Source organism: Micromonospora sp. NPDC049107 (assembly GCF_040648595.1).
Lineage (GTDB): Bacteria > Actinomycetota > Actinomycetes > Mycobacteriales > Micromonosporaceae > Micromonospora.
On the sequence record NZ_JBEZEC010000010.1, the window covers coordinates 169,726 to 285,068 of the forward strand.

Annotated in this window: 89 protein-coding genes and 8 pseudogenes (1 of these 97 running past the window's edge); 56 read left to right on the top strand and 41 right to left on the bottom strand. The window is 69.1% G+C overall.

Annotation, left to right across the window (positions count from 1 at the left end; genetic code table 11):
• Positions 1–270: 270 nt before the first annotated feature.
• The 6 genes from AB0B55_RS24515 to AB0B55_RS24540 are packed head-to-tail and all read left to right on the top strand — an operon-like array spanning position 271 to position 6,416.
• Positions 271–1,260: a PHB depolymerase family esterase gene (locus AB0B55_RS24515; protein WP_357174067.1), complete on the top strand. Its 990-nt coding sequence runs from the start codon at positions 271–273 to the stop codon at positions 1,258–1,260.
• A 48-nt stretch (positions 1,261–1,308) separates the two neighbouring features.
• Entirely contained in the window at positions 1,309–2,448 is a 1,140-nt protein-coding gene (locus tag AB0B55_RS24520) for an ABC transporter ATP-binding protein (protein WP_357174070.1), read from the top strand.
• The gene (locus AB0B55_RS24525) at positions 2,445–3,275 is read left to right on the top strand and encodes an ABC transporter permease (protein ID WP_357174073.1); all 831 of its coding nucleotides are present in this window, start codon (positions 2,445–2,447) and stop codon (positions 3,273–3,275) included. The genes AB0B55_RS24520 and AB0B55_RS24525 overlap by 4 nt, the downstream gene beginning before the upstream one ends.
• A gap of 37 nt (positions 3,276–3,312) precedes the next feature.
• On the top strand, positions 3,313–4,176 hold the full coding sequence (locus AB0B55_RS24530; RefSeq protein WP_357134589.1) for a 3'(2'),5'-bisphosphate nucleotidase CysQ: 864 nt from the start codon (positions 3,313–3,315) through the stop codon (positions 4,174–4,176).
• A 6-nt stretch (positions 4,177–4,182) separates the two neighbouring features.
• Entirely contained in the window at positions 4,183–5,109 is a 927-nt protein-coding gene (gene cysD / locus AB0B55_RS24535; RefSeq protein ID WP_357174076.1) for a sulfate adenylyltransferase subunit CysD, read from the top strand.
• Positions 5,109–6,416, top strand: coding sequence for a GTP-binding protein (locus AB0B55_RS24540; RefSeq protein ID WP_357134592.1), 1,308 nt, complete (start codon positions 5,109–5,111; stop codon positions 6,414–6,416). The genes cysD and AB0B55_RS24540 overlap by 1 nt, the downstream gene beginning before the upstream one ends.
• 61 nt (positions 6,417–6,477) lie before the next feature.
• Here AB0B55_RS24540 and AB0B55_RS24545 read toward each other — a convergent pair whose 3' ends face one another.
• The 8 genes from AB0B55_RS24545 to AB0B55_RS24580 all read right to left on the bottom strand — a co-directional run bounded on the left by AB0B55_RS24545 (position 6,478) and on the right by AB0B55_RS24580 (position 18,588).
• Positions 6,478–8,352 carry a S8 family serine peptidase gene (locus AB0B55_RS24545; RefSeq protein ID WP_357174079.1) on the bottom strand — a complete coding sequence of 625 codons (1,875 nt, stop codon included), beginning with the start codon at positions 8,350–8,352 and terminating at the stop codon, positions 6,478–6,480.
• Between the two features lie 293 nt (positions 8,353–8,645).
• Positions 8,646–9,182: an FHA domain-containing protein gene (locus AB0B55_RS24550; protein WP_357174082.1), complete on the bottom strand. Its 537-nt coding sequence runs from the start codon at positions 9,180–9,182 to the stop codon at positions 8,646–8,648.
• Complete coding sequence (locus tag AB0B55_RS24555; protein WP_357174085.1) at positions 9,170–9,808, bottom strand: 4Fe-4S cluster-binding domain-containing protein; 639 nt, start codon at positions 9,806–9,808, stop codon at positions 9,170–9,172. Before AB0B55_RS24555 ends, AB0B55_RS24550 begins: the two co-directional genes overlap by 13 nt.
• Complete coding sequence (locus AB0B55_RS24560) at positions 9,805–11,535, bottom strand: AAA family ATPase (RefSeq protein ID WP_357134598.1); 1,731 nt, start codon at positions 11,533–11,535, stop codon at positions 9,805–9,807. Before AB0B55_RS24560 ends, AB0B55_RS24555 begins: the two co-directional genes overlap by 4 nt.
• A gap of 122 nt (positions 11,536–11,657) precedes the next feature.
• On the bottom strand, positions 11,658–12,968 hold the full coding sequence (locus tag AB0B55_RS24565; protein ID WP_357174087.1) for a hypothetical protein: 1,311 nt from the start codon (positions 12,966–12,968) through the stop codon (positions 11,658–11,660).
• Positions 12,965–15,136, bottom strand: coding sequence for a protein kinase (locus tag AB0B55_RS24570; RefSeq protein WP_357174090.1), 2,172 nt, complete (start codon positions 15,134–15,136; stop codon positions 12,965–12,967). Before AB0B55_RS24570 ends, AB0B55_RS24565 begins: the two co-directional genes overlap by 4 nt.
• A 186-nt stretch (positions 15,137–15,322) precedes the next feature.
• A complete protein-coding gene (locus AB0B55_RS24575) occupies positions 15,323–16,780 on the bottom strand; it encodes a toll/interleukin-1 receptor domain-containing protein (protein ID WP_357174093.1) in 1,458 nt (485 codons plus the stop codon).
• A 2-nt stretch (positions 16,781–16,782) separates the two neighbouring features.
• Entirely contained in the window at positions 16,783–18,588 is a 1,806-nt protein-coding gene (locus AB0B55_RS24580; RefSeq protein ID WP_357134605.1) for an AfsR/SARP family transcriptional regulator, read from the bottom strand.
• Between the two features lie 283 nt (positions 18,589–18,871).
• On the opposite strand from AB0B55_RS24580, the gene AB0B55_RS24585 reads away from it, so the two are divergent.
• The 5 genes from AB0B55_RS24585 to AB0B55_RS24605 all read left to right on the top strand — a co-directional run bounded on the left by AB0B55_RS24585 (position 18,872) and on the right by AB0B55_RS24605 (position 22,506).
• A complete protein-coding gene (locus AB0B55_RS24585; RefSeq protein WP_357134607.1) occupies positions 18,872–19,357 on the top strand; it encodes an HIT family protein in 486 nt (161 codons plus the stop codon).
• A 217-nt stretch (positions 19,358–19,574) separates the two neighbouring features.
• Entirely contained in the window at positions 19,575–20,009 is a 435-nt protein-coding gene (locus tag AB0B55_RS24590; RefSeq protein ID WP_357134609.1) for a hypothetical protein, read from the top strand.
• A gap of 205 nt (positions 20,010–20,214) precedes the next feature.
• The gene (locus AB0B55_RS24595; protein WP_357174096.1) at positions 20,215–21,072 is read left to right on the top strand and encodes a hypothetical protein; all 858 of its coding nucleotides are present in this window, start codon (positions 20,215–20,217) and stop codon (positions 21,070–21,072) included.
• Between the two features lie 295 nt (positions 21,073–21,367).
• Complete coding sequence (locus tag AB0B55_RS24600; RefSeq protein WP_357134611.1) at positions 21,368–21,874, top strand: SRPBCC family protein; 507 nt, start codon at positions 21,368–21,370, stop codon at positions 21,872–21,874.
• Positions 21,826–22,506 carry an SRPBCC family protein gene (locus AB0B55_RS24605; protein ID WP_357174099.1) on the top strand — a complete coding sequence of 227 codons (681 nt, stop codon included), beginning with the start codon at positions 21,826–21,828 and terminating at the stop codon, positions 22,504–22,506. Before AB0B55_RS24600 ends, AB0B55_RS24605 begins: the two co-directional genes overlap by 49 nt.
• A gap of 68 nt (positions 22,507–22,574) precedes the next feature.
• Here the strand turns inward: AB0B55_RS24605 and AB0B55_RS24610 are convergent, their stop codons facing one another.
• Both AB0B55_RS24610 and AB0B55_RS24615 read right to left on the bottom strand, forming a co-directional pair.
• On the bottom strand, positions 22,575–25,271 hold the full coding sequence (locus AB0B55_RS24610) for an AAA family ATPase (RefSeq protein WP_357174102.1): 2,697 nt from the start codon (positions 25,269–25,271) through the stop codon (positions 22,575–22,577).
• Positions 25,272–25,381: 110 nt separating this feature from the next.
• Positions 25,382–25,831: a VOC family protein gene (locus AB0B55_RS24615; RefSeq protein WP_357174264.1), complete on the bottom strand. Its 450-nt coding sequence runs from the start codon at positions 25,829–25,831 to the stop codon at positions 25,382–25,384.
• 122 nt (positions 25,832–25,953) lie between these two features.
• On the opposite strand from AB0B55_RS24615, the gene AB0B55_RS24620 reads away from it, so the two are divergent.
• A complete protein-coding gene (locus AB0B55_RS24620) occupies positions 25,954–26,754 on the top strand; it encodes a helix-turn-helix transcriptional regulator (RefSeq protein ID WP_357134616.1) in 801 nt (266 codons plus the stop codon).
• Positions 26,755–27,173: 419 nt separating this feature from the next.
• Here the strand turns inward: AB0B55_RS24620 and AB0B55_RS24625 are convergent, their stop codons facing one another.
• On the bottom strand, positions 27,174–27,866 hold the full coding sequence (locus tag AB0B55_RS24625) for an alpha/beta hydrolase (protein WP_357134617.1): 693 nt from the start codon (positions 27,864–27,866) through the stop codon (positions 27,174–27,176).
• 147 nt (positions 27,867–28,013) lie between these two features.
• Positions 28,014–29,219, bottom strand: a complete 1,206-nt coding sequence (locus AB0B55_RS24630; RefSeq protein WP_357174105.1) for an MFS transporter — start codon at positions 29,217–29,219, stop codon at positions 28,014–28,016.
• 414 nt (positions 29,220–29,633) lie between these two features.
• Here AB0B55_RS24630 and AB0B55_RS24635 point away from each other — a divergent pair, with 414 nt between their 5' ends.
• The 3 genes from AB0B55_RS24635 to AB0B55_RS24645 all read left to right on the top strand — a co-directional run bounded on the left by AB0B55_RS24635 (position 29,634) and on the right by AB0B55_RS24645 (position 36,685).
• A complete protein-coding gene (locus AB0B55_RS24635; protein ID WP_357174108.1) occupies positions 29,634–32,792 on the top strand; it encodes a BTAD domain-containing putative transcriptional regulator in 3,159 nt (1,052 codons plus the stop codon).
• A 69-nt stretch (positions 32,793–32,861) separates the two neighbouring features.
• Positions 32,862–35,234, top strand: a complete 2,373-nt coding sequence (locus AB0B55_RS24640) for a helix-turn-helix domain-containing protein (protein WP_357134621.1) — start codon at positions 32,862–32,864, stop codon at positions 35,232–35,234.
• Between the two features lie 62 nt (positions 35,235–35,296).
• Positions 35,297–36,685, top strand: a complete 1,389-nt coding sequence (locus AB0B55_RS24645; protein WP_357134623.1) for an amino acid permease — start codon at positions 35,297–35,299, stop codon at positions 36,683–36,685.
• A 270-nt stretch (positions 36,686–36,955) separates the two neighbouring features.
• Here AB0B55_RS24645 and AB0B55_RS24650 read toward each other — a convergent pair whose 3' ends face one another.
• Positions 36,956–37,456: an Lrp/AsnC family transcriptional regulator gene (locus tag AB0B55_RS24650; RefSeq protein WP_357134625.1), complete on the bottom strand. Its 501-nt coding sequence runs from the start codon at positions 37,454–37,456 to the stop codon at positions 36,956–36,958.
• Between the two features lie 311 nt (positions 37,457–37,767).
• Between AB0B55_RS24650 and AB0B55_RS24655 the strand changes: the two genes are divergently transcribed.
• From AB0B55_RS24655 to AB0B55_RS24675, 5 genes and pseudogenes are all read left to right on the top strand, one after another.
• Positions 37,768–38,757: an MFS transporter gene (locus AB0B55_RS24655; RefSeq protein ID WP_357134626.1), complete on the top strand. Its 990-nt coding sequence runs from the start codon at positions 37,768–37,770 to the stop codon at positions 38,755–38,757.
• A 131-nt stretch (positions 38,758–38,888) separates the two neighbouring features.
• A pseudogene (locus AB0B55_RS24660) lies at positions 38,889–39,090 on the top strand (IS256 family transposase); the annotation flags it as partial.
• The gene (locus AB0B55_RS24665; protein WP_357174267.1) at positions 39,070–39,549 is read left to right on the top strand and encodes a hypothetical protein; all 480 of its coding nucleotides are present in this window, start codon (positions 39,070–39,072) and stop codon (positions 39,547–39,549) included. The pseudogene AB0B55_RS24660 and the gene AB0B55_RS24665, both read left to right, overlap by 21 nt.
• 109 nt (positions 39,550–39,658) lie before the next feature.
• Positions 39,659–40,942 (top strand): Na+/H+ antiporter NhaA, encoded by a 1,284-nt coding sequence (gene nhaA, locus AB0B55_RS24670; protein WP_357174111.1) that lies wholly within the window; start codon positions 39,659–39,661, stop codon positions 40,940–40,942.
• Between the two features lie 71 nt (positions 40,943–41,013).
• Entirely contained in the window at positions 41,014–41,460 is a 447-nt protein-coding gene (locus tag AB0B55_RS24675) for a CBS domain-containing protein (protein ID WP_357134629.1), read from the top strand.
• A gap of 3 nt (positions 41,461–41,463) precedes the next feature.
• On the opposite strand, the gene AB0B55_RS24680 is transcribed toward AB0B55_RS24675, so the two are convergent.
• The 5 genes and pseudogenes from AB0B55_RS24680 to AB0B55_RS24700 form a co-directional block, all read right to left on the bottom strand.
• A complete protein-coding gene (locus AB0B55_RS24680) occupies positions 41,464–42,753 on the bottom strand; it encodes an ArsB/NhaD family transporter (RefSeq protein ID WP_357134631.1) in 1,290 nt (429 codons plus the stop codon).
• A gap of 313 nt (positions 42,754–43,066) precedes the next feature.
• A pseudogene (locus AB0B55_RS24685) lies at positions 43,067–44,212 on the bottom strand (cation:proton antiporter); the annotation flags it as partial.
• Between the two features lie 222 nt (positions 44,213–44,434).
• On the bottom strand, positions 44,435–44,992 hold the full coding sequence (locus tag AB0B55_RS24690; protein WP_357174114.1) for an SMI1/KNR4 family protein: 558 nt from the start codon (positions 44,990–44,992) through the stop codon (positions 44,435–44,437).
• Between the two features lie 877 nt (positions 44,993–45,869).
• A complete protein-coding gene (locus AB0B55_RS24695) occupies positions 45,870–46,196 on the bottom strand; it encodes a DUF6355 family natural product biosynthesis protein (protein ID WP_357174117.1) in 327 nt (108 codons plus the stop codon).
• A gap of 270 nt (positions 46,197–46,466) precedes the next feature.
• Complete coding sequence (locus tag AB0B55_RS24700; RefSeq protein WP_357174120.1) at positions 46,467–47,447, bottom strand: helix-turn-helix domain-containing protein; 981 nt, start codon at positions 47,445–47,447, stop codon at positions 46,467–46,469.
• A gap of 135 nt (positions 47,448–47,582) precedes the next feature.
• Between AB0B55_RS24700 and AB0B55_RS24705 the strand changes: the two genes are divergently transcribed.
• The 6 genes from AB0B55_RS24705 to AB0B55_RS24730 all read left to right on the top strand — a co-directional run bounded on the left by AB0B55_RS24705 (position 47,583) and on the right by AB0B55_RS24730 (position 52,524).
• Complete coding sequence (locus AB0B55_RS24705) at positions 47,583–48,002, top strand: ATP-binding cassette domain-containing protein (RefSeq protein ID WP_357174123.1); 420 nt, start codon at positions 47,583–47,585, stop codon at positions 48,000–48,002.
• Positions 48,003–48,042: 40 nt separating this feature from the next.
• Positions 48,043–48,879, top strand: coding sequence for an alpha/beta hydrolase (locus AB0B55_RS24710; protein ID WP_357174126.1), 837 nt, complete (start codon positions 48,043–48,045; stop codon positions 48,877–48,879).
• Entirely contained in the window at positions 48,872–49,471 is a 600-nt protein-coding gene (locus tag AB0B55_RS24715; protein ID WP_357174129.1) for a TetR/AcrR family transcriptional regulator, read from the top strand. Before AB0B55_RS24710 ends, AB0B55_RS24715 begins: the two co-directional genes overlap by 8 nt.
• Before the next feature lie 103 nt (positions 49,472–49,574).
• Positions 49,575–50,843, top strand: a complete 1,269-nt coding sequence (locus AB0B55_RS24720) for a low temperature requirement protein A (RefSeq protein WP_357174132.1) — start codon at positions 49,575–49,577, stop codon at positions 50,841–50,843.
• A gap of 187 nt (positions 50,844–51,030) precedes the next feature.
• Positions 51,031–51,705 carry a DUF998 domain-containing protein gene (locus AB0B55_RS24725; protein ID WP_357174135.1) on the top strand — a complete coding sequence of 225 codons (675 nt, stop codon included), beginning with the start codon at positions 51,031–51,033 and terminating at the stop codon, positions 51,703–51,705.
• Positions 51,706–52,086: 381 nt separating this feature from the next.
• A complete protein-coding gene (locus AB0B55_RS24730) occupies positions 52,087–52,524 on the top strand; it encodes an SRPBCC family protein (protein ID WP_357174138.1) in 438 nt (145 codons plus the stop codon).
• Between the two features lie 754 nt (positions 52,525–53,278).
• Here AB0B55_RS24730 and AB0B55_RS24735 read toward each other — a convergent pair.
• Positions 53,279–54,550, bottom strand: a complete 1,272-nt coding sequence (locus AB0B55_RS24735) for an MFS transporter (RefSeq protein WP_357128559.1) — start codon at positions 54,548–54,550, stop codon at positions 53,279–53,281.
• Between the two features lie 278 nt (positions 54,551–54,828).
• Here AB0B55_RS24735 and AB0B55_RS24740 point away from each other — a divergent pair, with 278 nt between their 5' ends.
• The gene (locus AB0B55_RS24740) at positions 54,829–55,797 is read left to right on the top strand and encodes an LLM class flavin-dependent oxidoreductase (protein WP_357128556.1); all 969 of its coding nucleotides are present in this window, start codon (positions 54,829–54,831) and stop codon (positions 55,795–55,797) included.
• Between the two features lie 427 nt (positions 55,798–56,224).
• Here the strand turns inward: AB0B55_RS24740 and AB0B55_RS24745 are convergent, their stop codons facing one another.
• Positions 56,225–56,584, bottom strand: coding sequence for a hypothetical protein (locus tag AB0B55_RS24745; protein WP_357128553.1), 360 nt, complete (start codon positions 56,582–56,584; stop codon positions 56,225–56,227).
• Positions 56,581–57,090, bottom strand: coding sequence for a SigE family RNA polymerase sigma factor (locus AB0B55_RS24750; RefSeq protein WP_357128550.1), 510 nt, complete (start codon positions 57,088–57,090; stop codon positions 56,581–56,583). The genes AB0B55_RS24745 and AB0B55_RS24750 overlap by 4 nt, the downstream gene beginning before the upstream one ends.
• A gap of 146 nt (positions 57,091–57,236) precedes the next feature.
• Here AB0B55_RS24750 and AB0B55_RS24755 point away from each other — a divergent pair.
• Both AB0B55_RS24755 and AB0B55_RS24760 read left to right on the top strand, forming a co-directional pair.
• Positions 57,237–57,369, top strand: a pseudogene (locus tag AB0B55_RS24755) (IS5/IS1182 family transposase); the annotation flags it as partial.
• A 133-nt stretch (positions 57,370–57,502) separates the two neighbouring features.
• A pseudogene (locus AB0B55_RS24760) lies at positions 57,503–57,649 on the top strand (IS5/IS1182 family transposase); the annotation flags it as partial.
• A gap of 42 nt (positions 57,650–57,691) precedes the next feature.
• Here AB0B55_RS24760 and AB0B55_RS24765 read toward each other — a convergent pair.
• The 3 genes from AB0B55_RS24765 to AB0B55_RS24775 all read right to left on the bottom strand — a co-directional run bounded on the left by AB0B55_RS24765 (position 57,692) and on the right by AB0B55_RS24775 (position 59,622).
• Positions 57,692–58,612 (bottom strand): LysR family transcriptional regulator, encoded by a 921-nt coding sequence (locus AB0B55_RS24765; RefSeq protein ID WP_357128547.1) that lies wholly within the window; start codon positions 58,610–58,612, stop codon positions 57,692–57,694.
• A 158-nt stretch (positions 58,613–58,770) separates the two neighbouring features.
• Entirely contained in the window at positions 58,771–59,301 is a 531-nt protein-coding gene (locus AB0B55_RS24770) for a GNAT family N-acetyltransferase (RefSeq protein ID WP_357128544.1), read from the bottom strand.
• Between the two features lie 15 nt (positions 59,302–59,316).
• Positions 59,317–59,622 (bottom strand): hypothetical protein, encoded by a 306-nt coding sequence (locus AB0B55_RS24775; protein WP_357128541.1) that lies wholly within the window; start codon positions 59,620–59,622, stop codon positions 59,317–59,319.
• Between the two features lie 859 nt (positions 59,623–60,481).
• Between AB0B55_RS24775 and AB0B55_RS24780 the strand changes: the two genes are divergently transcribed.
• Complete coding sequence (locus tag AB0B55_RS24780) at positions 60,482–61,372, top strand: class I SAM-dependent methyltransferase (protein ID WP_357174141.1); 891 nt, start codon at positions 60,482–60,484, stop codon at positions 61,370–61,372.
• A gap of 54 nt (positions 61,373–61,426) precedes the next feature.
• Here the strand turns inward: AB0B55_RS24780 and AB0B55_RS24785 are convergent, their stop codons facing one another.
• Positions 61,427–61,939: a MarR family transcriptional regulator gene (locus AB0B55_RS24785; protein WP_357128612.1), complete on the bottom strand. Its 513-nt coding sequence runs from the start codon at positions 61,937–61,939 to the stop codon at positions 61,427–61,429.
• Positions 61,940–62,044: 105 nt separating this feature from the next.
• Between AB0B55_RS24785 and AB0B55_RS24790 the strand changes: the two genes are divergently transcribed.
• Positions 62,045–63,250, top strand: coding sequence for an FAD-dependent monooxygenase (locus AB0B55_RS24790; protein WP_357174144.1), 1,206 nt, complete (start codon positions 62,045–62,047; stop codon positions 63,248–63,250).
• A gap of 265 nt (positions 63,251–63,515) precedes the next feature.
• Here the strand turns inward: AB0B55_RS24790 and AB0B55_RS24795 are convergent, their stop codons facing one another.
• Positions 63,516–64,067: a hypothetical protein gene (locus AB0B55_RS24795; RefSeq protein WP_357128532.1), complete on the bottom strand. Its 552-nt coding sequence runs from the start codon at positions 64,065–64,067 to the stop codon at positions 63,516–63,518.
• 534 nt (positions 64,068–64,601) lie between these two features.
• On the opposite strand from AB0B55_RS24795, the pseudogene AB0B55_RS24800 reads away from it, so the two are divergent.
• The 4 genes and pseudogenes from AB0B55_RS24800 to AB0B55_RS24815 form a co-directional block, all read left to right on the top strand.
• Positions 64,602–64,742 (top strand): annotated as a pseudogene (locus tag AB0B55_RS24800) (TetR family transcriptional regulator); the annotation flags it as partial.
• Positions 64,743–65,171: a TetR-like C-terminal domain-containing protein gene (locus AB0B55_RS24805; RefSeq protein ID WP_357174147.1), complete on the top strand. Its 429-nt coding sequence runs from the start codon at positions 64,743–64,745 to the stop codon at positions 65,169–65,171.
• Positions 65,168–65,989 (top strand): alpha/beta hydrolase, encoded by an 822-nt coding sequence (locus tag AB0B55_RS24810; protein WP_357174150.1) that lies wholly within the window; start codon positions 65,168–65,170, stop codon positions 65,987–65,989. The genes AB0B55_RS24805 and AB0B55_RS24810 overlap by 4 nt, the downstream gene beginning before the upstream one ends.
• Positions 65,990–66,169: 180 nt before the next feature.
• Positions 66,170–66,373, top strand: a pseudogene (locus AB0B55_RS24815) (alcohol dehydrogenase catalytic domain-containing protein); the annotation flags it as partial.
• Between the two features lie 266 nt (positions 66,374–66,639).
• Here the strand turns inward: AB0B55_RS24815 and AB0B55_RS24820 are convergent.
• The 4 genes from AB0B55_RS24820 to AB0B55_RS24835 all read right to left on the bottom strand — a co-directional run bounded on the left by AB0B55_RS24820 (position 66,640) and on the right by AB0B55_RS24835 (position 70,549).
• A complete protein-coding gene (locus AB0B55_RS24820) occupies positions 66,640–66,933 on the bottom strand; it encodes a hypothetical protein (RefSeq protein ID WP_357128517.1) in 294 nt (97 codons plus the stop codon).
• Between the two features lie 249 nt (positions 66,934–67,182).
• Positions 67,183–68,631 carry an aldehyde dehydrogenase gene (locus AB0B55_RS24825; RefSeq protein ID WP_357174153.1) on the bottom strand — a complete coding sequence of 483 codons (1,449 nt, stop codon included), beginning with the start codon at positions 68,629–68,631 and terminating at the stop codon, positions 67,183–67,185.
• 61 nt (positions 68,632–68,692) lie between these two features.
• On the bottom strand, positions 68,693–69,565 hold the full coding sequence (locus AB0B55_RS24830) for an SDR family NAD(P)-dependent oxidoreductase (protein ID WP_357128514.1): 873 nt from the start codon (positions 69,563–69,565) through the stop codon (positions 68,693–68,695).
• A gap of 141 nt (positions 69,566–69,706) precedes the next feature.
• Complete coding sequence (locus AB0B55_RS24835; RefSeq protein WP_357128511.1) at positions 69,707–70,549, bottom strand: oxidoreductase; 843 nt, start codon at positions 70,547–70,549, stop codon at positions 69,707–69,709.
• Between the two features lie 177 nt (positions 70,550–70,726).
• Between AB0B55_RS24835 and AB0B55_RS24840 the strand changes: the two genes are divergently transcribed.
• Positions 70,727–71,272 carry a helix-turn-helix domain-containing protein gene (locus AB0B55_RS24840; RefSeq protein WP_357128508.1) on the top strand — a complete coding sequence of 182 codons (546 nt, stop codon included), beginning with the start codon at positions 70,727–70,729 and terminating at the stop codon, positions 71,270–71,272.
• A 478-nt stretch (positions 71,273–71,750) separates the two neighbouring features.
• Here AB0B55_RS24840 and AB0B55_RS24845 read toward each other — a convergent pair.
• Positions 71,751–72,062: pseudogene (locus tag AB0B55_RS24845) on the bottom strand (cation:proton antiporter); the annotation flags it as partial.
• Positions 72,063–72,285: 223 nt separating this feature from the next.
• Between AB0B55_RS24845 and AB0B55_RS24850 the strand changes: the two are divergent.
• From AB0B55_RS24850 to AB0B55_RS24865, 4 genes are all read left to right on the top strand, one after another.
• Positions 72,286–73,173, top strand: a complete 888-nt coding sequence (locus tag AB0B55_RS24850; protein ID WP_357128505.1) for an ABC transporter ATP-binding protein — start codon at positions 72,286–72,288, stop codon at positions 73,171–73,173.
• Positions 73,170–74,798: a hypothetical protein gene (locus AB0B55_RS24855; RefSeq protein WP_357174156.1), complete on the top strand. Its 1,629-nt coding sequence runs from the start codon at positions 73,170–73,172 to the stop codon at positions 74,796–74,798. The genes AB0B55_RS24850 and AB0B55_RS24855 overlap by 4 nt, the downstream gene beginning before the upstream one ends.
• A 167-nt stretch (positions 74,799–74,965) precedes the next feature.
• Positions 74,966–76,315, top strand: a complete 1,350-nt coding sequence (locus AB0B55_RS24860) for a potassium transporter TrkG (RefSeq protein WP_357128499.1) — start codon at positions 74,966–74,968, stop codon at positions 76,313–76,315.
• The gene (locus tag AB0B55_RS24865) at positions 76,308–76,991 is read left to right on the top strand and encodes a TrkA family potassium uptake protein (protein WP_357128496.1); all 684 of its coding nucleotides are present in this window, start codon (positions 76,308–76,310) and stop codon (positions 76,989–76,991) included. The genes AB0B55_RS24860 and AB0B55_RS24865 overlap by 8 nt, the downstream gene beginning before the upstream one ends.
• 156 nt (positions 76,992–77,147) lie before the next feature.
• Here the strand turns inward: AB0B55_RS24865 and AB0B55_RS24870 are convergent, their stop codons facing one another.
• From AB0B55_RS24870 to AB0B55_RS24885, 4 genes are all read right to left on the bottom strand, one after another.
• Positions 77,148–78,128, bottom strand: coding sequence for a hypothetical protein (locus tag AB0B55_RS24870; protein WP_357174158.1), 981 nt, complete (start codon positions 78,126–78,128; stop codon positions 77,148–77,150).
• The gene (locus AB0B55_RS24875; RefSeq protein ID WP_357174161.1) at positions 78,125–79,561 is read right to left on the bottom strand and encodes a hypothetical protein; all 1,437 of its coding nucleotides are present in this window, start codon (positions 79,559–79,561) and stop codon (positions 78,125–78,127) included. The genes AB0B55_RS24870 and AB0B55_RS24875 overlap by 4 nt, the downstream gene beginning before the upstream one ends.
• 223 nt (positions 79,562–79,784) lie before the next feature.
• The gene (locus AB0B55_RS24880) at positions 79,785–80,579 is read right to left on the bottom strand and encodes a potassium channel family protein (RefSeq protein ID WP_357128487.1); all 795 of its coding nucleotides are present in this window, start codon (positions 80,577–80,579) and stop codon (positions 79,785–79,787) included.
• A 133-nt stretch (positions 80,580–80,712) separates the two neighbouring features.
• Positions 80,713–81,165 (bottom strand): MarR family transcriptional regulator, encoded by a 453-nt coding sequence (locus tag AB0B55_RS24885; RefSeq protein ID WP_357128484.1) that lies wholly within the window; start codon positions 81,163–81,165, stop codon positions 80,713–80,715.
• A gap of 84 nt (positions 81,166–81,249) precedes the next feature.
• On the opposite strand from AB0B55_RS24885, the gene AB0B55_RS24890 reads away from it, so the two are divergent.
• From AB0B55_RS24890 to AB0B55_RS24910, 5 genes and pseudogenes are all read left to right on the top strand, one after another.
• Positions 81,250–82,164: an ABC transporter ATP-binding protein gene (locus AB0B55_RS24890; RefSeq protein ID WP_357128482.1), complete on the top strand. Its 915-nt coding sequence runs from the start codon at positions 81,250–81,252 to the stop codon at positions 82,162–82,164.
• Positions 82,157–82,945, top strand: a complete 789-nt coding sequence (locus AB0B55_RS24895; protein WP_357128479.1) for an ABC transporter permease subunit — start codon at positions 82,157–82,159, stop codon at positions 82,943–82,945. Before AB0B55_RS24890 ends, AB0B55_RS24895 begins: the two co-directional genes overlap by 8 nt.
• Positions 82,946–83,754: 809 nt before the next feature.
• Positions 83,755–84,060 (top strand): annotated as a pseudogene (locus AB0B55_RS24900) (transposase); the annotation flags it as partial.
• Positions 84,061–84,144: 84 nt separating this feature from the next.
• On the top strand, positions 84,145–84,738 hold the full coding sequence (locus tag AB0B55_RS24905) for a helix-turn-helix domain-containing protein (RefSeq protein WP_357128476.1): 594 nt from the start codon (positions 84,145–84,147) through the stop codon (positions 84,736–84,738).
• Between the two features lie 83 nt (positions 84,739–84,821).
• Positions 84,822–86,090, top strand: coding sequence for an MFS transporter (locus tag AB0B55_RS24910; RefSeq protein ID WP_357174164.1), 1,269 nt, complete (start codon positions 84,822–84,824; stop codon positions 86,088–86,090).
• A gap of 39 nt (positions 86,091–86,129) precedes the next feature.
• On the opposite strand, the gene AB0B55_RS24915 is transcribed toward AB0B55_RS24910, so the two are convergent.
• Positions 86,130–86,900 carry an alpha/beta fold hydrolase gene (locus tag AB0B55_RS24915; RefSeq protein ID WP_091606449.1) on the bottom strand — a complete coding sequence of 257 codons (771 nt, stop codon included), beginning with the start codon at positions 86,898–86,900 and terminating at the stop codon, positions 86,130–86,132.
• 3 nt (positions 86,901–86,903) lie between these two features.
• Complete coding sequence (locus AB0B55_RS24920) at positions 86,904–94,550, bottom strand: amino acid adenylation domain-containing protein (protein ID WP_357174167.1); 7,647 nt, start codon at positions 94,548–94,550, stop codon at positions 86,904–86,906.
• Between the two features lie 128 nt (positions 94,551–94,678).
• Here AB0B55_RS24920 and AB0B55_RS24925 point away from each other — a divergent pair, with 128 nt between their 5' ends.
• The 7 genes from AB0B55_RS24925 to AB0B55_RS24955 are packed head-to-tail and all read left to right on the top strand — an operon-like array spanning position 94,679 to position 101,573.
• Positions 94,679–96,508: a non-ribosomal peptide synthetase gene (locus tag AB0B55_RS24925; RefSeq protein WP_091606456.1), complete on the top strand. Its 1,830-nt coding sequence runs from the start codon at positions 94,679–94,681 to the stop codon at positions 96,506–96,508.
• Positions 96,509–96,524: 16 nt separating this feature from the next.
• Positions 96,525–96,719 (top strand): MbtH family NRPS accessory protein, encoded by a 195-nt coding sequence (locus tag AB0B55_RS24930; protein ID WP_091606459.1) that lies wholly within the window; start codon positions 96,525–96,527, stop codon positions 96,717–96,719.
• A gap of 29 nt (positions 96,720–96,748) precedes the next feature.
• Complete coding sequence (locus tag AB0B55_RS24935) at positions 96,749–98,032, top strand: acyltransferase domain-containing protein (protein ID WP_357128464.1); 1,284 nt, start codon at positions 96,749–96,751, stop codon at positions 98,030–98,032.
• Positions 98,017–99,171: an acyl-CoA dehydrogenase family protein gene (locus tag AB0B55_RS24940; protein ID WP_091606465.1), complete on the top strand. Its 1,155-nt coding sequence runs from the start codon at positions 98,017–98,019 to the stop codon at positions 99,169–99,171. The genes AB0B55_RS24935 and AB0B55_RS24940 overlap by 16 nt, the downstream gene beginning before the upstream one ends.
• A gap of 40 nt (positions 99,172–99,211) precedes the next feature.
• Positions 99,212–100,411 (top strand): hypothetical protein, encoded by a 1,200-nt coding sequence (locus tag AB0B55_RS24945; RefSeq protein WP_091606468.1) that lies wholly within the window; start codon positions 99,212–99,214, stop codon positions 100,409–100,411.
• Between the two features lie 27 nt (positions 100,412–100,438).
• A complete protein-coding gene (locus tag AB0B55_RS24950) occupies positions 100,439–101,320 on the top strand; it encodes a 3-hydroxyacyl-CoA dehydrogenase NAD-binding domain-containing protein (protein ID WP_091606472.1) in 882 nt (293 codons plus the stop codon).
• A gap of 1 nt (position 101,321) precedes the next feature.
• The gene (locus AB0B55_RS24955; RefSeq protein WP_091606476.1) at positions 101,322–101,573 is read left to right on the top strand and encodes a phosphopantetheine-binding protein; all 252 of its coding nucleotides are present in this window, start codon (positions 101,322–101,324) and stop codon (positions 101,571–101,573) included.
• A 69-nt stretch (positions 101,574–101,642) separates the two neighbouring features.
• On the opposite strand, the gene AB0B55_RS24960 is transcribed toward AB0B55_RS24955, so the two are convergent.
• Positions 101,643–102,119 carry a hypothetical protein gene (locus tag AB0B55_RS24960; RefSeq protein ID WP_141714744.1) on the bottom strand — a complete coding sequence of 159 codons (477 nt, stop codon included), beginning with the start codon at positions 102,117–102,119 and terminating at the stop codon, positions 101,643–101,645.
• 550 nt (positions 102,120–102,669) lie between these two features.
• Between AB0B55_RS24960 and AB0B55_RS24965 the strand changes: the two genes are divergently transcribed.
• The 4 genes from AB0B55_RS24965 to AB0B55_RS24980 are packed head-to-tail and all read left to right on the top strand — an operon-like array spanning position 102,670 to position 108,646.
• On the top strand, positions 102,670–103,899 hold the full coding sequence (locus tag AB0B55_RS24965) for a Zn-dependent hydrolase (RefSeq protein WP_357174173.1): 1,230 nt from the start codon (positions 102,670–102,672) through the stop codon (positions 103,897–103,899).
• Entirely contained in the window at positions 103,896–105,377 is a 1,482-nt protein-coding gene (locus AB0B55_RS24970) for a lyase family protein (protein WP_357128448.1), read from the top strand. Before AB0B55_RS24965 ends, AB0B55_RS24970 begins: the two co-directional genes overlap by 4 nt.
• Positions 105,367–107,601, top strand: a complete 2,235-nt coding sequence (locus AB0B55_RS24975; RefSeq protein ID WP_357174176.1) for a pyridoxal-phosphate dependent enzyme — start codon at positions 105,367–105,369, stop codon at positions 107,599–107,601. The genes AB0B55_RS24970 and AB0B55_RS24975 overlap by 11 nt, the downstream gene beginning before the upstream one ends.
• Positions 107,585–108,646, top strand: a complete 1,062-nt coding sequence (locus AB0B55_RS24980) for a GntG family PLP-dependent aldolase (RefSeq protein WP_281593044.1) — start codon at positions 107,585–107,587, stop codon at positions 108,644–108,646. The genes AB0B55_RS24975 and AB0B55_RS24980 overlap by 17 nt, the downstream gene beginning before the upstream one ends.
• Positions 108,647–108,799: 153 nt before the next feature.
• Here the strand turns inward: AB0B55_RS24980 and AB0B55_RS24985 are convergent, their stop codons facing one another.
• The 3 genes from AB0B55_RS24985 to AB0B55_RS24995 all read right to left on the bottom strand — a co-directional run.
• Positions 108,800–111,874, bottom strand: a complete 3,075-nt coding sequence (locus AB0B55_RS24985) for a BTAD domain-containing putative transcriptional regulator (protein ID WP_357128442.1) — start codon at positions 111,872–111,874, stop codon at positions 108,800–108,802.
• Positions 111,875–112,226: 352 nt separating this feature from the next.
• Positions 112,227–112,958: a kinase gene (locus AB0B55_RS24990; protein ID WP_357128439.1), complete on the bottom strand. Its 732-nt coding sequence runs from the start codon at positions 112,956–112,958 to the stop codon at positions 112,227–112,229.
• Between the two features lie 270 nt (positions 112,959–113,228).
• Positions 113,229–115,343: the 3' end of an amino acid adenylation domain-containing protein gene (locus AB0B55_RS24995; RefSeq protein ID WP_357174179.1), read on the bottom strand. It continues 8,382 nt past the right edge of the window; 2,115 of the gene's 10,497 nt are visible here — the last part of the coding sequence; its start codon lies off the right edge, out of view; its stop codon occupies positions 113,229–113,231.

Genomic DNA, 115,343 nt, shown 5'->3' on the forward strand with positions numbered 1-115,343 from the left:
GGGGAGCGGGGGGGGGGGCGGGGGGGCCCCCCCCCCGGGCCCCCCCCCCCCCCCCCCCCCAACGCCGCCGGTCGTCGTCCGGGCCCGCCGCAGGCCGACCAGTTCTTATGAAACAGGCCCTAGCCGGTTGGCTCCGCTCGGGCCGCGCGTCGCGGGAACGGACGGAGCCAGCCCCGCCAAACACAAATCGGTGCAGGTCCTTACAAAGCCTGAACATTGATATGCCAGGGTGCGAATATGATGAAAATTGGTATATCTTGGACACATCGCGTGAGACCGTACCGTCGGCGGCGACACCTGCTCACGGTCCTGTCGCTCGTCGGAGCGCTCACCCTGTCGGCCGGCTGCGGGCTCTTCCGGGACGACCCGGAGCAGCACGAGGCCGGACCGGTGTCCACCGTGCCCACCGGCTCCTCGACGCACACCCTCGTGGTCGACGGGCAGGAGCGCCGCTTCCGCCTCTACCGGCCGACCAACCTCGCCGGGTCGACCCCGGCACCGCTCGTGGTCATGTTGCACGGCGCGCTCGGCACCGGCAGCCAGGCGGAAACCTCCTACGGCTGGAACGCCCAGGCCGACCAGGAGGGCTTTGTCGTGGCCTACCCGGACGGGATGAGCCGCTCCTGGGCGGTCAGCCCGGACTGCTGCGGACCACCGGCCCGGGACGGCGTGGACGACGTCGCCTTCATCCAGCAACTGGTGGCCACCGTGGCCGACCAACTTCCGGTGGACCGCAGCCGGATCTACGCCACCGGGATCTCCAACGGCGGGATGCTCGCATACCGCCTGGCGTGCGACACGAAGCTGTTCGCCGCGATCGGGCCGGTGGCGGCGACCCAACTCGGCCCGTGCTCGTCACCGGCACCGATCTCCGTGATCCACATTCACGGGATGGCGGACCAGACGGTGCCGTTGAACGGTGGTCCGGGCAAGCGGGACAACGACGGGACCGGGCGAAATCCGGTCAAGATCGACGGGCCGCCCATCCCCGACCTGCTCGGCGAATGGCGTACCACCGACGGATGCCCGGCGCCGGCGACGACCGCCTCGGGCCCGGTCCGGACCTCGGTCGCCACCTGTCCGGGAGGACGGGCGGTCGAGTTGGTCACCGTCGAGGGCGCTGGCCACCAGTGGCCCGGTGCCGCCGGCCCCGGACCGCAGGCGCAACGCCTGCTCGGCCTGGATCCACCCGCGACCGCGCTGGACGCGACCGAGACCATCTGGCGTTTCTTCGACGCACACCCCCGAACCGGCGGCTGACCCGCACCGGCGGCCACTGATCCGACAGCTCACGAGAGGGAGCAGCAGATGCCCAGTAGTGGTGGCAGCCCGGCTGCGGTCGAGGTCGCCGACCTCGTCAAACGCTATCCCGGGAGCACGAACGCAGCCGTGGACGGGCTGTCCTTCACGGTTGCCGGCGGCGAGATCTTCGGGCTGCTGGGACCCAACGGCGCCGGCAAGTCGACCACCATCGGCATCCTCACCACCCGGCTGCGGGCGTCCGGGGGCCGGGCGCTCGTCAGCGGGATCGACGTGGTCGGTGACCCGGTCGCGGCCCGCGCCCAGTTGGCCGTCGTACCCCAGCACAACAATCTGGACCGGTCGCTGACACCACGACAGAACCTGCTGTACCACGCCGCGTACCACGGCGTCAGCCGCGCCGTACGCAACGCGCGGGCCGATGAGCTCCTGGACCGTTTCGGCCTGCAGGATCGGGCGGACAAACGGATCGAGGCGTACTCGGGCGGCATGGCGCAACGGCTGATGATCGCCCGCGCGTTGATCCACGAACCAGCGGTGCTCTTCCTCGACGAGCCCACCAACGGTCTGGACCCGCAGTCCCGCCGGCTGATCTGGAGCCGGATCCGCGAGATGCGCGAGCGCGGTGTGACGGTCGTCCTGACCACTCACCAGATGAACGCGGCCGCCGCTCTGGTCGACCGGGTCGGCATCGTCGACCACGGTCGGCTGCTCACCGCGGACACGCCGGGCAACCTGGTCAGAGGGCTCGCCGGACGATCGATCCTCGACCTGACGGTCACCCTGGCCGCGCTTGACGAACCGGACGAGCTGCTGAGTGCGCTCTCCGAGGTCTCCGGCGTACGCAAGGGTGAACGGCTCGCCGACCCGCCGCCGCCCGGGGCCGGGGCCGGGGCCGCCAAACTCCGTGCCGTCCTCGGCCTCGGCGGCGGGTCGGGGTTCGGCGCGGGCACGCCCGCCGCATTGACCGCGCTGGCCCGGGAGCGGGCCGTCGCCACGCTCGCCCCCGACCCGGGCGGGCGTAGGCGCGTCCGGATCCGGCTGCATCTCGCCGCCGACCCCGCCACCGTGCTCGGACCGGCGCTCACCGTCCTGACCACACGGTCGGCGACCCTCACCGACGTACGCATCGGCGAGCCGAGCCTCGAAGACGTCTTCATCGGACTGACCGGAAGGGACCCACGGTGACCGACCTCGACGCCCCGCCGGTTGCCGCAACGAGCTTCGCGGCGGCACCCGCGCGACCTCGCGCCCACCGGGCCTTCCTGGCCATTCTGCGCCGGGACCTGCTGGTCACCGTCAAGGAACTCTGGGTCATCCTGGTCCAGGTCGGCCTCACCCCGCTGTTCATGCTCTTCGTCTTCGTCAAGGTGCTCGGCGGGCAGGGCGTCGTCAGCCGGAACTTCGCCGACCTGTTCCTGCCCGGCATCGTCGCGCTCGCCGCGCTCACCACCGCGCTGCAGAGCGTCGCACTGCCACTGGTCAAGGAGTTCGGCTTCACCCGGGAGATCGAAGACCGGCTCCTCGCCCCGCTGTCGACGAACCTGGTGGCGGTCGGCAAGCTCGTGGTCGCGATGCTGCGCGGGCTCGTCGCCGCAGCCCTCATCTACCCACTCGGGGCGCTGATGGTCGGCTCGGCCCCGTGGCAGCCCGGACGGTTACCGATGGTCCTGCTGACGATCCTGCTCGGCGGATGGATCGGCGGCGGCATCGGCATGACGCTGGCGATGATCCTGCCCATCCAACGGATCAACATCACGTTTTCGCTGGTCGTGACCCCGATCATCTGGACCGGTTGCATCCACTACCCGTGGCCGCGGCTCTCCTCGATGCCGTGGTTCCAGACGGTCACCGCCCTCAACCCGATGACCTACGTCTCCGAGGGCGTGCGCGGGGCCATGTTGCCCGGCGTCGCGCACATACCGGCCTGGGTCTGTCTGCTGGTGCTGACCGGAGTGGCCGCACTGGTCACGGTCACCAGCGTCCGAAGTTTCAGTCGGCGTGCCGTCCAGTGAACGGCACGGTCACCGCGTCTATCGGAGGTGTTCGTCGATGAACGTGCTGGAACCCCCCAGGTCAACGGCCCCCGCGTCGGATGGCTCGTTCGCCGCCTGGTTGGCCGATCGGGCCGGCCGGCTGCTGCTGCAGGTCCGCGCGGAGCACGGTCACCACGACCCGGCCGCGTTGAAGCGCGCGGGTGATCGGGCGGCGCACCAACTGCTGCGCGTTGAACTGGCACGGCACAGAAGCGCCGACGCCGTGCTCTCGGAGGAGGACGACGGCGCCCGGCAGGCCTGGGCAACGGGTACGGCCGACCCTCTGCCGGAGCGGCTGGGCGCCGACCGGGTGTGGATCGTCGACCCGCTGGATGGGACCCGCGAGTTCTCCGAGCCGGGCCGGACGGACTGGGCGGTGCATGTCGCACTCTGGCAACGGAACGCGCCGACGGAGCACCGCCTGGTGGCGGGCGCCATCGCCCTGCCGGCCCAGCTCCGTACCCTCGGCACGGAGACACCCCCGACCCGGCCGCCGGCGGTCAGCGGTCGGACCATCCGGTTGGCGGCGAGTCGGAGTCGGCCGCCGGCGTTTTTGACGAAGTTGGCGGACGAGGTCGGTGCCGAGTTGGTGCCGATGGGATCGGCCGGGGCGAAGATCGCCGCGGTTATCACCGGTGAGGTCGACGCGTACGTGCACGCGGGTGGTCAGTACGAGTGGGATTCGGCGGCCCCGGTGGCGGTGGCGACGGCCACGGGATTGCACGCTTCCCGCATCGATGGTTCCGCGTTGAGCTACAACGAGGCTGATCCCCGGCTGCCGGACCTGGTGGTCTGCCGGCCGGAGCTGGCCGCCCCACTCCTCGCCGCGCTGCGGCAACACCTGACCCCGGTGCCGGCACCGGCCACGGCAGCCGGGTGATCCGCGATGACGACAAACGACACGACGCCCGCGGCGGCGTACCGGGTTTCGCACCTGGACGCGATCGAGGCAGAGAGCATCTTCGTCATGCGCGAGGTGGTGGCCGAGTTGGAGCGCCCGGTCCTGCTCTTCTCCGGCGGCAAGGATTCGATCGTGATGCTCCGGTTGGCCCAGAAGGCGTTCGCGCCAGCCCGGATCCCGTTCCCGGTGATGCACGTCGACACCGGGCACAACTTCGACGAGGTGTTGGACTACCGGAACCAGCGGGTCGCCGAACTCGGCCTGCAGTTGGTGGTGGCGAGCGTACCCGAGGCGTTGGAGGCAGGTCTGGTCCGCGAATCCGCCGACGGGACGCGGAACCGGATCCAGACCCCGGTCCTGTTGGCGGCGGTGGAGAAGTACCGGTTCGACGCGTTGTTCGGCGGGGCGCGGCGGGACGAGGAGAAGGCGCGGGCCAAGGAGCGGATGTTCAGCTTCCGGGACGACTTCGGTCAGTGGGATCCGAAGAACCAGCGGCCGGAGCTGTGGTCGCTGTACAACGGGCGGCATCACCCGGGCGAGTCGATCCGGGTGTTCCCGTTGTCGAACTGGACCGAGCTGGACGTCTGGCACTACATCGCCCAGGAGCGGCTGGCGTTGCCGTCGATCTACTACGCCCACGAACGTACGGTGGTCGAGCGCGACGGAATGCTCTATGCGGTGAACGAGTTCATCGTGCCCCGAGGTTCGGAGGAGCCGTTCAAAGCGCGGGTGCGGTACCGGACCGTCGGCGACGCCTCCTGTACCGCGGCGGTGCTGTCCGAGGCGGACACGGTGGACCTGGTGATCGAGGAGGTCGCGGCGACCCGGATCACCGAGCGGGGGGCGACCCGGGGTGACGACCGGGTGAGTGAGACCGCGATGGAGGACCGCAAGAGAGAGGGCTACTTCTGATGGCTACGACCGGGGTCGCGGTGGTCGAGGGCGCAGCGTCCGAGGGTCGGGCGATGGACCTGTTGCGGTTCACGACGGCGGGCAGCGTCGACGACGGCAAGTCGACGCTGATCGGTCGGTTGCTCTACGACACCAAGTCGTTGTTCACGGACCAGTTGGCAGCCGTGGAGGCGGCCAGCGCGGCCAACGGCGACGAGTACACGAATCTGGCGTTGCTGACCGATGGCCTGCGGGCGGAGCGGGAGCAGGGCATCACGATCGACGTGGCGTACCGGTATTTCGCCACGCCCCGGCGGAAGTTCATCGTCGCCGACACCCCGGGGCACATCCAGTACACCCGGAACATGGTCACCGGCGCCTCCACGGCCGACCTGGCGTTGATCCTGGTCGACGCCCGTAAGGGCCTGGTCGAGCAGTCCCGCCGGCACGCGTTCCTCTGCTCGCTGCTGCGGGTGCCGCACCTGGTCCTGTGTGTGAACAAGATGGACCTGGTCGGCTGGTCGCAGGAGGTCTACGAGCGGATCGCCGACGAGTTCACCGCGTTCGCGGCGAAGTTGGAGGTGCCGGACCTCGCCGTCGTCCCGGTCTCGGCGTTGCACGGCGACAACATCGTGACCCGCTCGGAGCACACCCCGTGGTACGAGGGCCCGTCGCTGCTGCACCACCTGGAGCGGGTGCACATCGCCAGTGACCGCAATCTGGTCGACGTCCGGTTCCCGGTGCAGTACGTGATCCGCCCGCAGTCGACCACGGTCACCGACTACCGCGGCTACGCCGGCCAGGTCGCGTCGGGTGTGCTGAAGCCGGGAGACGAGGTTCTGGTTCTCCCCTCCGGGTTCACCTCCCAGATCGCGGCGATCGAGACCGCAGACGGACCGGTCGCCGAGGCGTACCCGCCGATGTCGGTCACGGTCCGGTTGACCGACGAGATCGACATCTCCCGGGGCGACCTGATCTGCCGGCCCCACAACGGCCCGGCGGTCGCGCAGGACATCGAGGCGATGATCTGCTGGATGGACGAGGCCACCCCGCTGCGTCCCGGCGCGAAGTACGCCATCAAGCACACGACCCGTACCGCCCGGACCGTGATCCGCGAGCTGCACTACCGACTTGAGGTGAACTCGCTGCATCGGGACGAGGCCGCCACCGAACTCGGACTCAACGAAATCGGCCGGGTCCGCATGCGTACGACCGTCCCGCTGCTCGCCGACGAATACCGGCGCAACCGCACCACCGGCGGTTTCATCCTGATCGACGAAACCACCAACCGCACCATCGCCGCCGGAATGATCGTCGACACCAATTGACCTACGGTAAGGGCCCTTCCCGCTACCGGAAATCGGAGCGGAAAGGGCCCTTCGTCACGTCTCAGACGGTGAGGGTCCAGGCGTTGATATAGCCGGTGTCACCGGAGAAGACGTCCCGCACCCGCAGCAGCCAGGTGCCGTTCGCCGACTCGGTGGAGAGATTCGCGGTATAGGTGGCGTTGACGTTGTCGGCGCCGTCCAGGAAGCTCTGGTTCTTCAGCCGGTAGGCGGTACCGTCCGGTGCCACCAGATCGATGATCAGGTCGCCCCGGAAGGTGTGCACGATATCGACCGCCACGGTGGACGCCGAGGAGGCGCTACGGTTACAGCCGGTGATGACGATGCCGCTGGTCACCGCCGTGTTGCTGTCCGGTATCGCCACATCGGTGCCGTTGGTGCCCGAGCAGCCGCCGCCACCCGAGCCGGTCACGGTCAACGAGTACGTGGCGCTGCGCGTGCCCGCAGTGCCGGCACCGGTGACAGTGACGCCGTAGGTGCCGGCAGGGGTGCTCGCCGAGGTGGCGATGGTGAGCGTGGACGAGCCGCCCGAGGTCACCGTGGCCGGGCTGAACGAGGCGGTGGCGCCACTCGGCAGACCGCTCGCCGACAGGCTCACCGACTGCGCCGAGCCGCTGGTGGTCGCGGTACTCACGGTGGCGCTGACCGAGCCGCCCGGCGCGGTCGAACCGGCCGTCGGCGACACCCCGACGGAGAAGTCGTCGGCCGGTGGAGTGCCGCCGCTGCCCACGTAGAGCAACTGGTTCGGGGTGCCGGTGCCGACGTTGGTCACCACGTTCGGGGTGGAGTTGCCGACCAGGTAGTCGCGGACCTGCTGCGGGGTCCAGGACGGGTTCGCCGACAGCGCCAGCGCCGCCGCGCCGGCGACGTGCGGCGACGCCATCGAGGTGCCGCTGATCGTGTTGGTCGCGGTGTTGCTGTCGTACCAGGCCGAGGTGATGTTGACGCCCGGCGCCAGGATGTCGACGCAGGTGCCGAAGTTGGAGAAGCTGGCGGCCGCGTCGTTGTTCTGCGTCGCACCTACGGTGATCGCGGAGGCCACCCGCGCCGGGGAGTAGTTGCAGGCGTTCTGCCGAACGCCGAGGGCGTTGCCGTTGCCGGCCGCGACCGCGTACGTGACGCCGGAGTTGATCGAGTTGTTGATGGCCGTGTCTAGCGAGGAGTTGGCGCTACCGCCGAGGCTCATGTTCGCCACGGCCGGCTTGATCGCGTTCGCGGTGACCCAGTCGATGCCGCCGATCACACCGGCGTTGGTGCCACTGCCCGAGCAGTTCAGCACCCGTACGCCGACCAACTGGACGCCCTTGGCCAGGCCGTACGTCGAGCCGCCGACGGTGCCGGCGACGTGCGTGCCGTGCCCGTTGCAGTCGTCCGCCGAGCCGCCGTCGACAGCGTCGTAGCCGGAGGTGGCCCGGCCGCCGAAGTCGTTGTGGGCGAAGTTGATACCGGTGTCGACGATGTACGCGTGCACGTTGGTCGCGGTGTTCGGGTAGGTGTACGAGCTGTCGAGCGGAAGGTTGCGCTGGTCGACGCGGTCCAGGCCCCAGGACGGGGGGTTCGGCTGTGTCCCGGAGATGCGGACCGTGTGGTTCTGCTCGACGTACGCGACATCGGGGTGCGCGGCGATCCTGGCCGCCGCCTTGGCGCCGGCGGTGATCTCGAAGCCGCGCAGCGCCGTGGAGTAGGTCCGAGCGACCGCTCCGCCGTGCTGACCGACCAGCCTGCTGGCGGTGGCACCGACCTGCGCCCGACTCACCGCGCTCTCCTTGAACACCACGATGTAGCTGTCGGTGACAGCCGTGGCACCGCCGGCACTACGGATGTCGCCTTCCGGTTCGGCCGCCACGGCCGGCGAGGCCGCTGTGAGGGCCAGCATCGCGACGGCGCCCACCACAATTGATCTTTTCGGGAGACTCATTCTCCCCTCCCTCCGATTCGGCCCTTCGTCCGCTCGCCCACGACGAGGAATCGATGATGGCCGATTGAGAAGAGATTACTAAATGATGGCGGCAGAAGACAGATCCAGGGCCCCCTATACCGCTCATAAGATGGAGGTCAAGGTATGGCAATTCATTCCAGATCACGGGCTTGGTGGTCATTCCGAGACGAGCCATCGATTCGTCACCAGCCTATGCGCTTCAGCCCACCCTCGCCCCGTTCGGAAGGCCGGAGGTTGACTATCCGCCGCGCCGGCGCGACTGGCTCGGGTTGTCACTCGACCTGAAACGTCGCGGTCGATGCGAGTCGCAGGGTGGCCCCAGGCCGAAGTGGGTGTCGTACGCCGGGTTCAAGCCGCCGTTGGTCCAGCCAGGTACCGTTCGTGGAGTACAGGTCGGTCACCGTCGCGGCCCCGTCCGGCGCAGTCGTGACAGCCGCGTGTCGTCGCGAGACAGCATCGTGGCCGGACAGCGCGGCCGCCGCGGGCGAACCGGGGTCCCGACCGAGGATCAGGGTTACTCCGGCCTCGAGGACTGTCTGCCACGGCGGGTCGAGCAACGCGATCATCAGGACGGTTTCGAGCACACTGAGGCAGTGCGGGCACATCCGGCTCCCCGGCGGACACGCCGTTCCGCACGACGGACAGGTGATGTCCACGGCGACCGGGTCGATCGGCTGCGGGGTGACGAGGTTGTCTACCTCGATGACCGCCGAGACGGCGGTGAGGTTCGCATAGCAGTCCGGGTTGCCGCACACGATGTCACCGGAGCCGACCGGTGCGCCGCAGGCGCGGCAGATCAGCCGCTCCATGTCGATTCCCCGACGCCGATGCCGCGGGCCCGCAGATGATCGGCGATCTGGTCGAGCTCGCCGGGCCGCGGGATCCCGACCAGCCACAGCCGGCCGTCGAGCACGCCGGTCTGCAAGCCTGCCCGGACGAGCTGAGCGGCCTCGCCGTATCGCTGGTGGCCCAGCGGGCTGAGGGTGATGACGCGTTGGTTCGCCGAGCCACGCAATGGGGTGTCGCCGTTGTTACGCCGCTCGACGTACCTACCCGCGACCACGGCGTCGCAGCTTGCGCGCAGCTCTGGCAGCCGTGCCGCACGCGACCAGCCGTATCCCGTATAGAGCAGGATGTCGATCGGCCGGGTGTGCCGCCAGGTGGTTATCCCGCGCAGGAGCGCGGCGAGCGCGACCGGCTGCTGGAGCGGTTCGCCGCCGGAGATCGTCACACCGTCGATCCCTTGAGGAAGTGAGGTGAGCCAGTCGAGCACCTCCTCGACGGGGACCGACCGGTCGGGGCGGCGAGGCCAGGTGTCCCGGGCGAGGCAGCCGGTGCAGGCGAGGGTGCAGCCTTGCAGCCAGATTCCGGCCCTTCTGCCGTACCCCAGGGTGGTGACCGGGTGGTGGAGGCGACTGATCTCGATAGTCGTCATGACAGCTCCACGGTGATGACGTCGGCCTGACGCCGCCAGGCCGTCACGACGAGCGACGTCGTGTCGCCGGACGCCGGCGCGTCGCCCGCCGGTACCGCCAGCCGGTCGAACAGGGCGCGGGCCAGCGGGTTGACGAGCGCGGTCTCCAGGGCGGAGCCGATCCCCCGGCCGCCTCGGGCCAGGTCGCGCGTGCACTCCCTGAGCACGCGCGCATGGACCGGCTGGTCAAGCGTGACCGACACGTGGTGTTCTTCGCTGAGGCGCCGGAGCACGTTGCCGAGTTGGAGTTCGAAGATCTGTTCGGCCGCTTCCGGCCCGATGAAGTCGAATACCACGACATTGTCGCCGAGGCGGTTGAGCAGCTCGGGCCGACCAAGGACCCGGGTGAAGTGATCCTCGATCGCTGCCCGCACGATCGTCTCGACCTGGTCGTAGGGAGTGCCCGGCGTAGCCGTCTGCGTCAACTGGCCCGTGCCGTCGTCGACGTACATGCCGAGGTTGCTGGTGAAAATCAGGATGCATTCGGAGAAGTGGGCAGTACCGCCGCGGCCGTCGGTGAGCCGGCCGTCCTCGAGGATCTGCAGGAACTTGTCGAGGATGCGCGGGTGGCTCTTCTCGATCTCGTCGAACAGGATCACCCGAAAGGGTTGCTGACGCACGGCGTTGGTGAGTTCTCCGCCGGCTTCGAACCCGACGTAGCCCGGTGGAGCGCCGATCAGCCGATCGCCGGCGTGCTCGGCGGAGAACTCGCTCATGTCGAACCGCAGGTAGGCCGCCTCGTCGCCGAACACCACATGGGCCACTGCCTTGGCCAACTCGGTCTTGCCCACCCCGGTCGGACCGGCGAAGAACAGAACTCCGCGCGGGCGTGCCGAAGCCCGTGCCGCGTGGGCGCCGGACAGGCCGAGAGCGGCGCGTTTGAGGATGTCCAGGGTTTTGGTCACGGCTTGGCGCTGGCCGATGATCCGCTGGGGCAGGGACCGTTCCCCGTCGCGGATCCGGGTGTGCAGGTAGTCGCGGCGCCAGGGATTGTCCAATACCCCGAGCTTGAACGTTCGGGTCGCGTCGGGCCACTGCTCCGGGCTCAGCCCACGATCGCGTGCCAGCCTGGTCACCTCGATCATGCCCTGCAGGGTGAGTCCTTCGGACTGCTCGGCGAACGAGCGAGCCCGCTCGTGCAGCGTCGCGTCGGGGATCTGGCCGTGCAACAGCCGGCGGGCGCAGCGTTCCCGATCGCCGTAGTCCGGTCGGGGCAGGCTGATAACGCGGATCCGGTCCTTGCCCGCGGTCAGCCAGGCCGGCAGGTCACTTTCGTTCTCCACCAACCAGATCATCGGGTTGTACAGGCTCTGGGTCCGACCGGATTCGGCCGCGACCGGCCGCGCCGACCGGGCCAGCTTCTCCATGCGGCGCAGGAACTGCCGCTCGGCGTCGTCCGGATCGCTCGGATGCCGCAGCAGGTGCGCCGCTCGGACGATGGCTGCCGCCCGCACAGTGGTGCGTGGCTGGGCGATCGCGGCGAGCTGGACGAACAGCGCGCCGAGGTCGGGCGTCGGGCCGCCGGGACGGTACCCGTCGCCGAGGAGGGCACGGGTGGCAGTCGTCACGTCGCTTCTGCCGATCTGGTGCACGACACCGGAATCGATCAGATCATGATCGAGTACGAAGGTGTAGCCGCTCCGGTCCAGCAGCTCACGTATCACGTCGGTGAGGGAGAGCAGCCGCACCCCGGTGGGCGTGTCGATGAGGTACGAATCGTGGGCGTTGCCCCACAACACGTACTGCGACTGGGTCGGCAGTGTCGCGTGCAGTTCGCGGGCGAACGCCGGCCAGCCCGCGAGGTCGTCGATCACCGTATGTCTCCCTCCGCCTCGCGGCTTCTGAGCCGCCGCCGGGGCTCAGTGCGCTGCTGCGGCGCCGTGCGGGGCGTGGGTTCGGCGCCCGGGTGACGCAGCTCGGTGTGCGCGCACGGCAATCCGGCCTCCCGGAGAGTGGCCAGTGCCTGTTCGAGGTCGGCGCACCAGCGGTGCTCGGCTGCCGTGTCGGCGTGGGGGTTCTCGCCGGGTCCGGTCCGGTAGACCATCGACTGAATCCTGCGTGCCCTTGCGTCGACTTTCAAACGCACCAGGTGGTCCGCGTCGTCGGGTCGGCTCACCGCGAGCCTGCCCGTGCTGGGTTGCCCGACGCTGAACTCGGTGCCCACGCTGTAGCCCAGCTCGGTCAGCGCGTCCGCCACAGCGTCCTGGACCGCGATCGCCAACGCTCGCTCCTCCATCTCCGACCGCAGTTGCTCAACCTCGTTCAACAATTGGTCGTTGAGCTCCGCCCGGCCGGACACCACGTCGACGAGGCCCGCCCTGGCCCGGTCCAGCGCGCCGGTGTCAAGATCCTGCTGCGCCGCGTACGGTTCCATCGCGTCCAGCAGTTCCGCCGCGACGACGGCATCCGAGCGCCGGACCCGCACCAGCTTGTTGGCCTCCTGCACCCGCAGTTGCACCTGCCGCAGGCGCGGCCGTCGCTCGTCGGGCCGGCGCCAGACGTCAGCGGCGGCGGCCTCGGCTCTGGCGCGGCCCTCGGCGGCGGCCATCGGGTGCAGGCCCGCGAGGATGCGCACCACGGCGGCGGCGGGGTCCGAACCACCGCCGGGCAGCGGCTCTGGCTCGCCAATCCCGTCCGCCGCGGTCCGCAGCGCCGCGGCCGACACCGGTGGCAGCAGGTCCGCGAGACCCCGTGCCGCGGTGACCGCCCGGGCGGCGGCGGCGCGCCTGAACACTCCCGCCAGGACCCGGTCGACGTCGTCGCACCAGGCGTCCCAGACCGATTCGGACGCCGAGACGGAGGGCTCAGCCAGCGCGGGCTCCGCCGGCAGTCCTTGCTGTGCGAGGGCGGACGCCGCATACGCCGCGTCGACCCGGGCGGCGGCCCGGCGTTCAAGTCGCAGTTCCCAGGCGTGGACGGCCTGGTCCCGCTGCGACTCCTGGGCGGCGACGGCCTGCCGCCGTGCGGTGGTGTGTGCCCGGATCCGCGCGTTGCGGGCGGCTGCCTCGGCTGGGCTCACCTGGAGTAGCTCGCCGAGTGCCGCCGTGGCGCGGATTCCGACGATGGTTGCGGCGCCGATCACGGCCGCCACCGGGAACACCACCACACTGCCAGCGCTCATTCCGCTTCGCCCCCGTCTCGCCGCTCAGTGGGTTCGCTGCCGAGCAATTCACGGCTTCGTTGTCGCCGGACCTGACCGAAACGCCATATCCGGGTGCCGGTCCAGCCGAGATGCACCACCGGCCCGATGAGCGCGACCATGGCGACGGCCAGTAGCGCTGCCGACCAGAGGAACGGGCTGCCGCAGCAGCAGGCCAACGCCAGCACACCGAGCAGCAGCGGCGGAGCGCCGCCCCGGACCCGGTTGGCGCCCCTGCGAAGCGCCGCCCAGCCGGTGGGCACGCGACGGACCAGCCACCGCATTCGGTCGAGCGCGGACCAGCGCGGATGGTAGAAGGATCCAGTCCGCACCGCGAGGCCGACCTCGGCCAGGGTGGGCACCAGCCATTCCGCGACGGGGATCGACATGTCTCTGATCACGAGACGTGGGTCGGGAGAGAAATGGGGCAGGAACACGGGAGCGGCGACGACCAGCGCCCAGATCATGGAGGCCGCCGCGGCGAGCGACAGGGCCTTCGGCCGCCCGGCCCTGAGCTGCTTCAGTTCCTCGTCGAGAACGCGCTGTCCCCGGGTACGGGCCTCGACGATGCCGGCGCACTCCTGCACGGCGGCGGGGACGACCGTCAACACACACAGCGCGCTGGCCACGTCGGTCACCGGAGGCAGTGCCTCGAACCAGTCCAGGTGCTCGGTGACCTCTTCGCGATCCCGAACCGCGCCGTCCAGCAGCGGTCGCAACCGATCCGGATCGGCGGCGACGCTGAGCAGGACGGCCCGGTGCTCGGTTCGACGCGCCGCCAGCATCGACGTAGCCTGTGGTGGCAGATCGACCCGGGTGGCGAGCGCGTCGAGGTCCTGTGCCGAGCTCCGCCAACGGGCGTCCACCTGCACCAGGGCCTGGCCGTCGCCGAAGTCGGCGAGCACCGGCAGGAGCGAGTACCGCCACAGGTCACGCACCGCCGAGGCCGCCCGGCCGTCCGGCTCCCGCACCGCCACAGCCGCGACATCGGCAAGGTGCTCCGACCCCACTCGTAGCCCCAGGTAGGTCGCCGGTTGCCCCCGGTCCAGCCAGCGCAGCAGGTGCACCATTCGCACATCGGGGGTGTGATCCGGGTGGGTCAACGCCTGGTCGATCAGCCGGATCCGTTCGTCGACATCGTCGTCGAACTGCTCCAGCCAGGCGCGCAGCACGCGCCACCCCTCGCCGGGGTCTCTTCGCGTGCCGACGCGTCGCAGGAACATGTCCACCGCGTCGCTCCAGTGGGCCGCCATCGCGCGTGCGACCTCCGAGCGGGTGCGGTAGGGCACCCCTTTCAGGATCAGCGGCGTCGCACGTCGCGTCGAGGCCGGACGGTGCACCTCGGGCGATCCGCCGGACAGCCACCGCCGGACCTGCGCCTCACCCCACCGATGGTCCGGGTCGCTGACCAGGAGCCCTTCGCAGAGAAGCCGCAGCCGGTGGTCCGCGACGCCGTCGACGGATGCGCCCCGGACCGTCACCTCGTGCTGGATGATCCGCTCGTCGAGACCCTCGAACGGGGCTTGGCCGGTGGCCAGTTGCCGGACCACCACACCGACGGCCCACCAGTCGCCCGCCGGGGAGTAGGCGCCGGCGAAACTCTCCGGCGCCGCATAGGCGAACGTCACGCCGCGGCTGGTGAATCGCACCGATGCTGGACCGAGGTACCTGCTCAGTCCGAAGTCGGCCAGCGCCAGCCCGAGGTCCGGAGGAAGGCTCCGGACCATGATGTTCGACGGTTTGAGGTCGCCGTGCACGATGGTCGCCGAGTGCAGTTCGCCGAGCGCCTCGGTCAGCTCGGCGACCACGTGCCGCAGCAGTTCCGGCGGCACCGGGCGGGGGTCCTGGCCGATGAAGTCCGCCAGGGTGCCAGCCGGTAGATACTCGGTCAGCTCCCAGCGCCGGCCCTCAGCGACGCCGAAGTCGATGGGCGTCACCAACCTCTCGCTGCGCAGCCCGATCAGCCGGTCGACCGCGTCCTCGTCGATGACGATCCCCGGCCGGTAGATCTTCAACACCCGGTCGTCGCCCGCCGCGTCGCGTAGTAGAAAGACGTCGGCCTCCGCGCCCGCCGGCAACGCCGCGAGGACCGACCAGCCCGACACCCGGTCGGGCAGCCGCAGCAGACCGGCGCTCACCGGTACGGCCACAGCGGACTCGGCCGGGTGCTCCCGGCGTGTGGCGGGAACCTGTGGCCCGGGGTCGACGGCCCGATCGGTCTCGCGGCGCGTCGGCGGCACGTCACCCTCGGCAGGCGGTCGCGGGTTCACCTGCCGCCTACCGCCCGCTCGATCGCGTCGTGGCGTGGTGACCCGTCGCGCTGGCGCCAGCCCTACTCACGGCGGATCCCCTATGGACAGCGGGTGCGAACCCACGGCCACCGACTGATGACCGGCGGCCAGCGTGGTCTCAAGCTCGCGCAGGAACGAGTCGATCTCATCCGCGATCCGGTCGGTCCGCAGTCGTTTTATGCGCACGTACAACACCCACGCCATCGGTCCGAGGATGGGGACAACAACAGCCACCACGACACCGCCCAGGATCCAGACCGGGCCCGCACCCTGACGACTGAATGCCCACGGAAGCAACAGGGCGGGGAGAGTGACGGTCGGAAGTTGAAGCGAGATGAGAAGGATGAAAAAAACGTCCATCGACTTGATCTGGTTGACCCAGCCTCGCCGGGTCTCCTCGCGCAGACCTTCCATCGCCTCCTCGAGGCGCCCATGCAGCCACGCGGTCTGATCGCGCTCCAGGCGGGACAACGGCAAGGATCGGGAGGCCGAACGTTGCCGGTACTGTGCCATCACCCGGAGGGCGCGGCCACCGGCGGCCTCACCGCGGGCCGGGACAGCCGGCGGCCACTGCCGTGCAGCCTGCTCAAGGATGAGGTAATAGCCACCAACAATCGGCATGGCCATAAACACCAGGACAAATGAGATCAGGAAGCTGAGGCTTTCCCCGGTCGCATAGGGGGCCACCACCACACCAAGAATCAATCCCAGGACGAAGGTCATCGCCATGCCCTGCCCCAGCAGCAGGGCTGCCGGGTTCGCTACCACGACGGCGCGTTCGAACCTGTTCAAGGATTCCGCCAGATGCAACGCCGCAGCCAAGAGGGCAACAGGCAGCAGGGCGACGAAAAAGACCGCCAGTGCGTAGGTCTGCAAAATCTCACCGAGCGAATGTGGTTCTTCTGCTCGTGAGTAGTAGTACGGAAAGGCGGCGAGGATCGCTGGTCCGACCGCACCGGCGAGAATCCTCGTCAGCCGTCCGGAAACCCCGGACTTCTTCGCGGGCTCCTCGGGCGGAATCCAGGTCGGGTGGACGTGCGCCTCCAGCGCCTCGATCAACCGGGTGACGTCGAGGCGGAACGTGCCGTGCCGGATACGCTGCGACTGGCGTGCCGGAAGCTCGCGCATGTCCGCCGGAAGGTCATCCGCCACCGGGACAGGAGTCTCGCCCAGCAGGACCGGGACGACAACCGTGCCCGGCAGCCGCAACGCCTCCGCGATCTCCCAGCGGACCCAGTCCTTCGCCGGCCAGGTCGCCCGATGCCGGGTCTCCGCCAGCCAGCCGGGACCGATGATGGCGATCAGCACCTCGGCGTCGCTCAGCCGGGCCCGGAGCTGGTTGGGGTACCGCTCGCCGACGGGGATGGACTCCACATCCAGGAACACCTCGGTGTCCCCGAAGTGCCGCCGGAGCCGGTCGGCGAGCGCCTCGACCAGAGCGGGTTCGCTGCCGTCGCCGGCCTCGCGAAAGTGGCGACGATAGTTCACGAAGATGCCGCTCATGCTCACGCGATCCGTCGGGTGGAATCGTCGGCCGGTCCAAGTCCGTACGTGTCGGCTCGCGCCGACGGCCTCAGGACCTCGGTGAGCCGGGCGGTCAACGGTGCGACCGTGGGGTCCTGGTACCAGGGGGCCAGCAGCCGACGCAGTCGGCGCAGGTCGGTCCGGATGGTCGCCGAGTCGACCAGTTCGATGCCGTCCAGCACGTCCGGAGCGAGTTCCAGGGCCGCATCGAGGTCGCCGGCGCCGACGTGGGCGAGCAGTCGGCGAACGCCGTACCGGGCGCGGGCCCGGCCCGCCGCCGGGCTGATCCTGAGCACCTCCCGGTCGAGGATGTGCGCCGCCTCCCGGTACGACCCGAGATCGACCAGCCCCCACCCCTGCACGATCGCCGCCGGATCCGGCATGTTGCCCGACCCGAACACTTGCGCCCCGCCGGCCAACTGTCGGTGCGCCCGACCCACCTCCACCACCGCCGCGTGGAAGTCGTCCGACCTGCCGATGAGGGCGGAGCCCTGAGCGACCCGTTCCATCGCCAGCCGCCGGAGTTGCGGCGGAGCGTTCGCGTCCCTCACCACTGGCGCGACAGCGGTCAAGGTGCGCGCCGGATCGTCGTCGTAGAGGGCGATGTCAGCCTGACGGATTGCGAACAACCGGCCAAAATCCCGGTCACCGCCAGCCTCGGCAAGAGCGACAGCGGTGCGGGTCCATCGCAGACAGGCCGCGTCGTCGCCGGCCTCCTGTGCCATCCAACCGGTGAACTCGGCGTACCGGGCGGCCAGGTGAAGAATCTCCAGGCGTTCGGCCAGCATGCTGACCTCGGCGAGCCCTCGCAGAGTCCGCACCTGCGCGGCGAGGGTCGGTAGCAACACCCGAGGGCTGGTCGTCTGCGCCGCCTGACGCATCCGACGCAGCAGCTCTTCGAACGGTGGCGCACCGTCAACCGAGCGGTCCGGCGGCGTCGACGCAAGCCACGCCGCGGGCAGTGGGACGGGATTCGGGTCCGCTCCCCGGGACAGCGCCACGGCAGACCGGCCTCGCGGATGCCCCGGCGACTGAGAGCTGATCTCCAGGGCCGCGTCGTTGCGGAGGATCATCACCTGCAGCCGTCCCAGGTGCGGGCTGGGAGTCAGCCCCAGCTCGGTGAGCCGGTGGGCCAGATGCTGGTATTCCCGGAGGGCGTCTGCCTGCCTACCGCCGCGGTACAGCGCGACCATCAGTTGCCCGACGAGTCGTTCCCGCAGTGGGTGTTCGGCGACCAACCCCGTCAGTTCGGAGGCCATCGCCTGGTGGTGACTCAATCGCAGGTGGACCTCCACCCGCTCCTCCAGGCCGCAGATCCGGCGCTCGTCAAGCTTGGCCGCCCAAGCCTCGATCCACGAGGTCCGCACCCCGTCGAGCGCCACCGCTCCGCGCCACAGGCTGAGTGCCTCGTCGTACGCGTCGATCGCCGCCTGGTCCTGGTGGCGCCCGCTGAGCCGACGAGCCTCGTCGAGGAGCTTGTCGAAGACCAGCGCGTCGAGGTCGCTCCGCTCGACGTTGATCTGGTAGCCCTCAGGGGCTCCACTGATCCGCTCTCCTTCGGCCTCTCCGTGGAGTTGACGCCGCAACTGCCAGACGCAGTTCTGCAGCTGTCGTCGCGCTGTCGAGGGAGGGTCGTCCCACACCACCCGGACCAGCCGATCGTGCGTCACCAGCCCGTTCGGCCTGGTCAGCAGCCCCGCCAGAATCCTTCGCTCCCGATGACCACGCAGGACGACAGGGCGGCCGTCCCGGAGAGCCCGCAGCGGACCGAGCACCGAAAACTTCACTGGAGCCTCCAGCCATGGGAGAACCCGAATATACGCGGTCATCGTTTCGACCACCTCGGCAATTCGGGCCGCCCAGACCACCCTGCTCGTTGGCGGAAGGCACATCTGCGGTATCGGCATGGCGCCCTCACTCCCTCCACCGCACGTCGACCCTTCCACCTCGACTGAAGCAGAGTCGGGCGCGGTATGGGAGCGCCGCATACCAGAACGGTGAACACGTCGATGCCGGAGAAATTCGACTCTCGCTTCTGATGGGAGCATGCGGCGGAAGAGGGGCGAACGAATGAACGACGACGTCGGGACCTGCGTGTTCTGCCAGATCGGTGCCGGCACGGCAACGGCTCTTCGGATCTATGAAACCCCGCAGACGATGGCATTCGTCCCGCTGCTACCCGCAACCGCCGGGCACACGCTGGTGATACCTCGCAGGCACGTGACCGACCTGTGGGCCTTGGCCTCGGAGGACGTCCAGCCGCTGATGGACACCGTTCTCGACGTGTCCCATGCCATCAGAGAGGCACTTGCGTCGGACGGTCTGAACCTGATCATTTCGGCCGGCCAGGCTGCCTCACAGACGATCCCGCACCTTCACATACACCTGGTTCCCCGCTGGCACGATGACCCGATCCAGGCCATCTGGCCGGCGCGGGCACCCACAATCGACAGCGCCCGGCTTGAGCGGACCGCTGAACGGATCCAGGCCGCCATGCCGCCCTGTTCCCGGGCGTCTCGGCCCGCAGCAGGGGGACGACATGTCGGCCAGGTCTGACACCCGGACCATGACGGTCAACTGCGCCTCGCCACGCGGGTAAGCCACCGACCGCGTACGGGAAATGCGGCGGTGGCCAGTCCACTCAATGCCTCCGCGGATCTCAACGTTTGCCCCATGCGCTGGCCGCTCATCGACGATCGCCAGCGGAAAGGCATAAGGACCGGACCAATATGCGAATGCCTGGCCGTATGACCAGGCACCAAGGGAGGAAACCGTGAAACTCAACCGAAAAGTCGTGCACGGACTCGTGACTGCGGCCACCGCCTGCAGCACCACGCTGATCGCCTTCCCCGAATCGGCGTCGGCCGGGGTCGAAACCAACTGCACCGTCCGCTCCGGCGGTCCGGTCGTCCTCTACTACGGGCAACAGCAGCAGGGCGCCTCCATCTGCCTCAACGGCCTGATCAACGACATGAAGAGCCCGGCTCTCTACTTCGGGCCGTCCGGGTCCGGCCACGGCACCCGGGTCTGGAACAACGCCGGCTCGGCATCGAACTACGACACGACGTGGCGGCCGGTGATCTGGTCCGAGCCCGGCATGACCGGCCCGTCGTACGCGCTGGGCGTCTGCTGCGATGCGGGCAGTGCGCCGTACAACCTCGCCGGTCTCACCAACGACAACCGGTCGCTTTCCTGGTCCCCCAACTAGCCATCATCCAGACACGTCAAACCCTCGTGGCACGTGACGCCGTCGGCTCTGTCGCCGCGGCGTCATGTGCCACCGATTACAGCCGGGGGCAGCGAACATGGCATCGCACGGACGAAGAACCGCCCGGTGGGGCGCACTCATGCTGCTGCTCGCAACCGCGGCGGCTTGCTCCCCCGACCCGGACGGCACAGCTGAGCGTGTTGGCGTGGGTGGGATCACCATCACCAGTCCGCCCGCCGTCACCGAGATGCGCGGCGCCGACGGTGCCGCGGGACTGGTCCTGCCCATCGCGGCGTACCGGCTCGACGGCGAGCAGCGCGTCACCCTGGACCGGGCTCGATCCATCCTGGTCAACGACTGCATGCGACGCTTCGGGATCGATCGCGGACAGCCCGCCGCAGCCACCGGCGGCGCGGGCCCTGAACCGATGTCGCGCCGGTACGGCGTCACCGACCCGGCCGTCGCCGCCAGGTGGGGGTACCACCTCGCACCGGGCGAAGGCAGCGTCGCTCGCACCAAGCCGGGTGCCGCCGTGCCGCCCGCCGAAATGCTCGTCTGGACCGGCAGCGAGGACGGCCGCCCGGCGCCAGCCGGCCAGCCCACCCGCACCTACCAGGGGCACGAGGTGCCCGCGGGCGGCTGCGCGGGCGAGGCGGGCCGCGAACTGCAGCTCACGAGCCCCGAGGACATCGCCGAGCACCTCGTCACCTCGATCGACTTCAACGCCTTCGAGCAGGCGCGGGCGGACGACCGGATGCGCCAGGTGTTCGGCAGATGGTCTGCGTGCATGCACGAACAGGGCTACCACTACGTCGACCCGTTGACTGCTGCGGCAGCCGCGGATCTGCGCCCGGCCACGCCCTCAACCGCCGAGAAGCGGACCGCGACCGCGGACGTGGCGTGCAAGACCCGTAACAACGTCGTGGGCGTCTGGTTCTCAGTCGAGTCCGCGTACCAGACCGCGATGATTCAGGCGCACGCCCAGGATCTGCGCGCCGCCCAGCAGAGGATCGCGGTCGTGGTCCGGAACGCGCAAGCCGTGCTCGACCACCTCGGCGGGTGATCGGGCGTGGGATACCACGACTCGGTCTGATCCCCGCAGCATCTCGACCCCGCCGGCGACGGCGACGCTGTCTGGGCGCGGGCGCTGCCGGACCGCAGCGCCGCTGCGACTCGACGAGAACCGGCCGGGCTGAGGCCGGCAGCAGGCAGGGAGGTAAGGACCTTCACCGTGGCCGGCCCACGTACCGCGAACTAGGTAATTCTTGCCGATGTGTAGCGGTTGCCGTCTTGGCACGATCGCATCTGCCGGGTGCGGATCCAGCGGCTCGCTCTCCTGCCCGGCGATCAGATGGTCGGTGACGCAGAGAGGCTTCACGATGGAGAACATTACGGACACCAACGAGGCCGGCATTGACGTGTCGGCCCCGGTGGTCAGCCGCCACAGCGTCACGGTGACCGCGTCGGCGGAAGCCGTGTGGCGGATCCTCACCGACATCGACGCATGGACAACCTGGCTGCCGGAAATCCCGTACGCACGGGTGGAAACACCCGGCCCGCTCGCCCCGGGCTCCGTGTTCCGCTGGTCGGCCGCGGGCATGGAGATCGAGTCGACGATCGTTCAGGTACGGCCGCGCGAGCGCCTCGTGTGGCGGGGATACGGCGACGGACCGGACGGGGTCCTCGGTGTCCACGTCTGGGCGCTCACTCCGGCCGGCGACGGTGTGGAGGTGTCGACCGAGGAGTCCTTCGCGGGCCCGCCTGTCGATGCCGACCCTGGGCCGTTCCAGGAGGGCCTCGACACGACCCTCGCCAGGTGGCTGGAACGACTCAAGGGCACCGCCGAGGCGGTGGCCGCCTCATGAAGAATCGTGTGTTTGCCGTCGCGACGGCAGTGGTCGTGGCCGGTCTCGTGGGCACCGCAGGTGCGCCGGCTCAGGCCGGTGCCAGGCGCGATGGCGGCTCCGAGGCCGCGACGGTGCAATGTGCGGGAAGGACAGTCGACGCGGCGGCGAAGATTCGTTATCGGACGGAGACGACGATCGACGCTCCGCTACGGACCGTCTGGAAGCTGCAGACCGACGTGGAACGCTGGCCGTCGTGGCAGAAGCCCGTTTTGTCCAGCAAGCGGCTCGATCGTGGCCCACTGCGTCCCGGTTCGTCGTTCCGGTGGACGACACCGGTCCTCGAGACCGCGCTGAATCCCGCCACGACCCTCGTCGTCACCTCCACCGTCCGGCAGCTTCAGCACCAGAGGTGCCTTCGCTGGAACGGCCCGGCGATCGGTGCGGGGCTGCGCATCGACGAGGGGGTGCACGTGTGGACGTTCACCGAGATCGACGGCCGGGTTCTCGTGCGTACCGAGGAGACGTGGCGCGGTGACCAGGTCGAGCAGGACGTCGATTTCTCCACCGTGGCTCTCGGGGCGGGCCTGGAGACGTGGCTGACGGAGCTGAAGTCGCGTGCCGAACGGGAGTGTGATCGCGCCCGGCGCTGACGTGACCCAAGGGCCCCGCCGGTCTCGTACCGGCGGGGCCCCTTTGTCGCTCGGTCGGCCCGGCTCCGTCAGCGGAGTAGTTCTCGGAGCTGCCGGCGTGAGGTAATGCCCAGTTTGCGGTAGAGGTTGCGCAGGTGGGCGTCGATCGTTCGCGGGCTGACGAACAGCAGCGCGGCAACCTCCTTGGTGCCCGCGCCGGAGGCAACCCTGCGGGCGACGAGTAGTTCGCGGGCGGTCAGCCCCGCGAGCGGATCGGCGTCGTCGGCCAGGGTCGACTCGCCGATGGCGTCCAGTTCGCGGGCGGCGCGGCCGGCGAACCCGCGCGCGCCGATGGTGGAGAGCAGTTCGTGCGCGGCGCGCAGCTCCACCCGCGCCTCGGCGCGACGGCCGACCCGTCGCAGCCACTGCCCGTAGAGCAGTCGGGCACGCGCGTAGTGGACTCGCATCCGGCTCCCGGCGAACCGGCTGATCGAGGCACGGTAGTGGTCCTGCGCGCCGAGCCCCGGGTCGAGCAGCGCACTCGCCAGTAGATGCGCACCGGTCGTCCACGCGTTCGGATTGACCCGTGCGACCTCCCCGATCCATTTAGCCGAATCCTTGGCCTCTTCGGGACGTCCGACGTAGGCGGCGGCTTCGACCAGCTCGTGGTGGAAGACGGAGGCGGCGTACGCCCCGCGCCGGTGCTGGTCCCGTACGAGCAGCAACGCGTCGATCGCGGCCTCATGGTCGCCGCTGCCGTTGCACAGAACGCCGATCGCGTAGTGCAGCGCGGTGGGTTTCACCCCCACCCAGTCGCGCAGCTTCTCCCGGATCTCGCGGAACCGTTCGACGTCCCCGCTCCAGGCGGCAAGCATCAGGTCGGACCCGACGAGGTTTGACGTCCCGGCGGCCTCGTCGACCGCACGCGCCTCGATGATGCAGACCTGCGCGTCGGCGAAGCGACCCATGATCGTCCGGGCGACCGCCTGGAAGCGCAACGCATGGGGAAGGATCGCGTAGGCCCCCTGCGCCCGGGCGAGTTCCACCTGACGGTCGGCGATCTGCTCCATAGCATCGCTGTCACCGATGTCGACGCTCAACACACAGGCACGTTCCATCCACCACGGATCCGCGCCGGGCGTGCGGGCGTGGTCCCGGAAGGCGTCGACCGCACGGCGCATCATGGGCATCGCCTCGTCCACCGGGCGCAGATGCTGCTCGACCAATGCCCGCAGCAGCAGGTCAACCGGACGTGGCGGCTGACGCTGGGGTACCCGTTCCCGGATGTGCAGGGCGAGCCGCCGTAACCTCCCCGGCTCGTCGACGCTGAACATGAGCGACGCGAAAGCCTCCAGGTAGGTCTCGCGGACCTCGTCGGGCCCCACGCCGTCGGCCGCGTCGATGAGCGCGATCGTCGCCGGGATGGTGCGCGCCACGTGATAGTCGATCGTGGCGCGCAGCAGCCGCGCGGCGTGGCGGTCGGCGGGGTCCGGATGGAGACGCTCGGCCTCGTCCACCAACTCCCGGGCGGCAGACGGCGCCCCCGAGCCCAACCGCGCCCGGGCCGCGGCCAACAACCGGCGGGCCCGCCGTGACCGGCCGGGTGTCAGTCGGGCCGCGCGCTCGAGGAACGCGGCCGCTGCCGCGAGTCCGCCGCGGCGCTGTGCTCGTCCGGCCGAACGCTCCAGCTCGGCCGCGGTCTCCTCATCCGGGCCATCGATCGCGCTCGCCTGGTGCCAGGCGCGACGGTCGGGATCGATGTCGGCGTCCGTACCGGCGGCGAGCGATGCGTGCGCCTGCCGTCGCGCCCTGGCGCCAGTCGACAGGTACACCGCGGAACGCGCCAACGGATGCCGGAAGTGCACCCGGGGCCCGGCCACCAACAGGCCGCTGTCCTCGGCCGCGGCCAGGTCCACGGCGTCCAGACCCTGAATCGCCATCGCGCGGCGCAGCAGAACGAGGTCGCCTGTCGGCTCCGCCGCGGCCAGCGCCAGAACCGAGCGCGTGGGTGCCGGCAGCCGCAGGAACCGACTCACGAACCGGTGTTCCACGGCGCGGTGCCCGGCCTCCCCGGGTAGCCCGAACGGTCCGGCGTCGCGGGCGAACTCCACCAGGGCGAGCGGGTTGCCGGCCGCTTCGGCGAGGATCCGTTGCACGATCGCTTCCTCGTGGCCGAACGGCGCCCGATACCGCAGCAGGGTGAGGGATTCCGAATCGGTGAGCCCGGTGAGAGTGAGGGCGGGCAGGCGACCGAGCCCCGATACCGAGGCGGCGGTACGGCCAGCGAACACCATGGCGACCCGCTCCGCCGCAACGCGTGCCGCGACGAAGGCCAGTACCTGCCGCGAGCCGGCGTCGATCCACTGCACGTCGTCGACCACGCAGAACACCGGCCTGCGCCGGCCTACGGCACTCAGCAGGCCGAGAACGGCCAGGCCGACAAGCATCGGGGTCGGCGTGACGCCGGCCTGCAGCCCGAACACCGCGTCGAGCGCGCTCCGCTGCGGCACGGGGAGTCCAGCGCGGTGGTCGAGCACGGGCGCGCACAACTGGTGCAGGGCCGAGTAGGGCAGCTCGCTCTCGAACTCGACACCACCGGCCCGCAGCACCCGCCATCCGTCGAGCCGCGAAGCGGCCGCACCGATGAGCGTCGACTTGCCGATCCCCGCATCACCGAGAACGAGCATCGCCCCGCCACGGCCCCGCGCCGCGGCTGCCGTCACCGCGGCGATCTCGCCCAACTCCGCCTCGCGGGCGACGAACAATCCCGACCTGATATCTGTCATCAGCTTCTGCGTGTCGCCGGACGAATGGTGCCCTCCGGTTGTTCGGCCCCACCGATGGTATCCGGAGCAGCGCACCGACCGGGACGGGTGCCGGGTCGGAAGTCGGCGCCCTACGCGGGCAACTCGAACAGTTCCAGCTGGATGCCGTCGGGGTCACGGAGATAGAGGATCTTCGTCCCGGCCAACGCCCCCGCTTCGACGCCGTCGCCGTCCTGGAGCACGACCGGATCGGCGTTGACGTGCACGCCCCGCCGCACCAGGTCGCGGTGCGCCGAGTCGAGGTCGTCGACCTCGAAACACAGGTGCATCACCCCAACGTCAGAGTTGCGCCCGGTGAAGGGCCTTGGCTGCGGGCTGTCGTACTGGATGAGTTCCAGCAGGACGTTGTCACCGGCCAACGCGAAGGATGCCCGCATCGACGCGTTCTCGACCTCGACAACCGCACCGATCGCCGGGTTCGTCGCCGAGATCGTCACGCCGTTCGGCGCGATGCCGAGGACGTCCTCGTACCACCTCACCGACCGCGCCAAATCGCTGACCGGCACTCCGATGTGATGCATTCTGGTCACTCTGCTCATGATCCCCATCCTGTAGCGCCGAGCCAGCACTGTGGAAGGCACAGGTCTTCCGCGTACCGCTGGTACCACCCAGTTCCCCGGACCGATAGCGGATCATGGGGTTCATGAATGACCTCGGAGCCGCGCTGCGGGCCTGGCGGGATCGCACGGACCCGGCCGCTGTCGGTATCCCGAACGCCTCTCGTCGCCGCGTCGTCGGGCTACGACGCGGCGAGCTGGCAGCGCTGGCCGGCATCTCCCCCGAATACGTGGCACGCCTCGAACAGGGCCGGGCCGCCACACCATCGGCGCAGGTGTGCACCTCCCTGGCCCGCGCGTTACGACTCTCTGACAACGAGGAGGCGCACCTGATGCGCCTTGCCGGCTTCGCCGCGGCCCCGGACCGGATACCCCAACTGATCCCCAGCAGCCTGCACCGCGTCATCGACCACCTCGGCGACACCCCGGCCGCCGTCTACGACGCCGTGTGGCGGCTGCTGCACTGGAACCGGCTGTTCGCGGCCGTCTTCGGCGACCCCGCCGGCGCCACCGCCGACGATCGCAACGCCTTGATCATCCAGTTCGAGTCCCGAAACCCCCGAGTCCGGCAGACCGACACCGAACGCGCCTACTTCGAGCAGTCGTTGGTGGCCGACCTGCGCGCCACCAGCGCCCGCTATCCCAACGATCCCGACGTGGCGGCACTGATCTCGCGGATGGCCGGGAACGACAGGTTCTGCCAGCTCTGGGCCCTCGGCGCGGTGGCCAATCACGAGAGCGCGCACAAGACCGCCGTACACCCGGACGTGGGCGCCATCCCGCTGGACGCCAACGTCTTGACCACCCAGAACACCGACCTGCGACTCGTGGTCCTCACACCTCGGCCCCACACCGCCGCTCGCGAAAGACTGGATCGACTGGGTTGACGACACGGTTCCGGTCTGTACGAAGGAACCCTGGGAGGCAGCGGCGGAGCGCACGCCGGCCAATTCCCCCTGCCCGAATAGGTAATTCCTACCGATGCGGTACGGAGCTCCGCTACCGCATCGTCGTTGTGGTCGAGTGCTGGAGGATCTGACGTGGGCGTGGTGCGCAGGCGGCTGGCCGCGATCATCGCAATGACGACGGTGTCTCCGGTTCTGTTCGCCCCTGGAACCGCCGATACCGGCGGCAGCGGTAGCGCGGGACCTGATCGTGGCGTCCTGGAACATGCAGGGCCAGAACGACGGGACCGGAGGGCCTCCGGAGTCGCGGTGGCGGACCGGTGTGCAGCAGATTCGACGGCAGGGCTGGGACAACTCGTCGAGTGGTTGTCCCAGGCCCGCGCGTCGGCGGAGCGGAACTGTCAGCTCGCGGTCTCGCGAGCCGCCTGATCGATCAGGGCCACCGCGGTCTCCGGGTGCGAGACAAAGACCAGGTGCGAAGCGCCGTCGACCACCCGGACGGTGGCCCCGGCCCGCTCCGCCATGAACTCCTGCGTCTCCGGCGGGATGATCAGGTCGGCGCCGCTGACCAGCGTGTAGGACGGAATCGTGTGCCACGCCTGCGGCCCGGCCGCCGGCTCGCCGAACGCCGCCGCTGCGGCCGGACGCTGCGCGATCGCGTACACCGCCGCGTCCTCGGCGGGGACGTCGGCCGCGAAGCGGTCGTGATAGACCGCCGGGTCGATATACAGGTCGACCTGTCCGTCCGTCAGCGGCACCACCTTCAGCGACTCGTTCACCGTGCTGCCCGCGAACTTGCCGACCAACTCCTCGACCGCCTCACCGGTGTCCGGCACGAACGCCGCCAGATAGACCAGCGCCCGCACGTGCTCGCTACCGGCCGCGGCCGCGGAGATGACGGCACCTCCATAGGAGTGGCCGACCAGCACGATCGGCCCCGCGATGCGGTCCAGCAGCGCCTTGACCCCGGCCGCGTCGGAGGCGACGCCGCGCAGCGGATTCGGCGCCGCGACCACCGGGTACCCGCCGGCCAGCAGCCGCCGGATGACCCCGTCGAACCCACTGCTGTCCGCGAACGCACCGTGTACGAGCACGATTGTCGGTCGGCCGTCTCCACTTACCATGGTGTACCTCTTCCCTGATCCTCGGGTGCGGTCGGATCGACGCTAGGCGCGGGGTTTGGACAGCCACTGAACGCGCCGATCGTGGGGCATCAACTGGCCATCAAGTCGCACACGCCCTCAGTCCGGGCCGGCACGTCGGATGCCGGGGGGAACCTCCCGATCCGCGCGATGCCAGAGAGCAACGGGCAGGGCGGCGAAGAGGACGCTGGCAAGCCCGAGCAGACTGATGGCCGCCGCGACGCCGATCGCATCGGCGACCAGCCCGGCGAGGGCTGCGCCGAGTCCGTGCGCGGTGAGGTTCGTGGAAGCCGCCAGGCCCAGCCCTCGGCCGCGCTGGTTGGCGGGGAGCAACTCCGCGAGCGTGGACACCGAGATGACGATGAGCACCGCCCACGCCGCGCCGCTGAGACCGAAGACCAGCATGATCAGGTACGGGTCGTCCAGCGCAATGACGGCCAGCAGTGGCAGGCCGGGCGCCACGCACGCCGCCGGGAACACCCTCGGATGATGTGCCGCGACGGCGTACCTGGTGAAGAGGCCCAGGGCCGCCACGGCGAACAGTCCGGCCGAGGCCATGAACAGGCCGACCCACCGCGGGCCGAGGCCCACCTCGGCGGCGAGCGCCACGGCCAGCGCCTCCGGGGCGATGAGGAACACGGCTGAGAAGGTCATCAGGAAGATCGCCCGACGGGCCGACGACCGCCAGATGAGGCCGAGCGTCGAAGTGATCGTCGTCGGCTCACCGGCTGCCGCGGCGGCCGGACGACGCCTGACGAACAGCAGGATGACGATCGCCGACACGGCGAACGTGAGGCCGTCGACAACCAGGCAGATGGCCGGCGTGAAGGCAGTGGACAGGAAACCGCCGGAGGCGAACCCGGCCAGCGTCGCGCCCTGGTTCACCGACTGCCGCACGGCCATCCCGGCGCCGTACCGCTCGGGGGGCAGGATGTCGCGCAGCAGCGCGAGGCGGGCGGCCTGGTAGGGGCCGCTCAGCAACGCTGACATCGCCACCAGGCCGCACAGCAGCGGCAGCGGAGCGCCGGGAATCGCCATGGCAAGGACGATCACCGCCCTGATCCCGTCGATGACTACCAGGACCTCGCGGCGAGGCCGGCGGTCGGCCATCGACGAGAGCAGGACACCGCCCACCACCGTGGGCAGGTAGGTGAGCCCGTAGGTGAGCCCGCTGAGCCCGGCTGACCCGGTTCGTCCGAAGACCAGCAGGGCCAGCGCCACCCGGGCGAGCTGGTCACCAAGCACCGACAACAGCTCGGTCACCGTGATGGCGCGGAACTCCCGATTGCGCAGCAGCGGCCCCATGGTGGCGTCCTTCCGGTTGCCGGCCCCCACCTGACACCCCGACGCTTACATCGACCACTGCAGATTCACTTCCGAACTGGCGAGCGCCGCGTTCAGTGCCTGTCCACTCGCCGACGGTTGACTCCGAGTCAGGTCAACGACGTCGAGGAGGTGGCCATGAAGAAGTTCACGCCGTACTGGTGACCCGGCATGCAGCCGTGACGACGGTCGGTGGAATCTCCCTCCCGGAGACGCCGCCGACCGTCCCGCCCACGACGTAACAACGCCGACTCGTAGACCCGGTAGAATCGACTGGTCCACGTACGCCGTGCAGGTGGAAGCAAGCGTCATGTCGGTTCGGGGTCGATAAGCGTGGCCGTGCCAGTCTCTCCCGACCCACCCGGCGACGAAGATCCGCCGGTTGGTCGCTCCTCGGTGTCCCTGCAGATCCTCGGCCCGCTGCGGATCTGGCGCGACGACGTCGAGCTGGCTGCCGGCCCCCGGCAACAGGCATATCTCCTCGCGCTGCTCCTGGCCCGCGTCGGCAGGCCGATCAGCACGAGTGAGCTGATCGATCTGATCTGGGGCGATGACGTTCCCACCAGTGCCCTCAACGTGATCCAGAAGTACGTCGGCGTGTTACGACGGATCCTCGAGCCGGAACTTCCCGCCCGGGGCACCGGCTCGTTCCTGCACCGTCGCGGTAACTCCTATCTGTTCGTCGCCGCCTCCAGCGCGCTGGATCTCGTCGCCTTCCGGAGACTCGTGGGTGCGGCCACGGCCGCCGCGGCGCGGCAGCACCACGAAGCGGCGCTCGACCACTACATCGATGCGCTCGGCCTGTGGCATGGCCCGGCAGGTGGCGGCATCGCCGACGGGACGGGCGCGGAGGCCACCTTCGCCGTGCTCGACAACGAGTTCTACGACGCCTGCTCGGCCGCGGCCGAGCAGGCGGTGTCGCTGGGCCGACCGGAACGGGTGCTTCGCGCCCTGCGACTGGCCGCATCGATGGCACCGTTCCACGAACCCGTGCACGCCGGCCTGGTCGGTGCCCTAGGCGCCGCCGGTCGCCAGGCGGAGGCACTGGCGGTCTTCCGGGCGGTCCGCGATCGCCTCGCCGACGAGCTGGGCGTCGACCCAGGTCCGGCACTGGAGGACGCACACCGGCGGGTTCTGGCTCAGCCATCGGTGTCGCCGCCGTCGATGGACACGGCGGACGAGGTCCAGGTGAACGCAGGAGCTGGCCTGGTCGGCCGGATCGAGGAACTCGCCATGCTGCGACGCACCGTGCAGCGCGCCGTTGCCGGGGGCGCGGCCATCGGCATCCTCGAAGGTGAACCGGGCGTCGGCAAGACCCGCCTGCTGGAAGAGGCCGCGAAGGTGGCGGACCAGCACGGCGCGCTGGTGACCTGGGGTCGCTGCCTAGAGGGCGACGGAACTCCGTCGATGTGGCCGTGGGAGCAGGCGCTGAGCGCGGTCGTCGACAGTTTGCCCGCGCTGGAGCGGGAGAAGTGGCTCGCCAGCGAGCTCGGCATCCTGCTCGGGCTGGGCAGCGACGCCGTCCGGGCGGTTCCCGACGGTAGCGCTCAGTTCCGGCTCTTCGAGCAGGTCGTCGCCCTCGTCAGAAGTGCCTCGGCACAACGACCGACACTCCTGATCCTCGACGACCTGCAATGGGCCGATGATGCCTCCCGGCGCTTGTTCAGTCATCTGGCCGGCCGGCTGCCCGACCGCACCGCATTCATCGGTGCGCTTCGCGACAGGGCGCCGGTGCTCGACTCGGCCCTCTCCCAGGTGCTTGCTACGGCCAGCCGGCTGCCCGGCCACCGCAGGATCCGGCTCGGCCCGCTCGGACTGACCGACGTCACCGCACTCATCCGCCGTGAGGCCGGCCGCGAGCCCGACGACGCCGTCGCCCGCGCCATCCACGCCCGTACCGCCGGCAATCCGTTCTTTGTCCAGGAACTGTCCCGGCTGCTCAGCGAGGACGGCGCGCTCAGCGAGGACGGCGCATCCGGACCGGCGGGGGTTCCGTCCACCGTGCGCGACGTCGTTCGCGACCGGATGGCCGGCCTCGACGACGACGCGCGCGAACTACTGCGCGTCGCCGCGCTCATCGGCCGTGACATCGACCTGCGGCTGCTCTCGCGCGCCGCTGGCGTGGACGTCGCGGACTGCCTCGAACGCCTCGAGCCGCTGCACGCCCTCGGCCTGCTCGAACCCGGTCCGGAGAATCCGTCCTCGCTACGATTCGCACACGACCTGGTGCGCGAGTCGGTCTCCGAGACCACGGCGAAACAGCAGATCATCCGGCTACATCTGCGCGTCGCGGATGCGCTCGAACGGACCCATGGCCGCGACGAGGCCGTCGCCGAACGCCTCGCCTTCCATCTGTGGGCGGCCGGTGCCCTGGCCGAGCCTGTTCGCACCGGGGAGGCGCTGATCCGCGCCGGGCGCTACGCGGCGTCCAAGCTCGCGTTCGAGTCCGCCAATCGCCAACTGCGTGCCGCCGTGCAGATCACTCGGGCATCGGGGCTCATGGAGCTGGAGTTGTCCGCCCTCACGCTGCTCGCCATCGTGGTCAGACGGCAGTCCGGCTACGATGCCTCGACCTTCGATCTGCTGGAGCGGGCCGAATATCTGGCTCGCACTCTCGCCCGGGAGGCAGAGGCCGCCGACTTCGCCTTCATCCGCCTCATGGGCGCGTACACCTGCCTGGAGAAGAGTCGTGGGCAGTTGGCCCGCCGGATGCACGAGTACGGCCGGACGTCCTCCGATTCGGGTGTCCGACGCTATGGCCGGCAGGCCTGGGGCCTGTATCACTGGGACATCGGCAACATCGGCGAGGCGTACCGCTGTTTCGCCGGAGAAGACGACGACCCCTCCGTGCCGGACGAGGAGACTCCGCTGCGGCGGGACGGCAGCATTCCGGGGGAAGGACCCGGATGGCGTGCCGTGATGACCGCGCTGAACGGTGACGTCGAGTCGGCGCTGGCCTTCGTCAACACCTGGGACACCCCGGGTGATTCGTACGCGGCCGCGGTCTGCGTCTACTACACCACCATGATCGCATCCATGGCCGGTGACGCGGCCCTGGCCAGACGTGCCGGCGAGCGCTGGGTCTCCGCCGGGCTGGCCCGCCTTCAATCCCAGATCGACCACTACATCCGACAGAGCTGGTGCTGGGCACGGGCCCTCACTGGTGACGATCCGGCCGCTGCGGCGGCCGAGGCCGAGGAACTGCTGGCCGCCAACCTGCTCGACCCGCCGCAGTGGGGAATCGCCTACCACCATGCTCTGATCGCGGAGATGTGGCTGGCAGCCGGCCTCCCTGACCGGGCCGGGGCCGCCCTCGACCGGGCCGACCAGGCCGTCTGGGAGCACGGCCAGCGCTACAGCGAAGGCCTGCTCCTGCTGCTGCGGGCACGCCTGTCGCAGGCGCGGGGGGAACCCCACGCGGTGGTCCGGGCCGCAGCCGAACGAGCCCAGGCCCACTCCACCGCCCGCGGGGCCCGACTCTTCGCCCGACGCGCCGAACGATTCCTCGTCGAACTCACCGAGCCCTGCACCGCCCACACGACGATCCACGGATAGTGCACCACGAGGCTGGGCCCGGTGCGGGCAACGTCTCGGCCGTCCACCGGGCCGATCTATCATGACGAGGTGCCGCGCCAGACGTCCCCGTTCGGCGATTGCCTACGGGCATCGCGCCGGGCCGCCGGCCTGACCATAGAGCAGCTGGCCGAACGGTCCGGCGTCAGCGCCCGGGCCATCTCCGACATGGAACGCGGGCACAGCCGCGCACCGCAGACCCGTACCCTCGCCGCTCTCGCCGACGGGTTGGGCCTCGACGATGACGGCCGGGCCGGTCTCACGGCCGCGGCGAAGGAGGCCCGCTCCCCGAGCGCGGCCGGCAGGCCCCGGCTCTGCGAGCCACCACGCGGCGTCACGGACTTCGTCGGCCGGCGTGCCGAACTCGAGATCGTCCGGCACGCTGCGAAGCACGCCGCCGAGATCGACGACCCGCCGCCGGTCCTCGTCGTGCACGGGCAGCCGGGACTGGGCAAGACCGCGTTGGCGGTCCGGGCCGCGCACGAACTACGCGACGACTTCCCCGACGGCTGCCTGTACGTCGACCTGCGCGGGGTCGACGCCACGCCGCTCCCCACCGGAGACGCCCTGCTGCGTCTGCTGCGTGCGCTCGGCGTCCAGCCCAACCAGGTCGCCGACAGCGACGACGAGCGCTCCGCCCAGCTACGCGGGATCCTGCGTGATCGGCGCTGCCTGCTGGTCCTCGACAACGCCGGTTCGGAGGCCCAGGTCCGGCCGCTGCTACCGGCGGGCGGCAGGTGCCTCGTCGTGGTGACCAGCCGGCGCGCCCTAGGCGGCCTCGAAGGCGTACTGCGGATCGCTCTGCCGCCTCTCGCGCCGGAAGAGTCCGCCGACCTGCTGCGTGCCATCGCCAGGCAGGCCGCCGACCCACAGACGGCGCCGCAGGTCGACAGGGTCACCGACCTGTGCGGGCACCTGCCGTTGGCGCTGCGGATCGCCGGGACCCGCCTTTCCACGCGTCCGCACTGGACGGTCCGGCACCTGGTCGACCGGCTCGCCGACACCGGCCACCGACTGGCTGCGCTGTCCACCGGCGACGCCGGAGTGGCCACCGCGTTCGCGCTGTCGTACACCCAGTTGCCGGCCCCCAGCGCCCAACTGTTTCGCCGCCTCGCCCACGTTCCGGCCGCCGACTTCGCGGCGCCGCTCGCGGCGGCGCTCATCGAGGCCGCGCTGCCCGACGCCGAGGACCGCCTGGAGGATCTGGTGGAGGTCGGGCTTCTGCAGACTGAGGGCGTCGACCGTTACCGATTCCACGACCTGATCCGGCTCTACGCCGACGAGCGGCTGCACGCCGAGGAACCGAGCGACACCCGGGCGGAGACCGCGGAACGGATGAACACCTGGCTGCTGGACACCGCCGTTGTCGCCGGCCGGTGGTACGAGCCCGGCTACGGCGGGTTGCCCGACGGCTGGGCCGGCCTGGTGCCCCTGGCCAGCATGGAGGAGGCTGACGCCTGGCTGCGGGCGGAGAGCGACAGCTGGCTGCCGGCGCTGCGTACCGCCGCCGCCCAGGGCCGGCACCAACTCGTCGCCGACGTCGCGGCGGCAACCCGCTGGTACTCCGAGTCGACGCTACGCTGGCGCGGCTGGTGGGAGGTACGCCGGCTGGCCCGCGCCGCCGCCAACGCACTGCCCGACTTGCGCCAGCAGGCCTTCCACACCAGCCTCTACGCCTGGACGGCGGTCCAACTGATGGCCCTCTACGAGGAGGCCACGGAGGCGGCGATGGAGGCATACCGGCTCGCACAGTCGATCGGCGACCCCCAGGAGCAGGCCCGGGCGCTCAGTTCGGCCGGCCCCGCCTGGCTGAATGTCCGCCGCTTCGACGACGCGCTGTGGGCCCACCGCACCGGGTGCGAGCTGGCCGACCGGGCCGGCGATCACGCCCTGTACGTGGATCATGTGGTGGGCATCGGCCATGCGTTGGAGCACCTGGGCCGTTACGACGACGCGGTCGGTGAGTTCCAGCGCGCCCTGACCGAACTCGACAGCCGTCCGGTGGCGGCCCGCCCGGCCTTCACCCTCCGGGGCAGCGCGATGTACGGGGTGGCGTCCTCCTTGGTCCGCGCCGGGCGCCACCAGGAGTCGCTGCACGCGGTCGAACGGGCGCTGCCGCTGCTGATCGAGAATCGGGACGACGACTTCGTGGCCTTCGCACTCGTCCTACGGGGCAAGGCCCGGGCCGCACTCGGCCAGTCCGCCGAGGCTCGCACCGACCTGACCCGCGCCCTGGAGATGCTCGCCGGCAGCCTGCCCAGCCGGCTCGAGGACGAAGCCCGGGCGATGCTGCCCACGCTGGACGGCACCGGTCCCACCGACCTCACCCGTGACCTGGAGGCGCTCGCCGCCAGCCTGGACAGCCGGATCGAGACCGAGGCCCGGGCGACGCGGGCCGTCCTCGACGGCACCGATCCTGCCTGACGTTCTGCGTATTTTCCTTCGTTGTTCGGCCCCGACCAGCTTGTTTGCATGGTGACATGGTTATGTCACCTTCTGTTGTCACCTCATCGCTGCGTCGCGGCCTCACGTCGGGCCAGATCGGGATGCTCACCATCGGCGGGGTCATCGGCACCGGGCTGTTCCTCGGCTCCGGCCTCGCCGTCTCCATGGCCGGACCGACCGTACTGCTCACCTTCGTCGTCGGCGGGCTCCTCGCGATCGCCCTCACCTACGCCGCCACCGAGATGGCGCTCGCCCATCCCGACCTGCACGGGTTCGGCGCGCTCGCCCACCGCTACCTCGGCCCCCTCGCCGGGTTCACCCAACGCTGGCTGTACTGGGGTGTGGTCGCGATCGGCGCCGGCACCGAAACCGTCGCCGTAGGGATCTACATCCGGTACTGGTGGCCGCAGGTGCCGCTGTGGATCCCGGTCATGCTCGCCGCCGCAGCGATCATCACGGTCAACGTGTTTCCGGTGCGGGCCTTCGGCACGGTCGAGTACTGGTTCTCGTCCATCAAGGTTGCCGCGATCGTGGTGTTCCTTGTTCTCGGCGCCGTGCTCCTCACCGTCGGGCTGCCCAACCGACCGGCGACCGGCCTGTCGGCGATCAGCGACGCACCGTCCTACCTGCCCCACGGACTCACCGGCCTCGTGGTCGCGCTGATCGTGGCGACCTTCAGCTTCGGCGGCACCGAGGCGCTCGCGCTGACCGCCGCCGAGTCGGCCAACCCCGGGCGCGACCTACCGCGCGCGGCGCGCGGGACGATTCTGCGCGTATGCCTGTTCTACCTGCTCAGCATGGTGGTCATCGTATCGGTGTCGCAGGCCGTCGGCCGGGTGCCGGACGGCGCGCTCGCCACGAGCCCGTTCGTGCTGGTCTTCGAGTGGACCGGGCTGCCGGCCGCCGCCGCGGTGATGAACTTCGTGGTGCTCACCGCCGCGCTGTCGGCCCTCAACACGGTTTTCTACGTGTCGACGCGCACGCTGCACTCGCTCGCGGTCGACGGCCAGGCGCCGGCCTGGGCGAGACGGGTCAACCGCCACGGTGTGCCGGTGAACGCGGTCGCCGCGTCGGCCGTCGGGCTTCCCCTGGCGGTGACGGTGTCCCTCATCTCGCCCGACGACGCGTTCGCGAAGCTGCTCGGCATCGCGTTGTTCGGCGCCGCCACGACCTGGGTGCTCATCTTCGCGACCCACGTGGCCTTCCGCCGCCGGCGCACCGCCGACGAGGCGCGCCGGTCGCCGCTGTCGCTGCCCGGCGGTTGGCACACCAGTGCCGCGGCGGCGGTTGCGATGGCGGCGGTGGTCGTGAGCATGCTGTTAGTCGGGACGTTCCGGGTCGCGTGGACGGTCGGCGTACCGACCGTGGTGGTGATCGTGGTGACGTACGCGCTGACCCGAAGGGTGCGGTGCACCACCCCGCAACAGTGATCCGCAACCACGGCGCCGTCCCAGTCAGCAGCCGAGCCGCCGACTGGAGACGGCGCCTCGTCGCTCCAGAGACCGATTGTCACAATGCAGCTGTACGGCCGCCTCTCACGCGTCGATCAGGCCGACGATCTGCCGAGACTTCAGATCAGGCAGGTGCGGCGGGAGATCCAGGCAGGTGCCGACTCGGCTCGAGCGCAAGGTGAGGCCCGCGCTCGGTTCGCCGCCCCCACTCGCGGCTGTTCGACCGGACGTCCCGCGCGACGCCATAGCTCACGACCGTCGGTTCCCCCAGCCGGAGGATCTGGTCACCGGTCGGCCGTCCGGATCGGGTCGTTGCACCGGGCGATCGTCGTACTCGGTGGAGAGGACGACGTGCGAGTTCATCTCTCCATGCTCGCCGAGCCGTTCGAGCAGTCCTTCGAGGTGCTGCATCGACGCCGCCCGCACCTTGAGCATGGTGCAGGAGTTGCCGGACAGCTTGTGCACCTCGTAGACCTCTGGAAGGTCGTCAGCGGTGGAGGTCCTCAGCAGGCATCGTCCGTGGGCGCACCGCATCTGCACAAAGGCGGTCAACGGTAGGCCGGCGGGTGCTGGATCAACGATGGCCCGGTAGCCGGTGATCACCCCCATGTCCTCCAGGCGCCGCACACGCTCGGCGACGGATGGCGGGGAAAGGTTGATCTGGCGGCCAAGTTGGTTGTACGACACGCGCCCGTTGCGCTGCAACTCCCCGATGATCCGCCAGTCGGTCTGATCCAGCGATCTGTTCATCTGTAAACCCAATCAGCAAAGCATCTTATGGTCGTAAACCCCTAACAGCCGAGACGAGGGAAGTGCCCATTCATTGGCGGATCTTAGCTTTCTAGCGTTGATCCATGCCAGCAGATACCTACGAGGTGACGCCGTCCACAAGAGACCACACGCGCGCTATGCCGGCCCTGTTCACGGGAGCCGCGATGATCAACGCGGCCATCTCGGTGGCAAGCGCTGTTGCCACGATCGTCGCCGCTGACCGGCTCGGTGCCGGGTGGGGCGGATTACCAAACGTGGCCGCGATTTCGGGTACTGGCCTCGGTGCCCTGATGGTGACGGCCGTAATGGGTCGACGGGGCCGGCGCGCGGGCCTCGTCGTCGGCTACCTCTGCGCCACCGCGGGCGCCGCGCTGGCGGTGTTCGCCGTCGCCCACAACGACGTCGCGGGTCTCAGCCTCGGCATGCTGTGCATCGGGCTGGGCAACGCCGCCGCCGGATTGTCCCGCTACGTCGCCGCGGAGTTGTATCCACCGCGGCGACGAGGCTTCGCCATCGGCGTGCTGACGTGGGCGGGGACCGTGGGCGCGGTGGGCGGACCACTGCTGCTCGGACCCGCCGCGGCCGCCGCCACCAGACTCGGCGGGGCGGCGGCGTTGGGACCGCTCGTGCTCGCCGCCCTGGCCGCCGGCGTCGCCGTGCTCGCCGCGACCGCCGCGCCAGCAACCGTCGTAGAACATGGAGGTCCCGCGGTCAAGGTGCGGCCTCTCCTCGCCATGCCGACGGTCCGGTCGGCGTTCGCGGTGATGGCCACCGCACAACTCGTCATGATCGCGGTGATGACCGCGGCACCACTGGACATGCACCTGCACGGTCACGGGCTCGGCGAGGTGGGCGCCGTCCTCTCGGCACACACGCTGGGCATGTTCGCACTCTCCCCGTTGACCGGTCGGTTGGTGGACCGCGTCGGCACGCGACCGGTAATGCTCGGTGGTCTGCTCACCCTGTCCCTCGCCGCCGTCCTCACCGCGGCCAACACGCATACCCAACCCCGCGCGGTTGCCCTTCTTCTCCTCGGCTACGGATGGAACCTGTGCTTCATCGGCGGAAGCACCCAACTGACCCAGAACCTGCCACAGTCGCAATGCGTCCAGGTCGAAGGTGCCGTCGACAGCGGAATCTGGAGCATCGCCGCCATCGCTGGTCTCGGCTCCACGGCGATCCTGGCCACCGGCGGATACCGGGCCCTCGCCGGCCTGGCTATCCTCGCGGTCATCCCGTCCGCGCTGCTGGTGTCCAGAACAGCAACCACCAGCAGTTGACTCTCGGCCTTCCCCGGTTCCCGCCGGCGCCTGGCTGCGCCTCGCCGTGACAGCGTGGTCAGGGTCCGTGGATCTGACGGTGTTTCTGGCCCGACCTGCCAGGCGTTGTGCCTGGTGAGGAGGGTGCCGTGATGACCGCGACACTGAACGAGCAGACCGGAGGTAAGAAGCGACCCGGACTGTCGGCGGAGGCGAAGGCTACCGCCGACCTGGTCCGGGCCGCGAAGGAACAGGGTCTGTCGTTGACCGGCCCGGAGGGGCTGCTCAGGCAGTTGACCAAGACGGTTTCTGGAGACCGCGCCGGACGAGGAGATGATCGAGCACATCGGCTATGCCATACAAGAACCCCGATATCGTTGGAGCCGGCTTCCTGGCCGTCGCTGCGTTGGCATCGGCTGGGCACGAGGAGAGACTGAGGCTGTGGGCGTTGCTGACGAAGCGGAGATTCACCGGGTCGTCCTGATCCGAGATCTGGTGACTGGTGCGGTCGGTGTCGTGGTGGCGTCGTTCGCCACGGCGGTGGTCTTTCCTCCCGAAGACCCGGTGGGACGCGTGCTGGTGATGGCGGTCGCCTGCGGCCTGTTGGCGACGGCGCTGAGCGACTGGCGTGCGTCACTTGCCGTCGCGGTCGTGGCCGTCGGCGTGTTCGTCGGTGTCCTCGCCGACGGCGCGCCACCGGCTCCGTCTCCGTGGGGCTTCACACCGATCTTCGTGGTGGCCGTGGTGTTGGGTGCAGGAAACCGGTACCTGCGCGTGCTGAGGCGCAGGGACGAGGGGCACCGCCGGTCGTAGCTCGTAGCGAACGTTCCAGGCGCGGCTGCCGGTACGATGGGTTCCGGTGCGCCGGGAAGTCTGGTCGGCAAATGGCTCCGACCCGTCTTCCGAAAGGTGCTCGCCTGTGATGTCCAACCCGCAGTCACCCCCTCGTGTCCTCGGCCGCGGTTCCTGGGCCGAGGCGAGTCGCATCGCTGAGGTGCTGCGCAAGGAGACGATCGGCGGGGCACTGCTGCTGATCGGCGCCGCTGTGGCGCTGATCTGGGCCAATTCCCCGTGGGCGCACCGCTATGAGGCGATGACGGCGTTTACCGTCGGGCCTCACGCGCTGCACCTTGACCTCTCGCTGGCCACCTGGGCGGCCGACGGGCTGTTGGCGATCTTCTTCTTCGTCGCCGGTCTCGAACTCAAGCGCGAGTTCGTCGCCGGCGACCTGCGTGATCCGCGCCGCGCCGCGGTCCCGGTCGCCGCCGCGATCGGCGGCGTACTCGTGCCGGCTCTGGTGTACGTGGTGGTGAACTCAGGCGGCGCGCTGAAGGGTTGGGCGGTGCCGACGGCCACCGACATCGCGTTCGCTTTAGCCGTACTGGCGGTGATCGGCCGGCATCTGCCGACCGCGCTGCGCACCTTCCTGCTGACCCTGGCAGTGGTGGACGACCTGCTGGCGATCGTCATCATCGCGGTCTTCTACACCGCCCACCTGTCGGTGCTGCCGCTGCTGGCCGCGGCGCTGCCGCTGGGCTTGTTCGCGCTGCTGGTGCAGCGGCGGGTGCGCTCGTGGTGGCTGCTGCTGCCGCTGGCGTTCGCGACCTGGGCGCTGGTGCACGCCTCCGGCGTGCACGCCACCGTCGCCGGGGTGCTGCTCGCCTTCGCCGTGCCGGTGCTGCGCTCCAGGGGCACGGGTCCAGGGGTGGGTCTGGCCGAGCACTTCGAGCACCGATTCCGGCCGATCTCCGCCGGCGTCGCGGTGCCGGTGTTCGCGCTGATGTCCGCCGGAGTGGCCGTCGGCGGCCTCGACGGCCTGGCGCAGGCGCTCACGGACCCGATCGCGGTGGGCATCATGCTCGGCTTGGTCGTCGGGAAGCCGATCGGCATCCTGCTGGCAACCTGGCTCGTCGCCCGGTTCACCCGGGCCCGGCTGGACGCCGGGTTGGCATGGATCGACGTGACCGGGCTGGCCGTGCTTGCCGGCATCGGTTTCACCGTCTCGCTGCTGATCGGCGAACTCGCCTTCGGAATCGGCAGCGACGCCGACGACCGGGTCAAGATCGCCGTGTTGGCGGGCTCCCTGATCGCCGCCACCCTCGCCATGATCATCTTGCGAGTGCGGAATCGCGGGTACCGGCAGATCTTCGAGGCCGAGCGGGTCGACCGTGACCATGATGACGTTCCCGACGTCTACCAGAGATAGGTCCACCGCGAGTGGAGCCGCCATGCGACATCAGCGCGATCAACGCGCGGCCCCGGGCGTATCGTCGGTGCATGCGCGCTAGCGATGTGGCGATCTCCATGGACACCGTCACCGAGGACATGCCGGCCCGAGAGGCCGCCCGGATCCTGGCCGCGCAGGATCTGCCCGGCCTGATCGTGGTGGACGCCGCAGGCCGTCCGTCGACGGTGCTGGCCGGCACGCAGGTACTGCGGATGGCGCTGCCGTCCTATTGTCAGGACGATCCGGCGCTGGCGCGGGTGATCGACGAGGCTGCCGCCGATGTGGTCCTGGCGGGGATCGGTAACCGGACCGTCGCGGACCTGCTCCCCCGCAACCGGCCAGGTCTGCCGGTGGTCAGCACGGACGCCACCCTGCTCGAGGTCGCCTCGGTGATGGCCCGGACCAACGTGCCGCTGGTCGCGGTCGTGGACCGCGACCAGGTGATGACCGGGGCCATCACCCTCGACGGGCTGCTCGACCGAATTCTCGGCACCTGAGCGTCAGAAGAACCGCAGCCACAGGTACGGCACCGCGATCGCCACCGAGATCACGGTCACGATCAGGCCGTACTTGGTGAACCCCCAGAAAGTGATCTTGTGCCCGGCCCGGTCGGCGATGCCGAGCACCACCACGTTCGCCGAGGCACCCACGGCAGTGGCGTTGCCACCGAAGTCAGCCCCGATGGCGAGTGCCCACCAGAGCACCTGCGCCTTGTCGAGCCCGCCCTCGGCGTTCACCAACTCGCTCACGATCGGGCTCATCGTCGCCACGTAGGGGATGTTGTCCACGATCGCCGACAACCCCGCCGAGGCCCAGAGCAACAACATGGTGGCTGGCCACAACTTGCCCTCGACGGCCTCGGTCGCCGACCGGGCGATGCTGTCGATCACCCCGGTGGCGACCAGTGCGCCGACCATGACGAACAGGCCGGCGAAGAACACCAGCGTCGGCCACTCGACGTCCTTGGCCACCTCTTCCGCGTCCAGCCGGGACAGCACCAGCAGGAGCAGCCCGCCGAGCAGGGCCACCACCGACGGCTCCAGGTGCAGCACGGTGTGCAGGCCGAACGCGACCAGCACCGCGCCGAGGACCACCAGGCTGATCACGACGAGGCGGCGGTCGCGAATCGCGTCCGCCTCCCGCAGCGCCATCACCCGCGCGGCGCGCTCGGCGTTGTAGCGAAATGCCTTTCGGAACATGATCCGGCACAGGCCGATGAACACGACTATCACGATCAGCACCAACGGGGCCATGACGTTCAGGAAGTCGGTGAAACTCAACCCCGACCGGCTGGCGATGATGATGTTCGGGGGGTCGCCCACCAGAGTGGCCGCGCCACCGATGTTGGACGCCATCACCTCGGCGATCAGAAAGGGGATCGGCGGCACGTCGAGCCGCTCGCAGACCAGCAGCGTCACCGGCGCCACCAGCAGCACCGTGGTGACGTTGTCCAGCGCCGCCGACACCACGGCGGTCACCACCACCAGGATCACCATGATCGGGAATGGACGGCCGCGGGCCTTCTTGGCGCTCCAGATGGCCAGGTACTCGAACAGGCCGGTGCGTTTCAGCACGCCGACGATCAGCATCATGCCCAGCAGCAGGAAGATGACGTTCCAGTCGATCCCCGCCTCTTCGGAGAAGAACGCGTGCTCGGCGTCGGTGGCCCCGATCGCCAGCATGATCGACGCACCGCCCACCGCCACCGTCACCCGGTTGATCTTCTCGGTGGCGATCAGGACGTAGGCGGCGGCGAAAACGGCCACCGCGATCCAGGCCAGGGTGCTCATGGGGCGTCTCTCCGGTTCTGGTCAGCCGTCACCGCGACGCCGACCAGGCTTCCCGGCACACCTGAGATCAACCTAGCAGGCGGACCGGTCAGCCACCGTTCTGCACGGGTTCGCCGCCTTCGGGCCGTCGACGGCTCTGCCCTTTCGGCCCGCCAGTGCGATCGCTGTCCGGTACGGCACCGTCGCCGCCAGCGGACGTGGTCCGGTCCTGGCCGGGCGCGAGGTCGGCTCGCCGTGCCGAGCTCACCGTCGCGCGTCGCACCCGGCGGATCCGGCGCAGCACGCCATGCCACCCGGGAGTCTCATCCGCGTCGTCGAACGCCCTCGCGACCAGGACGTCGGTCGAGGAGTGCGCCAGGATGGACAGGACGATGGTCAGCGCTACCAGGTGAAACACGTCGTCGGCCGCGCCGATGCCGGACTCGAGGACCAGCAGGCCGTAGACCACCGAGGCGAAGCCCTTGGGGCCGAACCACATCGCGGCGGCCTGTTCCCGCAAGCCCAGCCCGGAGCGCAGGAACGAGATCCACAGCGCCACCGGTCGGGCGACCACGATGGCGAGGACGGCGAAGACCCAGCCGGCCCAGGAGATCTCGCCGAGGAACTCCACCGAGATGAGCGCCCCGAACACCAGCAACGCGGCCAGCTTCAGCAGTTCGGCGATGTTCTCCCCGAAGTGCTCGAACGCGGCCCGTTCGCGCGGGCCGAAGGTCGCCACGGTGATACCGGCGGCGAACGCGGCGAGGAACAGGTTGCCGTGGGTGGCCTTTCCCAAGGCCAGCACCAGCAGGCCGATCGCCACCCCGTTCAGTGGCGCGTACGCCGCGGACGCGGCGAACCAGCGGGTCCGTTCCAGCGCGATCGCCGCCAGCGGCACCAACACGCCGATCAGCAGGCCTACCGCCAGTTCGGTGCCGAGCTCACCCAGGTGCAAATCGTCCGACCCGGCCGCGACCGCCAGCAGCACCACCACGAACGGCAGCGCCAGTCCGTCGTTGACGCCGGACTCGACGTTGAGCAGGTGCCGCAGCCGGGCGGGAACCTTGTCGTTGCCGACCAGCGCGGCGGCGAACACCGGGTCGGTGGGGGCGAGGATCGCCCCGATCAGCAGCGCTTCCGGCCAGTCCAGGCCGGCGACGTAGTGGGCGAGTATCGCGCTGACGAGCAGGGTGAGCGGTAGTCCCCAACCGAGTGCGCGTCCGGGCAGCCGCCACGCCGAACGCAGGTCCGCCCACCCGACCCGCATCCCGTCGGTGAACAGCACCGCGAACAGCGCCAGCTCGGCGAGTTGCGCCACGATCGGCGAGTCGGCGCGCAGGTGCAGCACACCGGTGGTGTCCTCGCCGAGCAAAAACCCGGCAAGCAGGAACAGCGCCGCGGTGGACAGGATGGTGCGGTGTGCCAGTGCCGAGACGAGCACAGCGGCCAGCAGGACGGCGGCGAAGCACAGCAGCAGCAAGGAAACCCCTCCGAGAGCGCGAACCAGCACGGTGCCGACCAGACTTCCCGGCGCTCCACGGATCCCGGTGATCGTAACGGCCACCGACACGAGGCGCGACGGCGGCCAGCGCCAGCCGGATTCGCGTCAGGTTGGGGAGCCCGTGCAGTCGGGTGCGTACCACCAGCTCGTGCAGAACCGCCAAGACTCCCCGTCTTGCCATCACTGACGGCAGCGACCGATTCAAGCAGCGTCGAACCATGGCTTGCCGGCCGCCCAGTGCCGAACCCACCCGACGAACCCCGACGCCCCGGTGGTGTAGCCGAACTCCGCTCCGAAGGGCACCGCACCCTCACCGCTGATATTCCAGATATGCCCGCGATGCGGGCCGGTCACGATGAGATGCCAGTACATCCCACAGCCATCCGTGCCGAGCACGATCGAACCATGGTCGAAGACGGGTTCGAGCAGCGGCTCGATCTCCTCCACCGGCCGGGAGTCCTCCTCCCACAGCCACGCTTCAATCAGCGGGAACGAGGCCGCCAACTCGCGCACCGGGCGATCGTTGCCCCAGTCATCGGGCATCTCGGCTACGCCGAGGAGACCGAAGTCCGGTGGTCCGGAGAACGATCCGTCGGTGATCTCCGCGACGAAGGTTCGGTACGGCTCCGGCAGTACGACCCCATGCTCCGCTTCAAAGGCGTGCACCCCTGGCCAGCCCAGAGCCGATTCAGTGGCGTCATCCACCACGAAGGCAGCTCGAAGCTCGACGAGGTCGCCTAGCTGGGTGTAGCTGTCCATGACGCGTAGTCGTATCACGTTGGACCGGGCGGAGAGGAGTTGGTCCGGCCCAACCTCACCCTCTGGTCCAGGTTTGGCTCCACGCATTCTTCACGGGCGCGGCGGCACGGCGCCTCGATGGCGCGAGTCGCGGGCTACCTGTTGACACACGGCACGACCGCAGCCCGGCCAGACCTGAAGACAAAGGAGCATCCTTGTTCGTCGCAAACGGGCTGCCCCTTACGCCCTCGTTCAGCGATCGCTTTCTTCGTTGGTAATCGGCTATGCGGCGACGAGGTTCGACAGCACGGCATGCGCTGCGCTAGGCCTGTTGAGCAGCGAAAAGTGACCACTTCGGATGTCAACAGGACGCCGCACCGGCTCTGACCTGCCAGAACGTGAGGCCACAGGGTAGACACGGGTGCAGTTGAGCGCCGGTCTCCGCCATGTGAGCGAAGTTCGAAGGTGGGCGTCGTTAGCAGGCCGCGTACCACGTCACGGCAGAGGCCTGGCGGGACGCTGCCTAGCGCGCTGCGGCATGAGCGGATGCGGTCTAGTCAGAGTCCCAGTGAAACTCTCAGGTAGCGCGCCGCGATGCTGTGTTGGCCGAGGCGCGACCTGACAGCGCCGATGTTGCCGAGGGCGAGCGCGATGTTGAATGAGCCCTCTTCATCGCGACGGGGCTGGTCACGGCGGTGGGGTGGGGGGCAGGGATCGACGTAGGGCGAGGCTCCCGGTAAGACAGCAGTCGACCAAGATCCGACGCCAAAACCGGAAGCCTCGCTGTTGTCCTACCCTGCCGCGATTCCCCTGTCCGACCGCACCCTCATCTGACTCGCTGACCTGATCCACAACCACCGAACGCAGGTGGAGGATCGCGCAGCGCCTGGCTGGCGGTTCAACAGGTTTGACCCGAGTACCAGGCGTTGGATACGGCGTTGGCGCCGCCGATGTCCCACGTTCCCGGGCCGATGCACCAGCTCCAGTCGTCGCGGGGCCACGTCGCGTCGACGTAGATGAGCACATGGGTGTTCCCGCAGTGGTTGTACCAGGCCGTCACCGCGTCTTCGTAGTAGCCGCAAACCTGCACGGCGACGTCCTCGCTGCCGGGCTTGGCCTGCTCCGAAATCGCGGTGGTTTCGGGTTGGGACAGGCGGGAGCTGGCGCCCGGACTTGCCTGTGCCACGGTCCCGGACAGGGTGAGTGCGCCAAGGATCGCGGTCACTGCCGAGATCCGAAACGCCGTTCTGTACCACATTTTCACAATGGTCTCCTGTCAGCCGCCGCTGCGGCCTAGATGATGCTGCTGGCTGCATGGAGTGATCGATGTACTTCGTCGCGCTCCTTCCATCGCGAAAACACGGATCGATGCAACACGCTCAAGTGAACCTTCTTCCGTAAGCCGGAATCAGATTCAACCCTGACTGAGCGGACTTCCTAAGATAAGAGTGCAGGCCACAGCCGAGTCTGTCGTTACTGGTAAGCGCACAAGTCTTTAGTCTGCGCGTACTCTCGCGGACTGCTCGCGGAACTGGCGTGGCGAAAGACCGTAGGCGCTGCGGAAGACCTGGCTGAAGTGTGCCGGGCTGGTGAACCCCCACTGGGCGGCGATCGCGTGGATCGGGCGCGCGTCCAGTTGGGGGTTGGCGAGGTCGCGTCGGCACTGCTCCAGGCGACGCTCACGGACCCAGCCGGCAACCGTGTGCCCTTCCTCGTGGAACAGCTTGTGCAGGTATCGCAACGAGATGTGATGCGCTGCGGCAATCGCGTCCGGTGTCAGGCGCGGATCGCCCAGGTTCTCTCGGACGAAGGCGTGGATCTGAGCCATCAACGCTCGCCGTCGGGTGTGGGAGGGCACCGCGCTTTGGACGTCCAGCGCGTTGGCCAGTGCCGCTGTCAACACGTCAATGGTGAGGGTGGACAGCCGGGCCGCGTCCAACGGACTGAGTTCGTCCATGTGCCGGGCAAGGTGCAGCAGGAATTGTGAAGATAATGCGCCGACGCCTTGGGCGCCAGGGATGCGAACTGCGCTCAGGCGCCGCAGCTCCCTGGGGGGCAACGGCAGTAACAAGCGCGGGAAGCGCAGGAGCAACAGCTGACTAACTGGCACATCCGGGGTGAATTCGGCCAGGTAGGGCCGAGAGGTGTCATACAGTATCAGGTCCCCCACGCCGAAATCTGTGCGCTGGCCGTCTTGCGTGATCATGCCGCCACCACGCACAAGGCAACCCAGCTTGAACACCTCGGGATCGGCCTGCCGAATGAGCTTGGGAGTGCGGTGGACCGAGTGCGGCATCGTGGTCATTAATGTCGCCTGCACGGGCCCGAACTCGCTGATCCCGACCTGAGCCCGAAATCCGGGCTCCCACTGCGATTCACAGCGCAAATCGTAGGGCACCCAGAGCTTCGAGTTTACCTCGCGCCAGAAGGCGAACCCGTCTTCAACCGGGACCTCGGTGGTGCTGACTACGTCCATGACTCACCTTCGCGCTGTCGCTGCAGGGGTCAGATCACGATAGCTTGGCGTCGATATAGCGGCGTTGCGATGTTATGGTGCCGGTCAGGCATTGAGGGCTTTTGACGTGGTCAGCGTCGGTTACGCCGTCAGGTCGTGCTCGCCGACGTCAACCTGCGCATCGGGCGGGGTGAGACGGTCGGGTTACGCGGACCGTCCGGCAGCGGAAAGTCGACACTGGTCCGGGTCCTGGCACTCCTGCACCACCCCGACCATGGCCGGGTCAGCATCGACGGCACCCCGGTCACCGCCGTTCGCTACGCCGTACCAATCGCCCTCCGGACCCGCGTCGCCGCCCTCTTTCAGAGCCCGCGCGACAACCGTCGGCGGGAGCGGGTCGGCCGCCGGTTCACGATCCCTGGGCTGGTCACCGTGGCGCCGATGCGGCTGAGATCAACTGCCGCCATAACGGACTTAGCAGACGGTTCAGCGCTTGACGCCGGATTCACTGCCGTTGGTCCTCAAGGGCCGAAGCCATCGAAAAAGATCTTGACTCAACCAGGGAAACGCCGTTAACCTCGAGGAAGCGCCGTTAACCAATTCTGTGGAGGTCGTCATGACCGAGTCCTTGAGCATCGCCGGCAACAACCTCACTTATGAGGTGTCCGGGCACGGTCCTCTCGTGGTCCTGGCGCACGGTATCGGCGACAGCCGGCACTCGTATCGTTTCCTGGCTCCGGCCTTGGCCGACGCCGGGTACCGGGTCGCCAACGTCGACATTCGCGGCTGCGGCGACTCCAGCCTCGGCTGGGACGGGTACAGCCGCACCGACATCGCCAGCGACCTCGTCGCCGTCGTGCGTCACCTCGGCGGCCCGGCCGTGATCATCGGGCAGTCGATCAGCGGCGGCGCGGCGACCATCGCGGCGGCTACCGCGCCCGATCTGATCAACGGCGTCATCGAGCTGGCGCCGTTCACCCGCGTACAACCCTTTGATCTTGGCGGGCTGCTGCGGGTGAAGCGCTTCCGGACCGGCTACAGCCAGATGGGGCAGGTCATGGTGCTGGGAAGGCTGGCGAGCTGGAAGAAGTACCTCGACGCGGCGTATCCGGTCAAGCCCGCCGACTGGGACGCCGAACTGAGACGCATCGAGGCGAAGCTGACGGAGCCCGGCCGGATGAAGGTTCTGCAGGCCATGTGCAAGACCAGCCCGAGCGACGCCGGCGCGCAGCTGGCCAACGTCACCTGCCCGGTCCTGGTCATCGAGGGCAGCCTCGACCCCGACTGGGCCGACCCCCGCGCCGAGGGCGAGAAGATCATCGCCGACCTGCCCCCGGGCCTCGGCGAGCTGGCCGTCATCGAGGGCGCCGGTCACTATCCGCACGCCCAGACACCGGATCAGGTCCTCGCGCTGGCCCGGCCTTTCCTGAACAAGACGCTGGCGAATGCCTAGGGCTGGGCTCACCGCGCTGTCGGTCACCGAGGCCGCGGCCGCCCTGGTCGACGAGGTCGGTTTCGAGAACTTCAGCATGGGCCTGGTCGCGGAACGGCTCGGGGTAAAGACCCCGGCGCTCTACAAACACGTCGCCAGCCAGGCTGATCTGGTCCACCGTGTCGCTGTCCAGGCCATGGCCGAGTTCGCCGACGCCATTCGTGACGCCATCCAGGGCCGGGCCGGCAGTGAGGCCCTCGCCGCCGGCGCGCAGGCGATGCGGACCTACGTGCTGGAGCACCCCGGCCGGTACGCGGCCGGCGATGCCGCTTCTTCCCGCGCGACCGGGCCCGACGACCCGATCATCCCCGCCGTGCAACGGGTTGTCGCCTCCTGGGCGGCGATGCTTCGCGGCTACCACCTGGACTCCAGCCAGGAGATTCACGCCCTGCGGATGCTCCGCAGCGTCCTGCACGGGTTCTCGACCCTGGAAGCAGCCGGCGGGTTCCGGTTCGACGCATCTGTCGACGACAGCTTCACCTGGATGGTCGATTTTCTCGACCGCGGCCTACACGCCATCACTACCACGACCAGCGGCACCCTCGTCCGCTGACGGATCGTCGACGACCCGACCCGACCACCTCATCCCGGAGGACCGACATCAGCATCACCCGGGCACCCACGATCACCGCGACACCACCACCCGGCAGCCACTGATGGTGACCATCGACGAAGAGCCCCAAGACTCCAGGATCGAGCGGCACGCGAGCTGGGCCGAGCTGTTCTTCGACCTCGTGGCGGTGGCCGGCGTGGCTGCCCTGGCACACGTGCTCGGGCCGGAACTAGACGCCGCGGCGCTCGGTCTCTACGCCCTGTTGTTCCTGGCTCTGTGGCTGTCCTGGACGACGTTCATGTTGTACGGCAACGTAGCCGCCGGCCAGACCCGGGTGCTGCGGCTGATGGTCGGCATGTTCGGCCTCGGGACCATGGCCGCGTCCGTGCCCGGCGTGGCGCACGCCGTGCTCGAGCACGGCGACGACCTCCGTCCGCTCAACGTCTTCGCGATCGCTTACATCACCACGCGCGTCTACGGGTCCAAGTCGTGGCAACGCGGCGCCGTATTGCTGGACTTCCCGGTCGTGCAGTACTCGGCCGGACTGCTGCCCTGGTTCGCGTCGCTCTGGGCCGACGAACACTGGAAGCTCGCGCTCTGGGCCGCCGGAGTCAGCCTCGACCTGCTGCTGATCCTGGTCCTGTCCGGCAGCAGGATCCTGCAGCGGGTCCAGTCGTACCTCACCGCGCCAGAACGTACTCGACGTCGCCCTCGATCGGGAGGCCGTCCCGACGGCACGGGACTGGTCATCCACGGGGTATCGGTTGATCCGGGCCACCTGGCCGAGCGGCTGGGACTCTTCGTGATCATCGTGCTGGGCGAATCGGTGGTCCAGATCGTCGCCGCCGCCGGCGAGACGCGGTACGACCCGGGCCTGCTGGCCACCGCGATCGCGTCCTTCATCCTGCTGGCCGGCATGTTCGGCCTGTCGGTCGTCTTCGGATACGCCGGCCTGCCGCACCTGCGCGTCGGCCGGATCCCCACCCGCTCCGCCCTCGGCCTGCACTGCCTGGTCACCGGCGTCGTCGCCACCATCGCCGTACCGCTGTCCCTGGCGGTCAGCCACGGCTCCGACCCACTGCCCGACCAAGGTCGCTGGCTGCTGTGCGGCGCGGTTGCGGCCTACTTCACCCTCGGGGTGGTCACCGGCGTCGCCAGCCACAGCTCCGATCTGCAAAGGACGATCTCACGGGTCACCACCGGCATCGCGGCCCCACTGCTGCTCGGCCTGCTCGCCACCGCCGTCAGCGCCCGAACACTCGTGGTCTATGTGGCTCTGATAGTCCTGGCCCACCTCTGGTTCGAACGACGACTGAAGCCCATTCAGCCCGCTCCCACCAATGAAGCGCCCGACCGCGCGGGCGGCTCATGAACCCTTCCAGTGAGCCAGCCATCGCACCCGAAGTGCCCGTACCGGCACAACCCGACACCTCCTGGGCACACACCCCCTCACCCACAGCATCCGCCACCCGTGAAACCGCCGTGACTCGGCCACGAACACCCCTCTCCCCTCGAATCTGGCCGACCAATTAGTTACTTAGACCGGAATGGACCACATCATGAACAAGCTCCGCCCCCTCGCGGCTGCCACCTTCCTTCTGGGCCCGGTGATCTATCTCGCCGCCGAAGCGATCGCGGCCGCGGCGTGGAAATCGCCTACCTACAGCTACGCCGACAACTGGATCAGCGACCTCGGATCCGCAACCGCCGGGGTGTTCCAAGGCCGCGAACTCAACTCCCCGCTGCACGTGGTCATGAACACCGGATTCATCGTTCAGGGCATCCTCTTCGGGATCTCCGCGGTGCTGCTATCGCGGACGCTCGGCGGACGGCGCACCTTCACCGCCGTGATGGGGGTCGTGACCATGATCGGCTACATCCTGGTCGGAACCTTCCACGGTTCCCTACAGGCCCAGCAGAACGGCACGCTTCCCCTGCACTTCACCGGAGCAACGCTGGCCATCGTCGGCGGGAACGTGCTCGCCCTCGTCCTGGGCATCCACTGGCGAAAGATTCCCGAGACGCGGCTGATCGGTCTGGTCAGCATTATCGTCGCGGCGTTCGGCCTGGTCTCCGTGACCGCTCTCTTCCTCACCTTCGATGCCGGCCTGCCCTCAGGTGCGATCGAACGCGGCTCCGTCTACACCATCGTCATCTGGCAACTCGTCGTCGCCGTCACACTCCTGCGCAGCCGGGCCGACTCCCGCGTACCCCACGTCACCGCGACCATTTAGTCCATAAGCACGGCATCCACAAGCAGCTGACCCGCCCGCTCCAGAACCCCGATCGACGACCGGGTACAAGCCCCAGGTCCACAACCCCCATCACTTCCAGTGAGTCGGTTGCGCCTATGCACAGCACACCGCCCCGCTGGATGCGGGTTGCCACGAATGCGACCGCGCGCTGGAGCTTCCACGCAGGACTCGCCGGTCACACCCATCGGCAAGGCCGTCCAACCCGCACGCCGGCGTCTTACCCCACGGTCGCGGTATCGCGACCGAGTCGGCTGCGACGCCTGCCGCGGCGACGTTGTCGTTCGACGAGATGTTCTACCAGTAGCGACCCGATCCGTTGTCGCCCCGTAGGGCTCAACTCATATTCAAGGAGGCGCCATCGTGAGCATAAACAGCATCGACGAGCAAGCACCCGTCATCTCCAGGCACAGGATCGTGATCGCCGCCCCCATCGGAACCCTGTGGCGGCTGCACACCGATGTCAACGCGTGGCCGAACTGGCAGAAGGCCATCGATCGGTCGCACCTGGAAGACGACTTCCGGCCCGGCGCGACCTTTACATGGGAGACCTACAACCTCACCATCTCCTCCACCATCTACCAGGTCGAGCCGCAACGACACACGTTGTGGGGCGGACCCACCGAAGGCATCACGGGAATCCACTCCTGGACATTCACCCTCGTCGACGGTGGGGTACAGGTTGACACCGAGGAGTCCTGGAGCGGCGCCCCAGTGACCGCCGACGTTGCGGGCATGCAGACCGCACTGGATGGATCACTCAAGGCCTGGCTCGATCATCTCCACATCGCCGCGGAGTGACCTTCACCAGCCGCAGCAACTCGGCGTGACAGCTCGGACAAGTCGCAGCCCTCGCAGGCAAGACGCCATGTTCTACGGCGACATCTACCTCACCGACGACGCCACCGCCGCCACCGTCGGCTTACCCCGATACCGGCCCATCCCACCCCCCGCGAACTACCCCACCCGCCTCAGCGACGCCGCAGGCCCCCCACGCCGACCGCTTCGACCTACTCGACCGACTGCTCACCAAGGACCGACCCACCGAACCCCACTACTACCTCGCGTTCCTAGCCGTGCAACCCACCGCCAGACGCTCCGGACGCGCCACGGCCTTGCTCAACCAACACCGCAGCCGACTCGACCACGTGAACCTCCTGTCCTGGACCAGCACCACCACCGACGCCGAGAACATGCACATCCGCCACGGCTGCATACCACAACCGACCATCAACTGCCCGAAGGCCCAACCCTGAGCACCATGCGCCGAAACCCGCGTCATCACACCCCTGGCCAACCAAAGCCAGTCCCACCACAACCCAACGAATCCGCGCCATTCCATCCAGTTCCCTGAGCATGCGATCCGCAGGCCATCTGTCGACAGAAAGGACGACGACTCCCTCGCCGGGACCGCAAGCCGGACGGCCCCTCGCCTGCGCCTGTCATCCCCTGGACCTTCCGGTAACGCCAACGGCACCGCGATGTACCCGACATGCTCACCCCACTGTCGGACCGCTCAGAAGCTGTGCCCGACTCCACACACGCGCCATTCCCGTCACGAGTTGGCGCGGCCCGGCCGGCGCCCGTGCGCGCGGCTCGTGGCGATGACAGCCGCAGCCGCACCGACCGACAGTGCAATGGCGAAGCCGATCATCGTGGGTGCGAGCGGTACGTGCCGGATTATTACGCTGAACGCGATCGAGGGCAGGCCCATGCCGAGATACGCGATGACGAAGAAGACGGCGAGTACGCCAGCGCGCGACGCCGGCTCGGCTGCGATGGCCGTTTGCGTCACAGCGCCCTTGAACAACAGTCCCGCGCCACCGCCCGCCAGAATGGCTGCTACGAAAAAGAGCGATAGAGCCGGGTGGTAGAGCGAGACCGCGGTAAGGGCGAGCCCCGCCGGGAACATAACAGTTCCGGTCACGAGCAGCGGCCGCTGAGAGAGTCGGCCGAGGGCAATCTGGGTCACGGCGGAGGAGCCGAACGAGGCGAACAGCGCCAGCCCGACCACGAACTGCGACGTGATGCCCAGTTGTCCTCGGACGATGATCGCGCCGAGCGAGGAGAACAGGCCCATGACCGCGAAGGCGAAGAAGCCGATCACACCTGCGGTTCCGAACGCTACGCGCTGGCCGGCACGCAAGCGGAATCGATCGGGGCGGTCCTGGGTGCGCATCGTCCTGTCCACGGTCTCAGGGCTCAGCAGCACCAGGAAGAGCAGCACCGTCATCGCGACCGCGAATACCAGGTACGAGGTGGAAAGGGGACCGCGAACCCACTGAGTTAGAGCGCCGGCGACGACCGGGCCGAGAGCGAGACCACCGAGATTCGCCACCGATGCAACCAGCGCCGGGGTGGGCGATGCTGGCCGATCTGGATAGGCCCGGCGGTACAGGTCACTCAGGTAGGCGGTGGAAGTGGCAGTCATCAGGCCCACCGCGACGCCGGTCAACAGGCGCCCGATGATCAGGCCGGTCAGCGACGGCGAGGCCGCGAGGACCACTGCCGCCACAATGCCGACCACGAGGGCCGGTGCGATGATGCGGCGACGGCCCATCCGGTCGGAGAGGTGACCCAGCGCCAGGAAGCTTGCGGCCGCGCCGACGACCATCACTGCGAAGGCTACCGTGACGGTCGTGGCGCCAAAGTGGTCACGCGCCTGGTAGAGCGGCCAGAGCGGAGTGGGTACCGTGCCAAATGCCATCAGCGTTAGGAAAGCGACAGCCACGGACCAGAAGCCGGAGATGTGCGAGACCTGAGCCGTACGTGTTCCCGACGGCTGGGTCGCGGCCACTTGGTCCGCGACGGAAGGGGTGGTGCTCATGCGTCAGATGCCTTTCGAAAATCGTCTTCGAGGCGTCCCTATGGATGCCCACGAATAACAACGCTGTCTGTTCCAGATCGTATGCCGAATACGCCGCAGCCGCCGCAGATGGATTCCATCGCAAATACAGATGATCGGCCGGGGGCGGTGAAGCACGACTGCGCCTCAGATCGAGACCATCTCCGTCGCAGGTCGTCGCGACGCCCGTACAAGTGTCAGGCTGTGGGTTCAGCAGGACAGGAGCGTCGCTTCACTCAAGGAGAACCAGTGACTGAACCGTGGACGATAAGTCCGCCGACATCCCGGTCGCACGTGTTGTTGCCGCATCAATCGCAGCAGGCCGCACGATGAGTGAGGTGCATCTCGGACTATTCGTGCCGCTGACCCCGGCCGATCGGTCGGCCATCCACGACCGGGTGCTATCCGCCGAAGCGGCCGGTTTCGACTGGGTCGCATTGATGGACCATCCTTACGTGCCGGACAGCCTGGAAATCGTGGCACTCCTCGGCTACCTTGCATCCGCGACGACTCGCATCAATTTCGTGTCGAATGTCTTTAACCTGCCGCTACGGCCGGCAGCGATGCTCGCCAAATCCGCCGCGACGCTCGACATCCTGTCCGGCGGCAGGCTCGCAGTAGGACTCGGCGCGGGAACCCAGTGGGATCGAATCGAGAGCCTTGGCGGGCCGCAACTCAGTCCCGCAGAGGCATTCCAGGCCGTCGTCGAGGCGGTCGAGGTGATGCGGGCAGTCTGGGGCACTGCCGCGACGGTCACGGCTGGCGGCAGATTTCACCGGCTGCAGAACGCCGTCCCCGGGCCGCGTCCGATTCACCCTATCAAGCTGCTGATCGGTGGTGCGGGCAACCGGATGCTCGACCTCACAGGGCGGCGGGCCGATGGGTGGATCGCGCCAATCGGCACGCCGTTCGAGAGCAAGCCGGCTGCTCAGGATCGAATCAGCGCCGCAGCAGTCGCATCTGGGCGCGATCCCCGAGACGTGCAGCGGATCATCCAAGTGGTCGGATCGATTGTGGACCACAGCTCCACCACCGCCGCTCCTCGCAGCGGACCGGGCAACCAACCCGTCCGCGCGACCGCCGACGGTTGGATTGCAATCATTGTGGAGTTCGTCCGAGAGCGTGGATACGACGGAGTGAACCTGATTCTGGAAACGCACACCGATGAACAGGTACGACGGTTCGAAACCGACGTGCTGCCTGCCGCGCGCGCCGTCCTCAAAGGCTGACTTGGATGAAGTCGCTCCGATTCTGCGTACCCGGCTCCTGATGGTATGGCAAAAACTTCGATCTATGACCTGCAGCCGCAACTCGCCGCAAACCGCCGGTACTGGACTGGCTGGGATGGCAGCGAGCCCGACACCGACCTGCCGATCTATCGCACGGGCCTCCCGCAAGGCCTGCTCAACGGAGTCCTACTGGGACACCAGGTCCACCACCCGCCGACTCAAGTGACACCTATTGCCGGTCGCTCTTAGCCGACAACGGCCGGCGATCGCCGCTGAGGATGCGGGATCGCCGGCCGAGGTCGGTCAGCGCTGCTTTCGATCCATCGTGGTCGTCATCTGCTGATATGTACGGCCCCTGCGCTCCGATTAGGCAGTTACGCCACCGCGACGACGGCGTCAGGTTGAGACATGAGAAGAGGGCTGTCGGTTACCGGGCGGGCTTGGTAGGCAGATCAGTCCCCGGGGCGGGCTTGGTAGGCAGATCAGTCCCCGGGGCGGGCTTGGTAGGCAGATCAGTCCCCGGGGCGGGCTTGGTAGGCAGATCAGTCCCGGGCAGCCGTCCGCTTGGCGCGGACGGCTGCGGGGTGGTGTGTTGGGTCGCTGCTACGGCGATCGGTGCGCCGAGCAGGATCGCGGCCAGCACGCCCGCCCCGCTAAGCATGATCGCGCTGCGTCGGCGGTGTCGGAGCCGTTGCTCGGCACGAGGCAGATGGTTGTTCATGATGGGTGCCTCCTCGGCGAGATCGGAGAGGGTGGTGCGGATGAGATGTTCGAGATGCGTGCTCATCGCCGTACCTCCAGGAGTTCGACGTCCGGCAGGAGCTCGCGCAGCCGCGTGACCGCGCGGTGGGTCCGGCTGCGTACCGTCCCAGTGGAGCAGCCCAGCGCCTCGGCTACCTGGGTCTCGGTCAGGTCCTCGTAGTAGCGCAGGACCAGCACCGTGCGCTGCGCCGGCGGCAGCAGCCGCAGCGCCGCGCGCATCGCCAGGCGGACGTCGGTGCCGCCGTTCGGATCGGGCTCGACTGGCTCTACCGCGCCGCTGAGCATGGACTCCCGACGATGGCGCAGCCGCCGCCACCAGCTGACCTGCTCCCGGTACATCACCGCTCGTAGGTAGCCCTCCGGGTCGGCGTTGCGTAGCGTCTGCCACTTCGGGATGGTCTTGGCCAGCGCTGACTGGAACAGGTCCTCGGCCGCGTGTCGATCGCCCGTGAGCAGATACGCGACCCGTATCAGCGCCGGTGTCCGGCTGGTCACGAACTCAGCCAGCTGCGCCCGGTCGTCCTCGTTCACCAACCCCCCCAGTCAATTGTTGTCACGTATAAAGACGCCGGAGACCGGTTCAGCTATCCACCCGCCGGGCACAATCTCTTGCCACACGGCGTACGGTCGAGCATCGGCTGGTGCAGCGGACGCAGCTGCTGCGCGCCGCGGGGGTCCATCCGCTGGGCTGTCACCGTCGACGGATCCCGGACCGGGTCGTGTTCGAGCACGTCGTAGCCGCTTTGGTCCATGGGATCCGGCTATGAACGCGTCGCGTCGGCTGACTGTTCGGACCGGACGATCCGCCGGTCGACCGCGGCAAGGGCGGCATGAAGCGCTGAACCAGCGCTGCGGCCAACCGGCACGACTCGCCACCGCTGCGCGACACCGTCGAAGCGTGCGGCGCCAACTCCGCCATCACTGGCCCGAGCAGGTCGCGGCCTACCTCGATCGCGCTTACGACAGTAACCGCACCCGTGAGCTGCTCTACGAGATAGGCTTCGACGCCGACATCGCCCACGAGGGCGTGCCCGCCCCGATCCAAATCGGCAAGCGGTGGATAGTCGAGCGCACGAACTCGTGGATGAACGACGTCCGTCGCCGATCGGCCCGGTTCACCGGCGTGTGATTACTAGCCGACCGGGAATCCGCGCTGCTCGGCGGTGGCCTCCTGAAGGTGTTCGGCGAAGGCCCGAGCTGCGGCCGATAGCTCCTCGCCGCGAGGCAACGCCAGCTGTAAGTTCCTGGACGGATGGTGATCGCGAACTTCACGACGGAGCAGAACGCCGTCCGGGCGGGAAAGTGCGGAGAGAGCGACGCCCACCGGCGCAAACCCAATGCCCAACCCGGCTGCCACCAACTCGATGAGAAGTACCCACTCATTGACCTCGCAGCGAATCCGCCGTTGCAGGCCCTGGGCGGCGAACGCGGCGTCGTTCACAAGGCGCGCGGACCATCCCTCGTGAACTTCTACGAACCACTCCTCAGTTAGATCCCGCAGACTGATCTCGCCCATTGCGGCAAGGGGATGGTCGTTCCGGCAGATCAGCATCAGCGGCTCAGCGACGAGATCGATCAGCCGCACCGAGGTCTCCCTTCCCGGCAGGGATGGGACCACCGCACAATTCAATCGACCCTCCTCGACCTGCCGCACCATGTTGAGCGCGGAGTCCTGGGTGACGCGCACGTCGACGCCGGGATACATATGAGCGAAACCTGCCAACGAAGCCGCCAGCGGAACCAGGTATTCGGCAGACTGCATCGCGCCAACTCGCAAGGATCCGGTTAGCACCGCGCTCGTGTCCCGGACAAGGGCGCGAGCGTCGTGAGCCGCCGACAGAATCCGTCGTGCCGGCCCGAGCAGCGCCGCGCCTGCGTCAGTAAGACGGACCGGGCGCGTACCCCGTACGTACAGCAGCGAGCCCACGCTGCGTTCAAGAGCATGGATGGAGTTCGACAGGCCGGACTGGACGATCCTTTCCCGAACGGCAGCCTGGGTGACAGCGCCCTCCTCGGCCAATGCTACGAAGTGGCGCAGTTGACGCAACTCCATGCACCCAACCCCCGATCTGCGATGACTGTACGAGCATCCCGTCCATGGAGCGCGGAGATGCAATCGACGACGAATCTACCCGCAGACCCGTCTCGATTCAGTGATCCGTCCAACACGTTTGGCACCCACATGCTAGATACACGAATGCGTGAAGACGGTTACTCCGAGAGTCTGAAGAGACGGTAACGCGTCACCGTCTCGAAGCCGATCTTCTGGTACGCCCGCTCGCCCTCTTTGCTCGCCTGAAGGGTGGCGATGCGCCGGCCGGAGCCGCGGGTGATCCGCAGCGCCTCCTGGGTGAGAGCGGTCGCGATGCCGCGACGGCGGAAGCCAGGGTCGGTCGCAACGCAGTAGAGGGCCCCGACATCGGTGCCGAGCGATAGCGTGCACGTGCCGACGGTCTTGCCGTCGACGATGCCAGCAAGCCGGACCACGTCCAGGAATGCGAAATCCAACTCCCGGTCGACGACGACACCAAGGTCGCCGGAGAAGCCGAGCGGTCCCGCGTATGCCTCGACGTACTCCTGCATCTCCGCCCGGTCGACGACGGTCCGGATCTCCAGGCCCGCCGGCGCCTCGGTCTGCGCTACGGTTGTCACATCCACCGCCATGACCGGCATGTCGCCGATCTGCTCGGCGCCGCGGGCAATCAGTCCCTCGGCCGTGCCCTCATCGCTGTCCGCCCCCACCCACCAACCCCACCTTCAGCCGGTCAAGTGCTGCTTCGCCCCAGCGATTGCGGCGTCGAGCGGCTGATTTCGGGTGCGTAGCACTCCGTTGAGCAGGACGTGCTGAATGTCCGTGCGATAGGTCGGCAGGTCGGTGTCAGATGGAGCACCCGCCCAACCGCACCAGTACCGGCGGTTGGCGGCGAGCTGCGGCTCCAAGTCGTGAATCGATTGGGTTGTCATACCCTCAAGACTCGATCCGGCCGCCACAAGTTCGATTGCTGGGCCAGGAATTTTGAAGTGCTGGCTGCACGATGTGCAGTACAGCCGCACCTCAGTCACCTGGCCTTTCTTCTCGCCAACCAGCAAGATTCGTCCAGGTTGTTGGCCTCAATGATCTGCGGGACACGCCCCGACCTGACGGACGGCTCCCTTTCGGAGCCGCCACCAGACTCCGCGATTTGTGATCTTTACGCCGGGTGCGCCGCTGGTGACTGGTTAGGTGCCCGGGGCGCCTGGCTATCGTGGTTGGCGCGCCGGAGAGCGAACGGTTACCAGGTCGGAAGGGTGTAGCTCGCGCTGTCCACGCCAGTTCAGGTCATCACCGCGATGTCCACGAGGTCCGCGATCACGATCCTGCGCCGCAGGCTTGCGGCTCGCCGCCGTGACGGGCGGACCCTCGTGTCGGAGGTCACGCGACCGCCACCATGGCGATCGACACCGCGATCCTCCCGAATGGAATGTTGGCGGCTGGACGGTATCGAGCAGGGCTTCACGATCGGCTACACAGCGCAACTTGCGGAGATGGGTGTGACGCCGCTTCTCCCCCGCGCTCGACGGCCGCGACTGACAGGTGACTCATGATCTCCGCCGCCGGGTAGGCGAGAGGCCGGCTGGACTGTGTCCAAACGGCCTCTGACCTGCGGTGCAATGTGGTGGACGATGCTGGTATCGAACCAGCGACCTCTTCGGTGTTGAACAGGACCCCGCACCGACCTTGACCTGCGGCAACGTAGACCCGTAGGCAGGGCTGGGTGCAGTTGAGCGCTGTTTGATGCCGTTGGACGCCCTTCAAGGCTGTTCAGGTCACCCCGCTGCTCCCACCCTGCTCCCCCAACCGGGCTCGCACCGGGCCGCCCACCGATCATGGTCAAGGCTGGTATACGAATGCCCGTGAGCGCGTCCGGGCTACGGTTACCCGGTGGCACCGGACAAGTGGGCACAGTGGCTCTTGACCCGCCGCGACGGCAACAGCGCGGGCTTGCGCGCCCGCAACGCCCGAGATCTGGCGGCATTCCGTGACGGCGTCCTTGAGGGAGCTGACCTAGCGGCCGACGACGTGGTCCTCGACGTGGGCTGCGGGACGGGACTGATCGGGTTCGGCGCGCTGGATCGACTCGGCCCGGACGGTCATGTCATTTTCAGCGATGTCTCACCGGATGTGCTCGACGAGTGCCGGCGCACCGCCACTGACGACCGGCGGTGCAGCTTTGTCGTCGCGTCCGCCGATGATCTCGCCGGAATCGCCGACGCCTCTGTCGACGTCGTGACCACTCGGTCGGTGCTCATCTACTCCGATCGCAAGCCCGCCGCCTTCGCGGAGTTCTTCCGTGTCCTGCGGCCGGGCGGCCGGATCTCCCTGTTCGAGCCCATCAACAGCTTCGCGATGCGGCTTCGGCCCGACGATCTGTTCGGCGTGGGCACCGCACCTGTGCACGACCTGATCGCCAAGGTACGCGATGTCTACCGGGGCACCACTGAGGAGACCACGCGACCGATGATGGACTTCGACGAACGTGACATTGTCGACTGGGCGGTGACCGCCGGTTTCGAGGCGGTGGAACTGGACTACCGCGCCCAGGTCGACGTGCCCGCCGACCCCATCGAGGACTGGGAGACACTCAAGCGCGTGGCACCCAACCCCTTGGTCCCCACGTACGGCGAAGCGACCGCCGCGGCCCTGACCGACGACGAACGCGAACGTCTCGACACGTACATGACCGCCCTGGCCGCGGCCGGCACGCCGACGCGCCGCACGATGGCCACCGCGTTCCTTCGCGCACGGCGTCCGCACAGCAGCAGCGCCGTTTAGCGGAGCGGTGTTCGCCCCAGGTCTGCTGATCGAAACCTGCGACACCTCGCACGTTCAGCTTGGTAGACCATCCGACCGCCGGCGTTTCCGCGTCGAATGTGGCCTGCCACCCTCACGGAGCCGGGTGGCCTCGCGCAGCGCCACTTCGCGGCCGGTACGGGCGAAGTCGGTTAGCAGGCGCAGTTGGTCGTCGGTGAACCCGGCGATGCGCTCGGTCAGGTACGCGGCCATCGGCTGGTAGAGCGCGGACAGTTCGTCGGTCCGGTCGGGCCTGGCGTGCACGGTGATCCGGCGGCGGTCGTGCGGATCATGCTTGCGGCGGACCAGGCGCTGCGCCTCCATCCGGTCGAGCATCTTGCTCACCGCGCCGGTGGTCATGCCCATCCGTTCGGCGAGCTGAGTGGGTGTGACGGCAAGACCCGCGCTGACGAGGTTGAGGCAGTGCAGGTCGTTGACCGGTACGCCGAGCTGGTCGGCGACCGCCGACTGGAACAGCGCGGTGGCGCTGACGAACTGCGGGATCTCCACCCAGGCAGCCGCAACGAGCGCCTCGTGCCCCGTTGACATGCTCACCTCCATCAGGATAACTTCCTCAGGAAGTTACTTCTTGGAGAAGCTACTTGCTGAGTGGGATGACACCCCGTCGAAAGCCTAGAACAGGAACGAGATGGCATGGCTCACGCACTGATCATCGGCGGCGGTGTCGCGGGTCTCACCGCCGCCATCGCACTCCAAAAAGTCGGAGTCGACGCCAGCGTCTACGAGGCGTACGCCACCGCGGCTCACGACGTGGGTGCCAGCATGGGCATCTCCCTCAACGGTCTCGACGCGCTACGCACCCTCGACGCGCACACAGTCGTCCGCGACGCCGGATTTCCCGTACCCCGCGGCGTCATGTGGCTCGGCAACGGCAGATGCCTTGGCGAAGGACACACCGGCACTCCACTGCCCGACGGGACACTCCCCATCGTCATCGGCCGCTACGACCTGTACGCCGCGCTGCGTCAGGAGGCCCTCCGCCGTGGCGTGCCCATCCACCACGGCAAGCGCCTGGCCCACATCGGACAACGCGGTGACCGGGTCGCCGCAGTTTTCACCGACGGCACGGAAGCTGTCGGCGACCTGCTCATCGGCGCCGACGGCATCGGCTCGACGACCCGGCACTTTGTCGACCCGCACGCACCACAACCCCGATACGTAGGGCTCGTCGGCACGGGCGGGATCACCCGCATCGCCACACCGCAGTCCGATCCCGGTGTGATGAATATGGTCTTCGGCAGGCGGGCGTTCTTCGCCTCCATGGCCAGTCCGGACGGCAGCGTCTGGTGGTTCGCCAATCTGCCCCGGGCCGACGAACCCACCGCAGCCGACCTTGCCGCGACTTCCGGCGCGCAATGGCAACAGCGATTGCTGCAAGTCTTCGCCGGGGACAGGTCGCCGGCCGCGCAGCTCATCCGCGCGACACCGCCGGACTACACGTGGTTTCCCATGCACGACATGGATGCCCCGAAGCGGTGGCACCGCGGACGCGTCGTCCTGATCGGTGACGCCGCACATGTGAGCTCACCCAGCTCCGGCCAAGGCGCGTCGATGGCCTTCGAGGACGCCGTGCAACTGGCCCGCTGTCTGCGAGATCGAGACGATCCGCCTGCGGCGTTCCACGCGTACCAACGGTTGCGCGCCGACCGAGTCAGCAAGGTGCTGGCGGGAGCCAAGCAGGTCAACCGCAGCAAGGCGGCCACCGGCGTGAGTCGAGTCCTGCGCGACGTGACGTTCCCCCTGTTCGTGAGGAAATTCAGCACCCCTGAGGCGTTTGCCTGGCTGTACGACCACCGCATCGACTTCGACCGACCGATAGACGATCAGCAGCGTCCATAAGGCGTTTGATGCGAGGTCAGTCCACCTGCCAGCGTGGGTACGGCGTAAGCCGCGACCACCACGCCCGACAGCCAGTGCAAGGGCCGGCAGGCCGTGGGGTCGCGCCGCCTCTGCTCACCGACGCTGGGATGAGTGCCCTGGCTGACTCCGTCGACCTCAGCATGATCGCGTCCTGACCACGTTCCCCATGGCCTTGCTCGGACGAAACGAAGGAGCCGGCCGCCCCTACCACCGAGACCAGACGACCGGCCACCACGAAAATCAGCTAGTCGAGCTTCACGATGTACCCCTCGTCAGCGCACGCCGTCTGCAACCCCGACACGTGCGTCCCCATCGGCCCGATCAGCGCCAACGCACCCCCGCCGTCCTCCATGCCCTGCACTTGCCACAGAATGTCGATCAGCGCCGTCCCGTGCTCCCGGATCTTCGGCTTCCGCGAATCCTCGAAAATCTTCCGCGCTTCCCGGTACTCGGCCTCCGTCAACTTGTCGTCATCCGCCGACTTCGGTTTGCCGTCCATCTGCTTGCCGTCGGCCATCGCCTTGCAGGCGGCGATCCCCGAGTCCTCGCGAATGAACCCGTCGTAGACGGCGTAGCCGCCGACGCCGAGCACGAGAACGGCGGCGAGCGCGAGCGCGGCGACGATGAGCGGCTTACGGCTCGACTTGGCCGGCTGCGGCGGCACGGCCTGCCCGGGATAGCCGAACCCGGGTTCATGGGCGCCGACCTGGCCGGGCTGGTACTGCTGCGGCGGGTAGCCGGTGCCCTCCTGCTGGTTGGAATGCTGCGGCTGCTGGGTGTGGTACGGGTCGGTCAAGGACTGCTCCCCACGTGGTTGCTAACTTGTTGATGTTGGTTGGATCTTGTTCGCCGGGCTACAAACTGTCGGGTTGGTGACTGCGGTTGTGGCTGGTCAGGTGCGGACGTCTGCGGTTCGGCCCGCAAGGCTCGGGCCAACGGCCGAAGGGGGCGATCCCGCCGGCCCAACCCCCGGCAGACCGAGCAGCTGCGTACCGGCGCAACCGGCGGCGACGATCGTTCCGATCTTTGACCCCCGGAACGGCGTCAGGTCGCCCGGGTCGACGCGGCTCCTTCGATGGCCCGGTAGTCCTGGAACGACTTCCATCCCTTCTCGCCGTAATCGTCCAAGTGGCATCGCCGCACGGTGTCTTCCACATTGTGCGATCCGTGTAGCGTTCGGTGACGGGCACGGGGCCGACGTCGTACACGCCGCTGCGGCAGCGCCTGCAGCGCGCCGGTTTGAACATGGCCTCAATCTGGGCGTTGGTGCGGCTCATGTCGGTTCCCCTTCGCGGCATCGCGGTCGCGGAGCTCTCGCAGGGGACAGGGTCTGACGACTGAGCGCGTCTCCGAGGCCGCGGCCGAGCTGGCCGACACGCTGGGCCTGGAACGCCTCACGGTCGCGGCCGTCGCCCGTCATTTCGGGGTTGCCGACGCCAGCCTCTACGGGCACGTTCGCAGCCGCGAGGCGTTGCTGCACAAGGTCGCGGTGCTGGCCGCGGCGGCGTTCGGCGACCGTCTCGCGCTCGCCGTAGCCGGCCACTCCGGGCGTCAGATCCTGATCGGTTTCGCCGACGCCTACCGGGCGTTCGCGGTGGCCCAGCCTGGGCAGTACGCGGCGACCCAGCTCCAACTCCCAGCCGAAATAGGCAAGTGCCCGGTCGGGCACCTACGGATGATTGAGCTGAGTTACGCGACTCTGCGGGGGTACGGCCTCAAGGAGCCCTACCTGACCGACGCCATCCGATTCGTGCGGAGCACGCTCCGCGGGTTCGCGGCGCTCGAGACGGCCGAGGGGTTCGGGCATCCCCGAGACCTCGACGTGTCCTGGCGCGGTGTCCTGTGCGCCATCCACACCGCGCTCTCGAACTGGGAAACGACAGAAGGAGAGCAACGATGAACAGCAACGACGAGGAGATCCGATCGGCGGACGGCACCAGGCTACTGGTCCGGCGGGCAGGTGCAGGCGACCCCGTGGTCCTCCTGCACGGCTCGGGCGGCGGCCTGCACTCGTGGGCTTCGGTCGCCGCGCGGCTCGCTGGGTCGTACGAGCTGTGGATGCCGGCCCGACGCGGATATGGTCCCAGCGACGTCCCGGAAGGCCGCAAGTCGTTCAAGGACGACGTCGCCGACCTGCTGGCCGTGGTCGAGACGATCGGGCGACCGGTGCACCTGGTCGGCGGCTCGTACGGAGCCACGCTGGCGCTGCACATGGCGGCAGCCGAGCAGAGCCGGCTGCAATCGCTGGCCGTCTTCGGGCCGCCGCTGTTCGCGGCCGGACAGTCGATCGCGCCACTGCTCGACCGCTATCAGGCGGCCCTCGAGCGGGAGGACGCGGGTGAGATGTCTACCGTGCTCAACGACGTGACCCGGGGGCCACCCGCAATCGCCGCGGCCTTCGCGGCCGCCCCAGGCGACAAACGACCTGACCCGGCCGAGGCCCGGCGTTCGGCGATCGGATGGCTGCACGACCTCGAAGCGCTTACCGACGACAGCACAGGCACAGCCCGCTGGTCGTCGATCACCGTCCCGACGCTGCTGATGCAGGGCGCCGACACCTGGGGGCCGACGCCTACCACCATGAACGAGCTGGCCGCGGCTATCCCCACAGCGCGCCGGGTCATCTGGTCACGCCAGTCCCACTTCGCGACCATGACCGCCCCCGACCTGGTGGCCGATGCACTCCGCGACTTCTTCGCAGGACCCGACAGTCGCTGAGCGGCACCGAGAGCACCGCATGACACGGCGTGACCACCCGAGGTGCGACCGCCAGAGCTTGTCCGAACGGCGAGGAGCGGTGATCACGCGATGAAGGCGGTGCGATTCCACGAGTACGGCGGGATCGATGCCCTGCGGATGGATGAGGTGAGGCGACCGACCCCCGGCCCCGGGTAGCTGCTGGTCAAGGTCCGCGCGGCTGCGATCCAACCCGGCGAGGTGATGATCCGCAGGGCGCGGCATGGGCGGTGGCTGGCGAGGTTCCGCTCTAGGCAGGGCAGCGATCTGGCCGGCGTCGTGGCAGAGGCCGGCCCCCAGGTTCGTGGCATCGCAGTGGGTGACGAGGTCCTCGGCTTCACCCACACCAGGGCGAGCCATGCGGAGTTCGTCGTGGTCGATGACATGAATCTGACCCTGCGGCCGGAAGGGCTTTCGCCGACCATCCCCGCCTCCCCAGCGGGATCCAGACTCCACACGACCTGGTCACGCTCCTGCGCAGCAGGAAGATCACCATCGTCTGCCACCAGGAGCACTGCACACCAACAACAGAAAGATCCGCGCAGGTCAACCTGCGCGGATCATAATCTATTTAGAGCATCCACGCTTAGCGTGGGTGTTCATGCGCTTAACGTACCAGCTCACGCCCTGTTTCAAAGACGCGTCCCCATTGAGTGGCGCGTTGAGAAGTTTATAGATGCCGTGGCGATTAGCTTGAGCGGTTCGCTCGAGCCAGGCAGGCGGGCCTTGACGGCGTCGAGGAGAACGCCTTCGAGGAGGCTGCCGAGCATGATGACGGCACTGGAGTAGGCGCCGTTGCGGTCGCAGACCCATGCTTCGTTGAGTCGGCTTTCGAGGATGGTGGCGAGGTCGGCGTCGCGGACGAGGTCGGCCAGGCCCCGCGCCGGGCCCTCAGCATGCCAACAAAGCGGCAACAGAAACGCCAACCAACTTCATCGAACAGCAGCTATGGATTCCCACTCTAGTGAAAGACCGAGGCTAATCCTCGAAGGAGACCTGCGCGCCGCCGCTGGGCTATCTCCTCCGGGGCCTGGCACTGGATTACCTGCCCGACGAAAGTCGCGAGGAGTTGGGGCACCTTGCCTGCGGCCGAGCGGGGGCGCAGGTGGTGAGCGCCACGGATGCGGCCGGCGGGGACCGGGGCGCACCAGCGATTCAAAGCCCGCCGTCGGCTGTCACCGCAGGCGGGTGACCGTCTTGTGCTCGATGTAGCCGGTCAGGCCGACCTGGCCGTACTCGCGACCGAGGCCGCTGGCCTTGTAGCCGCCGAACGGGCCATCGAAGCTAATCGGCGAGCCGTTCAATGTGACAGTGCCGGTGCGCAGTCGGCGGGCCATGTCCAGTGCCCGCTCGGGGCTCGTCGTCCAGATTCCGCCGGAGAGACCGTAGTCGGAGTCGTTGGCTATCCGCACTGCCTCGTCCTCGTCGTCGTAGGCGATCACGGCCAGGACCGGGCCGAAAATCTCCTCCTGCGCGATGCGCATGTTGTTGGTGACATCGGCGAAAACGGTCGGGGTGACGTAGTTGCCCTGCTCCAGGCCCTGGGGCACCTCGGGGCCACCGGTCACCAGGCGGGCGCCTTCCGCGATACCCAGCTTGATGTAGTCGATCACGCGGTGCTGCTGGTCCGGCCGGATCATCGGGCCGACGAAGGTGTCCGGCTCTGACGGATCTCCGACCTTCAGCGACTCCACCATCTCCTTCAGCGCCGCGACGACCTCGTCGTAGCGGCTGCGCGGCGCCAGGATCCGGGTCTGCAGGATGCAGGCCTCGCCGTTGTTGCCCAGGGAACCGAAGCGCAGCCCCTGCATCACGGCGGGCAGGTCGGCGTCGGCCAGGATGATGGCGGCGGACTTGCCGCCCAACTCCAGGCCAACCCGCTTGAGGTGCTCCCCGGCGATCGAGGCGATACGACGGCCGGCCCGGGTCGACCCAGTGAACGAGATCTTGTCAACGTCCGGGTGCGCGACGAGGTATTCGCTGGTCTCCCGGTCCGCCGGGAGAATGCTGAGCACGCCATCGGGGAGGCCGGCCTCGTGCCAGAGGTCGGCAAGCAGCATCATGCTCAGCGAGTTCTCCGGGGAGACCTTCAGTACCACGGTGTTGCCGGCCAGCAGCGCGGGGACCAGCTTGGCGGTGGCGGCGGAGAACGGCGAGTTCCACGGGATGACCGCGGCGACCACGCCGATCGCCTCGCGCCGAACGATGGTGTCGAAAGCCACCGTGAGGTCGGAGGGCTCGACGACCTCTTCCCAGCCGAACTCCTCGGCCGCCTTGAGGTAGGCGTTGACCTGCCGGGTCAGGAAAGGCTGGCCGGCCTTCGTGAACCAGCCGGCCGATCCGTTCTCGGCCGAGATCGCTGCCGCAATCTCGTCGGCCCGCGCGGCGCGTAACGCGTCGTAGCGGCGGATGACCTCTTGGCGCTCCTCCGGGATCGTATGCGGCCACGGCCCGTTGTCGAACGCCGTGCGGGCGGCGGCGACAGCCGCGTCCACATCGGCGTTGGCGGCCTGGGCCACCTGGCCGAGCACGGACTGGTCGTGCGGGGAGCGGATCTCCAGCAGCTTCGAACTGCTGGGCGTCATCCAGGTACCGCCGATGTAGAGCTTGTCGCGAACAATCATCAGTCACGTCTTTCTAGTGAGGGGAGGGAAATCGGGCGTCAGGCGCGGTGGGGCGTGCGCCCTAGCTGATTGGGGAAGTTGGGGGGCGGACCATCTTGGCGACCGAGGTCTCGGTGAAGTCGCCGAGACCGTCGAGATCCGTGGATTGGCTCACCTCGCGCCACGCGGCGTCCTCCGTGGCCCGGGCCTCGGCGATCAATGGCGCGAGCCAGGCCGCGTCCGAGCCCAGGAGGAGCCGCGCCGGCGGCTGCGGCTCCTCCGTGATCCGCAGGATTACCCGCGCCATTTTTGCTGGATCGCCGCGCTGCACGTCCGGATTGTTATGGTACGTCCGTACGAAGGCGCCAACTGTCTCGTCGTACTCGTCCTGCATGGGCGGCACGGACATCGGGGCAGCCGCCCACGGCGTCCGAATGCCGCCCGGCTCGACCAGGGTGGCGTGGATGCCGATCGTCTCCACCTCGCGGGCGAGGATCTCCGTGAAACCGCCCAGCGCCCACTTGGCCGCCTGATATGCCGCCAGGCCGGCCTGGGCGCGTCGGCCGCCAATCGTCGAGACGTTCACGATGCTGCCGGAGCGCTGTGGGCGTAACACCGGCAGGGCGGCCCGCACCATGTTGACCGCACCGAAGAAATTGATCTCGACGATCCGGCGAAACTCGTCCTCCGGCATGTCTTCAATCGAGCCGACGCTGCGGTATCCGGCGCTGTTCACCAGCACGTCGAGGCGGCCGAACTCGCTGACCGCGTACTGGACCGCCGTCTGTGCGTCAGCGCTGGAGGTCACGTCGACTGCGAGTACGCGCAACCGGTCCTGCTGTTGGTCGGGCACCGGCAGGACGTCGGTGGTCAAATCCGTCGCAAGCACGTTGTGCCCGGCCTGCAGCCCGGCATCGACCAGGTGCCGACCGAGGCCTCCGCCCGCTCCGGTCACCAAGAGTGTCTTTGTCATTGCGTCTCACCCACACTTTCACGGAATTTCGGGGCACGGCTGCGCCCTCCACACCGAGCCGCGACAAGCGGCCTGAGCGCATGCTCGGCCACGAACAGTCCGCAGGTCGCCGGGCTCTGGCGGTCAGGACTCAACCGGGTGGTCCGTGGAACGACTGACCTCGGCCCACGTCCGGGCCTCCGTGTTGCGCTCGTCGCCCGATTGCAACGCGATCTCCAGGGCGTCGCTGCCGAGCAGCAGTCGGCGAGGGGGCTCCGGCACGTCGAGGATGTCGACGATCGCCTTTGCCATCCGGGCCGGGTCACCAGGCTCGTTGCCGGCGTAGGCCGCGAACCGCTCCAACCACGCGCCGACGGTCTGCTCGTAGCCCTTGCTGAGCTGGCCGGAGGCGGTCGCGGCCCCGGCGGCCCAACCGGTACGGATGCCGCCCGGCTCGACGATCGTCACCTTGATGCCCAACGGGGCGACCTCGTTCGCCAGCACCTCGGAGAAGCCCTCGACGCCGAATTTCGCCGTCTGGTAGGCGCTGAGGCCTGGGGTGCCGCCGACCCGCCCGCCGATGGACGAGATCTGCACGATGTGTCCGGCGCGCTGGCGGCGCAGGACGGGCAGCGCCGCCCTGGTCACGTTGACGGTTCCGTACAGGTTTGCGTCGACCTGTGCCCGGAACTCATCCTCCGGGAAGTCCTCCACCGAACTGCTGGCGGCGTAACCGGCATTGTTGATCACCACGTCGAGGGAGCCGAACTTGTCGACGGCCGCCGCGACCACGTCGCGGCACGCCTCAGGCGAGGTGACGTCCAGCGGCAGGGTCAGGAGCCGCTCCGGGTGCTCCCGAGTCAGGTCCGTCAGCGAATCTGGGTTGCGCGAGGTCACCGCAACTCGATCGCCTGCCCCGAGTGCCGCCAGGGTCAGGGCCTTCCCGAGACCCTGGGAACCGCCGGTGATCAGCCATGTCCGTGCCATGGTGCCTCCTTCTGTCTAGAACTGAACCCACTCGGATTCAGCCTGCCTGTGCCACGAGATGTGCGTAGCAGATTCTCACCTAACCACCACTTGACTGTAGCACTAACTGACTTGAGCAGCTCCTCTATGAGGATGATCGTGAGGTTATCTACTACCACTGTTACGCTTGGAGCTATCATGAGAGCTGACGCCGCCCGCAACCTCGCTGCCGTCCTGCGCACCGGGGCCCGCCTGCTGGCGGAGGACCCGAGCACCTCGATCTCCGCCATAGCCAGCGCGGCGGGAGTGGACCGCACCACCGTTCACCGCCGCTTCGCCAATCGCGAAGCCCTGCTCAGCGCCGTCTTCCAGGCCAAGCTCGACTCGGCGGAGCGAGTCCTCGACGACTCGCGGCTTACGGAGGCGCCGGTAGCGGTCGCATTGCACCGCTACGTGGAAGGGATCATTCCGGTCAGCCGTGACTGGCCCGTCGACACGCGCCACATGATGCGCGCGGATCCCGCCGCCGACAGACGACGTCAGCAGCAGAGTCAGCGACTGAATGACTTCCTCAAACGCGCTTCCGATGAGGGCTACCTTCGCCCCGACACCTCCCCGGCCTGGGCGCGGGCGGTCCTCGACCAACTGGTGGAGACCGCCGCCCATCACTTCCCCGAAACGGCTCCCCCACGGGCGGCCGACCTGGTCGTGGAGACCTTCCTCAACGGCCTCGGCCCGTCGTGACAACCGGGAGCCGCCACCGAAGTTCGGCCTAGGTCCGGGATCCCGCTTCTCCGGCACCAGGGGTCGGCGGTGTCACATTGACGGCTGATCTTGGTTGTTGCAGTGGGCTGCTTCCTCAATCGCCAGCGCCGCACCTGCGGCGGCGACACGACCTGGGATCGGGCCCAAGGCGACGGCGCAGCCGCAGCTCGATGCCATCACTGTGACCCGCGAGAGCTCCACCGGCCCGGTGCACCGGCTTCGTCGGGAGCGTTTGCGTGTAGTTCGACCCGCGCTTCGAGTCCGACGACTCGCGATACAAGCGCAGAGCGCGATGACGTAGCTCGTCGGGGTACTTCTTCGGTGCTGCCACGGACGACTTGCTCCCCCATTGGCCACCGCGCCGAAGTTACCGCTGGGATGTGACACTCTCAGCGACCGGCCGAGAGGCTCCCAGGGCTGGCAATCCCCCTGGTCGAGTTGCCAATGTCGGCGGCGGAAGCACCGCGGTGATCGGCAGGGTGAGCGGTAGTCCCCAACCGAGTGCGCGTCCGGGCAGCCGCCACGCCGAGCGGAGGTCTGCCCAACCGACCCGCATCCCGTCGGTGAACAGCACCGCGAACAGCGCCAGCTCGGCGAGTTGCGCCACGATCGGCGAGTCGGCGCGCAGGTGCAGCACACCGGTGGTGTCCTCGCCGAGCAAAAACCCAGCAAGCAGGAACAGCGCCGCGGTGGACAGGATGGTGCGGTGTGCCAGTGCCGAGACGAGCACAGCGGCCAGCAGGACGGCGGCGAAGCACAGCAGCAGCAAGGAAACCCCTCCGAGAGCGCGAACCAGCACGGTGCCGACCAGACTTCCCGGCGCTCCACGGATCCCGGTGATCGTAACGGCCACCGACACGAGACGCGACTACGGCCAGCGCCAGCCGGATTCGCTGCCCTATCCCCGAGGTGACATACCGGAGTACCGTGATGGCCGGTGTGCCGGGAAGCCTGGTCGGCAGTCGTGCAACGTCGTCGACCGGAGGGACCGTATGACTGCGTCCGCCATCCGCACCCATCGCCTGACCAAACGCTACGGCAAACTGCTGGCCCTGGACGAGCTGAACCTCGACGTGCCGGCGGGCGAGGTGTTCGGGTTCCTCGGCCCGAACGGTGCCGGGAAGTCCACCACGATCCGGCTCCTGCTCGGACTGGCCCGGCCCACCGCCGGCCAGGCCTGGATCTTCGACGCCGATGCCGGGGACGTTTCCGCGGCTCACCGGCTGCTGGCGTACGTGCCGGCCGACGTGGCGCTGTGGCCGCAGCTCACCGGCGCGGAGACCCTGGAGCTACTCGCCGCGACCGGGCCGGCGGTCGATCGCGCTTACCGGGACGAGTTGGTCGAACGCTTCGCGCTCGATCTGTCCACCCCGGCTCGCGCCTATTCCACCGGTAACCGGCAGAAGGTCGCCCTGATCGCGGCGTTCGCCACCCGCGCCCCACTGCTGGTCCTCGACGAGCCGACCAGCGGCCTGGACCCGCTGATGGAGCTTCAGTTCCGCCGTGCTGTCGCGGTCGCCCGGGACAATGGGCAAACCGTCTTCCTCTGCTCGCATCAGCTCGCCGAGGTCGAAGCGGTCTGCGACCGGGTGGCCATCCTGCGCAGTGGTCGACTCGTCGACGTCGCGGGCGTCAGTGCACTGCGCCGGCTGCGGCGCACCGAGGTGACCGCCCGGTTCAGCGGCTCCGTACCCGACCTGCGCGACGTAGCCGGGGTGGAACTCGTCGCTCAGGACAGCGGCATGCTCCGCTTCACGATGACCGGACCGCCGGCACCGGCACTGCGCGCCCTCGCCGCCACCGACGTCACCGCGCTCACCGTCCGGGAGCCGAGCCTGGAGGAGATCTTCCTCGGCTACTACGGGGAGACGTCCCGATGACCGTCATCGTCGCACCGGAGCATGCCCGGCCGGTCCGCGCGAGCGCTGGTGGGACCGTTACCCGCCTGGTCGTCCGGCAGGTACGTCGTGGAACGGCCATCGTGCTCACCGTGGTGGTCGGCATGTCGGTGCTCGTCGCCGTCACCTACACCGAGACGATCAGCGACGGTGGCGGCGCCGAGGCCCTCGCCGCGCTGGCCGGTAATCCGGCGATCCGCACCCTGTTCGGCGAGCCCGTCGGCCTCGACACCGTCGGCGGTTTCACGGTCTGGCGCACCGGAACCGTCCTTGCTGTGCTGTTGTCGGTGTGGGGAGCGCTCGTCACCACCCGCGTCACCCGGGGCGAGGAGGAAGCCGGTCGCTGGGACCTGCTGCTCGCCGGACGATTGGGCCGCAGCGCACTACTCGCCCGGCACCTCGCGGTGCTGACGGCCGCGATGATCCTTGTGGGGGCGGCGCTCGCCACGGCGCTCGCCTCGGTCGGCACGCCGGTGCGGGGGGCGGTCGTACACGCCACCGGTCTGGCGTTGGCCGGTGCGGTGGCGGTCGCGGCGGCGGCCCTCGCCGCGCAGGTCTTCCCGGCCAGGTCCGCGGCGACCGGAGCCACGCTGGCGTTTCTCGGGGTGGGACTACTGACACGGATGGTCGGCGACGGAGTCACCGTCCTCGGTTGGCTGCGCTGGCTGCCACCATACGGTCCACTGGCATTGGTCGGTCCGTACCGGAACGACCGGTTGGCGCCCCTGGCCGTTCTCGGGTTCACCGCGATCGCGCTCACCGTCGGCGCGCTCGCCCTGATGCGGCGGCGGGACGTCCGGGAAGGACTCCTCTCCCCCGCTTCCGGACGGCCGGCACGGCTGCGGCTGCTCGGCTCGGTAACGGCCTTCAGCGTTCGACGGCTACTGCGGTCGTTGGCGGGTTGGTCGACCGGGGTCGGCGGGTACTTCCTGCTGATCGGTCTGCTCGCCGAGTCGCTGACGACGTTCCTCGCAGACAATCCGCGCTTCGCGGACCTGGCGGCGCAGGCCGGCTTCGCCGGCCTGCACACCGTCCGCGGGTACGCGGCCACGCTCTTCGCCCTGCTCGCCATACCGGTTGGCGCGTTCACCGCCGTCCGTCTCGGCGCGTTCGCCGCAGCGGAGACCAGCGGCCGCCTGACCCTGCTGCACGCCGGGCCGACCACCCGCGTCCGGCTGCTCGGCGCCGAGATCCTCACCACCACGGCGGGCGCGGCGGTCCTCGTCACCGTCGCCGCAGTGGCCGCATGGCTGGGCTCGAACCTGGTCGGTGCCGGGTTGCCACTGCCGGCGGCGCTCGCCGGCGCCTGGAACGTCCTCCCGGTCGTGCTGCTCAGCCTCGCCGCAGCGGTCGTCACACTCGGTCACACGACGCAGGGTGTGGTGGCGTGGGGCGTGGTGCCGACCGCTGGTGGGTTCCTGCTCACGGTCGTCGCCGACAGCGTCGACGCGCCGGGCTGGGTACGCGGGCTTTCGCCGTACACCCATCTCGCGGCCGTGCCCTCGACGACGCCGGACTGGCCGGCGATGGCCGCCGTGGTCGCGGTGGCGGCCCTGGCCCTCCTGGTCGGCCTGGCGACATACCGGAGACGCGACCTGCGGCTGTAGCCCACCGGTCCGCGCGGTGAGCTGATGGGTGGGGCGACCGTCCCGAACGGCCGTGAGAGCATGCGGTTCATGATCCGGACCAGCCAGACGACCCCGGCGAGCCTGCGCGCTAGGGGCGCCGGCGTGGGCACCCGGCGCACCGGCGCGGCCGACGGATGCTAGACCCGGTGCCGACGTGGCAGCGGCGAAGTAGGCGACTGTGGCATCCCGCGCAGGTCATCGCGGTCGGCTTCGGCACGGCGGTGGCGGTCGGTACCGGCCTGTTGTCGCTGCCCGTGGCCACCCGTTCCGGCCAGCGCGCCGAACTGATGGATGTGGTTTTTACCGCGACCTCGGCGGTGTGCGTGACCGGCCTGGTCACCGTCGACACCGGCAGCTACTGGTCCAGCTTCGGCCAAGCGGTGATCCTGCTGCTCATTCAGGCCGGCGGCCTGGGCATCATGACGCTGGCGACGTTGTTCACCGTGCTGCTGTCGCGGCGACTTGGCCTACGGGCCCGGTTCCTGGCACAGGCGGAGACGAAGAGCCTCGACCTCACCGACGTGCGCGCGGTGGTCCGCCGGATCGTGCTGTTCAGCCTCGCCAGCGAGGCCGTCGTCGCGGTGGTGTTGACGCTCCGGTTCATCACCGGCTATGACGAGCCGTTCGGCGAGGCGCTGTACGACGGGGTGTTCCACGCGGTGTCGGCGTTCAACAACGCGGGCTTCTCCACCAACGCCGACAGCCTCGTCGGCTACGCCACCGACCCCTGGATTTGCCTGCCCATCGCCGCCGCGGTCATCCTGGGCGGGCTGGGCTTTCCGGTCGTGTTCGAACTGCTCAAAGGCTGGCGCCGCCCCGCGCTCTGGTCGGTGCTGACCCGCATCACCCTCGCCCTCACGGGTACGCTGCTCGTGCTCGGCACCCTTGTGCTCACCCTCGCCGAGTTCTCCAACCCGCGTACCCTCGGCCCGCTCGGCGGCGGGGAGAAACTGTTGGCCGGGTTCTTCGCCTCGGCCATGACCCGCACGGCCGGGTTCAACAGCGTCGACATCGGCGGGATGCGGCCAGAGAGCCTGCTCGCCAGCGACGTGCTGATGTTCATCGGCGGTGGCAGCGCCGGCACCGCCGGCGGGATCAAGGTCAGCACCTTCGGGCTGCTGGCATTCGTGCTCTGGTCGGAGATGCGCGGCGAGCTCCACGTCAACGTCGGCCGGCGGAGCATCCCCGCGAGCAACCAGCGCCAGGCGCTCGCGGTCGCCCTGCTCGGGGTCGGCGCGGTGGTCACCGCCACCTTCGCGCTGTTGGCTATCACCTCGTACCGGCTCGACGTGGTGCTGTTCGAGGCGGTGTCCGCGTTCGCCACCGTGGGCCTGTCCACCGGCATCACCGGAAACCTACCGCCGCAGGCGGACCTGCTGCTGGTGGTGCTGATGTTCGCCGGCCGGGTCGGTCCGCTAACCCTGGCCTCGGCGCTGGCGCTGCGCGAACGCAACCGCCGCTTCGAGTTACCCGAGGAAAGGACGATCGTTGGCTGAGGCACGCACCGAACCCGTGGTCGTGATCGGGCTGGGCCGGTTCGGCTCCGCCCTGGCCCTGGAACTGGTCAGCCGAGGAACCGAGGTTCTCGGCATCGACCACCGCCCGAAGGCCGTCCAGGCCCTCTCCGGACAACTGCCACACGTCGTCACCGCCGACTCCACCGACATCGAAGCCCTGCGGCAACTTGGCCTGGCCGAGTTCCACCGCGCCGTGGTGGCCATCGGCACGGACATCCAGGCCAGCATCCTCACCACCAGCCTGCTGGCCGAACTCGGCATCCCCGACATCTGGGCCAAAGCAATCAGCGGCCAGCACAGCAACATCCTCACCCGCGTCGGCGCCCACCACGTCGTCGCACCCGAGCACGACATGGGCGAACGCGTCGCCCACCTGCTCTCCGGGAGAATCCTCGACTACGTCGAAGTCGACGCCGACTTCGCCGTCATCAAGACCACCCCACCCCGGGACATCGTCGGCCTGCCACTACGCGAATCCCGCCTCCGCAGCAAATGGGGCGTCACCGTCGTGGCCGTCAAACCCCAGGCAGCGGTACCCGGCGGCAAACCCCGCGCCTTCACCTACGCCACCCCCGAGACCGTCCTCGCCTACGGCGACCTCATCCTCGTCGTCGGCACCCTGGACAACGTCGAACGTTTCGCCACCACCGATTAGCACGCCACTGTCCGTCAGTGGACGTTAGATGCCGGTCACGGTTCCGTCTTCTGAGGGCTTGCCGGGGCGCTCCTGAACGATTGCGGGGTCGATGGCTACCCTCGGGCTTCTCCTCCTGCTCATCTCACCGGCATCGAGGCGGCGGTGGGCCAGGATTCAAGGCTCAGCTCCGGTAAATGCCCAGACGTTGATCAGCAGTGCCGCGCCCACAACGGCGGCCAGCGGGACGCCCGTGCCGCTGCCGAGGAACAACACGCCGCATATCCCGCCGAATGCTGCTCCTACCAGGGCGAAGACCGCCGCGCGCCACCACCATGGTCGAGCCCGGGGCGGCGACGCCCCGGCCGGGAGGATGACGAGGTCGCGGAGCGCGTCACTGACGTCGGCTCGTTCGTCCAGCACCACTCGCTTCGGCGGCTGATGTCGTAGCCGGCCAATCGGCACCAGCCGCACCTGGCCCGGCATCTCGATGACCACTCGGCGCTTTGTCGAGACGTCGCCGTGGACCGTGACGTGAACGGTGCCGCTCACCGAGTCCACGACCGGGTGCCACATGACCCGCTGCCAGCGGTCGGGACCGCGGTGTCTGTTCGTTGCGAGGGCGATCCAGGTGCTGTTACCGACCGATATCGGTGGGCCGTCCGGTCTGTCGCCGGCGAGTACCGATGCCTCCAGGAGAGAACTCGGCCGACCCGCGGCTCGTCGGAACAGGATGCCACGTAGCGCCCAGGTCAGCACGACCAATACGGCCACGAAGCCCGAGATCACGATCGGAACCGTCAGATCGTCCTCGTTGCTGGTCTCGTCCGGGTCGGCCGGGAAGCCACGGGGCGTGGGCTCGGCCGGGTCGTACGCGACCGGGAACGGTCGGTCCTTCGTGTACCGGTCGGTGTCGTAGATGCCGAAGCGCTGCACGTGTTCCTGGCCCGCCTGGTCCACCCATCGGACACGGATGTCGTCGAGGTCCCCGATCCCGTCCTCGACGACGATGCCCTCGACCACCGCAGTGGCTCGTGCCTGCGCGCTGGCGTACCGGTACCCCTTCCAGCCGAGGACGCTCCCGACAATGGCGAACGCGAGCATGGTGGCGGCGAGCGCCAGAAGCGCGACGCGCAGAACCGGCCTCTGACCATTCATCGCACGGCCCACGCTGTGAAGCGCGGCAGCAGTTGCCGTACCCGAGCCGGATCACCGCTGTCGACGACGTACTCCACCAGTTCCTCGACGTCGAGCAGCCCACCGGCGGGGTCGACCAGCACGCTCGATGTCCACCGGCTGGCACGTGGCCACCCGGCCTCCTGGAGCGCCCCGCTGATCACATGCCCGACGTAGCCGACCAGAACGGCGCGTGCCGCGGCGGCCCGCATCGGCGCTGGCAGCCTTCCCGTCTCCGGGTCGAGCGCCCGAGCCAGTTGCGCCCACGTGCTGTCCGCCACGGCGTCGGCCGCGATGGCCACCGCGGCGCGTACGGAATCCTGACCCGTCACCTGCATGAGACGCGACGCGACCTCCCGCGTGCTCGCCTCGAAGCGGTCTGGTGCGAGGTCGAGGAGACGAACCGGTCGAGGCTCGTCCGGAACCTCGTGTGCGCTGACGAGGTCCCGCACGCACCATCGCTCCAGCGTGTCGGCGTTCCGCAGGGGCACCGGTGAGCTCGCGTCCCAGCCGAGGCCGAGGTGCTCGGGTAGCGCGGCGAGTCGGACGGCCAGCGGGGGCTCGATCGCGATGCCCATCGGGTCGTCCTCGTCGGCCGCAGTAGCAGCGGCGGCTAGGCGCGGCGCGACGTACGGATCGGCGAGTGCCGCGTCGAGTGCTTCGTACAGGTCCTCCGGGTAGTTCCCGTCCTCGCCCAGCACCTCCGTCCAGGTGTCGCCGAGCGCGTGGAAGGCCGCATCGATGATGCCGATCTCGACGAGAGCACCGCGGATGGCCGGCGTGCCGGCAACCGCGGCGGCATCGGCATCCGCGGCCAAGACCAGCGGCCAGACCCGAGCCCGGCTCGCCCGCAGCAACCGCTCGACCAGGACGGCCGGAGCCCGGAGGCGGTTCTCGATGCTGGCCACCAGGGATCCCCGCGCGCGAAGCAGCAGTTGGGTCCGCCGGTCCCCGGCATGCTGTTCTTCAGCGAACTCGCGTGCCACGAGGGCGGCGATTTCGGCAGCGGTGAGCCGGCGCACCAGCGGCAGACCCAGGAAGAGGGTGAAGGTACGAAACCCCGACGTTCGGGTGGGCAGGACGGCGACCTCCGGCTCGGCCACGATCCGCGCGAGCAGCGGAAAGCCAAAGCCGAGGCGCTCGGCAACCTGCCGCACCAGGGTGGTCAGCTCGGGCTCATCGGCCGGACGCACGGCGTGACCGGTGAATCGTGGCCGATGCGTCAACAAGGGGATCGCGTTGAATGCGAGCACCGGGAGCACGATCCACACGAACGGCACCCAGTCGCGGAAGACCGCCACAGCGGCGAGCACGGCCAAGCCGAACAGGAGGACGGCCGGATGCGCGAGGGCGGTCATGGCCGCGACAAGCATCCAGCCGCGCAGGGCAGACAGGCGGGCGGTGGCCGGGCTCATGGTCCCACCTCACCCCTCGCTAGCACGGGGGTCGAGATACGGTGCCCGCCTCCATCGGTGGAAGGTCATTGAGGGCGATACCGAACCGGAGGCGGTGTGTGCTGCGCGGGTCACGGCGGCCAACCAGGCCGGACTCGTTCGTCTGGCCAGACTGCTCGACGGCAGCCGACACAGGAAGGTAAACACTTCTGACCAGCCGGCGCACCGGTGAGGAGTCGAGCGGTCATGGCGAGGGCCTCGGTGCGGGTGCCCGCCCGTCCGGCTCGGTCAAGAATCCTTTCGGCGCAGCCGCCTCGATGTGCTGACGCAGCGCCGCGATCTCCGCCCGCAGCGCCGCGACGTCCGCGCTCGTCGCGGCGGCCGGCTGCTCGGAGGCTGAAGCGACCCGCTCCACGATCCAGGTCGCTAGCGAACCCGTGACGAAACCGATCAGACCGATCCCCCCGATCATCAACCCGAGCGCGACGAACCGCCCCATCGAGGTGACCGGGTAGTGGTCGCCGTACCCGACGGTGGTGATGGTGACTGTCGCCCACCAGAGGGCGTCGTCGAACGACGTGATGTTCGGATCGGCCCCGGACCGTTCGGCATCCAACACCGCGAGCGCGGACACCAGAACCAGCAGCACGGTGGTGGTGGCGACGTAGACGGCGAGTCGGCCCCGCGCCCAGACCTCCGTGCGCCGGCTGATCGTCAACACCACCATGATCAGCCGTACGGCGCGCAAGGGGCGCAGCACCGGTAGTGCCAGCACGACGAGGTCGAACAGGTGGCCCCGCAGGAACCGACGCCGGTCGGTGGCCAGCTTCAGGCGTACCAGCATGTCGAGCCAGAACAGCAACCAGATGACGACCGACGTCACAGCGCAGGCGTCCCGCCACGCCGGCGCCAGATCGGTGCGCAGGATCGGCGCCGCGTACACCCCGAGGAAGACCATCGACAACACCGTCAACGGCGCTGCGGTGAGCCGCTCCCAGTTCGCCGACCGGGCCAACCGCCGATCTGCCCCACCCTGCATCTCTGGCTCCGCCCGAAGATCCGGTCCGCTCATATCGGCAATGATCACCCTCCAGCGTGCGTGGGCTCACTCGGTCATCACGTCAAACCCGGCCAGGATCCCGTGGTTAACCATGTCGGCGCGCAGTGGGGACTTACTGATCGTCCTTCTTGTCCCGCCATCTGTCGATGAGCGCCGGCAGTTCACGCCAGAGGTAGTCGTAGAAGTCGCGCATCTCGGTAAGGCGGGTTGCGGCGAGGCTGCCCACGCCGGCCACCGTGATGCCTTCTTCGGCGGCTTCCCGCATGCTTCCGATCATCGCGTTCTGGCCGGACATGAGGGTCGCCCACGCGCCGTCACGAAGCCGGAAGTGCTCGCGGCGACTACCCGGAGCGGGCACTCGCTCGATCAACCCGACGGTTCCGAGGGACTTGATGGCGGTGGACACGCTGCCGGAACTGATGGCCAGGGTGTCCGCGATCTCGCCAGCGGTCATCGTCTCCTGCTCGGTGAACAGCAACGCCGCCAGCACTCGCGCCGTCATCCGTTGCAACCCGCCCTCGGCGAGGGTCAGTGCCAACTTCTCCGCTGGACCACTCAAAGCCATCCGCGCCCTCCCGCGCTCGATCGACCAGAAGCCTAACATCTTGCAATCTTCAGAAATCTTTGAACATTCGATACTCTGCAAGCCATGGCTGATGTGATCCAGCTGGAGAAGCTGACCAAGACCTACGGCCGCCGCACGGGACTGCGCGGCCTCGACCTGTCCGTCGCCGAGGGTGAGGTGTTCGGCTACCTGGGTCCGAATGGGGCTGGCAAGTCGACCACCATCCGCGTGCTACTGGACCTGATCCGACCGACCAGCGGACACGCGCTGGTGTTCGGGCACGACCCGCGCCGGGACGCGGTGGCGCTGCACCGGCGGATCGGGTATCTCGCCGGGGAGTTCGTGGTCAACCCCCGCCAGCGCGTCGGTGAGTGCCTGACGTTCCTGGCCGACCTGCGCGGAGGCGTGCCGAAGGCCCGCATCGGCGAGCTGGCCGGGCGGTTGGAGTTGGATCTGACCGCGCGGATCAAGACCCTGTCGAAGGGCAACCGGCAGAAGATCGGCCTGGTACAGGCATTCATGCACCGCCCCGAACTGTTGATCCTCGACGAGCCGACGTCCGGGCTGGACCCCCTGGTGCAGCAGACGTTCCTCGACCTGGTCCGCGAAGCCAGAGCCGACGGGCAGACCGTGTTCATGTCCTCGCACATCATGAGCGAGGTCGAGGCGGTCGCCGACCGGGTCGGCATCATCCGCGACGGCCAGCTCGTCGCCCTCGACACGGTGGCTCGACTCCGCGACCGCAGCGTGCACGAATTCCTGGTCACCTTCGCCGACCCGGTCGATGACACCGCACTCGCCGCCCTGCCGGAGGTGACCGGCCTGACCGCTGACGGCCCGACCGCGAGGTTCCGCCTCGCCGGCAGCCCCGACGGGCTCATCCGCGTACTCGCCCAGCAGCGGGTCGTGAGCCTCCGTGCCACCGAACCCGACCTGGAACAGCTGTTCCTCACCTACTACCAGCCCGACGCTGCAAGCAAGGAGACCACGCATGCCTAACCTGCTGACCAAGACGTTGTGGGACGGCCGGCGGGCCCTGGCCGGTTTCACCGCCGGCATCGCCCTGCTCGCAGCGATGTATGCCGGCTTCTATCCCCAGGTCGCCGACCGCGCGATGGGACAGACCGTCCAAGGCTTCTCCCCCGGGCTGCGGCAGGCGCTGCGGATGGAGGACCTCTCCTCCGCCGCCGGGTATCTCGGCTCCAGCGTGTTCGGCATCATCGTGCCCCTGGTCGCCGTCATCTTCGGCATCGTCACCGGCACCCGCGCAGTCGCCGGCGATGAGGAAGCCGGCTACCTCGACCTACTCCTCGCCCACCCGGTCAGCCGCACCCGGCTGCTGCTGCACCGCTTCGCCGCGCTCACCGTCAGCGCCATCCTCATCGCGGTGGTGGTCCTGCTGGCCCTGCTGGCCATCCGGCCCGGCGCACAACTCGACAGCATCACCGTCGGCGAGTTCACCGCCCAGTGTCTCGCCCTGGCCCTGCTGATCATCGTCTTCGGGACGGTCGCGATGACCGTCGGCGCGGCCACCGGCAGCCGACCCGCCGCCCTCGCCGGCAGCGCGGGCATCGCCGTCCTCACCTACGCCGCCAGCACCTTCGCCAGCCAGATCGGCGCCGACGCCCTCCGCTACGCCTCCCCCTTCCACTACTACATCGGCGGAGAACCCCTGCGTAACGGCTTCCAATGGGCCGACCTGACCATCCTGACCGCCACCACCGCGGTCCTGCTGACCGGCGCCGTAGCGGCATTCAACCGCCGCGACCTGACCAGCTGACCGCGACCGCCCTCACCACGCCAGCGGTGTGGCCCGACGCACTGGACGTCATGCAGCCACGGGCATCAACTCCGCCGCGGCCCCCGCGGGCACGGCAGCCCCGATCCTGCCGCCGTCACTGACCGGCACCTCGGACACGATGTGTGAGACAGCCCTGCTGCGCTTGGCGCACGGGCCATGAACGGCGGCGATCGTGGCGAGTCGGTCGGACCGTGCTGAACGCGCCGGGCCGATCTTCACCAGACAACCACAGCACCGCACCGCTGCGACCGCAGGTGCAGGCGGGAAGAAGACAAAGAGCCGCATGTCATTACGCCTGTGGGCACAAACAGAGCGCCGGGTTGGAAAGGACGCAACGAACTGAGCGGAGCACGACCGATCCGCTCGCCGGCACCACCGCAGCACCAACAACATGATCATTGTGTGTGACCACCACGCGTGGACCATCGAAGTCGAGCCCGCGATCTACCCGCTCACCCCGGCGGGGAGCTTCCTCGCCACCACAGCAAAAATCCCCGTCCAACGGGACGGGGATTGCTCGAAACGCGAAGAGAAATCACGCTTCGTGGGGAAATAACGTGTCCTAGGATCGACACGAACCGATACCCAACACGGGTTGCGCCTTATCGGCGCTATTCCACTCGCCTGAAATCAGGCTACCTGTAGGGTCCCGGGCTGACCGCCCGGGATCCGGTCGGCACGAGAGGCTCCTCAGCGTGAAGCGGCGAGAGATTCATCGTTCACCTTGGCCTGGCGCGGAATGTGAGCCGTGGTCGTAACCGGTGGGGTCCGGCCGCGTTGGGCTGATCATGGGTGAGCGTGCGGCGTATCCGAGTGACCTGACCGATGAGCAGTGGGCGGTGGTCGGACCGTTCCTGCAGGCGTGGAAGGACCGCCACCCGTCGGTGTCGGGGCATCAGGGTCGCTACGAGCTGAGGGAGATCGTGAACGCGATCTTCTACCAGAACCGGACCGGGTGTCAGTGGGCGTACCTGCCGCACGACCTGCCGCCGAAGTCCGCCACCTACTACTACTTCGCCCTGTGGCGTGATGACGGCACCGACCAGGTGATCCATGATCTGCTGCGTTGCCAGGCGCGGGAGAAGGCCGGCCAGGTTCGCCGCCCGCCCGCAGCCCGCCGGGCGGGAGATTCCCAAGCATCTGCTTGACATTCGGCAGAAAGCGAGGAGACTCCAAGCATGTCCTTGGAAAGTGGGCGGCGGCGCGTCATCGGCGACCCGGTAGCCATGCGCGCTCTGGCCCACCCGCTTCGACTCAAGCTCCACGCACTCGTCGGCCGTGAGGGCACCATGACGGCTGCGACGGCCGCGCGCGCGCTGAGGATCAGCCAGGCGCTCGCCTCCCATCACCTGCGCCAGCTCGGGAAGTACGGCTTCGTCGAGCAGGCCGGCCGCAGCGACAACCGGGAGCGCCCGTGGCGGGTGACCGCCGTTTCCCAGGACTGGGAGCCCGGCGAGACAGCCGAGGGCCACGAGGGACTGAGCATGTTGGAGCGGTTCGTGCTGGAGCGCAGCGCCGCTCAGTTGGCCGAGTGGCAGCAACGCCGCCCGGAGATGGATTCCCGCTGGAGTGAGCACACCGGGGTCTCACAGAACCTCGCCTATTTGACCGTCGACGAGCTGGCCGAGCTGCACCGCGCCTGGGAGGCCCTCATCTCGCTCTGGGTGCAGCGCCGTCCGCTCGGCGACACCGCGAGCCGGCCCGAGGGTGCCGTACCGATCGACATCACTCTGATCATCGCGCCGCTGCCGCCGACCGCGTCAGGCGGTTGACCGGCGCTTCGGCTCCCCCTTCGTGTTCCGGCGAGGGCCAACCCGTGCGCTCGATGGGTGCACCGATCGAAGGAGGGAATGCTGTGCCACCGCCGACCAACGCCTCGAGGATCCGCCGCGACTATCTGATCCTGCTCGCCCTTCGGTGGTTCCCCAGCGGCCTGATCATTCCGGTGCTGGTGCTCCTGCCGCTTCAGCGTGGACTCAGCCTCGGCCAACTCGGCGTGGTCATGGCGATCCAGGGACTGACGATCCTCTGCCTCGAAGTGCCGACGGGTGGCGCGGCCGACACGTTCGGTCGGCGACCGGTACTGCTCTTCGCCTCCGCGGTCAACATCTGCTCCCTGCTGCTGTTCGCCTTCGCGTCGTCGGTTGCCGCCTTCGCCGTCTACTTCCTGATCCAGGGCGTCTATCGGGCCCTCGACAGCGGACCGCTCGATGCCTGGTTCGTGGACAGCACCCTGGCCCGGGACCCGGACACCTCCATCGAGCGCGGACTCGGTCTGGGTGGCACCGTGATGAGCATCGCCATCGGCGCGGGCTCGTTGCTGAGCGGCCTCCTCGTTGCGGTTCAGCCGATTCCCGGCGTTCCCGGCATCGTCACGCCGGTCGTCATCGCGATCGTGGTGCGGGTGATCGAGCTCGGGTTCGTGACGGTCCTGCTGCGCGAGGAGCCGCGGAACCGGCCGGAACGGTCCGGACGAGACCGCGCGTCGGTCCGATTCGGACGGACGGTCGCCAGTGCAACGCGGCTCATGACCCGCTCCCGTGTGCTGATCTGCCTGCTCGCCGTGGAGATCCTGTGGGGATTCGGGATGGTCAGCTTCGAGACGCTTACCGCGGTCCGGCTGACCGCGGTAACCGGAGACACGGAACAGATCGCCTCGCTGATGGGGCCGTTGACAGCGTTCGCCTGGATCGCCTCGGCAGCCGGCGCGGCTCTGATCATCCCGGTTGCGGAACGCGTCGGCACGCCGCTCGCCGCCGCCCTGATGCGGGTCCTGCAGGGGCTCGCCGTCGCCGCGATGGCACTGTTCGGCGGGCTCGCCGGCATCATCACCGCGTTCCTCGCCTGCTATCTCGTGCACGGCGCGTCGAACCCGCTGCACAACGCGCTGCTGCACCGCCAGGTCGGCACCGACGAGCGCGCCACCGTGTTGTCGCTGAACTCGATGGTCTCGCAGCCGGCCGCCGCACTCGGACTCGTCACGCTGACCGCGCTGGCCGACGCCATCAGCCTGAGCGCGGCGATGGTGATCGGTGCGATCATCCTGGCCGTCGCCGCCCCGCTGTACCTCGCGGCGCGCAACGACCGCCGCCCGGTGACGCCGCAACCCGCTACGACCCGCTGACCGGTCGAGGACCGATCAGCGGGGCAGCGAGGTGCCGGGTCACGAGGAGGAGTGGCGAGGCAGGCAGATGCCGGACAATACGGCCGTGAGTACGGTGAACATCGCGTCCGTCGAACTCTCCTGGTAGAAGTGGCCCCCGTCGAACACGTGCAGCGACGATGGCGCGGTGCTGTGCCTCCGCCAGCCGAGCAGGTCAGCCTCGTCGACCTCGGGGTCGTCACGCCCGCCCAGCACATCGATCGGCACGGTGAGCGGGGGCCGTTCGGCGTACCGGTAGCGCTCGCACGCCTCCAGGTCCGCCCGCAGGATCGGAATGGCGCGGGCGACCAGGTCGGGGTGATCGAAGAACTCGGGCGGCGTGCCGCCCTGCGCCCGTAACATCGTGGTCAAGGCGGCATCGCTGCCGAGGTGGGACGATGTCCGGAGCCGGTTCCAGCGGTCCGGGCTGCGCGCGCTACTGACCACCAGGCGCCGCGGCTCCGGACCGCCCCTGTCCCGCAACATCTGGGCGGTCTCGTACGCGAGCAGACCGCCCATGCTGTGCCCGAACAGGACGAACGGCAGCCGGTACCGTTCGTCCGCTATGCCGTGGGCGATCTCGGCGCTCAACTCGGCGATCCGGGTGCGCGGCGGCTCATCAGCCCGGGCGCCCCGTCCGGGCAGCTGCAACGGACACAGCTCGACGTCCGGTGGCAGCCGATCGGCCCAGCCGAGATATGCCGCCGCGCTGCCGCCCGCGAACGGCAGGCAGTAGAGACGGATCCGCGGCGTCGCAGTGGATCGGCGGTACGGCAGGAGACCGGTGTCCATGGGTCACCCCTGCCCGTTGGCGATGGACATCGGCATGGGCATCGACCCGACCATGATCTCGCCGAGGGTCTCGGCGTCGCCGGCGCACAGGGCGCGCAGCACCTCGAGGAAGGTGTGCGCAACGGTCGCAGCGGCTGGGGCGTCGTACCAGCGGCGGTCGTAGAGCAGCTCCAACCGCAGCCGATCAGCGTCAACCACGTTGACGACCAGCGGATACTCAGTGCTCTCCACTGCGCCGGCCACGGTGAGCGTGGCCCGGCCGGTGCAGACCGTCGGCGACAGCGTCTCGGTCACCACGATGCTGTGGAACAGCGGCACCCCGCGCGGGATCCCGGTGCACTCCTGGACCTCGCTGAGGGGCGAGTTCTCGTGCTCCTGCATACGCACCATCTGCGCCTGGACGTCGTCGAGCCAGGCGGGCACCGCCATTCCGGCGTCGAGGCGCACCCGGACGGGCAACGTGTTGAGCATCGGCCCGACGACCCGGTCGGCCCCCGGAAATGCGGCGGTGCGCCCGGAGACGGTGCAGCCGAAGAGCACGTCGTCGCGATCGGTCAGGTGACCGAGCGCTGTCGCCCAGGCGGCAGTGGCCACACTGGCCAGGGTGAGCCCGTGTCCGCGCGCGTATGCCCGGACGGTCCGCGTCTGCTCGTCGGTGAGGCTGAGCGTCACGTAGTCGCTCCCCCGGCGCTCCGCCTGCGGTGCCGGAACCGGCATCGGGGTGGGCTCAGTGACGTCGTGCAGCTGGGTGGCCCAGTACCGGCCCGATTCGACGGCATCCAACGTCCCGAGCCAGCCGACGTACTGCCGGAAGGCCGTCGCGGGCTCCAGGCGGGCCGGTCGTCCCTCCAGCAACGCCGTGTAGACCGCCATCACGTCGCGCAGGAGCAGATCGACACTCCATCCGTCGAGCAGCAGATGGTGATAGGTGAGGATGCCGGTGACGGCGTCCTCCGAACGGCTCAGCACCAGTTTCCAGAGCACCCGGTCGAGGGTCATGCCCGTACTCCGCTCGGCGACCGCGACTCCGGCCGCATCGTCCACCGTACGGATGAACAGTTCCGGTTCCCGCCAGACGACCTGAACCGGTTCCTGCCCGCTCTGCCAGTCCACGGTGGTCCGCAGGATTGCGTGCCGGCCCGCGGCCTCGCGCCAGGCCCGCTCGAACAGAGCCAGGTCCACCGCACCGGTCAGCCGGAGGTTCTGCTGGTCGATGTAGACGCCCTCGTCCGGGCGCAGAAGAGTCTGGAACAGCATGCCGGCCTGGGTGGTGGTGAGCGGATAGACGTCCTCGACGACTCCGGGCCCGGAGGTGATGAGGCGGACTTCGTCGTCGGTCAGGCGGGCGAGCGGGAAGTCGGAGGAAGTGTGCCCGCCGGGGTGTGCGACGCAGTACCGCACCAGTTCGTTGACGTGGTCGAGGAACCGCTCGGCCACCGTCACCACGCTCGACTCCGCCAGCCGCTCCGGAGGGTAGGTCCAATCGACCAGGAGCCGGTCCTCGCGGATCTCGGCCTCGATCTCGATCGGATGGGTACGGCGCTGCCCGGGTGCACGGTCGGCGCCGCACACCGGTGCCAGCATGCGCAGCGGACCGGTGGCGGACGGCGGTGTCACCCGGCCGTGATAGTTGAACACCACCTCGGCGTCCTGCTCGGCGCGCAACCGATCCGCCTGCGGGCTGGTACTGAGGTGACGCAGGAGGGCATGGTCGAAGCCGCCGTGGGGCATCGAGCGGAGATGTTCCTTGACGGTGTCGAGTGCGGCGCCGAGGTCATCGCCGTCGATCGACGGTGCGAACGGCACCACCGAGGTGAACCAGCCGACCGTACGGGAGATGTCGATGCCGGGCAGGGGATGGTCGCGGCCGTGCCGCTCGACGTCCACCCGCACCGAGCCACCGGCCCAGTCCCGCAGGGCCAGGGCGAGGGCGGTCAGCAGCACGTCCTCGACCTGCACGTGCCGGGCGGCGGGGGCGCCGCTCAGCAGCAGCCGGGTGTCCTTCACGCCGAGCTCGGCGCGCACGGTGCTGGCGGCGCCGACGAGGTCGGAGCCCGCGTCCGGGTCGCCGGGCAGCGCGGTCCCGGTCGGCACGGTGAGCCGGTCACACAGAGCCAGCACCGTCGGGTCGTCAGCGCGCCGCTTGAGCGCTGCGGCCCACACGCCGGGGTGCACCTCCGTGGCCGGCAGGGCGGCGTCCTGCCCGTCGGTGTCACACGCCGCCGCCAGGTCTTCGACCAGGAACCGCCAGGACACCGTGTCGACCGCGAGGTGATGGACGACGACGATCAGGTTGGCCGGCCGGTCCCGGCGCGTGACGAGCGCTGCGCGTAGCAAGGGTCCGCGGGTCAGATCGAGGCTTGCCTGCACCCGGTCCGCGACGGCCGAGAGTTCCTCGTCGTCGGCGATCGACTCGTGGATCAACAGGTCGGCATCCCCGGGTGGCTCGATGTGCTGCTGCCAGCCCGCATCGGTCCGGGTGAAGCGCGCCCGCAGCGCCGGGTGCCTGTTCACGACGGCGCGCAGCGCTTCGGCTATCACCGTCGGGTCCTCGATCTCGGTCTCCAGCAGGACGGACTGGTTGTAGTGGTGTGCGTCGGCCAGGTCGCAATTCAGGAACCAGGCTTGCATCGGCGTCGGTGGCAGGGTGCCGCCGATGTCGCCGGCCTCCGCCCCGGCCGCGTCCGAGGCGGTCGCCACCGGCTCGGTGTGCGCCGCGAGGGTGGCCACCGTCGGATACCGGAAGATGAGCCTCGGCGTGATCTCCAGGCCCTCCGCGCGGGCCGCGGCCATGATCTGGATCGTCAGGATGGAGTCGCCGCCGAGTTCGAAGTAGTTGTCGTGGACACCGACCCGATCGAGGCCCAGTGCTGCGGCCCAGATGGCCGCGACCCGCACCTCCACCTCGTCGCGAGGGGCGTCGTATCCCCGGTCGGCGGGTTCCGCGACGAGGTCCGGGGCGGGCAACGCCCGACGCTCGACCTTGCCGTTGGCGTCCAGCGGCACCGCGTCGATCGCCACGAACAGCGAAGGGATCAGGTAGCCGGGCAGGAGCCGGCCGAGAAACTCGCGCAGTTCACCCGCGCCGGGCACGCCGCCTGCGTCGTCGGTACCGGTACCGCTACCGACGACGTAGGCGACCAGCTGGCGGCGATTCTGCTGATCCGACCGGGCCAACACGATCGCCCGCTCGACGCCGGGATGGGTGGCCAGATGCTGTTCGATCTCGCCGGTCTCGACCCGGTACCCGCGGATCTTCACCTGGTCGTCGAGTCGGCGCTGGAACTGCACGTTGCCGTCGGGCAGCTGGTAGCCCCGGTCGCCGGTGCGGTACATCCGCATGCCGGGGCGACCGGTGTAGGGATCGGGCAGGAAACGCTCCGCGGTCAAGCCGGGTTGGTGCAGGTAACCCCGGGCCGGGCAGACGCCGCCGATGTAGATCTCCCCCGGCACGCCGACCGGCGCCGGGGCCAGATTTCGGTCGAGTACGTACATCGTCGTGTGCGGGATCGGACTACCGATCGGCAGCAGATCCCGATCGACTGGATCACCCACCGGCGTGTACACCGAGTTCGCCACGGACGCCTCGGTCGGACCGTACTCGTTGAGGATGTCACTGTCCGGAGCGAGGCTCCGCCAGCGGCGCAACGCGGAAGACGGAAACGCGTCCGCACCGACGGCGAGCACCCCCGCCAGTCCAGCCGCCTCCGCGGCGGTGAGTTGCTGGGTGAGCAGCTCCAGGTGACCCGGGGTCATCTTGAGGAAGCTGTACGGGCCACCGCGCACCAGTTCCGCGGCCAGTTGCGCCGGGTCGAGCCCTTCCGGCAGCAGGCGGACCGGTCGGCCGAGCAGCAGTGGGGTGTAGAGGTTCGGCACGATCATGTCGAATCCGACGGATGAGAAGAGAGCCGTGCCGCCGTCGCGCCCGCCCGTGTACCGATCGGCGCAGAACCGCAAGTAGTTGACGAGGCCGCGATGGTGGCAGGCCACCCCCTTGGGTCGTCCCGTCGAGCCCGAGGTGTAGATGACGTAGGCGAGCTGGTCGGCGTGCCGGGCCCCGGGCGGGTCGGTGTCGTCCTGCTCAGCTATCAGCTCGGCGTCGCGGTCGAGCAGGCATACCTGTCCAGGTGGGTCGGTCAGCAAGGTCTGGTACTGGTCCTGGGACACCACATGGGACAGCCCGGCGTCGGCCATGATGGTGCGGACCCGCGCGGCCGGGTTGTCCGGCGCCAGGGGCACGTACGCGGCTTGCGCCTTCAGCACCGCGAGCAGGGTGACCAGCAGCTCGGGGCTGCGCTCGACGATCACGCCGACCAGGCTCTCCGGACCGACACCGATGCCCTTCAGGTGACGGGCCAGCCGGTTCGCCCTGGCGTTCAGCTCCCGGTACGTCATCGTCTGCTCGCCCCAGAGCAGCGCAGCGGCGTTCGGCGTGCGGCGGACCTGTTCCTCGAACAGGCCATGGATGGTGGCATCGTCGGGGCCGGGCACCACGGTGTCGTTGATGCTCAGCAGACGGTCGTGTTCGGCCCGGCTCAGCACGGAGGTGTCGCGGAGCAGCCGGCCGGGTTCCTCGGCGAACGCTTCGGCCACCGTACGCAGGTGGTCGGCGATGCGTCGCGCGGTCTCGGGCTGCACGGCGCGCAACTGGTGGCGAAGGAGGAAGCGGATCCGGTCCGGCTGCTCCTCCACCATCAGGATCAGCGGATAGCCGGTGCGCTCGTACGTCTCGGCCAGGCGCAGACCCGCAGCGTGCGCGGCCGGACCGGTGCCCGGCTGGTTCTGGGCGATGACGATGGTGTCGAACAACGGCGTGCCCCTCGGCATGTCGCTCACCGCCTGGATGTCCGGCAGCGCCGCGTGCGCGTGATCGCGCATCCGCACCAGGTCGGTCTGCAGGTCGTTCAGCCAGCCGGCCAGGGTGTCGCTCCCGTGGTAGCAGGCACGTACCGGAATGGTGTTGATGAACAGGCCGACCATGTCCTCCACCGCGGGCAGGTCGGCCGGTCGCCCCGCCACCGTCGACCCGAACACCACCTCGTCCTGTCCGCTGTAGACCACCAGCAGCAGCGCCCAGAACCCGTGCGCCAGCGTGCTGGCGGTCAACCCCGCGTTCCGGGAGGCCGCACGCAGTCGGGCCAGCAGCGGGCCGTCGACGTCCATGGTGACCTCGCCGATCGTCCCGTCCGTGGCGGTGTCGTGGCCCGAACCGTGCACCTCCCAGGCCGTCGGCTCGGTCAGGCCGGCCAGGTACGCGCGCCAGAAGTCCTCGGTGGGTCCGCGATCCTGAGCGCGGAGCCAGTCGGTGAGACGCCGGTACGGCACGCCGTGGATCTCCGCGCGGCGCCCGGCACGCCGAGCAGCGTATGCGACGCCGAGTTGCTCGGTCAGCGTGGCGAGGCTCCAGGCGTCCAGGATCAGGTGATGGTGGCTGAGGACCAGCCGGGTGTGGGCTCCGAAGTCGATGAGAGTGGCGCGCACAGGTGGCGCCGAGACGAGATCGAACGACGCTAACCGGTCCTCCCGGAGGAACGCGGCGAAGAGAGCCGGGCGTTCGGCGTCCGGGCGGTCTCGCCAGTCGATCTTCCGGACCGGAAGCGCGAACCGCCGCAGCACCACCTGGGTCGGGTCGGCGACCCCCTCGAGCTGGACCCGGCTCCGCAGCACCGGGTGCGTGTCGACCAGGTCCTGGAGGGCCGCGGTCAGCGCCTCGTCGTCGACGGGCGCAACGGCGTCGATCACCGTCTGCTGGTGATAGTCCCCGCTGTCCTCGGACAGCTCGCTGTGGAAGAGCATGCCGGCCTGCATCGAGGTGAGCGGGTACGCGTCGGCGATGTCGGCGCGGTTGCGTAGCTCGGCCAGCGCCGGGTCCTCGACGTGACCGGCGACCGCCGGGGCACCCGTGGTCGGAACGACCTCGTCGGCAAGCCGGCGGACGGTCCGCAGACCGAGGATCTGCGCGGCAGTCGTCTGCAGCCCGGCATCCCGGGTGCGGACGATGATCTGCAGCGCGGAGATCGAGTCGCCACCCAGTGCGAAGAAGTCGTCGTCGATGCCGAGCTCGGCCAGGCCGAGCACCTCGCTCCAGACCGCGGTCAGGGTCCGCTGCGTCGGGTTCTCCGGGGGTGAGTACGGCGATCGCAGGTCGGCGCGGGTCAGCATGGGTACGGGCAGGGCCGCCCGATCGACCTTGCCGCTGGTGGTCAACGGAATGTGCGCCAGCGGCAGGTACATCGCCGGCAGCATGTAGGCCGGGAGGTCGCGGGACAACCACGACTCCAGCTCGTCGCGACCGGGCAGGGGACGGTCACCCGTACCGACGACGTAGGCCACCAGGCGGGTGTGCTGGTTCTCGCTGTGCGTCACCACGACGGCATCGGCCACCGCAGGGTGACCGCGCAGTACGGCGGAGATCTCCCCCAGCTCGATCCGGTTTCCATTGATCTTCACCTGGTGATCGACGCGACCCAGATAGTCCAACTGCCCGCCCGGCAGCGCGCGGACCACGTCACCGGTGCAGTACATCCGGTGCCCGCCGCCCGCGAACGGGTCGGGCAGGAACCGGTCGGCGGTCAGGTCGGCCCGGCGGTGATACCCGCGGGTGACGGCGACGCCGCCGATGTACAGCTCACCCTCTGTACCGGCCGGCACCGGTTCGAAGTTGTCGTCCAGCACGTACCAGGTCACGTTGTCGATCGGGTCACCGATCGGAACGCTCGTCCCGTCACTGCCCGGCTGCCAGGTGTGCGCCGACACCTCGATCGAGGTCTCGGTCGGCCCGTACATGTTGTGCACCTGCGCCGACATCAGCTTGGCGGCCCGGTCGGCCAGATCGGGCGGCAGTGCCTCGCCGGTGCAGAAGACATCGCTGACGCAGTCGAGATTCGCCACGGCGGGCTCGGTGACGAACTGGGCGAGCATGGACGGTACGAAATGGACGATGTCCACTCTCTCGGCTGCGATGATCTGCGCCAGATAGGCCGGATCGCGGTGTCCGCCGGGCCGGGCAAGGACCAACCGGGCACCGCTCACCAGCGGCCAGAACAACTCCCAGGCGGACACGTCGAAGCTGATCGGTGTCTTCTGCAGGATCGTGGTGCCGGGGCCGATGGGTCGCACGCGCTGGTGCCACAACAGCCGGTTGACGACCCCGCGGTGGGGGACCAGCACCCCTTTCGGGCGGCCGGTCGATCCCGAGGTGTAGATGACGTAGACCAAGTTGTCCGGATCGGCGGGCGACGGGGGTGCCTCGCCCGGCGGAAGCGAGTCGATGTCGAGCACCGGTACGCCGGCGCCGTTACCGTTCATCAGACCGTCGTGGGTGAGGACCACCGGCGCCGCGGTGTCGGTCAGCATGAACGCCAGCCGGTCGACCGGATAGTCCGGGTCCAGCGGCACGTACGCGCAGCCGGCCCGGATGATGCCCAGCAGGCCGGCCATCATCGCCACACTCCGCTCGGCGCACAGACCGATCGGGGTCTCCGGCCCGAACCCCCGCCGGCGCAGGGCCGCGGCGACCGCCGAAGCCCGTGCGTCGAGGTCCGTGTACGACAACGTCACACCGTCCGCGGTGATGGCCGGTTCCTGCGGCGTGGCCGCGACCTGGGCTCGAAACAGACTGTCGACCGTGTCATGGGGGTTCGCTCGCATGGCCGCACCATCCCGAGGCCGGCTATCCACGGTCTATCGGCGCCCTATCCCCCCGGGACCGGAGCGGCATCCGGCGCCGACAGGGATCGAACAGGGCCTCGATAGGTCGACCGGGCAACGTCGCCGGCATGACCAAGCCAAGGGCCATCCTGCACTCGGCCGTCGTGGCGCAGAGTGACCGGACGCCGGATGCGATCGCCGTGATCGACGGGAACACCGCCCTCACCTACCGCGACCTCGTCTCGGGAGCGGATCGGATCGCCGGCGCCCTCGTCGCCGGGGGAACCCGTACGGACGACGTGGTGGCGATCGTGCCGGACCGGTCGGCGGCCATGGTGACGGCGCTGCTCGGGATCCTCCGCGCCGGCGCGGCCTACCTGCCGATCGAGCCCGGCACCCCACCGGCCAGGACCCGGCAACTGGTCGCCGACGCGCGGGCCCGGATCTGTCTGGCCGGGCCCGGCGAGATCGCCAGCACGGCCGAGGCGCTCCGGTCGGTCGCCGTCGTCCTGCCGTTCAGCGTCGCCGGGCCCACCCCGGGACCCGCACTGCCGGACGTCCACCCGGACGGCCTCTGCGCCGTCTACTACACGTCCGGCTCGACGGGGCACCCGAAGGGGGTGGCCTGCACGCACCGGGGCTGGACGAACCGGATGGACTGGATGCAGCGGCACCACCCGCTGAGTCCCGCCGAGACGGTTCTGCACAAGACGACGTTGACCTTCGACGACGCCGCGGTGGAGCTGTTCTGGCCACTGGCCGCCGGTGGCCGGACCGCGATGCTGGCGCCGGGCGCGCACCGTGACCCTCGCGCGATCATCGACGCGGCGATCAGGTACGAGGCGGTACACCTGAACTTCGTACCGTCGATGCTGGAGCTGGTCCTCGACGAGCTGACCGACGCCGATGTCCACCGGTTGCACCGACTCCGCAGCGTGCTGTCCAGCGGCGAGGCGCTGCCCGCCCGGCTGGCCGAGCGGTTCCTGGCCCGCTTCGGGGACACGGTGACCCTCGACAACACCTGGGGCGCCACCGAGGTCTCGATCGACTCGACCTGTCATACCTGCACGCCTGAGGACCGCTCCGGGCCGGTCGCCTCGGTCAGCATCGGCCGTCCGATCGACCGCAACGAGGTCCTGGTCCTCGACGACCGCATGCAGGCTGTCCCGGACGACGAAGCGGGCGACCTCTACATCGGCGGAATCGGCCTGGCCCGCGGTTACCTCCACGCGCCCGGGCGCACGGCGGCAGCCTTCCTGCCTCATCCGTGGCGGCCCGGCGAACGGGTGTACCGCACCGGCGACCGCGGCCGCCGTGACCGTGCCGGCCGGCTCCACTATCTCGACCGTCAGGACCGGCAAGTCAAGATCCGCGGGGTACGGATCGAGCTGGGCGAGATCGAGGCCGTGATGCGGGGATGCGACGGAGTGTCCGATGCCGCCGCGACCACCTGGCGCGGGCCGTCCGGCGACGCCCGTATCGCGTTGTTCCTGGTGGTCGACCAGCCTGGCCTGACGGCCGCCCGGCTGCGCGAGCATGCCGCCGCGACCCTTCCGGGATATGCCGTGCCGTCGGCCATCGAACTGCTCGACCACCTACCCCGACTGCCCAGCGGCAAGCTCGACCGGCAGGCACTGCCGACGCCTGCGGCGGTCGAGCAGGACGAGCACGTGGCCCCCCGGACACCACCGGAAAAGGTGGTGGCCCGGATCTGGGAGGACATGCTGGGTGCCCCGCGGGTAGGCGCCACCGACAACTTCTTCGCTCTCGGCGGGCACTCCCTGCTGGCCATCCGGACCACCAGCCAGATGATCCGCACCTTCGGCACCGACATCCCGATGAACCTGCTCTTCGAGCATCCGACGGTGGAGGCGGTGGCCGCCCGTATCGAGGAGCTGGTCGAGCGCCAGGTCGCCGCCCTGAGTGACGAGGACGTGCTGCGCATGGCGCGCAGCTGACCGGAAGGACAACGAGATGAGCACCACGGAGCAGTTCCAGGTCGTGATCAACGACGAGGAGCAGTACTCCATCTGGCCGCTGCACCGGACCCCTCCGGACGGCTGGCAGCCCGACGGCACGACCGGCACCAAGGATGACTGCCTCAGCCACATCGACGAGGTGTGGTCGGACATGCGCCCGCTGTCGCTGCGCCGAAGCATGGACGGATAACCGACCCGGCGCGCGAAGGGGAATCCCGAATGACCGACACGACGAACATCCCATCGCCAGAAGCCACGGGCCCCAGCACCGTGGCCGCCGAGGGCTGGCTCCTGCGGCGACGACCCGGTGTGCCGGACGAGGATCGTGTCGTGGCGCTCGGACGCGATGCGGCACATTGCACCGAACTGCTCGACGGCGGGGATTCGTGGCTCGTCGCCCGTGGCCGGCCCGTCCCGCCTGCTTCGGTGGTGCTGATGTTCCCCGGCGTGGGCGACCAGCGTCCCGGTCTCAGCCGCGACCTTTATCACGCCGTACCCGCTTATCGGGCCGAGCTCGACCGGGTCAGCGAGATGCTCCGCCCCCTTCTCGATCAGGATCTGCGCGAGCTGCTGCTCACCGACGAGTCGGGCCCGACCGGGTGGTCCCTGCGGGAGCTCCTCCAGCGGGATGCCGGCGGTCCTCTCAGCCGGACCAGCCTCGCGCAACCGCTGGTCTTCGCCCTGGAGTACTGCCTCGCGCGGCTCCTGCTGCATTGGGGCGTCCGACCCGCCGCGCTGGTCGGATACAGCATCGGGGAGTACGTTGCGGCCTGCGTGGCCGGAGTGCTGGACATCCGGGACGCACTGACCCTGGTCACGCGCCGAGCGGCGTTGATCGAGGAGGTACCGGCCGGCGCCATGCTGGTCGTGATGCTGGATCCGGGCGACCTGGCCGAGCATCTCGGAGACGACCTGTGGCTCGCCGCAGTGAACGGCGCCGGGCTGTGTCAGGTGTCAGGGACGCCCTCGGCCGTCGCCCGGCTGGCGGAACGGCTGACCTCTGCGGGTGTCGCCACTCTTCCGGCGCCGGCCCGGCACGCCTTCCACTCCCCGCTGATGGATCCGGTCGCCCGGCCGCTGGAGCGTCTGCTGGAGAACATTCCCCTCACGCCGCCGAGCATCCCGGTGCTCTCCAACGTCACCGGTGACTGGCTGACCGACGAGGAAGCCTGCTCGCCCGGCTACTGGGCCCGGCACCTCTGCCAGCCGGTCCAGTTCGCCGGCAACCTGGCGCGCATGTGGGGGATGCCGCGCGTGCTGGCGGTCGAGGTCGGTGCCGGGCAGATGCTCACCTCGCTCGCCAACCAGCACCCCGCGCGTCCCCGCGGCCCGGGGACACCACCGGTCGTCGCCACCCTGACCAGCCGCGGCAACGACCATGGCGAGGTGGCCGCGATGGCCCGGGTGCTGGCACACGCCTGGGCGAACGGCGCCTGGGAACCCACCGCGGCCGGATCCGGGCCGGCGGACGCCGAGAGGGGAAAATCATGGACTTCGCGCTGAACGAGGACCAACGCCGGCTGCGCACCGAGATCATCGAATTCGCGCAGGCACGCCTGGGCGAGCAGGCCGGTGCGAACGACCGCGAGGCACGGTTCGACCGTGCGGGGTGGGACGAGTGTGCCCGGTTCGGGGTGTTGGGCTGGCCCTTCCCGGCCGAGTACGGAGGCGCCGGACTGGATCCACTCAGCTGCGTCGTCGCCTTCGAGGCGCTCGCCTACGGATGCGCCGACAATGGTCTGGTCTTCGCGATCAACAACCACGTCTGGGCCTGCGCCGTGTACATCGCTGAGCACGGCACCCCGCAGCAGCGCAAGCAGTTCCTGCCGGGCCTGATCGACGGCTCGACGATCGGCGCACACGCGCTCACCGAGCCGGACGTGGGCTCTGACGCCCTGTCGGTGACCACCAGGGCCGTCGAGGAGAACGGTCAGTACCTCCTCACCGGAACCAAGTGTTTCATCAGCAACGCACCGGTGGCCGATCTGTTCGTGGTCTTCGCCGTTACCGAACCCGATGCGGCGCCGCAGGGGCGGCTGTCGGCCTTCATCGTCCCGGCGTCGACGCCGGGCGTCCGGGTCGTCCGCGAGATCGGTAAGGCCGGTCTGCGCGGGACCCCGATGGGCGAGGTCAGGTTCGAGGATTGCGTGATCCCGGAGGACTACCTGCTCGGCGCTGCCGGTGGCGGATACCGGCTCTTCACGTCGGCGATGGAGTACGAGCGCGGCTTCATGTTCGCCGCCCAGGTCGGCGCCCTCCAGCGGGTCATGGAGCGGTCCGTGGCGCATGCCAGTGCGCGCCGGCAGTTCGGCCGACCGATCGCCGCTTTCCAGGGCGTCTCACATCCCATCGCTGACATGCGAGTCCGTCTGGAGCTGGCCCGCCTGCTGCTGTACAAGGTCGGCTGGCTCAAGCGGGAGGGCCGGATGGCGATGCTGGAGGCGGCGATGCTCAAGCTGTACGCCAGCGAAGGTCTCGTCGATTCCGCTCTGGCAGCCCTGCAGATCCATGGCGCCCGAGGCTATGTCGAGGACCAGCCGATCGAACGTGAAGTACGCGACGCGCTGGCCGGCACGGTCTACGGCGGCACCTCGGAGATCCAGCGCAACATCATCGCTTCGCTGATCGGCCTGCCCGCATGAACAGCCGGCTCGCGACCTGTCATGCCCGAGGAGGCATCTCTTGACCACCCTCACCATCGCCATGGAACAGCCGCTGTCGTCTGTTTCCGCCGAGGAGTTCGGCCGCCGGATCTTCTTCGCCACCGCTGACATCCTCAACTTCCGCTTCGTCCGGAACGGCGATGAGGTCACCGCCGTCGACCTGACAGTGGCCGACCAGGGAGACGTCGACCAGGTCCGGCGCAAGGTCAACGCTGTACTGAACGACGATGTCCTGAGCCAGCTGACCCGTCCACCGAAGGTCATCTGGTCCTCCCCGGCCGAGCGTCCCGTCCCGGACGGGACCTTCGACCGGCTCATGGCCGACGGGGAGGCGTCGCCTTCCGGCCAGGGCCAGGTGGCGCTGGGCCCACAGATGCTGCACCTGATGGACGCCCTCGACGACACGATTCGCGACATCGTCGTGGACGAGTTCCGCGCGCGCGAACAGCGTTACCCGACGCTGATCCCGGCATCCGTGATGCACCGCTGCGGCTACCTGACGTCCTTCCCGCAGTACCTGATGTTCGTCAGCCGCCTGCACAGCGATCGAGACGTCTACCGCGACTTCGTGACGGACACCAGCACCGGCGGAGCGATGGTGCCCGATGTGCTCGACCGGTGCGCCGGCGTGGACTACTGCCTCCCTCCGACCATGTGCTATCACACCTTCCACCAGCACGCCGACGGAACGCTGCCGGAGGACGCCGGCGTGGTGACCGCCCGCGGCAAGTCGTTCCGCCACGAGGAGAAGTACCACAGCGGTCTGGAGCGGCTCTGGGACTTCACCATCCGGGAGATCGTCTTCCTGGGCGACCGCGACCATGTGACAGCCGGCCGGCAGCGCCTCCTCGACCGCATTCTGGGTCTCACCGAGGATCTCGGCCTCAGCGGCCGGTGCGAGGTGGCGAGCGATCCGTTCTTCGGCGATCTCGACGTGGCCGCCCGCGCCACCTCGCAGCGTCTGCTCGAGCTCAAGTACGAGCTGCGGCTCGACGTCGGCGGCAGCCGGGACATCGCGGTCGGGTCGTTCAACCTCCACGAGCGCACCTTCGGATCGGCCTTCGGCATCCACATGTCCGACGGGGAGGTCGCGCACTCCGCGTGTGCCGGATTCGGCCTGGAGCGGCTGGCCTATGCCGTCGTGTGCCAGCACGGACTCGACCCGGCCGGCTGGCCCGCCCGGGTCGCCGAGTTGCTCGCCGCGCCTGACGGCCGATAAGTCATGACAACTGACAGGGGATTACCCGTGCGAGAGAACATCGCCGTCATCGGGGCGGGAACCATGGGGATCGGCGTCTCGCACGCCTTCGCCGCCGGCGGCCACCACGTGACCCTGGTGGACATCGGCAAACCCGCTCTCGACCGAGCGGCCGAAGAGATAGCGCGTAACGTGCGGCTCTTCGGCATGGTCGGTGGTACGCCGGAGAGCACACCGGGCGCAACGCTGGCGGCGATCACGTTCAGCACCGAGCTCGCTGACGTGGCCGACGCCGACTTCGTGGTCGAGAACATCACCGAGAACTTTTCGCTCAAGCAGCGGGTGTACCGAGAGCTGGACGAGATGTGCAAGCCCGCCGCGGTCTTCGGGGTCAACACGTCCGCGATCCCGATCACCCGCATCGCCGGGCTGACCGAGCGGGCCGACCGGGTCGTCGGCACCCACTTCATGAATCCGGTGCCGCTCAAGCCGCTGGTCGAGGTCATCCGCGGTTTCCACACCTCGCCCGAGACCATCGCCTTCACCCGTGACCTGATCTCCCGGCTCGGCAAGGACACTGCGGTGGTCGAGGACTCGCCCGGCTTCGTCACGAATCGCGCCATGATGCTGATGGTCAACGAGGCCATCTGCCTGTTGCAGGAGGGCGTGGCACCGGCGGCCGAGATCGACCGGCTCTTCGTCCAGTGCTTCGGGCACCGCATGGGACCACTGGCCACCGCCGACCTCATCGGCCTGGACACCGTGCTCTATTCGCTCGACGTCCTCCTGGAGAACTTCAACGAACCCAAGTACCGCCCGAGCCTGCTGCTGCGGAAGCTCGTCGACGCCGGTCACCTGGGCCGCAAGACCGGGCAGGGCCTCTTCGACTACCGCACCACGGACCCCACAACCGTTCCGGAAAGGAACTGACATGCAGAACCACCTGGACACGATCCGTGCGTTCGTCCGGCGGCAGGCCGACGGCATCGCCGACGACGAGGACATCTTCGCCAACGGTTACGTGAACTCCCTCTTCGCCGTGCAGGTCATCATGTTCGTGGAGCAGACGTTCGGCATCACGGTGGCCGGGGACGACCTCGACATCCGCAACTTCCGGTCCATCGCCGCGATCGACCAGTTCGTGGTCGACCACGCCGGTGATCGGCTGGTCGCCCCGCTGTAGCCCTCGTCCCGCACGACGAACTGGCCGGCTGCCCGTGGGCAGCCGGCCAGTTGGTCTGTGGCGGTGAGGTCACCCAGCCGGCGGGGAAACCGGGGTGGCGACTGCCAGTAACGACCGCATCACCGCCCTGGACGAGCGCATCCGGGCGGCCAGTTCGTGCAGCGCCAGCAGCAGGTGCGCGTCACCGGAGCGGTAACGCAGCACACTGATCCGGATGAGCGGGCCCATCACCGGATCCAGCGGGCGGTCACGCTCGAGGTTCAGCCGCGTGCGGGCGGCCTCGTCCTCGATGTCGATCTGATGGGTCTCCACATAGACCTCCGGCGCTACGGGGCACGGCTCGTAGCGCCAGCCACCCTGGTCACGACGGACCCGATCGGCCAGTTCGGGTACGTCGTCGATCAATCGCTGTTGGGCCGCCGCCAGACTGTCGACACTTATCCCGTCGGACGCATAGCGGACGACGACCCGGCGGAACCGCCGCGACGGCCCGTCCCGCAGATCCTGCAGGAATAGATCGACCTCCGGCGGCTCCAGATAGCGCATACGGTGGTCACTCCCCCTCGGCGATGCGGTCCGACGCGGTGGCCGGCGGTCGCTGCTGAAGCCGTCCCACCGACACCACGACCGTCACGACTGTTGTACGAACCATGGCTTTCGCCGGGCTTCCGCCTCGGTCGACCGTCGGCCTGCGATCGCGTCCTCATGACGGCACGAGCCGACAGCACGCCGATAGGCCCGGCAGTGAGTATCGGTGCTGCACCACCCACCGGCTGGTGTGAACCGGCTTGTCGAGAGGGCGGCGGATAGACATGTTCACTATGGCGGCAGCAGCACCAACGCCGTTGTCGGTCTGCGTACTCGGCGGCGCGAACAGCAGTCAGGACCGCAGCGCGCCCGCCGCCGCCGACCGATTCGGGCGCCGGTCGGGTGGACGCGGTCACCGCATCACCTGTGGCGGCAGGTCCGGGCTGACGGATCTCGTGGCGTGGTCCGCGCACCTGGCCGGCCCCGACACCACCTCCGCGCTGACCGCGGTCGAGGGAGTCCAGGCGGCTGGAGGTGCACGGTGCTGAAACTCAACCAGACGGCTTCCATGATCGACCGTCGGCGGTTCCTGTCCCACCTGGCGGAGCTGGCCCGATTCGGCGGGGACGAGCTGGGCGGAGTGTCTCGGACCGGCTTCAGCGAGGCGGATCACGCCGCCCGGCGATACCTCTGCGAGCGCTCGCGGATGCTCCGGTTGCGCGCCACCGTCGACGCGGCCGGGAACCTCTTCATCGGACGCCGGGAGGCGGACCGGGACCGGCCGGTCCTGCTGTTCGGATCGCATCTCGACAGCGTGGTGCACGGCGGCCGGCTCGACGGGGCATACGGCGTCGTGGCCGCCCTGGAGACCTTGGCACGGCTGGACGAACGAGACGGCTCCTTTGCGTACGAGCCGGTGGCGGTCGCCTTCGCCAACGAGGAGGGCGCCGAGTTCGGGTACCCCTTCTTCGGATCGAAGGCGATGGTCGGTCCCATCGAACATGCCGAGCGTCTGGTGGACAGCGCCGGGCTTCCCCTGCGCGACGCCTTGCGGGCTGCCGGGGGCGATATCGACGCCCTGTCCTCGGCCGTGTGGCCGGCCGGCCGGCTCGGCGGCTTCCTCGAGCTGCACATCGAACAGGGCCCGGTGCTGCAACGGGCCGGTGTCCCGCTCGGATTGGTCGAGGCGATCACCGGGCGCCACATCTTCGAGATCACGGTCACCGGCGAGCAGAATCATGCCGGAACCACCCCGATGGACGATCGGCACGACGCGCTCGTAGCCGGTGCCCGCCTGACGCTCGCCATCGAGGACATCGCCCGGGTGCGCCGGCTCTGCGCCGTCTCGACGGTGGGCCGTTTCGATGTCCGGCCGAACGTGACCAACGTGATCCCGGGCGCCGTCACCTTGACCGTGGAGATCCGGGACGGCTCACTCGATCGGCTGGCGAACGCCGAACGCGCCGTCCTGGCGGCGGTGGCCGCGCTGGGACCCGGCATCGACGCGCGGGTGGACGTCCGCATGCGCGCCGCTCCCGTCCGCACCGACCACCGGCTCAGCGCCGCGATCACCGACGCCGCGGCCGAGCACGGACTTCCCGTGCTGACGATGCACAGCGGCGCCGGTCACGACGCGCAGATCGTCGCTGCGGCGGGCCCGGTCGGAATGATCTTCGTACCCAGTCGGGACGGGATCAGCCACTCCCCCCGTGAGCACACCGAGCCGGAACATCTGCTGGCCGGGGCGGACGTACTCCTGACCACGGTGCGTCGCCTGTTGGAGGGGGCGGACCGGTGAGGTTCACCGGGCGTGTCGACGCTCCCCCGGCCGACGTCCTGCACGAAGAGATCCTGCGCCCGCAGTTCGAGAAGGAAGCCCGCACGCTCCTGCCCTGGTACGTGCTGATCGAAAAGGTCCTGTTGCTGGAGTACCGGCGAATGGGGTTGATCGACGACACCCAGTCGGCCGCGCTGGTCTCTCGGCTGAACGAGCTGACCCCGGAACAGATCACCGCCGATCCGGAGGGCAACATGTCCGACCTCGCGTTCGCCATCGAACGGTACGTCCAGGGCGGACCGGAACCTGTGCCGGCCGCATGGCACGTCGACCGCAGCCGCAACGATCTCCAGGCCTGCGCCCAACTGCTGTACGGCCGATCGCAGCTCGCCGCGCTCATTGAGAGTCTGGTCGGTCTGGCTCGGGCCGCCGCCGACCGCGCGGCGGCCGGCGTCGACCTGCCGATGCCCGGATACACACACCTGCAGGCCGCTCAGGTCGTCACGCCCGGCTTCTACCTTGCCGCCCTGGTCGAGGAGTCGCTGCGGACCATCCGGCAGATGCGTGCGACCTACGACGCGGTCGACGAGTGCCCGCTCGGCGCCGGTGCGATGGCCGGTCAACAGCTGGACTGGGACCTGCCCCGCATGGCGACGCTCCTGGGTTTCGATCGGCCGACCCGGCACGCCCTGATGGCGGTGGCCTCCCGTGGGTGGGCGCTGCGTGTAAGCGGGGATCTGTCCGCCTACGGGGTGGTCCTCAGCCGCTTCGCCACCGACCTGATGGCGTGGGCCAGCGGCGCCTACCGCCTGGTGGACCTTCCGGACTCGATGGTGGGCATCTCCTCGTCCATGCCGCAGAAGCGCAACTTCCCGGTGCTCGAACGGATCCGTGGCCGGAGCGCACACCTGACGGCGCTGCACCTCGATGTGGCCATGGTCCAGCGCGCGACTCCGTACGCCAACATGGTCGAGGTTTCCAAGGAGGCTGGTAGTCACCTGAATGCGCTGTTCGCCCAGGCTGGATCGGTGTTCCGGCTGACCAGCACCGTGCTCGCCGAGCTCCGCTTCCGGCCCGAGCAGATGCGGGATGCGTGCGCCGGTGACCACCTCGGCGGCTTCCGGCTGGCCAATCTGCTCACCCTGAGAGCGGGACTGCCATGGCGGCACGCGCAGGTGGTGGCCGGCCGGTACATCGCGGCGGCCGTCGACGCGGGCCGCTCCCCCGGCGAGCCCGACGGGCCGCTGTTGCGCAGGCTGGCCGCCGGCTACCCGGTGACGGAGCCGACGGACCTGCTGACCGAGGCGTTCGACGTGGACGCCGACCTGGCGTCACGGACGTCCGACGGATCAACCGGTCCGGACGCGGTACGTCGCCTCCTGGCCGTCCAGTGCGCCGAACTCGACGAGCACGCGGCATGGGGACGGCACCGCCGCTCCGCGACGACCTCTGCGGTGAACGCCGTGGAAGACCAACTGCGAGGACACCATGTTGTTTGACTCGGTGACGGCGGCGATCGGACATACCCCGCTGGTCCGGCTGCGGATTCCGGCAGCCCCCGGGGTGCGGGCGTACGCCAAGCTCGAGATGCAGAACCTGATGGCGATGAAGGACCGGGTGGCCAAGGAGGTCGTCCTGCGCGCACGCGAGGCCGGCACGCTGGTCGACGGCGCGCCGATCGTGGAGAGCTCGTCCGGCACCATGGCGCTGGGGCTGGCGCTGGTGGGCAACCATCTCGGTCATCCGGTCCACATCGTCACCGATCCCCGGATCGATCCGATCACCCTGACCAAGCTCGAGGCGCTGGGCTGCGCGGTGCACGTCGTCGAGGCGATGACCGGAGCGGGCTGGCAGAGTGCCCGGCTGGAACGCCTCGCTCACCTGATGGACGACCTGCCCGGTGCCTTCTGGCCGCAGCAGTACCACAACCCGCACAACCCGCTGGCGTACCGCGCCCTGGCGGACGAGCTCCTGAAGGACATCGATGGCCTCGATGTGCTCGTCGGCGCGGTGGGCAGCGGCGGTTCGCTGTGCGGGACCACGGCGGCGCTGCGCGCCGACCGGCCGGAGCTGACCTCCGTCGGCGTCGACGCCGTCGGCAGCATGCTGTTCGCCCAACCGGACCGTCCCGAGCGCCTGCAGAGCGGACTGGGCAACAGCCTGCAACCGGACAACATCGACTACGCCGTGCTCGACGAGGTGCACTGGCTGTCCGATGACGAGGCGTTCGCCGCGACCCGGGCGCTGGCCCGGGAGCAGCAGATCTTCGCCGGCAACACTTCTGGCTCGGTGTACCGGGTCCTCACCCACCTGGCCCGGCAGGCCGCCGAAGGGACGACGCTGGTGGGCATCTTCCCCGACCGCGGCGACCGGTACGTGGAGTCGGTCTATCGGCACCGGCCGGAGACGCAGCCTCGTAGCCACCCGGTGCAGGTTCCGTACGGCACCGTGGTGACCGCCTGGTCGTTCGCCGAACTCGGGCGGAACCACCGCCGTCAGCTCGGCTTCATCGAGGCGAACACCACGGGCACCGGCATGACGGCCATTCGGACGGCCGCCCGCCTCGACGTGGAGCCGGTGTTGTTCACCAGCTCGCCCCAGCGTTACCGCGGGCTGCCCGACGTCCGCGTCCGCACCGTGGTCTGCGACACCGACGACACTGCGGAGCTGGCCCGGACGATCAAGGCGAACCTCTCGTCGCCCGCCGGCATCGCGACCACCAGCGACTTCTACCTGCCGCAGGTCAGCGAGCTGACCGCCTCGTTCGACCTGCCGGGCAACCCGCCGGAGGCGATCGCCGTGTGCCGCGACAAGGCGGCGACACGGCGGATGCTGAGCGCGGCCGAGGTGCGCCAGCCCGGGTACGCCGTGGTCGCCGCCACCGACGAGATCCCGGCCGCGATCGCCGTGACCGGCCTGCCGTGCGTGGTGAAGCCGATCGACGACTCCGGCTCGAACAACGTCCGGCTCTGCCACGACCTCGCCGAGACGGCGGACCAGGTCGAGTGCATCCTGGCGGTCACCACGAACGTGCGCGGCCAGGCGACCGCCAGGCTGGCACTGATCGAGGAGTACGTGGCGGGGCCGGAGGTGTCGGTGGAGATGTTCAGCCACGACGCCACGGTCACCTGTCTCGGCGTCACGGCGAAGTCCACGCTCGCACCGCCGCACTTCGTCGAGGCACGGCACGTCTTCCCCGCGGCTCTTCCGCCGGCCCTGCACGCCGAGGTGCTGACCTTGGTCACCCGTGCCCTGTCCGCGGCGGGTATCCGGGAAGGCGCGACGCACACCGAGGTACGGCTCGGCTCGGCAGGCCCGTCCATCGTCGAGATCAACGCGCGCCCCGCCGGCGGCATGATCCCCGAGCTCGTGCGGCTGGCCACCGGGGTGGACATCGTCGAGCAACACCTGCGCGCGGCGTGCCGGCTCCCGGTCCAGCTCAGTCCGGCACGGGACCGCACCGCCGGGATCGCGTTCCTCACCGCCGGTCGCACCGGCCGGCTCACCGCCGTCGAGGGCACTACTGCGGCCCGCCGGACGCCGGGCGTGGTCGACGTGGCGGTGACGGCCGCACCCGGGACCGCCGTTCGTCCGCCGCGTAACGCCTATGACCGGCTCGGGCACGTCATTGCGGTGGGCAGCTCCGGCCACGAGGTCAGCAAGGCGCTGGACGCCGCACTCGGATATCTGCGAATCGAGGTCAACCATGATCGAACTGCGTAGTGACACCTTCACGCTGCCCTCTGCCGCGATGCGCTCGGCGATGGCCACCGCCCCGCTCGGTGACGACGTCTACGGCGAGGACCCCACCGTGCTGCGACTGGAGCGACTGGCCGCCGACCGCCTCGGCAAGGCAGCCGCCTGTTTGATGCCGAGCGGGACGATGGCCAATCTGGCTGCGCTGATGGCTCACGCCCCGCGCGGGGCCAAGGCGATCGTCGGGTCGGAATCCGATATCTATCTGTACGAGGCGGCCGGCGCGACGGTATGCGGTGGCATCTCCTACGAGCCGATCCGCAACCTTCCCGACGGCACTCTGCCACTGGCCTCGATCGCCGCGGCGTTCCCGGAGGACGACGAGGATCCACAGTTCGCCCCGGCGGCGGTCATCTGTCTGGAGAACACGCAGAATCGCTGCGGCGGGGTGGTGCTACCGGACGGGTACGCGGCCGAGGTCGCCGCGCTGGCCCGGACCCGCGGCGTCGCGGTGCACCTGGACGGTGCCCGGATCTTCAATGCCGCGGTGGCGCGCGGCGTACCGCCGGCCGAGCTGGCCCAGCACGCCGACACGGTGCAGTTCTGCCTGTCCAAGGGGCTCGCCGCACCCATCGGTTCAATGGTGGCCGGCGACGAGGCCACGCTGCTGCGGGTCCGCCGGATCCGCAAGATGCTCGGCGGCGGAATGCGACAGGCGGGCGTGATCGCCGCTGCCGGCATCCTGGCGATCGACGAGGCGGCCGAGCGCCTGAGCACGGACCACGCCCACGCGCGGCTGATGGCCGAGGGGCTGGCCGCGATCCCGGGTGTCACGCTGGACCCACCACAGACCAACAGCATTCTTTTCCGGGTCGCGGGACGGGACCCGGAAGAGGTCGTGCGGATGGCCGCCAGTGCCGGCGTCGCCGTCAACACCTTCGGGCACGGCCGGATCCGCGCGGTCATCCACTGCGGCGTCACCACCGGTGACGTGCACGAGGCGGTGAGCCGCCTCGCCAAGGTGATCACCCATTCCGAGCCGAGGCTGAACGGCGCCGGGAGCCCACGGTAGACAGTCGTGCGATCACACCGCCCCACCCGTCGAGGAGTGACGACCATGTACTCGATCCCGAACACCCCGGCCCGCTCGCACCACGCCACCGCCCCGGGCCGCACTGACACCAACTGGGGGTGACCGCAGATCTGCCCGGCCCCGCCGGACCGCTCAGGAGGCCTCGCCGACCTGGAACGCCAAGGAGGCCGAGGTGAGCCTGCGTACCAGTTCCTCGGCGAGGTCACGGGCATCTTGTGAATCGACCTTACCGAGTATGGTCAGCGCCTCCCGCCAGGCCGCCATCGCCGTCGCGGTGTCCGCGATGGTGTCGCCGAGCAGGCGCAAACCTCGGGCCTGCCACACCTGGTCGCCCAACTGACGGAAGCTCTGCAGCGCGGCGCCGGCCAGGCGCGCGGCCATGTCCCGCGAACCGATCGCGTACTCGGCCTCTGCCCAGGCGAGCTGGATGCGGGCACTCACCATCCGGTCGCCGCTCTCCGCGGCGACCTTGCCCGCCTGGCGCAGCGTGCCGACGGCACGATCCGCATCGCCGGCCGCGGTCTGCGCCAGGCCCTGGCCGTAGCGCGCGTAGGCCTCGCCGATCCGGTCGCCGTACTCGACGACGATCTCCAGGACATCGTGAAAGCAGTCGAGCGCGGTGCCGATGTCGTCACCCTTCAGGGCCACCTCGCCGAGGCGGTACCGCAACTGTGCCTCCATCCGGCGGCTCCGTCCCTCGGTGAGCCGGATCGCCTCGGTGAGATGCCCGAGCGCAGCACGCCGGTCGTGGGCGATGACGGCCAGCTGGGCCAACCCGGACAAGACGTGGGCCTCCCCGATCACGTCACCGGCGAACCTGAACCACTCACGCGCCTGCTCGTACTTGCGCCGGGCCTCCTCGTGGCGGCCTTGCGCCCGATCGATGAAGGCCAGGTTGCGCAGGACGAGCGCCCGGCCGTACAGCACCCGTTGGTCGACGAAGAGCTCGTCGGCGGCACGGGACAACCGGGCCGCGTCGTCCAGGCGGTACTCCGCGGCAGCCAGGGCGCCCATGGAGTAGAGGACCGCGGCCTCGCCGTACTTGTTGCCCGATCGCCGCACTGCGGCGAGCGCGCTGTCGTGCGTGGCCCGCCACTCGACGAATTCCGACCGCACCTCGAAAATGGTCACCAGCGTCACCGCGAGGTCCCAGCAGAGGTCGTCGGCGCCGAGGTCAGCGGCCTGACCGACCATCGCCACCAGGGCATCCTTCTCGACCGCGAACCATTCGAGCGGGTCGGCCAGTAGTTCTTCGCAGAGAGTCTCATCGACCTTCCAGCGAACCGCGTCACTGTGCAGGACGGTGTGGTCGCCTCCGTACTCGCTGCGGTGGGCCTTTTCCGCGACATACAGCCACGCGCCCAGAGCCCGGCGCAGCGCCTCGGCCCCATCCTCGGCTCGGTCCTCCGCGTCGTGGCGTTCTGCGGCGAAGATCCGGATCAGGCCGTGCATCCGGAACCGGGCTCGGCCGCCGACCGGGGTCTCGACCTCCAGCAGCTGCGCCGTCACCAGCTCGCTGAGCGCCTCCGCACCTGCGTCGTCGTCCGAGCCGAGCAGGGGTGCGCAGATCCATTCCGGGAAATCGCGTGCCTCCAGCACGCCGAGCAGCCGAAGCAGTCGGCGTGCCGGGTCGCTGAGCCACTCGTAGCTGGGAGCGATGTTGGCCCGGAGGCTCTGTTCGCCATGCGACAGTTCGTCGAGGCGCCGGCTCGTGTCGGCGAATCGCTCGGCCATCCGAGCCACTGTCCAGTGGGGCCGGATGAGGAGTCGCCCGCCTGCCGCGCGCAGCGCCAGCGGCAGGTGGCCGCACATACTGCTCAGTCGCAGCGCCTGGGTCGGCTCGGCATAGATCCGACCGGGCCCCGCGATCTGTGCCAGCAACTCGACCGAGTCGCTGGGTTCGAGCAAGGGACATTCCACGTGGTGAGCCGCCGGCAAGGCGGTGAGCCGGCGGCGGCTGGTCAGGATGACCACGCTGGGGGCGGAGTTGGGCACCAGCATGCGGACCTGCTCCTCGTCCGCGACCTCGTCGAGAACCATGAGCACGCGCCGCCCGGAGAGCAGGGCTCGCAATGTCTCGGCACGCTCCTCGATGCCGCCGGGGATCATCACGTGCGGTACGCCGAGGGCACGCAGGAACCGCTCCAGGACCTGGGCGGCGCCCAGCGGGGTGTTGTTGCCGTTGAGCCGGGCGTAGAGCTGCCCGTCGGGAAAGAAGTCCTTCGTCGCGTGTGCCACCCGGATCGCCAGGGCGGACTTGCCGACACCGCCGGTGCCGGAGACCGAGATGATCCGGGGCGCCGCGTTCCCGTCATCCGGTTCCGCGGTGACTATCTCCTGGAGCCGGTCGAGCAACGGCCGGTTGCCCGTGTAGTCACCGATGTCGGGCGGGAGCAGCCGGGCCGGGCGGTAGTCGGCCGGCGTGACGTCGGCAGGCTGGGTCGCGGCCCTCGGATCCAGCTCATAGTCGGTTTCACCGCCCAGGACCGCACGTTCGACCTCGCGCAGCTCGGCGCTCGGCTCGATGCCCAGCTCGTCGACGAGTGTCTGGCGACCGTCGCGGTAGCAGGCCAGGGCCTCCCCCTGGCGACCGCTGCGAAACAGCGCGAGCATCAATTGCGCCCGCAGGTGTTCGCGCAGCGGGTTGGACGCCACCAGGTCGGCGAGTTCGGCGATCATCTCCTGGTGGCCGCTCTGGCGCAGTCTCAGGTCCATGAACTCCTCGACCGCCCGCAACCGCATCTCTTCCAGGCGAGCGCCGGCAGCTGCCACCAGCCGGCTCTCCACCCCGGCCAGCGCGTCGCCCCGCCAGAGCTTCAACGCGCGTTCGTAGCGGCCGATCGCCTCATCGAGCCGCTGCTCCTCGGCGCTCTGTCGGCCCTCTGCCACGAGCCGCTCGAAGACGAGCAGGTCGACCTCGTCGGGCCCGGCGTGGATCAGGTAGCCCGGAGCGCAGGTCTCCAGCCGGTCCGGCAGGCCGACGTCGGCGAGCGCCCGCCGCAGCGCGGAGACGCAGATCTGGATCTGTCCTCGCGCGGTCTGCGGTGGGGCGTCGTCCCAGATGGCTGTGGACAGCCGGTCGACCGGGACGACCCGGCCCGCCTCGAGCAGCAGCATCACCAGGACGATGCGCTGCCGCGCCGCTCGGATGGTGGCTGTGCCTGTCGGGCCTTTCACCCCCAGCGTGCCGAGGATCTCGAAGTTCATCACAGCCGCAGTCCCCCGTGGTCTCGGCTCCGTCTGTTACACCTTGCGACGCGCGGCGAAATCGCCCTCGCACCCCTGGCGATGGGCAAGGGCATTGCCGTTGATCACTGTCCGAATCGTGAGCGTAACAGCTCGGAGCGGGGCCGTCGAGCGTTCAACAATCCGCTGTGTAGGACCAGCGATCACTCTCGGTCCGAATATGAGCCCTGACTACGCGGCGGCGTTATGTATTTTGAGCGGCCGGTATGCCGACCCGAAGATTCGCTTTCCAGAAACCGGGGAGGCTGAGTAGACCCATAGCGATCACCGACCTGACCGGACGACATCGGGCGGCGGACCGACCGGCGAACCGTCAACGGGCTCCCGGCCCAGAGCGGGACCCGGTGGGAAGATCGGTCGACTGCGGCATCGTCGGCATGGATCGGTCGACCCAGGCCCGGCCGGCCAGGGCGCGGCAGCCGTACCGTACCCGGGCGAGCTTGTCCGGGTAGTCGGGGTCGTCGTCGGCGAGCAACAGGCCGAGGATCGTTCCGCTGTGCGCGGCGACCACCCCGAGGGCGCCCGTCGCGGCCGAGAGGGCCACCAGGTCGCCGAGCATCGACTTGGGACGCAGCCGCTGGTTGAGCAGCGCGCTCCGGGTGGCCACGGCGCCGACCGTCGCGAGATCCCCCTTGCCGATCGCCACCGTGATCTCATCGAGCAGGCTGCGGTACTCCCGCCGCTCGGCGCGGCCGAACGGTTTGGGAATGCGGTTGAAGTCGACCGTGTCGACCTGGCCACCCTCGTCCACGCCCACGATCGTCGTTGCCGGCAAATGACCCAGCATCGCTTGCAGCCGGACCTGCCGGTGCAGGAAGGCCACCACACCGGGATACATCACCCCGTCGGTGGGCTCGATCGGGCGCAGCAGTGACTCGATGTCGGCCGGGGTGAGCGTCACCCCGATCGCCTCGCTCACCGCCCGCACGGTGGCCACCAGATCGGCCGAGGAACTCGCCTGGCCCTTGCCCTCGGTGAGATCGCCGTCGAGGGTGAGCCGACCACCGCCCCACACGCCGTACCGGCGCAGCATGGCCTCGGCCACTGCCCGTGATTTCGTCTTGCTCCGTGGTGCGACTTCGACCCTCGATGCGCCTGGGTGTAACTCGAAGTACGCCGAACATCCCCGCCTGATCGGCAGCGTTACCAGGAAATCCGTACCCGGTTCCGGCAACACGCCCTGAAGCAGCTCACCGAAGGTGCCATAGGCCCAGCCACGGCCGACCTGCACCGGCCGGCCATCGAACGCGGCGCGGGCCGATCCCGATGCGATGATCATTTTTCTCCCTTGGTCGGCGCGTTACCGGATCGTTGGTCACAGCGTCGGCGGCATGGGGAATTCCAGTTCCGCGAACAGATCGGCCAGGAATGGCCTCCCCCCGATGTTCGAGAGGACGACCAGACCCGCTCCGTCGTCGAGATCCGTCGCGGTCATGCACTGGAAGCTGTGCCGATCGCCGGGATGACCGAACCACCGGTGACCGTCGACGACCTTGCTGACGCAGCCCAGGCCGTACCGACCGCCCGGCACCTCCGGCGTGATCATGGCTTGCGCGGACGCCCGGTCGAGCACCCGCGACGGTTCGCCGGTGGCAGCTGCCCGGATCTCCACCGCTACCTTGGCCAGATCGGCGGCGGTCGTCCACAGGCCACTCGCGGCCTGCTGGGGGAAGACTCGCCAGCCGCCGGGCAGGTGCGTGCCGTCGTCCCGGTGGCCGTGCGCCACACGGCCCGGCCGCAGGTGCGGGAACGCCTGGTCGAAGCTGCTGTCACGCATGCCGAGCGGATCGAGCACCAACCGTCGCATCGTCTCGGCGAACGGCTCGCCGGTGACCGCCTGGAGGACGCTCTGCACCACGGTGAAGTTCGCTCCGGAATAGCCGAACGTCCCTGCCGCGCCCGTCATCTCGATCGGCGGTGTCGCGGCCGGCGGCCGACCCAGGATCATGTCGGCGAGGGTGGGCAGCGGGTCCGCCTGCTCATGGCCCGGGTGGCCGTACTGCACCAGCCCTGCCACGTGGCCCAGCAGGCCCCGCAGGGTGACCGGTCCCGACGCGCCGCGCAACCCGCCTGTCAGGTGGGTACGCACGTCCGCGTCCAGGTCCAGCACGCCGTCCATGGCCAGCCGCAGCACGCCCACCGTGGTGACGTGTTTGCTCACCGAACAGGCCTGGAAGATCGTTTCGGCATCGACCGCCGCACCCCCACGGGCGTCGGTCGTTCCCTCACCCCAGGCCCGGGCGACCTGCCCGTCGGCGATCACCGCGACACTCACCGCCGGCGCCTGACACCGCCGACGCGCGGCGGCCATCAGTGCCGAGCCCGGCTCGAGGCGCTGCCAGGACGCCGGAACCGGCCGGTCGGCCGGTGCCGCCAGCTTTCGAAGTCGCTGCAGGTGCTCCTGAAGACGCCGGCGGCCCACCCGCTCCTCGACGTTTCCGGCCGGGAAGGTCCAGTCGACGTGCAGCCGGCCGTCTCGCACCCACGACCTGACGTCCAGGAGGTAGCGGCGCTCACCGGCGGGGGCCCGGGCCGTCGAGTCGTCGTCCACGCCGTGGAACAGGCCCGCACCGTCGCCCTGGTCGAGCAGATGACCGAAGTGGGTCAGGCTGACCCACGACCTGGATGCCAGATCGGCCTGGCCCGCCAGGTGACGCAACAGTCCATGTCCGATCCCATGGTGCGGAATCGCCGCCAGGGTGTCGGCCAGGGCGTCCACCGCCGTGTCGACGCCACCCCGGCCGACCGGCCGGACGACCACCGGGTACCTGGCGGTGAACCAGCCGACGGTGCGGGAGAGATCCACATCATCGAACAGCGGCTCGCGGCCGTGGCCCTCGATGTCGACCGAGACCGGGAGGCCGCCGCCGGCCCATTCCACCAGCACGTCCCCGAGAGCGGCCAGCACCAGCGTCTGCATCGGCACCCCGTGCGCCGCCCTGCGGGTCAGCCGGCTCGTGTCCGCTTCATCGAGCACCGCCTCGACCGTGCGGGTCGCCGACTCACGATTGATGCCGCCTACATCAACTGCGGGCGGTGGCGCCACCGGCTCGCGAGCCACCGCCTGCCACAACTCGCGTTCCTCGTCCAGCTTCCCGCTGCTCGCGTACGCGGCGAGCCGCGTGGCCCACTGCCCGAACGAGGTCGGGACCGGCGTGAGCGCGGCGGGATCGTCGGTTCGGTACACGGTGGCGAGGTCGTCGAGCAGGATGCGCCAGGAATACGTGTCCACGGCCCAGTGGTGGACCACCACCACGACGCGGTCGTCGAATCCGTCGGCCCGGATCAGTGCCGCCCTGAGCAGGGGGCCGTCGGCCAGGTCGAGACCGGTGTGCAGCCGATCGGCGATGGCCCGGATCTCGTCCCGTCGCTCATCGGCTGTCCGGGTGCCGAGATCGACCACCCGTAGCGGATTGGTGTCCGACACCGG

What these genes read in the sequence shown, in the direction of transcription:
- AB0B55_RS24850 (WP_357128505.1), top strand. Translation starts at nt 72,286, where the DNA reads ATGACTGCGTCCGCCATCCGCACCCATCGCCTGACCAAACGCTACGGC.
- AB0B55_RS24810 (WP_357174150.1), top strand. Translation starts at nt 65,168, where the DNA reads ATGAACAGCAACGACGAGGAGATCCGATCGGCGGACGGCACCAGGCTA.
- AB0B55_RS24650 (WP_357134625.1), bottom strand. Translation starts at nt 37,456, where the DNA reads ATGAACAGATCGCTGGATCAGACCGACTGGCGGATCATCGGGGAGTTG.
- AB0B55_RS24700 (WP_357174120.1), bottom strand. Translation starts at nt 47,447, where the DNA reads ATGGACGTAGTCAGCACCACCGAGGTCCCGGTTGAAGACGGGTTCGCC.
- AB0B55_RS24565 (WP_357174087.1), bottom strand. Translation starts at nt 12,968, where the DNA reads ATGAGCGCTGGCAGTGTGGTGGTGTTCCCGGTGGCGGCCGTGATCGGC.
- AB0B55_RS24890 (WP_357128482.1), top strand. Translation starts at nt 81,250, where the DNA reads ATGGCTGATGTGATCCAGCTGGAGAAGCTGACCAAGACCTACGGCCGC.
- AB0B55_RS24540 (WP_357134592.1), top strand. Translation starts at nt 5,109, where the DNA reads ATGGCTACGACCGGGGTCGCGGTGGTCGAGGGCGCAGCGTCCGAGGGT.
- AB0B55_RS24765 (WP_357128547.1), bottom strand. Translation starts at nt 58,612, where the DNA reads ATGGAGTTGCGTCAACTGCGCCACTTCGTAGCATTGGCCGAGGAGGGC.
- AB0B55_RS24840 (WP_357128508.1), top strand. Translation starts at nt 70,727, where the DNA reads ATGAGAGCTGACGCCGCCCGCAACCTCGCTGCCGTCCTGCGCACCGGG.
- AB0B55_RS24935 (WP_357128464.1), top strand. Translation starts at nt 96,749, where the DNA reads ATGACCGACACGACGAACATCCCATCGCCAGAAGCCACGGGCCCCAGC.
- AB0B55_RS24665 (WP_357174267.1), top strand. Translation starts at nt 39,070, where the DNA reads ATGATCGAGCACATCGGCTATGCCATACAAGAACCCCGATATCGTTGG.
- AB0B55_RS24975 (WP_357174176.1), top strand. Translation starts at nt 105,367, where the DNA reads ATGTTGTTTGACTCGGTGACGGCGGCGATCGGACATACCCCGCTGGTC.
- AB0B55_RS24645 (WP_357134623.1), top strand. Translation starts at nt 35,297, where the DNA reads ATGTCACCTTCTGTTGTCACCTCATCGCTGCGTCGCGGCCTCACGTCG.
- AB0B55_RS24980 (WP_281593044.1), top strand. Translation starts at nt 107,585, where the DNA reads ATGATCGAACTGCGTAGTGACACCTTCACGCTGCCCTCTGCCGCGATG.
- AB0B55_RS24825 (WP_357174153.1), bottom strand. Translation starts at nt 68,631, where the DNA reads ATGATTGTTCGCGACAAGCTCTACATCGGCGGTACCTGGATGACGCCC.
- AB0B55_RS24735 (WP_357128559.1), bottom strand. Translation starts at nt 54,550, where the DNA reads ATGAGCACCACCCCTTCCGTCGCGGACCAAGTGGCCGCGACCCAGCCG.
- AB0B55_RS24655 (WP_357134626.1), top strand. Translation starts at nt 37,768, where the DNA reads ATGGTGACGGCCGTAATGGGTCGACGGGGCCGGCGCGCGGGCCTCGTC.
- AB0B55_RS24530 (WP_357134589.1), top strand. Translation starts at nt 3,313, where the DNA reads ATGAACGTGCTGGAACCCCCCAGGTCAACGGCCCCCGCGTCGGATGGC.
- AB0B55_RS24790 (WP_357174144.1), top strand. Translation starts at nt 62,045, where the DNA reads ATGGCTCACGCACTGATCATCGGCGGCGGTGTCGCGGGTCTCACCGCC.
- AB0B55_RS24630 (WP_357174105.1), bottom strand. Translation starts at nt 29,219, where the DNA reads ATGGGGCCGCTGCTGCGCAATCGGGAGTTCCGCGCCATCACGGTGACC.
- AB0B55_RS24545 (WP_357174079.1), bottom strand. Translation starts at nt 8,352, where the DNA reads ATGAGTCTCCCGAAAAGATCAATTGTGGTGGGCGCCGTCGCGATGCTG.
- AB0B55_RS24715 (WP_357174129.1), top strand. Translation starts at nt 48,872, where the DNA reads ATGCCTAGGGCTGGGCTCACCGCGCTGTCGGTCACCGAGGCCGCGGCC.
- AB0B55_RS24785 (WP_357128612.1), bottom strand. Translation starts at nt 61,939, where the DNA reads ATGTCAACGGGGCACGAGGCGCTCGTTGCGGCTGCCTGGGTGGAGATC.
- AB0B55_RS24710 (WP_357174126.1), top strand. Translation starts at nt 48,043, where the DNA reads ATGACCGAGTCCTTGAGCATCGCCGGCAACAACCTCACTTATGAGGTG.
- AB0B55_RS24955 (WP_091606476.1), top strand. Translation starts at nt 101,322, where the DNA reads ATGCAGAACCACCTGGACACGATCCGTGCGTTCGTCCGGCGGCAGGCC.
- AB0B55_RS24550 (WP_357174082.1), bottom strand. Translation starts at nt 9,182, where the DNA reads ATGGAGCGGCTGATCTGCCGCGCCTGCGGCGCACCGGTCGGCTCCGGT.
- AB0B55_RS24915 (WP_091606449.1), bottom strand. Translation starts at nt 86,900, where the DNA reads ATGGACACCGGTCTCCTGCCGTACCGCCGATCCACTGCGACGCCGCGG.
- AB0B55_RS24555 (WP_357174085.1), bottom strand. Translation starts at nt 9,808, where the DNA reads ATGACGACTATCGAGATCAGTCGCCTCCACCACCCGGTCACCACCCTG.
- AB0B55_RS24585 (WP_357134607.1), top strand. Translation starts at nt 18,872, where the DNA reads ATGAACGACGACGTCGGGACCTGCGTGTTCTGCCAGATCGGTGCCGGC.
- AB0B55_RS24885 (WP_357128484.1), bottom strand. Translation starts at nt 81,165, where the DNA reads ATGGCTTTGAGTGGTCCAGCGGAGAAGTTGGCACTGACCCTCGCCGAG.
- AB0B55_RS24615 (WP_357174264.1), bottom strand. Translation starts at nt 25,831, where the DNA reads ATGCATCACATCGGAGTGCCGGTCAGCGATTTGGCGCGGTCGGTGAGG.
- AB0B55_RS24965 (WP_357174173.1), top strand. Translation starts at nt 102,670, where the DNA reads ATGATCGACCGTCGGCGGTTCCTGTCCCACCTGGCGGAGCTGGCCCGA.
- AB0B55_RS24680 (WP_357134631.1), bottom strand. Translation starts at nt 42,753, where the DNA reads ATGAGCACCCTGGCCTGGATCGCGGTGGCCGTTTTCGCCGCCGCCTAC.
- AB0B55_RS24985 (WP_357128442.1), bottom strand. Translation starts at nt 111,874, where the DNA reads ATGAACTTCGAGATCCTCGGCACGCTGGGGGTGAAAGGCCCGACAGGC.
- AB0B55_RS24720 (WP_357174132.1), top strand. Translation starts at nt 49,575, where the DNA reads ATGGTGACCATCGACGAAGAGCCCCAAGACTCCAGGATCGAGCGGCAC.
- AB0B55_RS24575 (WP_357174093.1), bottom strand. Translation starts at nt 16,780, where the DNA reads ATGAGCGGCATCTTCGTGAACTATCGTCGCCACTTTCGCGAGGCCGGC.
- AB0B55_RS24905 (WP_357128476.1), top strand. Translation starts at nt 84,145, where the DNA reads ATGTCCTTGGAAAGTGGGCGGCGGCGCGTCATCGGCGACCCGGTAGCC.
- AB0B55_RS24745 (WP_357128553.1), bottom strand. Translation starts at nt 56,584, where the DNA reads ATGAGCACGCATCTCGAACATCTCATCCGCACCACCCTCTCCGATCTC.
- AB0B55_RS24610 (WP_357174102.1), bottom strand. Translation starts at nt 25,271, where the DNA reads ATGACAGATATCAGGTCGGGATTGTTCGTCGCCCGCGAGGCGGAGTTG.
- AB0B55_RS24875 (WP_357174161.1), bottom strand. Translation starts at nt 79,561, where the DNA reads ATGAGCCCGGCCACCGCCCGCCTGTCTGCCCTGCGCGGCTGGATGCTT.
- nhaA (WP_357174111.1), top strand. Translation starts at nt 39,659, where the DNA reads ATGTCCAACCCGCAGTCACCCCCTCGTGTCCTCGGCCGCGGTTCCTGG.
- AB0B55_RS24895 (WP_357128479.1), top strand. Translation starts at nt 82,157, where the DNA reads ATGCCTAACCTGCTGACCAAGACGTTGTGGGACGGCCGGCGGGCCCTG.
- AB0B55_RS24870 (WP_357174158.1), bottom strand. Translation starts at nt 78,128, where the DNA reads ATGAATGGTCAGAGGCCGGTTCTGCGCGTCGCGCTTCTGGCGCTCGCC.
- AB0B55_RS24940 (WP_091606465.1), top strand. Translation starts at nt 98,017, where the DNA reads ATGGACTTCGCGCTGAACGAGGACCAACGCCGGCTGCGCACCGAGATC.
- AB0B55_RS24930 (WP_091606459.1), top strand. Translation starts at nt 96,525, where the DNA reads ATGAGCACCACGGAGCAGTTCCAGGTCGTGATCAACGACGAGGAGCAG.
- AB0B55_RS24855 (WP_357174156.1), top strand. Translation starts at nt 73,170, where the DNA reads ATGACCGTCATCGTCGCACCGGAGCATGCCCGGCCGGTCCGCGCGAGC.
- AB0B55_RS24880 (WP_357128487.1), bottom strand. Translation starts at nt 80,579, where the DNA reads ATGCAGGGTGGGGCAGATCGGCGGTTGGCCCGGTCGGCGAACTGGGAG.
- AB0B55_RS24925 (WP_091606456.1), top strand. Translation starts at nt 94,679, where the DNA reads ATGACCAAGCCAAGGGCCATCCTGCACTCGGCCGTCGTGGCGCAGAGT.
- AB0B55_RS24725 (WP_357174135.1), top strand. Translation starts at nt 51,031, where the DNA reads ATGAACAAGCTCCGCCCCCTCGCGGCTGCCACCTTCCTTCTGGGCCCG.
- AB0B55_RS24960 (WP_141714744.1), bottom strand. Translation starts at nt 102,119, where the DNA reads ATGCGCTATCTGGAGCCGCCGGAGGTCGATCTATTCCTGCAGGATCTG.
- AB0B55_RS24620 (WP_357134616.1), top strand. Translation starts at nt 25,954, where the DNA reads ATGAATGACCTCGGAGCCGCGCTGCGGGCCTGGCGGGATCGCACGGAC.
- AB0B55_RS24690 (WP_357174114.1), bottom strand. Translation starts at nt 44,992, where the DNA reads ATGGACAGCTACACCCAGCTAGGCGACCTCGTCGAGCTTCGAGCTGCC.
- AB0B55_RS24520 (WP_357174070.1), top strand. Translation starts at nt 1,309, where the DNA reads ATGCCCAGTAGTGGTGGCAGCCCGGCTGCGGTCGAGGTCGCCGACCTC.
- AB0B55_RS24920 (WP_357174167.1), bottom strand. Translation starts at nt 94,550, where the DNA reads ATGCGAGCGAACCCCCATGACACGGTCGACAGTCTGTTTCGAGCCCAG.
- AB0B55_RS24835 (WP_357128511.1), bottom strand. Translation starts at nt 70,549, where the DNA reads ATGGCACGGACATGGCTGATCACCGGCGGTTCCCAGGGTCTCGGGAAG.
- cysD (WP_357174076.1), top strand. Translation starts at nt 4,183, where the DNA reads ATGACGACAAACGACACGACGCCCGCGGCGGCGTACCGGGTTTCGCAC.
- AB0B55_RS24675 (WP_357134629.1), top strand. Translation starts at nt 41,014, where the DNA reads ATGCGCGCTAGCGATGTGGCGATCTCCATGGACACCGTCACCGAGGAC.